The sequence below is a fragment of the Stenotrophomonas sp. 89682_Sma genome (assembly GCF_056481405.1).
Map to the genome: position 1 here is coordinate 1,127,338 of NZ_CM151147.1, position 110,845 is coordinate 1,238,182.

General features: G+C 67.1%; 109 protein-coding genes (2 of these 109 running past the window's edge). 47 read left to right on the forward strand and 62 right to left on the reverse strand.

Annotated elements, in window-relative coordinates; genetic code table 11:
- Together ACZK29_RS05200 and hda are read left to right on the forward strand one after the other, a co-directional pair.
- Nucleotides 1-431, forward strand: partial view of an AI-2E family transporter gene (locus ACZK29_RS05200; RefSeq protein WP_111202392.1) — the end only. It extends 739 nt beyond the left edge of the window; 431 of the gene's 1,170 nt are visible here — the last part of the coding sequence; the start codon falls outside the window, past its left edge; the stop codon is at nt 429-431.
- The gene (gene hda, locus ACZK29_RS05205) at nt 431-1,138 is read left to right on the forward strand and encodes a DnaA regulatory inactivator Hda (RefSeq protein WP_111202391.1); all 708 of its coding nucleotides are present in this window, start codon (nt 431-433) and stop codon (nt 1,136-1,138) included. The genes ACZK29_RS05200 and hda overlap by 1 nt, the downstream gene beginning before the upstream one ends.
- Nucleotides 1,139-1,623: 485 nt before the next feature.
- Here the strand turns inward: hda and murU are convergent, their stop codons facing one another.
- From murU to ACZK29_RS05225, 4 genes are all read right to left on the reverse strand, one after another.
- On the reverse strand, nt 1,624-2,334 hold the full coding sequence (gene murU / locus ACZK29_RS05210) for an N-acetylmuramate alpha-1-phosphate uridylyltransferase MurU (RefSeq protein WP_111202525.1): 711 nt from the start codon (nt 2,332-2,334) through the stop codon (nt 1,624-1,626).
- On the reverse strand, nt 2,331-3,356 hold the full coding sequence (locus ACZK29_RS05215; RefSeq protein WP_111202526.1) for an aminoglycoside phosphotransferase family protein: 1,026 nt from the start codon (nt 3,354-3,356) through the stop codon (nt 2,331-2,333). The genes murU and ACZK29_RS05215 overlap by 4 nt, the downstream gene beginning before the upstream one ends.
- A gap of 64 nt (nt 3,357-3,420) precedes the next feature.
- The gene (locus ACZK29_RS05220) at nt 3,421-3,690 is read right to left on the reverse strand and encodes a GlsB/YeaQ/YmgE family stress response membrane protein (protein WP_005415577.1); all 270 of its coding nucleotides are present in this window, start codon (nt 3,688-3,690) and stop codon (nt 3,421-3,423) included.
- A gap of 69 nt (nt 3,691-3,759) precedes the next feature.
- Nucleotides 3,760-5,253 carry a M20 family metallopeptidase gene (locus ACZK29_RS05225; RefSeq protein WP_010483606.1) on the reverse strand — a complete coding sequence of 498 codons (1,494 nt, stop codon included), beginning with the start codon at nt 5,251-5,253 and terminating at the stop codon, nt 3,760-3,762.
- A gap of 215 nt (nt 5,254-5,468) precedes the next feature.
- Here ACZK29_RS05225 and ACZK29_RS05230 point away from each other — a divergent pair, with 215 nt between their 5' ends.
- The 4 genes from ACZK29_RS05230 (at nt 5,469) to ACZK29_RS05245 (ending at nt 8,614) form a co-directional block, all read left to right on the forward strand.
- Entirely contained in the window at nt 5,469-5,780 is a 312-nt protein-coding gene (locus ACZK29_RS05230) for a ComEA family DNA-binding protein (RefSeq protein WP_478447069.1), read from the forward strand.
- 351 nt (nt 5,781-6,131) lie between these two features.
- Nucleotides 6,132-7,232 carry a L,D-transpeptidase gene (locus tag ACZK29_RS05235; RefSeq protein WP_111202527.1) on the forward strand — a complete coding sequence of 367 codons (1,101 nt, stop codon included), beginning with the start codon at nt 6,132-6,134 and terminating at the stop codon, nt 7,230-7,232.
- A gap of 16 nt (nt 7,233-7,248) precedes the next feature.
- Nucleotides 7,249-7,974, forward strand: coding sequence for a murein L,D-transpeptidase catalytic domain family protein (locus ACZK29_RS05240; protein WP_111202528.1), 726 nt, complete (start codon nt 7,249-7,251; stop codon nt 7,972-7,974).
- A 34-nt stretch (nt 7,975-8,008) separates the two neighbouring features.
- A complete protein-coding gene (locus ACZK29_RS05245; protein ID WP_111202529.1) occupies nt 8,009-8,614 on the forward strand; it encodes a HutD/Ves family protein in 606 nt (201 codons plus the stop codon).
- Between the two features lie 115 nt (nt 8,615-8,729).
- Here ACZK29_RS05245 and ACZK29_RS05250 read toward each other — a convergent pair whose 3' ends face one another.
- The 13 genes from ACZK29_RS05250 to ACZK29_RS05310 form a co-directional block, all read right to left on the reverse strand.
- Nucleotides 8,730-10,334 (reverse strand): sulfite reductase subunit alpha, encoded by a 1,605-nt coding sequence (locus ACZK29_RS05250; protein ID WP_478446750.1) that lies wholly within the window; start codon nt 10,332-10,334, stop codon nt 8,730-8,732.
- Nucleotides 10,331-11,302 (reverse strand): FAD:protein FMN transferase, encoded by a 972-nt coding sequence (locus tag ACZK29_RS05255; protein WP_478446751.1) that lies wholly within the window; start codon nt 11,300-11,302, stop codon nt 10,331-10,333. The genes ACZK29_RS05250 and ACZK29_RS05255 overlap by 4 nt, the downstream gene beginning before the upstream one ends.
- Before the next feature lie 52 nt (nt 11,303-11,354).
- Complete coding sequence (locus ACZK29_RS05260; RefSeq protein WP_478446752.1) at nt 11,355-12,158, reverse strand: DUF4198 domain-containing protein; 804 nt, start codon at nt 12,156-12,158, stop codon at nt 11,355-11,357.
- Nucleotides 12,159-12,280: 122 nt separating this feature from the next.
- Nucleotides 12,281-12,799: a DUF2271 domain-containing protein gene (locus ACZK29_RS05265; protein ID WP_004147429.1), complete on the reverse strand. Its 519-nt coding sequence runs from the start codon at nt 12,797-12,799 to the stop codon at nt 12,281-12,283.
- Nucleotides 12,800-12,825: 26 nt separating this feature from the next.
- A complete protein-coding gene (locus ACZK29_RS05270) occupies nt 12,826-13,464 on the reverse strand; it encodes a PepSY-associated TM helix domain-containing protein (protein WP_111112788.1) in 639 nt (212 codons plus the stop codon).
- A gap of 205 nt (nt 13,465-13,669) precedes the next feature.
- On the reverse strand, nt 13,670-16,090 hold the full coding sequence (locus ACZK29_RS05275) for a TonB-dependent receptor domain-containing protein (protein WP_478446753.1): 2,421 nt from the start codon (nt 16,088-16,090) through the stop codon (nt 13,670-13,672).
- A gap of 145 nt (nt 16,091-16,235) precedes the next feature.
- Nucleotides 16,236-16,637, reverse strand: a complete 402-nt coding sequence (locus ACZK29_RS05280) for a hypothetical protein (RefSeq protein ID WP_111202534.1) — start codon at nt 16,635-16,637, stop codon at nt 16,236-16,238.
- Nucleotides 16,638-16,802: 165 nt separating this feature from the next.
- On the reverse strand, nt 16,803-17,480 hold the full coding sequence (locus ACZK29_RS05285) for a Fe2+-dependent dioxygenase (protein WP_164146709.1): 678 nt from the start codon (nt 17,478-17,480) through the stop codon (nt 16,803-16,805).
- Nucleotides 17,481-17,490: 10 nt separating this feature from the next.
- The gene (locus ACZK29_RS05290) at nt 17,491-18,210 is read right to left on the reverse strand and encodes a tetratricopeptide repeat protein (protein ID WP_459048310.1); all 720 of its coding nucleotides are present in this window, start codon (nt 18,208-18,210) and stop codon (nt 17,491-17,493) included.
- A gap of 68 nt (nt 18,211-18,278) precedes the next feature.
- The gene (locus ACZK29_RS05295; RefSeq protein WP_478446754.1) at nt 18,279-20,585 is read right to left on the reverse strand and encodes a TonB-dependent receptor; all 2,307 of its coding nucleotides are present in this window, start codon (nt 20,583-20,585) and stop codon (nt 18,279-18,281) included.
- 145 nt (nt 20,586-20,730) lie between these two features.
- The gene (locus tag ACZK29_RS05300) at nt 20,731-21,135 is read right to left on the reverse strand and encodes a hypothetical protein (protein ID WP_478446755.1); all 405 of its coding nucleotides are present in this window, start codon (nt 21,133-21,135) and stop codon (nt 20,731-20,733) included.
- Between the two features lie 173 nt (nt 21,136-21,308).
- Complete coding sequence (locus ACZK29_RS05305; protein ID WP_012479365.1) at nt 21,309-21,641, reverse strand: non-heme iron oxygenase ferredoxin subunit; 333 nt, start codon at nt 21,639-21,641, stop codon at nt 21,309-21,311.
- Nucleotides 21,638-22,177, reverse strand: a complete 540-nt coding sequence (locus ACZK29_RS05310) for a GNAT family N-acetyltransferase (protein ID WP_459048307.1) — start codon at nt 22,175-22,177, stop codon at nt 21,638-21,640. Before ACZK29_RS05310 ends, ACZK29_RS05305 begins: the two co-directional genes overlap by 4 nt.
- Nucleotides 22,178-22,288: 111 nt before the next feature.
- Here ACZK29_RS05310 and ACZK29_RS05315 point away from each other — a divergent pair, with 111 nt between their 5' ends.
- Complete coding sequence (locus ACZK29_RS05315) at nt 22,289-22,741, forward strand: hypothetical protein (protein ID WP_459048306.1); 453 nt, start codon at nt 22,289-22,291, stop codon at nt 22,739-22,741.
- 54 nt (nt 22,742-22,795) lie between these two features.
- Here the strand turns inward: ACZK29_RS05315 and ACZK29_RS05320 are convergent, their stop codons facing one another.
- The 5 genes from ACZK29_RS05320 to ACZK29_RS05340 all read right to left on the reverse strand — a co-directional run bounded on the left by ACZK29_RS05320 (nt 22,796) and on the right by ACZK29_RS05340 (nt 28,098).
- A complete protein-coding gene (locus ACZK29_RS05320; RefSeq protein WP_106549258.1) occupies nt 22,796-24,052 on the reverse strand; it encodes a cysteine desulfurase in 1,257 nt (418 codons plus the stop codon).
- A complete protein-coding gene (gene sufD / locus ACZK29_RS05325) occupies nt 24,049-25,311 on the reverse strand; it encodes a Fe-S cluster assembly protein SufD (RefSeq protein WP_459048305.1) in 1,263 nt (420 codons plus the stop codon). Before sufD ends, ACZK29_RS05320 begins: the two co-directional genes overlap by 4 nt.
- The gene (gene sufC / locus ACZK29_RS05330) at nt 25,311-26,075 is read right to left on the reverse strand and encodes a Fe-S cluster assembly ATPase SufC (protein WP_111202541.1); all 765 of its coding nucleotides are present in this window, start codon (nt 26,073-26,075) and stop codon (nt 25,311-25,313) included. The genes sufD and sufC overlap by 1 nt, the downstream gene beginning before the upstream one ends.
- A gap of 74 nt (nt 26,076-26,149) precedes the next feature.
- Complete coding sequence (gene sufB / locus ACZK29_RS05335; RefSeq protein WP_049414162.1) at nt 26,150-27,625, reverse strand: Fe-S cluster assembly protein SufB; 1,476 nt, start codon at nt 27,623-27,625, stop codon at nt 26,150-26,152.
- Between the two features lie 17 nt (nt 27,626-27,642).
- Nucleotides 27,643-28,098, reverse strand: coding sequence for an SUF system Fe-S cluster assembly regulator (locus tag ACZK29_RS05340; protein ID WP_005408436.1), 456 nt, complete (start codon nt 28,096-28,098; stop codon nt 27,643-27,645).
- 208 nt (nt 28,099-28,306) lie between these two features.
- Between ACZK29_RS05340 and ACZK29_RS05345 the strand changes: the two genes are divergently transcribed.
- Nucleotides 28,307-28,774: an SET domain-containing protein gene (locus tag ACZK29_RS05345; RefSeq protein WP_012479369.1), complete on the forward strand. Its 468-nt coding sequence runs from the start codon at nt 28,307-28,309 to the stop codon at nt 28,772-28,774.
- A gap of 162 nt (nt 28,775-28,936) precedes the next feature.
- Nucleotides 28,937-29,479 (forward strand): type 1 glutamine amidotransferase domain-containing protein, encoded by a 543-nt coding sequence (locus ACZK29_RS05350; protein ID WP_024956948.1) that lies wholly within the window; start codon nt 28,937-28,939, stop codon nt 29,477-29,479.
- Nucleotides 29,480-29,517: 38 nt separating this feature from the next.
- Here ACZK29_RS05350 and ACZK29_RS05355 read toward each other — a convergent pair whose 3' ends face one another.
- The 4 genes from ACZK29_RS05355 to ACZK29_RS05370 all read right to left on the reverse strand — a co-directional run bounded on the left by ACZK29_RS05355 (nt 29,518) and on the right by ACZK29_RS05370 (nt 31,740).
- Nucleotides 29,518-30,114 (reverse strand): YceB family lipoprotein, encoded by a 597-nt coding sequence (locus ACZK29_RS05355; protein ID WP_005408439.1) that lies wholly within the window; start codon nt 30,112-30,114, stop codon nt 29,518-29,520.
- Nucleotides 30,115-30,196: 82 nt separating this feature from the next.
- Nucleotides 30,197-30,727, reverse strand: coding sequence for a hypothetical protein (locus ACZK29_RS05360; RefSeq protein WP_478446756.1), 531 nt, complete (start codon nt 30,725-30,727; stop codon nt 30,197-30,199).
- Between the two features lie 51 nt (nt 30,728-30,778).
- The gene (locus ACZK29_RS05365; protein ID WP_099553066.1) at nt 30,779-31,087 is read right to left on the reverse strand and encodes a DUF3861 family protein; all 309 of its coding nucleotides are present in this window, start codon (nt 31,085-31,087) and stop codon (nt 30,779-30,781) included.
- Between the two features lie 254 nt (nt 31,088-31,341).
- A complete protein-coding gene (locus ACZK29_RS05370) occupies nt 31,342-31,740 on the reverse strand; it encodes an HU family DNA-binding protein (protein ID WP_010483539.1) in 399 nt (132 codons plus the stop codon).
- Between the two features lie 371 nt (nt 31,741-32,111).
- On the opposite strand from ACZK29_RS05370, the gene ACZK29_RS05375 reads away from it, so the two are divergent.
- Nucleotides 32,112-32,543 carry an OsmC family protein gene (locus ACZK29_RS05375; RefSeq protein WP_111203049.1) on the forward strand — a complete coding sequence of 144 codons (432 nt, stop codon included), beginning with the start codon at nt 32,112-32,114 and terminating at the stop codon, nt 32,541-32,543.
- A gap of 99 nt (nt 32,544-32,642) precedes the next feature.
- Here the strand turns inward: ACZK29_RS05375 and ACZK29_RS05380 are convergent, their stop codons facing one another.
- Together ACZK29_RS05380 and ACZK29_RS05385 are read right to left on the reverse strand one after the other, a co-directional pair.
- On the reverse strand, nt 32,643-33,521 hold the full coding sequence (locus tag ACZK29_RS05380) for a PhzF family phenazine biosynthesis protein (protein ID WP_111203047.1): 879 nt from the start codon (nt 33,519-33,521) through the stop codon (nt 32,643-32,645).
- Between the two features lie 91 nt (nt 33,522-33,612).
- On the reverse strand, nt 33,613-34,485 hold the full coding sequence (locus ACZK29_RS05385) for a PhzF family phenazine biosynthesis protein (protein WP_478446757.1): 873 nt from the start codon (nt 34,483-34,485) through the stop codon (nt 33,613-33,615).
- Between the two features lie 75 nt (nt 34,486-34,560).
- On the opposite strand from ACZK29_RS05385, the gene ACZK29_RS05390 reads away from it, so the two are divergent.
- The 4 genes from ACZK29_RS05390 (at nt 34,561) to ACZK29_RS05405 (ending at nt 40,626) form a co-directional block, all read left to right on the forward strand.
- On the forward strand, nt 34,561-37,155 hold the full coding sequence (locus ACZK29_RS05390) for a bifunctional aspartate kinase/diaminopimelate decarboxylase (protein WP_478446758.1): 2,595 nt from the start codon (nt 34,561-34,563) through the stop codon (nt 37,153-37,155).
- A 76-nt stretch (nt 37,156-37,231) separates the two neighbouring features.
- Nucleotides 37,232-38,584 (forward strand): UDP-N-acetyl-alpha-D-muramoyl-L-alanyl-L-glutamate epimerase, encoded by a 1,353-nt coding sequence (gene murL, locus ACZK29_RS05395; protein WP_478446759.1) that lies wholly within the window; start codon nt 37,232-37,234, stop codon nt 38,582-38,584.
- Entirely contained in the window at nt 38,565-39,974 is a 1,410-nt protein-coding gene (gene murD, locus ACZK29_RS05400; RefSeq protein ID WP_478446760.1) for a UDP-N-acetylmuramoyl-L-alanine--D-glutamate ligase, read from the forward strand. Before murL ends, murD begins: the two co-directional genes overlap by 20 nt.
- A gap of 262 nt (nt 39,975-40,236) precedes the next feature.
- Nucleotides 40,237-40,626, forward strand: coding sequence for a hypothetical protein (locus tag ACZK29_RS05405; protein ID WP_478446761.1), 390 nt, complete (start codon nt 40,237-40,239; stop codon nt 40,624-40,626).
- 60 nt (nt 40,627-40,686) lie between these two features.
- Here ACZK29_RS05405 and ACZK29_RS05410 read toward each other — a convergent pair whose 3' ends face one another.
- Nucleotides 40,687-41,280 carry an SMI1/KNR4 family protein gene (locus ACZK29_RS05410; RefSeq protein WP_459048300.1) on the reverse strand — a complete coding sequence of 198 codons (594 nt, stop codon included), beginning with the start codon at nt 41,278-41,280 and terminating at the stop codon, nt 40,687-40,689.
- A 132-nt stretch (nt 41,281-41,412) separates the two neighbouring features.
- On the opposite strand from ACZK29_RS05410, the gene ACZK29_RS05415 reads away from it, so the two are divergent.
- Complete coding sequence (locus ACZK29_RS05415; RefSeq protein ID WP_478446762.1) at nt 41,413-42,204, forward strand: dienelactone hydrolase family protein; 792 nt, start codon at nt 41,413-41,415, stop codon at nt 42,202-42,204.
- A 173-nt stretch (nt 42,205-42,377) separates the two neighbouring features.
- Here ACZK29_RS05415 and ACZK29_RS05420 read toward each other — a convergent pair whose 3' ends face one another.
- Nucleotides 42,378-43,376, reverse strand: a complete 999-nt coding sequence (locus ACZK29_RS05420) for a polyprenyl synthetase family protein (RefSeq protein WP_249844769.1) — start codon at nt 43,374-43,376, stop codon at nt 42,378-42,380.
- A 214-nt stretch (nt 43,377-43,590) separates the two neighbouring features.
- Between ACZK29_RS05420 and ACZK29_RS05425 the strand changes: the two genes are divergently transcribed.
- A complete protein-coding gene (locus ACZK29_RS05425) occupies nt 43,591-45,204 on the forward strand; it encodes an alpha-glucosidase family protein (protein ID WP_478446763.1) in 1,614 nt (537 codons plus the stop codon).
- Nucleotides 45,205-45,418: 214 nt separating this feature from the next.
- Here ACZK29_RS05425 and ACZK29_RS05430 read toward each other — a convergent pair whose 3' ends face one another.
- Nucleotides 45,419-48,175 carry a TonB-dependent receptor gene (locus ACZK29_RS05430; protein ID WP_478446764.1) on the reverse strand — a complete coding sequence of 919 codons (2,757 nt, stop codon included), beginning with the start codon at nt 48,173-48,175 and terminating at the stop codon, nt 45,419-45,421.
- 216 nt (nt 48,176-48,391) lie between these two features.
- Nucleotides 48,392-50,443: a glycoside hydrolase family 97 protein gene (locus ACZK29_RS05435; protein ID WP_478446765.1), complete on the reverse strand. Its 2,052-nt coding sequence runs from the start codon at nt 50,441-50,443 to the stop codon at nt 48,392-48,394.
- Between the two features lie 237 nt (nt 50,444-50,680).
- On the opposite strand from ACZK29_RS05435, the gene ACZK29_RS05440 reads away from it, so the two are divergent.
- The 6 genes from ACZK29_RS05440 (at nt 50,681) to ACZK29_RS05465 (ending at nt 57,527) form a co-directional block, all read left to right on the forward strand.
- A complete protein-coding gene (locus ACZK29_RS05440; protein WP_478446766.1) occupies nt 50,681-52,873 on the forward strand; it encodes an MGH1-like glycoside hydrolase domain-containing protein in 2,193 nt (730 codons plus the stop codon).
- Nucleotides 52,870-54,357, forward strand: a complete 1,488-nt coding sequence (locus ACZK29_RS05445) for an MFS transporter (protein ID WP_106549278.1) — start codon at nt 52,870-52,872, stop codon at nt 54,355-54,357. The genes ACZK29_RS05440 and ACZK29_RS05445 overlap by 4 nt, the downstream gene beginning before the upstream one ends.
- Nucleotides 54,357-56,072 (forward strand): alpha-amylase family glycosyl hydrolase, encoded by a 1,716-nt coding sequence (locus tag ACZK29_RS05450; protein WP_478446767.1) that lies wholly within the window; start codon nt 54,357-54,359, stop codon nt 56,070-56,072. Before ACZK29_RS05445 ends, ACZK29_RS05450 begins: the two co-directional genes overlap by 1 nt.
- A gap of 159 nt (nt 56,073-56,231) precedes the next feature.
- Complete coding sequence (locus tag ACZK29_RS05455; protein ID WP_049462191.1) at nt 56,232-56,618, forward strand: SseB family protein; 387 nt, start codon at nt 56,232-56,234, stop codon at nt 56,616-56,618.
- 145 nt (nt 56,619-56,763) lie between these two features.
- Nucleotides 56,764-57,228: a GNAT family N-acetyltransferase gene (locus tag ACZK29_RS05460; protein ID WP_478446768.1), complete on the forward strand. Its 465-nt coding sequence runs from the start codon at nt 56,764-56,766 to the stop codon at nt 57,226-57,228.
- Nucleotides 57,225-57,527, forward strand: coding sequence for a hypothetical protein (locus ACZK29_RS05465; protein WP_478446769.1), 303 nt, complete (start codon nt 57,225-57,227; stop codon nt 57,525-57,527). The genes ACZK29_RS05460 and ACZK29_RS05465 overlap by 4 nt, the downstream gene beginning before the upstream one ends.
- Before the next feature lie 41 nt (nt 57,528-57,568).
- Here ACZK29_RS05465 and ACZK29_RS05470 read toward each other — a convergent pair whose 3' ends face one another.
- From ACZK29_RS05470 to ACZK29_RS05495, 6 genes are all read right to left on the reverse strand, one after another.
- The gene (locus ACZK29_RS05470; protein ID WP_478446770.1) at nt 57,569-57,970 is read right to left on the reverse strand and encodes a hypothetical protein; all 402 of its coding nucleotides are present in this window, start codon (nt 57,968-57,970) and stop codon (nt 57,569-57,571) included.
- Nucleotides 57,971-57,980: 10 nt separating this feature from the next.
- On the reverse strand, nt 57,981-58,886 hold the full coding sequence (locus ACZK29_RS05475; protein ID WP_478446771.1) for a hypothetical protein: 906 nt from the start codon (nt 58,884-58,886) through the stop codon (nt 57,981-57,983).
- A 416-nt stretch (nt 58,887-59,302) separates the two neighbouring features.
- Nucleotides 59,303-62,887 carry an ABC transporter permease/M1 family aminopeptidase gene (locus ACZK29_RS05480; protein WP_478446772.1) on the reverse strand — a complete coding sequence of 1,195 codons (3,585 nt, stop codon included), beginning with the start codon at nt 62,885-62,887 and terminating at the stop codon, nt 59,303-59,305.
- 12 nt (nt 62,888-62,899) lie between these two features.
- Complete coding sequence (locus tag ACZK29_RS05485; protein WP_164146701.1) at nt 62,900-63,802, reverse strand: ABC transporter ATP-binding protein; 903 nt, start codon at nt 63,800-63,802, stop codon at nt 62,900-62,902.
- 144 nt (nt 63,803-63,946) lie between these two features.
- The gene (locus ACZK29_RS05490; protein ID WP_164146700.1) at nt 63,947-64,405 is read right to left on the reverse strand and encodes a GNAT family N-acetyltransferase; all 459 of its coding nucleotides are present in this window, start codon (nt 64,403-64,405) and stop codon (nt 63,947-63,949) included.
- A gap of 207 nt (nt 64,406-64,612) precedes the next feature.
- A complete protein-coding gene (locus ACZK29_RS05495; RefSeq protein ID WP_111112761.1) occupies nt 64,613-65,641 on the reverse strand; it encodes a LacI family DNA-binding transcriptional regulator in 1,029 nt (342 codons plus the stop codon).
- Nucleotides 65,642-65,934: 293 nt separating this feature from the next.
- On the opposite strand from ACZK29_RS05495, the gene ACZK29_RS05500 reads away from it, so the two are divergent.
- The 5 genes from ACZK29_RS05500 to ACZK29_RS05520 all read left to right on the forward strand — a co-directional run bounded on the left by ACZK29_RS05500 (nt 65,935) and on the right by ACZK29_RS05520 (nt 70,630).
- The gene (locus tag ACZK29_RS05500) at nt 65,935-66,477 is read left to right on the forward strand and encodes a single-stranded DNA-binding protein (RefSeq protein WP_279914260.1); all 543 of its coding nucleotides are present in this window, start codon (nt 65,935-65,937) and stop codon (nt 66,475-66,477) included.
- Between the two features lie 201 nt (nt 66,478-66,678).
- On the forward strand, nt 66,679-67,584 hold the full coding sequence (locus ACZK29_RS05505; protein ID WP_478446773.1) for a hydroxypyruvate isomerase family protein: 906 nt from the start codon (nt 66,679-66,681) through the stop codon (nt 67,582-67,584).
- 27 nt (nt 67,585-67,611) lie between these two features.
- Complete coding sequence (locus tag ACZK29_RS05510) at nt 67,612-69,297, forward strand: GMC oxidoreductase (protein WP_111112757.1); 1,686 nt, start codon at nt 67,612-67,614, stop codon at nt 69,295-69,297.
- Nucleotides 69,297-69,872: a gluconate 2-dehydrogenase subunit 3 family protein gene (locus tag ACZK29_RS05515; RefSeq protein WP_478446774.1), complete on the forward strand. Its 576-nt coding sequence runs from the start codon at nt 69,297-69,299 to the stop codon at nt 69,870-69,872. Before ACZK29_RS05510 ends, ACZK29_RS05515 begins: the two co-directional genes overlap by 1 nt.
- A gap of 14 nt (nt 69,873-69,886) precedes the next feature.
- Nucleotides 69,887-70,630, forward strand: coding sequence for a 3-keto-disaccharide hydrolase (locus tag ACZK29_RS05520; protein ID WP_478447070.1), 744 nt, complete (start codon nt 69,887-69,889; stop codon nt 70,628-70,630).
- 10 nt (nt 70,631-70,640) lie between these two features.
- On the opposite strand, the gene ACZK29_RS05525 is transcribed toward ACZK29_RS05520, so the two are convergent.
- Genes ACZK29_RS05525 through ACZK29_RS05545 form a run of 5 tightly spaced genes read right to left on the reverse strand, consistent with a single transcriptional unit; the run spans nt 70,641 to nt 75,276 of the window.
- Nucleotides 70,641-70,937, reverse strand: coding sequence for a c-type cytochrome (locus ACZK29_RS05525; protein ID WP_478446775.1), 297 nt, complete (start codon nt 70,935-70,937; stop codon nt 70,641-70,643).
- An 18-nt stretch (nt 70,938-70,955) separates the two neighbouring features.
- The gene (locus tag ACZK29_RS05530) at nt 70,956-71,822 is read right to left on the reverse strand and encodes a sugar phosphate isomerase/epimerase family protein (protein ID WP_478446776.1); all 867 of its coding nucleotides are present in this window, start codon (nt 71,820-71,822) and stop codon (nt 70,956-70,958) included.
- 19 nt (nt 71,823-71,841) lie between these two features.
- Nucleotides 71,842-72,966 carry a Gfo/Idh/MocA family protein gene (locus ACZK29_RS05535; RefSeq protein WP_478446777.1) on the reverse strand — a complete coding sequence of 375 codons (1,125 nt, stop codon included), beginning with the start codon at nt 72,964-72,966 and terminating at the stop codon, nt 71,842-71,844.
- Complete coding sequence (locus ACZK29_RS05540; protein WP_478446778.1) at nt 72,967-74,196, reverse strand: nucleoside permease; 1,230 nt, start codon at nt 74,194-74,196, stop codon at nt 72,967-72,969.
- A gap of 27 nt (nt 74,197-74,223) precedes the next feature.
- Nucleotides 74,224-75,276, reverse strand: a complete 1,053-nt coding sequence (locus ACZK29_RS05545; RefSeq protein ID WP_478446779.1) for a sugar phosphate isomerase/epimerase family protein — start codon at nt 75,274-75,276, stop codon at nt 74,224-74,226.
- Nucleotides 75,277-75,371: 95 nt separating this feature from the next.
- On the opposite strand from ACZK29_RS05545, the gene ACZK29_RS05550 reads away from it, so the two are divergent.
- The 7 genes from ACZK29_RS05550 (at nt 75,372) to ACZK29_RS05580 (ending at nt 82,036) form a co-directional block, all read left to right on the forward strand.
- Nucleotides 75,372-76,379 carry a LacI family DNA-binding transcriptional regulator gene (locus ACZK29_RS05550; protein ID WP_164146692.1) on the forward strand — a complete coding sequence of 336 codons (1,008 nt, stop codon included), beginning with the start codon at nt 75,372-75,374 and terminating at the stop codon, nt 76,377-76,379.
- A 119-nt stretch (nt 76,380-76,498) separates the two neighbouring features.
- A complete protein-coding gene (locus ACZK29_RS05555) occupies nt 76,499-77,611 on the forward strand; it encodes a sensor domain-containing diguanylate cyclase (protein WP_239503959.1) in 1,113 nt (370 codons plus the stop codon).
- Nucleotides 77,601-77,987, forward strand: a complete 387-nt coding sequence (locus ACZK29_RS05560) for a hypothetical protein (RefSeq protein WP_146267999.1) — start codon at nt 77,601-77,603, stop codon at nt 77,985-77,987. Before ACZK29_RS05555 ends, ACZK29_RS05560 begins: the two co-directional genes overlap by 11 nt.
- 89 nt (nt 77,988-78,076) lie before the next feature.
- Entirely contained in the window at nt 78,077-79,102 is a 1,026-nt protein-coding gene (locus tag ACZK29_RS05565; RefSeq protein ID WP_106549300.1) for an AI-2E family transporter, read from the forward strand.
- A gap of 161 nt (nt 79,103-79,263) precedes the next feature.
- Nucleotides 79,264-81,006: a GGDEF domain-containing protein gene (locus ACZK29_RS05570; RefSeq protein WP_111203000.1), complete on the forward strand. Its 1,743-nt coding sequence runs from the start codon at nt 79,264-79,266 to the stop codon at nt 81,004-81,006.
- A gap of 71 nt (nt 81,007-81,077) precedes the next feature.
- Complete coding sequence (locus ACZK29_RS05575) at nt 81,078-81,518, forward strand: hypothetical protein (protein ID WP_111202998.1); 441 nt, start codon at nt 81,078-81,080, stop codon at nt 81,516-81,518.
- Between the two features lie 14 nt (nt 81,519-81,532).
- Entirely contained in the window at nt 81,533-82,036 is a 504-nt protein-coding gene (locus ACZK29_RS05580) for a GNAT family N-acetyltransferase (RefSeq protein ID WP_106549303.1), read from the forward strand.
- A 22-nt stretch (nt 82,037-82,058) separates the two neighbouring features.
- Here the strand turns inward: ACZK29_RS05580 and ACZK29_RS05585 are convergent, their stop codons facing one another.
- Nucleotides 82,059-83,450, reverse strand: coding sequence for a DUF2867 domain-containing protein (locus ACZK29_RS05585; protein WP_111202996.1), 1,392 nt, complete (start codon nt 83,448-83,450; stop codon nt 82,059-82,061).
- 25 nt (nt 83,451-83,475) lie between these two features.
- Complete coding sequence (locus ACZK29_RS05590; RefSeq protein WP_004147836.1) at nt 83,476-83,787, reverse strand: metalloregulator ArsR/SmtB family transcription factor; 312 nt, start codon at nt 83,785-83,787, stop codon at nt 83,476-83,478.
- A 129-nt stretch (nt 83,788-83,916) separates the two neighbouring features.
- On the opposite strand from ACZK29_RS05590, the gene ACZK29_RS05595 reads away from it, so the two are divergent.
- From ACZK29_RS05595 to ACZK29_RS05620, 6 genes are all read left to right on the forward strand, one after another.
- Nucleotides 83,917-84,498 carry an NMCC_0638 family (lipo)protein gene (locus ACZK29_RS05595; RefSeq protein ID WP_478446780.1) on the forward strand — a complete coding sequence of 194 codons (582 nt, stop codon included), beginning with the start codon at nt 83,917-83,919 and terminating at the stop codon, nt 84,496-84,498.
- Between the two features lie 184 nt (nt 84,499-84,682).
- Entirely contained in the window at nt 84,683-85,150 is a 468-nt protein-coding gene (locus ACZK29_RS05600) for a DUF2975 domain-containing protein (RefSeq protein ID WP_111112829.1), read from the forward strand.
- Complete coding sequence (locus tag ACZK29_RS05605) at nt 85,150-85,374, forward strand: helix-turn-helix domain-containing protein (protein ID WP_010483459.1); 225 nt, start codon at nt 85,150-85,152, stop codon at nt 85,372-85,374. Before ACZK29_RS05600 ends, ACZK29_RS05605 begins: the two co-directional genes overlap by 1 nt.
- A 43-nt stretch (nt 85,375-85,417) precedes the next feature.
- A complete protein-coding gene (locus ACZK29_RS05610) occupies nt 85,418-86,959 on the forward strand; it encodes a TerC family protein (RefSeq protein ID WP_111204023.1) in 1,542 nt (513 codons plus the stop codon).
- A gap of 134 nt (nt 86,960-87,093) precedes the next feature.
- Nucleotides 87,094-88,230 (forward strand): metallophosphoesterase, encoded by a 1,137-nt coding sequence (locus ACZK29_RS05615; protein WP_111204024.1) that lies wholly within the window; start codon nt 87,094-87,096, stop codon nt 88,228-88,230.
- A 93-nt stretch (nt 88,231-88,323) separates the two neighbouring features.
- A complete protein-coding gene (locus tag ACZK29_RS05620) occupies nt 88,324-88,707 on the forward strand; it encodes a hypothetical protein (protein ID WP_478446781.1) in 384 nt (127 codons plus the stop codon).
- A 62-nt stretch (nt 88,708-88,769) separates the two neighbouring features.
- On the opposite strand, the gene ACZK29_RS05625 is transcribed toward ACZK29_RS05620, so the two are convergent.
- From ACZK29_RS05625 to ACZK29_RS05645, 5 genes are all read right to left on the reverse strand, one after another.
- A complete protein-coding gene (locus ACZK29_RS05625) occupies nt 88,770-89,408 on the reverse strand; it encodes a ferric reductase-like transmembrane domain-containing protein (protein ID WP_111204026.1) in 639 nt (212 codons plus the stop codon).
- Nucleotides 89,409-89,493: 85 nt separating this feature from the next.
- Nucleotides 89,494-90,228, reverse strand: coding sequence for an HvfC family RiPP maturation protein (locus ACZK29_RS05630; protein ID WP_164146688.1), 735 nt, complete (start codon nt 90,226-90,228; stop codon nt 89,494-89,496).
- On the reverse strand, nt 90,221-91,066 hold the full coding sequence (locus ACZK29_RS05635; RefSeq protein WP_111204028.1) for an HvfB family MNIO-type RiPP peptide maturase: 846 nt from the start codon (nt 91,064-91,066) through the stop codon (nt 90,221-90,223). The genes ACZK29_RS05630 and ACZK29_RS05635 overlap by 8 nt, the downstream gene beginning before the upstream one ends.
- Nucleotides 91,067-91,123: 57 nt before the next feature.
- Nucleotides 91,124-91,600, reverse strand: a complete 477-nt coding sequence (locus ACZK29_RS05640; RefSeq protein WP_111204029.1) for an HvfA family oxazolone/thioamide-modified RiPP metallophore — start codon at nt 91,598-91,600, stop codon at nt 91,124-91,126.
- Nucleotides 91,601-91,700: 100 nt separating this feature from the next.
- Nucleotides 91,701-92,345 carry an HvfX family Cu-binding RiPP maturation protein gene (locus tag ACZK29_RS05645; protein ID WP_111204030.1) on the reverse strand — a complete coding sequence of 215 codons (645 nt, stop codon included), beginning with the start codon at nt 92,343-92,345 and terminating at the stop codon, nt 91,701-91,703.
- Between the two features lie 368 nt (nt 92,346-92,713).
- On the opposite strand from ACZK29_RS05645, the gene ACZK29_RS05650 reads away from it, so the two are divergent.
- The 6 genes from ACZK29_RS05650 to ACZK29_RS05675 all read left to right on the forward strand — a co-directional run bounded on the left by ACZK29_RS05650 (nt 92,714) and on the right by ACZK29_RS05675 (nt 98,645).
- Complete coding sequence (locus ACZK29_RS05650; protein ID WP_111204031.1) at nt 92,714-93,508, forward strand: alpha/beta fold hydrolase; 795 nt, start codon at nt 92,714-92,716, stop codon at nt 93,506-93,508.
- Nucleotides 93,509-93,511: 3 nt separating this feature from the next.
- On the forward strand, nt 93,512-94,057 hold the full coding sequence (locus tag ACZK29_RS05655) for a redoxin family protein (RefSeq protein ID WP_111204032.1): 546 nt from the start codon (nt 93,512-93,514) through the stop codon (nt 94,055-94,057).
- Between the two features lie 57 nt (nt 94,058-94,114).
- On the forward strand, nt 94,115-94,855 hold the full coding sequence (locus ACZK29_RS05660; protein WP_107230172.1) for a response regulator: 741 nt from the start codon (nt 94,115-94,117) through the stop codon (nt 94,853-94,855).
- Nucleotides 94,852-96,165, forward strand: a complete 1,314-nt coding sequence (locus ACZK29_RS05665) for a sensor histidine kinase (protein ID WP_111204033.1) — start codon at nt 94,852-94,854, stop codon at nt 96,163-96,165. Before ACZK29_RS05660 ends, ACZK29_RS05665 begins: the two co-directional genes overlap by 4 nt.
- A gap of 128 nt (nt 96,166-96,293) precedes the next feature.
- Nucleotides 96,294-97,307: a hypothetical protein gene (locus ACZK29_RS05670; protein WP_111204034.1), complete on the forward strand. Its 1,014-nt coding sequence runs from the start codon at nt 96,294-96,296 to the stop codon at nt 97,305-97,307.
- Between the two features lie 78 nt (nt 97,308-97,385).
- A complete protein-coding gene (locus ACZK29_RS05675) occupies nt 97,386-98,645 on the forward strand; it encodes an MFS transporter (RefSeq protein WP_478446782.1) in 1,260 nt (419 codons plus the stop codon).
- Between the two features lie 4 nt (nt 98,646-98,649).
- Here the strand turns inward: ACZK29_RS05675 and ACZK29_RS05680 are convergent, their stop codons facing one another.
- Nucleotides 98,650-99,597 carry a nucleoside hydrolase gene (locus ACZK29_RS05680; protein ID WP_111204036.1) on the reverse strand — a complete coding sequence of 316 codons (948 nt, stop codon included), beginning with the start codon at nt 99,595-99,597 and terminating at the stop codon, nt 98,650-98,652.
- A gap of 152 nt (nt 99,598-99,749) precedes the next feature.
- Between ACZK29_RS05680 and ACZK29_RS05685 the strand changes: the two genes are divergently transcribed.
- Nucleotides 99,750-100,082, forward strand: a complete 333-nt coding sequence (locus ACZK29_RS05685) for a hypothetical protein (RefSeq protein ID WP_111204037.1) — start codon at nt 99,750-99,752, stop codon at nt 100,080-100,082.
- Nucleotides 100,083-100,153: 71 nt separating this feature from the next.
- On the opposite strand, the gene ACZK29_RS05690 is transcribed toward ACZK29_RS05685, so the two are convergent.
- The 11 genes from ACZK29_RS05690 to ACZK29_RS05740 all read right to left on the reverse strand — a co-directional run.
- On the reverse strand, nt 100,154-100,873 hold the full coding sequence (locus ACZK29_RS05690; RefSeq protein ID WP_111204038.1) for a GntR family transcriptional regulator: 720 nt from the start codon (nt 100,871-100,873) through the stop codon (nt 100,154-100,156).
- Nucleotides 100,874-101,026: 153 nt separating this feature from the next.
- Complete coding sequence (locus tag ACZK29_RS05695) at nt 101,027-101,971, reverse strand: IS481 family transposase (RefSeq protein ID WP_478446404.1); 945 nt, start codon at nt 101,969-101,971, stop codon at nt 101,027-101,029.
- Nucleotides 101,972-102,131: 160 nt separating this feature from the next.
- Complete coding sequence (locus ACZK29_RS05700) at nt 102,132-103,499, reverse strand: SLC13 family permease (RefSeq protein WP_106549399.1); 1,368 nt, start codon at nt 103,497-103,499, stop codon at nt 102,132-102,134.
- 104 nt (nt 103,500-103,603) lie between these two features.
- On the reverse strand, nt 103,604-104,524 hold the full coding sequence (gene mdcH / locus ACZK29_RS05705) for a malonate decarboxylase subunit epsilon (RefSeq protein WP_111204039.1): 921 nt from the start codon (nt 104,522-104,524) through the stop codon (nt 103,604-103,606).
- Nucleotides 104,521-105,378: a triphosphoribosyl-dephospho-CoA synthase MdcB gene (gene mdcB, locus ACZK29_RS05710; RefSeq protein WP_459048429.1), complete on the reverse strand. Its 858-nt coding sequence runs from the start codon at nt 105,376-105,378 to the stop codon at nt 104,521-104,523. Before mdcB ends, mdcH begins: the two co-directional genes overlap by 4 nt.
- On the reverse strand, nt 105,375-106,016 hold the full coding sequence (gene mdcG, locus ACZK29_RS05715) for a malonate decarboxylase holo-[acyl-carrier-protein] synthase (RefSeq protein WP_459048428.1): 642 nt from the start codon (nt 106,014-106,016) through the stop codon (nt 105,375-105,377). Before mdcG ends, mdcB begins: the two co-directional genes overlap by 4 nt.
- Entirely contained in the window at nt 106,009-106,719 is a 711-nt protein-coding gene (mdcE, locus tag ACZK29_RS05720) for a biotin-independent malonate decarboxylase subunit gamma (protein WP_111204041.1), read from the reverse strand. Before mdcE ends, mdcG begins: the two co-directional genes overlap by 8 nt.
- Entirely contained in the window at nt 106,716-107,624 is a 909-nt protein-coding gene (locus tag ACZK29_RS05725; RefSeq protein WP_478446783.1) for a biotin-independent malonate decarboxylase subunit beta, read from the reverse strand. The genes mdcE and ACZK29_RS05725 overlap by 4 nt, the downstream gene beginning before the upstream one ends.
- Entirely contained in the window at nt 107,621-107,941 is a 321-nt protein-coding gene (mdcC, locus tag ACZK29_RS05730) for a malonate decarboxylase acyl carrier protein (RefSeq protein ID WP_478446784.1), read from the reverse strand. The genes ACZK29_RS05725 and mdcC overlap by 4 nt, the downstream gene beginning before the upstream one ends.
- 10 nt (nt 107,942-107,951) lie before the next feature.
- Nucleotides 107,952-109,595: a malonate decarboxylase subunit alpha gene (mdcA, locus tag ACZK29_RS05735; RefSeq protein WP_478446785.1), complete on the reverse strand. Its 1,644-nt coding sequence runs from the start codon at nt 109,593-109,595 to the stop codon at nt 107,952-107,954.
- Nucleotides 109,596-109,835: 240 nt separating this feature from the next.
- Nucleotides 109,836-110,845 carry the final stretch of a TonB-dependent siderophore receptor gene (locus tag ACZK29_RS05740; RefSeq protein WP_164147133.1) on the reverse strand. It continues 1,183 nt past the right edge of the window, so only the last 1,010 of its 2,193 coding nucleotides appear in the window; its start codon lies beyond the right edge, outside the window — the gene reads right to left on this strand; it ends in the stop codon at nt 109,836-109,838.

Sequence of the window (110,845 nt, forward strand, 5' to 3'; positions counted from 1 at the left end):
TGATTGCCGGCCTGATCAGCTTCATCCCCTACCTGGGCGCGACCACCGGCATTCTGATGGCGATCATCGCCGCACTGGTGCAGGCGCAGGGCTTCGACCTGAAGCTGCTGATCCTGGTCGGCGTGGTGTTCACCGTGGGCCAGCTGCTGGAAAGCTACGTACTGACCCCGCGCATCGTCGGTGACAAGATCGGCCTGCACCCGGTGGCGGTGATCTTCGCGGTGATGGCCGGTGGCCAGCTGTTCGGCTTCCTCGGCATGCTGCTGGCGCTGCCGGTGGCGGCGGTGACCAATGTGCTGCTGCGCTATGCGCACCAGCGCTACCGCCAGAGCGAGCTGTACGTGGGCGAGAAGCCGGCGATCGTGCTTGATGGCGTGGTCGATGCCCCCCATATCATCGTTCCGAACGACAAGGGCCCCGACCTGAAGTGATGGGTGTGCCGCAACTGCCGCTGGCCCTGCATTACCCGCGGGACCAGCGCCTGGAGACCTTCATCGGCGCGCCGGATGGCGCGCTGGCGCAGCTGCGCGCGATCGCGGTGGGTGCCAGCCACGATTGGGTCTACCTGGAAGGTGCGGCGGGCACTGGCAAGACCCACCAGGCGCTGGCGATGTGTTCCAGCGCCGAGCAGGCCGGGCGCCTGCCGACCTATGTGCCGCTGGCCAGCGCGGCTGGCCGCGTGCGTGCGGCGCTGGATGGGCTGGAGGCGCGCGAACTGGTGGCGCTGGACGGCCTGGACGCGGTTGCCGGCAACCGCGAGGACGAAATCGCGCTGTTCGATTTCCACAACCGCGCGCGCGCCGCGGGTGTGACCGTGCTGTACACGGCGCAGAAGGCGCCGGAGGCGCTGGGCCTGGTGTTGCCGGACCTGCGTTCACGGCTGGGCCAGTGCGTGCGCGTGCTGCTGCAGCCGCTGGATGAGGAAGGGCGAGCCGCGGTGCTGCGCGAACGCGCGCTGCGGCGGGGGCTGGCGATCGACGAGGCGTCCATCGAGTGGCTGCTGTCGCACACCGGGCGCGAGCTGGGTGGGTTGATCACACTGCTGGACTGGCTGGACCGCGAGTCGCTGGCGGCGAAGCGGCGGATCACCGTGCCGTTCCTGCGCCAGGTGCTGGAAGAAGGCCGGCCTCGATACTGAGGGTGGGGTTTGTTTGCAGGGCTGCGCCCTGCACCCGCGGTAGTGCCGGCCGCTGGCCGGCAACAGAAAAAGCAGAAGCAACGTCAACGTCCAAAGCTGGCTATCCGTGGGATGGCGGGGTGGGTCCGGTTGCGGGGGACGCTGCAAGTACGTCCATGTAAGCTCGGTCGCCGCATCCATGCGGCTCACGCCCCCGCAACCGGACCCACCCCGCCTTCGACAGGTTCCCGCGGCTGTTGGTGGGTGTCGACCTTGGTCGACACCAGAGCAAGCGCAGCGAAGCGACCCGCTTTTGCTTTTCCATCTTTCTTCCGTGGCTGGACGCACACGGAAACTGTCAGAGGCCGGGCGGGGTGGGTTCGCGGGGGTGTCCGCGGCATGGATGCCGCGGCCAAGCCCCCATGGATGGGTTCACGGCGTCCCCCGCGAACCCACCCCGCCCGGCCAAGCACGGCTTTTGATTTGAGCGACCAGCCACGAGGGGCTCAGCCGTTCGCCGCCAACTCAGCATCCAGCGCGCGCAGGCGATCAACGGTCCCGACGTCGGTCCAGCGCCCGCGATGGTGCTGCCCCGTCATCAATCCCTGCGCCATGAAATGCTTCTGCAGCGGCACCACCGAGAACTTCGGCGGCACCCGCTCGCTGCCCGGAGCATCACCGATCACCGCGCGCCAATCGGCCACGATCGAAGGCCGGTACACGCCGATGCCCGCGTAGGTCAGGCACGGCCCTTCGCGGTCATGGTGCAGCACGCCCTGCGCGTCCAGCCGGTAGTCGCCGTCCGGGTGCTGCGCGGGATTGTCGACCAGCACCAGGTGCGCCTGGCCCTGTGGCTCGCGGGGCAGCGTGGCGAAATCGAAGTCAGTCCAGATGTCACCGTTCACCACCAGGAACGGGGCGTCGCCCAGCACCGGCAGGGCGTTGAGAATGCCGCCGCCGGTTTCCAGCGGGGTCTGCCCTTCGTACATGAAGTGCAGGCGCAGGCCCCACTGGCTGCCATCGCCCAGCGTCGCCGGGAACTGCTCGGCCAGCCACGCGGTGTTGACCACCACCTCGCGCACGCCCAGCGCGGCGAGGCGTTCCAGATGCCACACGATCAGTGGCTTGCCGGCCACTTCCAGCAGCGGCTTGGGCGTATGCAGGGTCAGCGGGCGCATGCGCTCGCCGAGGCCGGCGGCAAAGATCAGCGCCTTCATCGGGCCACGCGCATCGGTGCGGCCAGTTCGGCCAGCGCCGGTTTGATGCGGTCGTCCAGCAGCTGCTGCAGCGGTGCCAGTTCGCGGTAACGCGGCAGCACTTCATCCAGATAGTTGATGAAGCGCGGTGCGTCGTCCAGGTAATGGCCCTTGTTGTCGCGGTAGCGCAGGCGGCAGAACAGGCCGAGGATCTTCACGTGGCGCTGGATGCCCATCCAGTCGGCATCGCGCAGGAAGGTGGCGCGGTCGGGCACCGGCAGGCCGGCACCGCGCGCACGCTCGTGGTACTGCGCCAGCCATTCGTCCACACGCAGCAGCGGCCAGCTCAGGAAGGCGTCCTTGAACAGGCTTACCGCGTCGTAGGCGATCGGGCCGCGCACCAGATCCTGGAAATCCAGTACCGCTGGGCCGTCGTTGACCGGCATCAGGTTGCGCGGCATGTAGTCGCGGTGGGTCATCAGCTGGGCCTGGCCCAGCGCGTTGTCCATCAGCCGGCGATGCACCAGCTGCAGGCCTTCGATCTCGCCGCAGTCCAGCTCCAGGTTCAAGTGGCGCTGCAGGAACCATTCGTCGAACAGGCCAGCATCACGCTGCAGCAGCGCTTCGCCGAACTGGCCGAAATCAGCCGGCACTGGAATCGCCTGCAGGCGCAGCAGCTGTTCGATCGAACGGTCGAACCATTCATCGGCATTGCGCTCGTCGAGGATCTTCGCCAGGGTCGGGCCGCCGAGGTCTTCCAGCAGCAGGAAGCCGGCCTCCAGATCCTGGGCGAGCAGCATGGGCACGCGCAGGCCGTTGTCGTGCAGCAGGCCGCGCATGCGCAGCCACGGCCGCGGATCTTCCAGCCCCGGCGGGGCATCCATCACGATGTGGCTGCCGCGCGTGCTGGTGGTGCGCCAGTAGCTGCGCATGCCGGCATCGACCGAGGCGCGTTCGACCACTGCATTGGCATCTTCGAGCTGGGTACGGGCCCACTGCAGGCGCTGCGCGCTGCGCTGGGGGTCGGAGGCGGGTTCGGTCATGCAGGCATATCCGGGCGCGCCGGGCGCGCCAACGTCGGGAACAGGAAGGGAAGGGGATGCGGGCTCAGCGGCGGCCGCTGAACAGGCGCAGGACGGCCAGCACGGCCACCGCGCCCACCACCGCACCGAGGAAACCGGCCGGTTCGCCGGGGGCGTACCAGCCCATGTACTGGCCGAACCAACCGGCCAGCAGCGCGCCAAGGATGCCCAGCACGATGGTCAACAGGCAGCCCATGCGGTTGTTGCCGGGCATGAAGAAGCGCCCGAGCAGGCCGACGAAGAAGCCCACCAGCAGGATGTACAGCCAGCTGCTGCTGCCGAACAGACCATTCATGCGCGCGGATTCCGCTTGAGTGTGGACGCAGCCTAGCAAGGCCAGGCTGCGTCCGTCACGGGTGCCGGATCAGCAGCAGCCGTGGTCGCCGTGGCGGGTGCCGCTGTCGGCGGCCACCGGCGAACCGCTGGTCTCGCCGCGCAGGCTGGCGGCGTAGTGCTCGCTGATCACCTTGGATACGCAGGCGGTGACCTTCTTGCCCATCGGGATGTGCAGGAATTCGTTCGGGCCGTGCGCGTTGGAGTGCGGGCCGAGCACGCCGGTGATCATGAACTGCGCACCCGGGAACTTCTCGCCGAGCATGCCCATGAACGGGATCGAGCCGCCTTCGCCCATGTACATCGCCGGCTTGCCGAAGAAGGCCTGGCTGGCGTCGTCGATGGCCTGGGTCAGCCACGGCGCCATGGCCGGGGCGTTCCAGCCGGTGGACGCCTTTTCCAGGTCCAGGGTGACCTGCGCGCCGTTCGGCGGGTCGCGCAGCAGCGCTTCCTTCAGCAGCTCGCCGCAGGTCTTGCCATCGGCGGTCGGCGGCAGGCGCAGCGACAGCTTCACCGAGGTCTGCGGGCGCAGCACGTTGCCGGCGGATTCCAATGCCGGCATGCCACCGACGCCGGTGACCGACAGCGCCGGGCGCCAGGTGCGGTTGAGCACCAGCTCGGTCAGGTCCTCGTTCATCGGACGCAGGCCGTCGACCATCGGGAACTTCTCGAAGATCTCGGTATCGACCACTTCGGCGGCGCGCTTGGCCTGTTCCTGGCGCTCGGCCGGAATTTCAACGTTCATGCCGTCGATCAGGATGCGGCCGGTGTCCTGGTCCTCGATGCGCGACAGCAGCTGGCGCAGCAGGCGGAAGCTGGACGGCACCACGCCGGAGGCATCGCCGGAATGCACGCCTTCGTTGAGCACCTTCACGGTGAAGTTGCCGCCGGTCAGGCCGCGCAGCGAAGTGGTGCACCACAGCTGGTCGTAGTTGGCGCAGCCCGAGTCCAGGCACACCACCAGCGACGGCTTGCCGATGCGGTCGGCCAGGTGGTCGACGTAGGCCGGCAGGTCGTAGCTGCCCGACTCCTCACAGGCTTCGATCAGCACCACGCAGCGGGCGTGCGGCAGGCCCTGGGCCTGCAGCGCCAGCACCGCGGCCAGCGAGCCGAAGATGGCATAGCCGTCGTCCGCACCGCCGCGGCCATACAGCTTGTCGCCGCGCAGGACCGGGGTCCACGGGCCGAGGTCGTCGTCCCAGCCGGTCATTTCCGGCTGCTTGTCCAGGTGGCCGTAGAGCAGGATGGTGTCGTCGCCGGTTTCGGCGCCGGTAGCCGGAATTTCCAGGAAGATCAGCGGGGTACGGCCTTCCAGGCGCACCACTTCAACCTTCAGGCCGGGCAGCTGCTGTGCCTTGGCCCAGTTCTCCATCAGCGTGACCGCCTGTTCCATGTAGCCGTTCTGCACCCAATTGGCGTCGAACATCGGCGACTTGTTGGGAATGCGGATGTAGTCGACCAACTGCGGGACGATCTCGCTGTCCCACTTGTCATTGACGAATTGGCCGAGCTTGGCGCTGTCCATCTGAAACTCCGATTGCATGGGCTGTGATCGCGCCATTCTACGCCTGTGCCGGGGTAGGGTTTTTCCTACATCACGTCGGGTATTTGGCTGGCTTACGGAAATCCGGGAAACCGATAGGCTGTGCACATGTGGTGACGGACACTGTTCCTACCGACGGGATTGCCGGTCGGGACGGCCAGAACCACAAGGAGATACACGTCGTGCCTTGGAGTGTCGTGTTGAGGGCACTGGTGCTGGTCGTGTGGATCGCTGGGGCGCATGCCGCCGAACCGATCGACATCAACCGTGCCGATGCCCAGGCGCTGCTGCAGGGATTGACGATGGTCGGAGCCGCCAAGGCCGAGGCGATCGTCGAGCACCGGCGCAGACACGGCCCGTTTCATCGCGTCGAGGACCTGACGCAGGTGAAGGGGATAGGGAAAGCAATCGTCGAACGGAATCGACAGCGGATCACCGTAGGCAACAGGTTGTTGCCGGCGGATCCGGTACCCGGATCGGTACCGGTGCGAACCGTACCCAGGCGCTGACAGCAGGAATCGTCGGAACCGGCAGGAGGCTGGTTCATCGGTCACGGACAGGAAGGCCGTGACCACCGACCGCCGCAGGACGCGGCACCAATCACCAGGATGGTGGCATCACAGACCTGTGGAAGGGGCTGAGATACAAACAGGACAGACGCGGCCGCGTGCAGGATGCGACGCTACCCCCACTGCGCAGGATGCGAGGGGGCGGCAGCAGGCCGACAGGGACGTAACGATTGCCCGGTACGACACATGGCTGTGTCGCCGGGCAGTTTCATTTCCGGCGCCCCGTTTTGCCGTGGCCACCACGGGCCGATGGTGTACGGTGGCCGCTCCGCATGGAAAGGACACCGCTGGATGCTTCCGCACCGCCCCACGACCCTGATGCTCGCCCTGGCGCTGGCCCTGCCGCTGCTGGCCCACGCTGCTGCTCCGGCTCCGGCTCCGGCTCCGGCTGCGGCTGCCAAGCCAACAGCCGCTGCTGCCAGCACCGCCGAGGTACGCGGGCCGACCGACCTCAAGCCGGGCGAATACCTGTGGCATCCGGAAATCTCGCCGACCGGACCGATCGTGCTGGTGGTCAGCCTCGATGAGCAGCGCGCGTACGTCTACCGCAACGGCATTGCCATCGGCCTGAGCACGATCAGCTCGGGCAAGGCCGGGCACGAGACACCGACCGGTGTGTTCACCATCCTGCAGAAGGACAAGGACCACAAGTCCAACCTCTACAACAGCGCGCCGATGCCCTACATGCAGCGGCTGACCTGGGACGGCATCGCCCTGCATGGCGGCAGCCTGCCCGGGCACCCGGCCTCGCACGGCTGCGTGCGACTGCCACAGGCCTTCGCGCAGAAGCTGTTCAGCGAAACCCAGCGCGGCGATACCGTGGTCGTGGCCGATGCCAAGAGCTCGCCGATGACCTTGGCCTATCCGTCGGTGCTGGCGCCGGTGAACGCGCGCGGGCAGGCGCTGCCGGAAACCGAGGGGGCGGCCACCCAGGCATGGTGGAACGACAGCGCGGCCCCGGCCGGGCAGGTCGGCATCCTGGTCAGCCTGCACGACCAGCGCCTGTACGTGCTGCGCGATGGTGTGATGATCGGCGAGTCGCCGTTGAAGGCCGACGCGCTGCCGGCCTTCCAGGGCACCACCCTGTTCGTGATGGGGCAGGGCTACAGCGACACCCCCAGCCCGCTGGACGCGAACCAGCGCCTGCACCAGTGGACGGCCTACCCGCTGCTGGGCCAGGACCGGGCCCAGGCCACGCCGGACCTGCTGGCCACGCCCTCGCTGCCGATGGCGCTGCCGGCCGATTTCGCCCGCCAGCTGTACCAGGTGCTGGTGCCGGGCACGACCCTGCTGGTGACCTCGCTGCCGGCGGTCCGCCCAAGCCCGGCTGAATCCGGAATGCAGCCGGTCTTGGAATCCGAGCCGCCAGGGTCCACCCTCAAGGGCAACTGACGCCCTCGTTGTGCCCATGACTGCATCCCGCCTGTGCCGGCTGGCCGCGTTCGGCCTGCTGGCGACCTCGGCCAGCGCCCCGGCGCTGGCACAGACGCCCGCCCTCGCCACCTCTGCCGATGATCTCGCTGCCCTGCTGTCGCGCAGCGCGCCCAAGGCCGACCGCCACGTGCTGCAGCTGGCGGCGCATGCCATGCGCTGCGCACTGCAACGGCCGGAGCTGGGCATCAACGGTGATCGCCTCAGCGTGATCGACTACTCGCGGCCGTCCACCGAGCCGCGGCTGTGGGTGTTCGACCTGGCCCACCAGCGCCTGTTGTTCGAGGAATGGGTGGCGCACGGCCGCAACAGCGGCGAGAACCGCACCGAGCATTTCTCCAACCGCGACGGCAGTTTCATGTCCAGCCTCGGCGCGTTCACCGCGCAGGAAACCTACATGGGCGGCAACGGTTATTCGCTGCGCCTGGCGGGGCTGGAACCGGGCTTCAACGACCGGGCGCGGGAACGGGCCATCGTCATCCACGGCGCGCCTTACGTGAATCCAGCGACCGCGCAGCTGCAGGGGCGGCTCGGCCGCAGCCTGGGCTGCCCGGCGGTGCGCCTGTCGGTGGCCAGGCCACTCATCGACGCGTTGCGCGGCGGCACGATGGTGTTCGCGTATTACCCCGATCAGGACTGGCTGAAGCACTCGCAGCTGCTGGGCGGGGAGTGTGGTGGCCAGGGCACGCTCGCCACGCGGTGATGCACGACGGCGCGCGGCATGATGCAATGCGCCGATGAACATCGACTCCCTGCTGCACACTCCAAGCCAGGTCATTTCCAGCCTGGACTATCGTCGCGAACGCTGGCGGAATGGACTTGGCTGGACCCGCGAGATCCTGCGCCTGCCCGCGCAGGGCGATGACTGGGCGCTGCGCCTGTCGGTGGCCGAGATCGAGCAGGACGCCGCGTTCTCCGCCTTCCCCGGCGTGGAGCGCGAGCTGGTGCTGCTGCAGGGCAATGGCGTGCGCCTGCGCTTCGAGGATGGCCGCGTGGCCGAAGTGCTGCCACCGCACGGACGGGTGCGCTTTGCGGGCGAGGAAACACTGCACGGCGAACTGGTGGACGGCACCACCCACGACTTCAATCTGATGTGGAAGCGCGAGCTGCTGCAGGCCGAACTGTTGCACCGGCCGCTGGTGGGATCGATGTTCTTCTTCTGCGAACCGGGTGTGGCCTGGGCGCTGCACCTGTTGGCCGGGCACGCCGTGTTTGGTGATGACAGTGGATTGCCGCCCATGCAGGCCGGCGATACCGCGTGGTTGGCAGCCGGTGAACGGCAGCGTCATGCGGTGCAGGGTGGGGGCGAGCTGCTGGCGATACGGGTGACGAGCGCCAGGTAGTGCCGGGCCACGCCCGGCGTCATGGTGCGAACCAAGGTTCGCACCCACCAGAGAGCATCTGTGGTTGGGATCAGAGCCCTTTCCTGCGGAAAGGGATCCGACCCGGATGGTTCGTTCAATACACATCCCGCCGGTAACGACCGGCCAGCAGCAACGCTTCCTTGCCGTCGATACCCAGTACTTGCTCGATCACCGCATCCACCGCCGGGGCCATGCCCTGCAGGCTGCCGCAGACCAGGATCGTCGCGCCATCCTCAACCCACTGCTTCAACGTGGTTGCTTCGGCCAGCAGCCGGTCCTGCACGTAGCGGTGCGAACCGCCATCTCGGCTGAACACTGCATCCAGCCGCGCCAGCGAGCCGTCGGCCAGCATCGCCCGTAGTTCGTCACCGAAGTGGAAGTCATGCGCAGCGGTGCGCTCACCGAACAGCATCCAGGTCCGTCGTGCGCCACTGCGGATACGTTCGTGCAGATGCGCGCGCAGGCCGGCGATGCCGGTGCCATTGCCGATCAACAGCAGCGGCACGTCGGCGGCGACGCCATGGAAGTTGTCGTTTCGACGCAGCCGCAGCTGCACCGGCTCGCCGATGACCGCGTGGTCGCACAGCCAGCCGCTGCCGATGCCGGGCGTGCCGTCCGCGCGTAGCTGGCGACGCAGCAGCAGTTCCACCGCGCCATCGGCCATCACCGAGGCGATCGAGTATTCGCGATGCGGCAGCGGCTGCAGCGCCGCCAGCAAGGCCGGCAGGTCGCCCGGCGGAACCAGCGAAGGCAGATGCGAGCGCTCGACGCGAGCCAGCAGCGTCTGCCCATCAGCCAGTACGGTATCCGCATTGAACCCCTGCGCGTCCAGCCACGCGCGCGCGCTGTGGCGGGCGTGTTGTGGCCCGATCTCGGCGATGTCGCCGGCCTGCCAATGTGCGTTGTTGCCTGCCGGTGGCTGCAGGCGCAGCCAGTACACCGCGCCGCCCGGGCTGCCGGGATTCAGATGCGCGCGCTGCAGCAGCGTCCACGGCTGGTACTCGGCCGGGCTCCAGTCGGGCAGCTCGCTGGCGCCGCCGCCGAGCTGGCCCAGCAACTGCTGCCAATGGCGCAGCGCGGCCGGATCGGCGTTGTCGACTTCGATCGCATCGAACAGCGGATGCGCACCGTGCTGGCGCAGCCACTGGTCGAGCTGGTGGCCGAATCCACAGAAGTGTCCGTAACTGCGGTCGCCCAGTGCGAGCACGCCGTACTGCAGGTGCTGCAGCGAAGGTGGGGCGGCCATCACCCCGCGCAGGAAGGGCAGGGCGTGGTCGGGAGGGTCGCCCTCACCGGTGGTGCTGGCGATGAACAACGCACGCTGGCTGTCGGCCAGCAAGGTGGCATCGACCGCATGCAGACCGCGCACGCGCACCGGCACGCCGGCACCACGCAATGCCTCGGCACTGCGTTCGGCCAGTTCGCGGGCGAAGCCGGTCTGGCTGGACCAGACCAGCAGGATCGGCGCGATGTCGCCAGAGGCAGCATCGTCGCGCGGTCGTCCACGCCACCACAGTGCAGAGCAGGCCAGCGCGTACAGCGCGGTGGCGATGATGGCGATCTGCGATTCCCGTGCCGGCGGTGCACCCTGCCACCAGGCTTCGCCGAGATGCAGTCGCAGCAGCGCCCAGGCGATCAGCGCCAGCAGGATCAGTACAAGCGCGTTGCCAAGCTGCGTGCGCGACGGCCGTGCGCTCATGCGCCCTGCTCGTCGAGCAGGCACTGGAAGGCGCTGCTGAGGAATTCGCGGGGGCCTTCGGCGGCCCGTTGCAGATAGCGCACGGCCAGTCCTTCGCGTTCGGCCAGCGCCATGCCCTGTTCGTGGCCGAGCACGGTCAGTGCGGTGGCCCAGGCATCGGCGTGCATGGCGTCGTCGGCCACCACGGTGACTGCCGCGGCAACCTGCCGCACCGGCCTGCCCATACGCGGGTCGAGACTGTGGCTGTAGGCCTCGCCATCGGCCTCGTACTGGTGCCAGCGATCGCCGGAAGTGGCCACCGCCTTGCCGTCCAGCGCCAGCACCCGTGGCGGGGTATCGGTGTGCACGTCTTCTTCCGGTGCGGATTCCACCAGCACGCGCCACGGCTGGCCGTCCGGCTTGCGGCCGTAACCGGCCAGTTCGCCACCGACCTCGATCAGCGCGGCAGTGATGCCCTGTGTGCGCAGCCACGCAGCGACATGGTCGACGCCAAAGCCCTTGGCGATCGCAGAGAGATCCAGTTCCAATCCGCCCGGCTGCAGCAGCGCATCGTCATGCCACTGCAGACGCTGCCAACCGCAGCGATCGCGTATGGATTGCAGGAGCGCCGCATCCGGTTGGCGGCGTTCACCGGCATGTGCGCCGAAGCCCCACAGTGCAACCAACGGGCCGACGGTGGGATCGAATGCGCCATCGCTGGCGGCGGCGATGGCCTGAGCGCAGGCCAGCACCTGGCGCGTCTCGGCCGGCAGCGTGCACCACTGGCCGGCATCTGCGTGGTTGAAGCGGCTGAGGTCCGAGCCGGCGTCCCACGTGCTCATCTGCGCGACCACATCATCCAGCCGCGCCTGGATGCCGGCGTGCAGCGGGTGCAGGTCGCGCTGGCGCGGCGCGACCAGCGACACGCTCCACGTGGTGCCCATGGTGGTGCCACCGAGGCGGGCGATGTCGAGCAGGGAATCGGTCATGGTGAGGCGTTGCGGCGGCGATGCCGGGGCGTGCCCGGCATCGCGGTCCGCTTTACTGCGGCAGCACTTCCAGCGTGGCAACGTAGCTGAGGCGACGCTTGGCGGCCTGCTTCACCGAGGTCTTGTTGTCCTCGGTGCCGGTTTCCAGCCAGTACATGCCGGCTTCCGGCCAGGTCACCTTGATTTCACCCTTGGCATCGCTGGTCAGTTTCATTTCGTCCTGCGCGTTGCGGTAGCGGGTGGCGCCGCGCACGATCTCGAATTCGAGGCCGGCGGTCGGCTTGCCATCGACCAGCACGCGGAAGGTGGCTTCCTCGCCGGCGAACAGATCATTCGGGTGGCCGACGGCGACCAGCTCGATGCCACGGTTGGTCGGCTTCAGCGCGGTGTCGTTCGGCGCGCCGTTGGTGACGAAGGTCTCCACGCGGCCGACCGACTGGCTCACTTCCAGCTTCTTCGCGTCCTTCGGCAGTTCACCGAAGGTAGCCACGCTGCCGCGCCAGCGCTTGCGCTCGCCGTTCTGCTCGTAGGTGGCGAACAGGCCGTCATTGACCGAGGCAATGCGGTAGGTGCCGGGCTGCTTCAGCTCAACGTCGAACACGCTGCGGTACTTGCCGGTGGCGGCGTTCTGCGGTTGTACGGCGCTGCCATCCGGGGCGGTGATCACCACCGACTCCAGGCGCAGCGGCACGTGGTTGAAGTAGAACAGGTCGTTGGAGACCGCACCGTCGACAGTGATCCACGGCGCGTTGCCGGCGATCACGGTCTGCGAGGGCAGCAGCCAGGCCTTGTGGGCCAGGGCGGAGAAGGGAAGGGCAGCGGCCAGGGCGGCGGCGAGGACGAGCGTGCGCTTCATGCGGAAGACTCCAGTTGGAAGAGGGCGGATCCCTTTCCAACGGAAAGGGCTCTGACGCCGAGGGATAGGGCGATGGGGTCAGAGCTCTTCCTGCGGAATGGATCCGACCCCGGCTCAGGCAGTTACGGTTTGACGGCGAGGGTGACCTGGCCCAGTTCGGTGGCGCCCTGCGCCTTGCCGTTCTGCGCGGCGGTGGCCGGCCAGGTGAAGGGAATCTTCAGCAGTTCACGGCCACCCACTTCGCGCACCGCTTCCACCACCAGGGTGTAGTTGCCCGGGGCCAGCTGCTTCAGTGCCGGCTGCTTGTCGTTGAACGACAGCGCGTGCTTGCCGGCCGGTCGCGTCGGACCGGTCACGCCGTCCACCGGCACCTGCAGGGTGCGGCCGCTTTTGCGCCACCACTGGCGCAGGTCGGGCAGCCACTTGGTGCCATGGCCTTCGCTGTTGCTGGTCTGCTGGTACCAGACCGACAGGTTGGCTGCGACCTTCTGGTCGGCGCCTTCCAGCCACACGGCCACGTACGGGCGGTGGTATTCGGCCACGTTGAGCTTGGGTACTTCGACGTTGATGTCGAGGGTGGTGGCATAGGCCGGCGAGGTGGCCAGCAGGCCGCTGAGGGCGATGGTCAGGGTGACGCGCATGGGGCGGCTCCGGAAACGAGGGAAAGTCAGTGGATCAGCAGCAGGGCGATCAGCAGCGGGATCATCAGGCCCAGGCCGACCAGCGGCCAGGTCATGCGCCGCTGCCGTGCATGGAGGTGCAGCAGGAACAGGCCGGTGATGCAGAACACCAGGCAGGCCACGGCGAACAGGTCCAGGAACCAGCCCCACGCCGGGCCCGCGTTGCGGCCCTTGTGCAGGTCGTTGAGGTAGGACACCACGCCGCGCGAGGTTGATTCGTACTCCACCGCGCCGGTCTCGCGATCGATGCTCAGCCAGGCGTCGCCGCCGGGGCGTGGCAGCGACAAATAGATCTCCTCGGCCGACCACTCGGCCGGGCGGCCGCCGATGGCGATGCCCAGCTGTGTATCCAGCCATTGCCGGGCCGGACGCGGGATCGGCGCGTTGCCGTCTTCACGCGTGCCGAGCTGGCCGAGCAGATCGGCCGGCAGTTCCAGGTGCTGGTTCTGCACCTGGGGCTTGGCCTCGATCTTCGCTGCGTGGTTGAGGGTCAGGCCGGTCACCGCGAACAGCAGCATGCCGATCAGGCACACCGCCGAGCTGATCCAGTGCCACTGGTGCAGCGTCCGCAGCCAGAAGCCACGGCTTTGTTGCTGCTGCACGGTGGAAGAGGCAGGACGGCTCACGGCACGGTTCGAGGCGGACGGGGACTGCCCATTACATCATTGATGAGAATAGCTCGCAATTGCGTGTCGTTCTGTATCCCTGGAGGGCGATTGCCGGCCAGCGGCCGGCACTACCGCTGCCGCGGGTCGGTAGATCCACGCCATGCGTGGATGAAGCGGTGCCAACCAAGGTTGGCACCCACCGAAGCAGGGAGGTGCGCGGCGATCAGAACTTCGCGTTCAACGAAATCCAATAGCTGCGGCGCTGGTCCTTGGTCGCATAGTCGTCCACGCAGTTGAACTCGCTCTGGCTGATCAGCAGGCACGACTGCGAGACGAAGTTCTTGTCGAACAGGTTGTTGACCCGCGCGTTCACCGTCAGCCACGGCGTGGCCTTCCAGCTGCCACCCAGGTGGAAGATGGTGTAGTCCTCGTAATAGCGGGTGTGGCTGGCGCCGGAGGCATCCAGCAGGGTGTCGCGGTAGCGGTCGTAGCGGCCCTCGCCGATCAGCGACAGGCTGACCGTTTCACTGATCTGCCAGTTGAGGCTGGCGTTGGCCATGTGTTTTGCCGGCATGGTGCCGCTGATCGGCAGGCCCTTCTGCAGGCCACTGGTCTGCTCGCTCCTGGTCCAGGTGTAGTTGCCGCGCAGCTGCAGGGTGTCGAGCAGGTCGATGTGGCCGGCCAGTTCCGCGCCGCGGGTCTCGGCCTTGTCGATGTTCACGCTCTGGGTGAAGGTGCTGTAGCCCAGCGTTGCCCAGCCCGGACCGATGTCCACGCAGTAACCGCTGCCGGCCGGCGCCACTTCGCAGTTCGGGAAGGTGCCGCCGCTGGCGATCTTGTCCTCGAACTTGTTGATGAAGCCGGTGACGTTGAAGCCCCAGCGCTGGCCTTCGTAGTACGCGGCCAGCTCGTAGTTGGTGCTGGTTTCCGGCTTCAGGTTCGGCGAGCCCACCAGCGGCAATACACCCTGGCCACCAAAGCCGGTGATGCCCGGGAACAGCTGGTCTGGACGCGGGGTCTTGTAGCCGGTGCTGACGCCCCCCTTGAAGGTCCACGCATCGCTGGCGTTCCACACCAAGTAGCCGCGCGGGCTGAGATGGCTGCCGAAGATGTTGTGGTCGTCGTAGCGCAGGCCTAAGGTGGCGGTGAGGGTGTCGGTCAGCGCCCAGTTGTCCTCGGCGAACAGCGCCCACATGCGGTGCTTCTGCCTGGTGTTGCTGCGGTAGCCGGCGCCGTCCATGCCGAACACGCCGTCGATCATGTCGGTGTCGTTGTACTGGCCGCCGACAGTGAGCTTGTGCGCGCCGAAGTCCAGATCCAGCATCGTGTCGAGCACGTAGCCTTCCAGTTCCATGGTACGCAGCGGACGCGGCAGGAACGCCTGCAGGCGCGCCATTTCGCTGGGATTGAGCGCAGTCAGCGCATTGCCACGGCCGGCCGCGCAGTTGTTGGCCGCCCCGGTGCGACGGCAGACGTCATTCCACAGCGTCTGCAGGTTGGCACGCTCGTCCAGGGTCAGCGGCAGCGAGCGGCCGAGGTTGCTGCTCTTGCTGTGGGTCAGCGAGGTCTGCCAGGTGCCGAAGCTGTAGCGGCCCTGGTGGGTCAGCGACAGTTGGTCGCGCTCGTAGCGCTGGTAGGCGGTGTAGCCCACGCGCGGCTGCACCACGCGGCGGGTGACCGTGCCGCTGCCGTTCGGGTTGGGGATGACCGCATTGCCGACGCGCCACAGGCTGGCCAGGCTGTCCAGGGTGCCGGTCTGGCCTTCGCTGTTGTCGTACTTCTGCCGCGACACGTCGTAGTCCAGCCACAGTTCGTGGTCATCGTTGACGCGGAAGTCCAGGCGCACGCCTGTGTTCCAGTTGGTGTTGGCCACCGACTTGCCACCGCCACCGAAGCCGATGCTGCGCTCCCACAGCGTGCCGTCGGGCAGGGTCAGTGCATCCCATTCCGGGTTCGATGCCTTGGCATCGTAGTAGCTGCCGCGCACGGCGAGGCTGAGGCGATCCTTCAGCAGCGGGCCGCTGAGGTACAGGTCGGTGGTGCGTGCATCGCCGAACTGGTCGTCCTGCTGCACGGTGAAGCCCTGAGTGAGCGCGCCATGCCAGCTGTCCTGGTTGCGACGGGTGATGATGTTGATGACGCCGCCCATCGCGTCCGAGCCGTACAGCGTGGACATAGGGCCGCGCACCACTTCGATGCGCTCGATGGCGTCCAGCGGCGGCAGGTAGGCGAACTGGCCACCGCCGAAGTTGTTCGGATACAGCTGGCCGACATTGCTCTGGCGGCGGCCGTCGATCAGTACCAGGGTGTATTCGGAGGGCAGGCCGCGCATCGAGATGGTGGCGCGGCCGTTCTTGTCGGTGGCTTCCAGGCCGACGTCGATGCCTTCGACGTCGCGCAGCGCATCGACCAGGTTGGTGTACGGGCGCTTGCTCAGCTCTTCGCGGCTGACCACGCTGATGCTGGCCGGCGCATCGACCACCTTCTGTTCGAAGCCGGAGGCGGTGACCACCACCTTGTCCAGCGTCTGCGGGGCGCCGGCGATCTCTGCATGTGCGAAAGCAGGGGCCGCCATCACCGCCAGCACGGCGCTGGTCAGCAGGGGGCGGGACAGGGACGAACGGACACGATGGCGCTGGGCCATGGCAATTACCTCGAAAGATGCAGAGAGGTGCGATGCCGGGCGCGAAGGGCGCGGCATGCACGGGAAGCCCGGTCAGGGGCGGCAGGGATGAAGCAGGCAGCGGCGTGCGGGCGCGACCGCGCAGGCGGTCACGTCGGGCCGTGGATCAGGCGAGCGGCGGCGCTTGGCCGCGTTGCTGGCGACGCCCGGGCGCATCGACCCAGGGCGTGTCCGGAGCGGCCAGTGGCCAGTCCGGGCGCACGCCGGGCATGGCCGGCGTGGCGGGTACGAGTTCAAGTTCGGTGCGCAGCCACTGGTTGGCCAGCAACAGCGGCGGCGGCGCCTTCTCGGACGCTTTCACCGGGGTGGAGGCGCAGCGGCGCAGTTTGGCCGGAGCCTCTTCCTGCAACGGGCCTTCGCCGCCGCGTTCTTCCAGCGGTACCTGCACGGTCATCGCTGTGGCCGGATGCGGCAGCAGCGGCAGGGTGCCCAGCAGCAACGCCAGCATCGCCACCCAGGCCAGCAGGCTGGCCAGCGCGGGACGCTGGCCGCGCATGGCGGTGCCCATCTTGCGATGGATGAGTGGGCGAGGGCGGAGCGGGCGCAGCAAGCAGGAATCCCCGGGCGGTCGCCGGCAGCGGCCGGCATCAACGGGGCGTGATTGTAATGAGAGCTGTTAGCCGTTGCAAATGAGAATGATTGCCAAAAGATCGGGGGGGCGGTCTGAAGCAGCTCAGACCTCGCTCCAGCGCCGCAGCAGGTTGTGGTACACGCCGGTCAGCTGCAGCACCGCCTCGGCGTCGCCACCGGTCTGGCGCAGGCGCTCGATCGAGCCGTCCATCTCCCACAGCAGGCGCCGCTGCACGTCGTCGCGGATCATGCTCTGCACCCAGAAGAACGAGGCCACGCGCGCGCCGTCGGTGACCGGCCGCACCTGGTGCAGGCTGCTGGACGGGTACACGATCAGGTCGCCGGCGGGCAGCTTCACTTCATGCTCGCCGTAGGTGTCGCTGATGATCAGCTCGCCACCCTCGTACTCGTCCGGATCGGACAGGAACAGGGTGCAGGAGATGTCCGATCGCAGCTGTTCGCCGTTGCCCAGGTTCATCACTGCGCCGTCGACATGGAAGCCGTAGGTGCCGCCGCCGCTGTAGCGGTTGAAGCGTGGCGGCAGGTACTTCAGTGGCAGCGCCGCGGTGAAGAACAGCGGGTGCCGGGCCAGCGCGACGAGGATGATCTCGCCCAGCTCGCGGCGCAGCGGCGAGGCCTCGGGCAGCTGCTGGTTGTGCTTGGCCTGCGCACCCAGATGGCCGACCGTCTCGCGGCCATCGGTCCAGTCGGCAGCGTCGAGGCGGCGGCGGAACTCGGCCACCTGCGCGGCGCTGAGGATGTCGGGGATGTGCAGCAGCATGCGGAACTCCTCAGAGGGACGGCGGTGCGACCAGGGCGCGCACCTGCGGATGTGGGGACGCCGCCAGCTCCGGCACGATGTGCGCCATGAACGCCGGGCTGCCGTGGGCCAGCGCCAGCCGCAGCCAATGCACGGCCTGGTCGACCTGGCCGGCCTGCAGCAAGATCGATGCGTAGTTGGCCTGGCCGCGGAAATCACCGGCCTCGGCCGCGCGCTGATACCAGGCCAGCGCCGCCTGCGGATCCGGTGCGGTATCCAGCCCGTCCTCCAGGTGGCGGGCCAGCAGGTTCATCGATTTGGCGTGGCCCAGATGCGCAGCTCGGGTGTACAAGGCCAGTGCCTGCGCGCGGTCCTGCGGTACACCGCGGCCGGTGGCCAGCAGGTTGGCCAGGTTGTACAGGCCCCAGTCCAGGCCGGTGTCGGCCGCGCGCCGGTACCAGACCGCGGCCAGCGCCGGGTCGGGCGGGGTGCCCTGGCCCAGCTCATGGCAGCGGCCGAGCATGTTCATCGCCATCGGTGCGCCGTTGTTGGCGGCGGTTTCGTACCAGAGCAGCGCGGCAGAGGCATCCTGCGCGGTGCCTTTGCCTTCCATGTGCATCTGCGCGAGCAGCAGTTGTGCATCGACCTGGCCGGCCTGTGCGGCATCGCGGATGTGCGCGAACGCGGCTGCCGGGTCGTGCTGCAGCAGCTCGACCAGTGCGTCGCTGTCGATGGGGGTGCGGTTGGCCATGCAGTGAGTATCGCCGGAAACAAAAACGGCGGCAGGAGACCCTGCCGCCGTGGTGGAGCAACGCTGGATCAGAACTTCACGTTCAGTGCCAGGGTGGCCGAGCGACCCGGGGCGATGCTCGCGTAGTGCGAGGCATAGGCCTTGGTGAAGTAGGTCTTGTCGGTCAGGTTCTGCACGTTCAGCTGCAGGCTGATGTTGTCCTGGATCGCGTAGCTGGCCATCGCGTCAAAGCGGGTGTAGCTGGCGATCCACTTGGTGTTGGCGACATCACCGTACTGCTTGTCCGAGTAGAACGCACCGGCGCCGACGGTCAGGCCGATCGGGAAGCGGTAGGTGGTCCACAGGTTGGCGCTGTGCTTGGCGGTGTTCGGGAACACGTTGCCGTTGTTCGGCGACGGTACGTAGACGTTGGACGGGCAGGTGCGGCCCACCGGTGCGCCACAGACAAAGCCGTTGTCCTTCAGTTCCGAGTCCAGGTAGGTGTAGCCGCCGTACAGGCTCCAGGCATCGGTCAGCTGGCCGTTGAAGCCCAGCTCGAAACCGTTGATCTCCTTCTTGCCGGCGTTCTGGCTGGTGCCGTTGTCGATGGTCACGCGTGCGTTGTTCATCACGGTGTGGAAGATCGCGGCGGTCAGGTTCAGGCGGTTGTCGAGCAGGTCCCACTTGGTACCCAGTTCGAGGTTCCTGGTGTCCTGCGGCTTGAGGTCGGCCACGGCGGCGCTCAGGCCGTCCGAACCGTCACCACCGTCCATGCCCGGCGGGGTCGAGGAGGTGCCCCAGGACAGGTAGATGCTGCCGTTGGCGGCCGGCTTGAACACCACGCCGGCCTGGTAGTTCAGGAAGTCGTTGTCGTTACGCACGCGGGTCGGTGCCTTGCCGACCACCGGAGTGGTCAGGGTGGTACGGAAATCGTCGTAGCGCAGGCCGAGGTTGATCATCCACTGCTCATTGAGCTCGATGGTGTCGAACACGTAGGCCGAGGTGGTCCTGGTGCGCTGCTCGACGTCCAGCGCCTTGTCGCTGCGATAGACGATCTGACCGGCCGCCCACGGATCGTTCGGGTTCGGATTGTTGAAGTCGGTGCAGTTGTAGCCGGTAGCCGCGCCGGACACCTGGCAGCGAGTGCTGTTGGCGCTGTTTTCAAGGGGATTGGCGGTGCCCGGCGACATCAGGTAGCTGCCACGGGTCATCTTTTCGTCGCTGTACTCCACGCCCGCGCTGTAGCTGTGCTTGAGCGCGCCGGTCTGGAAGGCACCGGTCAGGCCCAGCTGGTCGGCGAAGCTCTTGACGTCGACCGCACGGGTGTTGGTGCGACGCCACAAGGTGCCGTACAGGTTGGGGTTGCCCTTGCTGTCGTCCGGCTGGGTCCACAGGTAGTCGTTGCTGGTGTTGCCCAGACGCGCGATGTTGCGCAGCTTGTGGCCGCCGAAGTCGTAGCTGGCGTCCAGAGTGCTGATGTCGGCGCGGGTGCGCTGGAAATCACGGTCGACCAGGCCGTAGTAGTTGTTGCGGTCCGGCACCATCGGGCGCCCATCACCGTTCTTGGCCACGTTCGGGCCGCTGGAGAACGGGTTGCTGTAGGGGAAGCCACCCGCATCGGGCAGATCATCGCTCTGCATGTGGTAGTGGCTGGCGATCAGCTGCGCCGGGCCGTTCAGGCCGAACGCGATCGACGGCGCGATGCCCCAGCGGCTGACGTTGGCCGCATCACGACCGGGGATGTCCGACGCGTGCTTCATCAGGTTCAGGCGGGCAGCGATGCCATCGCCCAGCATGTAGTTGGCGTCCACCGTGCCGCGGGCGTAGCTGTCGGTGCCGATGCCCATGCTGGCGCTGGTCTCGTTCTTCAGCTTCGGCGTCTTGCTCACCAGGTTCAGGCTGCCACCACCGGAGTCACGGCCGCCGTAGGCCGAGCTCGGGCCCTTGACCACTTCCACCTGCTCAAGGTCGAAGATTTCGCGGGTCTGCGAGCCGACGTCGCGCAGGCCGTCGACGAACACGTTGCTCTGCGAATCGAAGCCACGGATGAACGGGCGGTCACCGGTCGGGTTGCCGCCTTCGCCGGCACCGAAGGTGATGCCCGGCACCATGCGCAGCGCATCCTGCAGGTTGGTCGCGCCGGTCTCGGCGATCAGCTTCTCAGACACGATCGACACCGACTTCGGCGTGTCCAGCAGTTCGGCGGTGAACTTCGGCGAGGACGGATTGAACCAGCTGCCGCGTACCTGCACCTTGTCCAGGTCGGTGGCCTTGTTGGCGCCGGAGGCGGCGCCGTCGGCGGCCTGTGCGGCCAGCGGTGCGAAGCCGGCGGCCAGGGTGGCCGAGGCGAGCAGGGAAACGCGCGGGGCGTACTTGCGGGTCTTGATATGGGTCATGGTGGTGGGTGGTGGCTTGGATCGGGAAAGGGCGCGGACCGGCACGCAGGCGTGGCGGCAGGCAGGAGACGGGTGCTGTAGAGCCGAGCCGATGCTCGGCTGGCCCGAAACGCAATGAGGCGAACGGCAAAGGCCGCAGGGCGCCTCAGCTGGCGTGCGGTGCGGGCGGTGCGTGGCCGGGGTTCAACCGCAGTGCGGGATCGTGCAGCTGCCAGCGCAGGGCGTCGGAGCACCACCGCGGGATGTGTGCGACCAGCGCGGCGCGCGGTGACGCCAGGCCGGTGCAGGGTGTACTGCCCTCGCCATCAAGCGGCGGCTCGGGGGCAGGGGCGGCGTGTTGCGGGCATTCGTCGGCCGGCGTTTCCGGCAGCGGCATGGACTGCAGCAGATCATCCGCGTGTGCCTGCCAGCCGTGCGTGGCCGGATCGCTGGCGCGCCCCTCGTGCAGCGCCGACCAGCCCAGCAGCAGCGTCAGCAGCACGGCCACGAGCAGCGGCCACCCCTGGCGGGCGAGCTGGCACAGCGTGGCGGTGGGCGCGGGCGTAGCCATGGCGCAGGGGCGGAGTCGTTACGAAGATGTTACGTAGAATAACATCAACGATAATGATTCGCATGTACGGGATGTGGCGGGCCGCCGGGGAACCCCTGAAACGCCCTGGGAAGCCCCTCAAGGCGTTTCTGTAGATCCACCTCATGGTGGATGCCCTCGGCCGGGGCGCGACCTCAATCCCGGTCGTCGCGGGTCCAGACCGCGTCGTGCTCCCGCTTCACCGGGAACTTGGGCACTGGGGTATAGGCCGGGGCGCACAGGGCGCGGCCATCGCGCACGTCGAAGCGCGCGCCGTGCAGCACGCACTCCACGCTGCCTTCGGTCGTGTTGAACTCGCCGGAGGACAGCTCGAACTCTTCATGCGTGCACTGGTCTTCCAGTGCGTACAGCTCGCCGTCGAGGTTGAACACCACGATCGGGGTGCCGGTCACTTCGTCGAACACGCTCTTCATTTCACCCGGCAGCAGCTCGTTGCCGGCACAGACAAAGGTCCAGGCCTCGCTCACGCGGTGGCTCCGGCCAGCGGCTTTTCCAGGATCTCGAAGCGCAGGTCGTCGCGCTTGGGGATGCCGAAGCGTTCGTCGCCGTACGGGAACGGCTTCTTGATGCCGGTGCGGCTGTAGCCGCGACGCTCGTAGAAGGCGATCAGTTCGTCGCGCACGTCGATGACGGTCATCTGCATCACAGGTACATTCCATTCGCGCGCGGCGTGTGCTTCGGCGGCCTCCATCAGCTGCTTGCCGACGCCACCGCCCTGCTGGGCCGGGTCGACCGAGAACATGCCGAAGTAGCCCTTGCCGTCGACATCGGCGACGTGGGCACAGGCCACCAGCTGGCCTGCGCGTTCAGCCAGCAGGATGGTGGAGCGCGGGCGGTCGAGGTCGGCCTGGATGCCTTCGGCGTCGATGCGGGCGCCGTCCAGCAGGTCGGCTTCGGTGGTCCAGCCGACGCGGCTGGCGTCGCCGCGGTAGGCCGAGGTGACCAGGGAGATCAGGGCGGGGATGTCGGCCGGCGTGGCGGCGCGGAAGGTCAGGGTGCTCATCGGCCCATTCTAGGTGGGCCGTGGGCGGGCGCAAATGGGGCACTCCGGCAGTTCCGGCAGTTCCGGCAACGGTATGCTCGCGCTTCAGCAATTGTCATACAGGGCCGTGGCGTGGACGTGTCGAAGGGAATCGCGCTGGCGTTGACCGCGGGGATGATGATGGCTCTGGCACGTCTGCCGGCGCATGTGGACGGGGGCGGCATTGCGCCCAACGGCCTGGGGTGCGCCAGTTTCAGTCCATCCCGTGCGTTGCCGGTCACGCTGGAGGCGTTGCGCGCCGATCCGATGCGCTATCACGGGCGATTGGTGCGCGTGCGAGGGGTCTACGTCGATCGCTTTGAAATGTCTGCGCTGCATCCAGGGCCGCCGGTACAGGACTCGTGGGCGGCGGCCGGCGTTTGGGTGAACGGCATCCCCATCCTGGTGCTGCCGCCGGAGCAGGCGGTTGAACTCACCGGAATCGTCTCTGCCGGTCGCTCCGGAGCCCCGTTCGGCAAGGGGCATCTTGGGCAATGGCCTGCGGAGCTCTGCGTGTCTTCGATCTTGCCCTTGGCCGCGCCATGAAGAACGCCGCGGTTTCCCGCGGCGTTCTCGATGTTTCCGGCTGCCTTTCGGCTCTCACCCCAACAGCTTGCGCACCTTGGTCAGTGCGGTCATGAAGCGCTCGATCTCGGCGTGGGTGTTGTAGAACGCCAGCGAGGCACGGCAGGTGGCTGCGACGCCGAAGTACTGCAGCAGCGGGTGCGCGCAGTGCTGGCCCGAGCGCACGGCCACGCCTTCCAGATCAAGCAGCGTGGCCAGGTCGTGGGCATGCGCGCCGTCGATCAGGAACGAGACCACGGCAGCCTTCTCCGGCGCTTCGCCGATGATGCGCAGGCCGTCGACGCGGCGCAGTTCTTCGGTGAAGTGCGCGAGCAGTTCGGCTTCGCGCGCTTCCACGTTGTCCTGCCCCAGCTGCTGCAGGTAGTCGGCGGCCACGCCCAGGCCGATGAAGCCGGCGATGTTCGGGGTGCCGGCTTCGAACTTGTGCGGGGCGTCGTTGAAGACCGTACCGTCGAAGCTGACTTCCTTGATCATCTCGCCGCCACCGAGGAACGGCGGCATCGCGTCCAGGTGCTCGCGGCGCGCCCACAGCGCACCGGTGCCGGTCGGGCCACACATCTTGTGGCCGGTGATGGCGTAGAAGTCGCAGCCGATCGCAGCGACGTCGACCTTGCGGTGCGGCACCGCCTGCGAGCCGTCGACCACGGTGATGATGCCGCGCTTGCGCGCTTCACGGCAGATCTCGCGCACCGGGTTGACCGTACCCAGCACGTTGGACACATGGGTGACCGCCAGCAGCTTGACCTCGGGGGTCATCGCCGCGCGCAGCGCATCCAGGTCGAGCGCGCCATCGGGGGTGATCTCGGCCACGCGGATGGTGGCGCCGGTACGCTGCGCGACCAGCTGCCACGGCACGATGTTGGCGTGGTGCTCCATGCGCGACACCAGGATCACGTCACCGGCCTTCAGCCGCGGCAGGGCCCACGAATACGCCACCAGATTGATGGCGAAGGTGGTGCCGCTGCACAGCACCAGGTCGCTGGGGCGCACGTTGAGGAAGCGGGCCAGCTTGTTGCGCGCGCCTTCGTAGGCGTCGGTCGCTTCGCTGCCGAGCGCGTGCACCGCGCGGCTGACGTTTGCGTTGTATCGGCGGTAGAACTCATCCACCGCGCCGATCACCTGCACCGGCTTCTGGCCGGTGTTGGCATTGTCGAAATAGACCAGCGGCTTGCCGTGCACTTCGCGCATCAGCAGCGGGAAGTCGAGTCGGACGCGGTCCCAGTCGGGCGCGCCGCTGGGGGTTTCGATCGGGCGCGGGGTGGACAGGTTCATGCCACACCCGCCTCGGCCAGGGCCTTGTCCAAACGGCGTGCCAGCTGCTCGCGCAGGGCTTCCGGCAGGATCTTCAGCGGCTCGTGGCAGAACGCGGCACTGAGCAGTGCCTGCGCCTGTGCCTGCGGCAGGCCGCGCGAGCGCAGGTAGAACAGCGCATTGGCATCGAGCTGGCCGACGGTGGCGCCATGCGCGGCCTTCACTTCATCGGCGTCGATCACCAGCGTCGGCTGGGTATCGATCTCGGCGTCGGCCGACAGCAGCAGGTTCTTGTTGGACAGGTTCGCATCGGTGCCGTCGGCGCCTTCGCGGATCTGGATGCCTCCATGGAACACCACGCGGCTGCGGTTGGCAGCGACGCCACGCCACAGCAGCTCGCAGCTGGTATCGCGCGCGATGTGGTCGATGCCCAGGCGGGTCTCGACGTGGCGGCGGCCATTGCCGAGCAGCACGCCGTTGGCGGTCAGCTGGGCGTTGTCGCCTTCCAGGCGTACGTTCAGTTCGTGGCGGCTGAGTGCGGCGCCCAGTTCCAGGTCGACGCGGTGGTACTGCGCGTCGCGCGCCAGCACCGCGTCGGTGCGCAGGAAGCTGGTCTGGCGCGCGCTGCCGGTCTGCACGCGAGCGTGCTTGAGCACGGCATCACGGGCGACGTGGGCATGCAGCACGGTGTTGTCCAGGTGGGCCGAATCGCCCACGCTGAAGCGGTGCTCGACCACGCCCAGGCTGGCGCCGGCACGCAGTTCGATCAGGTGGCGGTGGTGCCAGGCCAGGTCGGCTTCGCCGGCGACGCTGGCGAACACCAGCTGCAGCGGCGCTTCGACCTGCACGCCTTCGTCCACGCGCAGCACCACGCCTTCATCGGCCAGTGCGGCGTTGAGGCGGGCGAAGATCTCCTCGCTGCGCTCGTAACGGCGGCCAAGGAAACGCACGGCGTCTTCGCCGGACGCCAGTGCGGCCGACAGCGGCTGCAGCTGCACGCCGGCCGGCAGCGCCTGCACGTCGCTCAGCGCGGCATCCAGGCGGCCGTTGACGAACACCAGGCGCGGTGCCGGGATGTCCTCCAGCAGTGCGGCATCCAGTGCCGGCGGGGCCAGCGGTGCAGCTGCGAACGCACGGCGCTCCAGCTGGCGCAGCGAGGTGTACTTCCAGGCTTCGTTGCGCGCGGCCGGCAGGCCGTCGCGCAGGGCCGCATCCAGCACTTCGCGGCGCGCATCGCTGCCGCAGAAGGCCTGGGCCATCGAGTCGAGCAGGGCGCTCATCAGACCGCCGCCTCGGGCACGACCCGGTCCTTGAGGAAATCATAGCCGTGCGCTTCCAGTTCCAGCGCCAGTTCCGGGCCACCGGTCTTGACGATGCGGCCATCGGCCAGCACGTGCACCACGTCCGGCTTGATGTAGTCCAGCAGGCGCTGGTAGTGGGTGATGACCAGGAACGAGCGGTCGGCGGCGCGCAGTGCGTTGACGCCGTCGGCCACGCTCTTCAGCGCGTCGATGTCCAGGCCCGAGTCGGTCTCGTCCAGGATTGCCAGCTTCGGCTCCAGCACGGCCAGCTGGAAGATCTCGTTGCGCTTCTTCTCGCCACCGGAGAAGCCTTCGTTGACGCCACGATGCAGCAGCTCGTCCTTCAGGTGCAGCACGGCCAGCTTCTGGCGCACCAGCTTCAGGAACTGCATGGAGTCCAGTTCGTCCTCGCCACGCGCCTTGCGCTGCGCGTTCAGCGCGGCGCGCAGGAAGTAGGTGTTGTTCACACCCGGGATTTCCACCGGGTACTGGAACGCAAGGAAAAGACCGGCGGCGGCGCGCGCTTCCGGGTCCTGGTCCAGCAGGTCGACGCCGTCGAACTGCACGCTGCCTTCGGTGACTTCATAGCCGTCGCGGCCTGCCAGGACATTGCCCAGGGTGGACTTGCCGGCGCCGTTCGGGCCCATGATGGCGTGCACCTGGCCGGGCTTAACATCCAGCGAGAGGCCCTTGAGGATTTCCTTGTCGCCGATGCGGGCGTGGAGGTTGTCGATCTTCAGCATGGTGGGGGTTTCCGTGGGGCGGGCCGTGGCCCGCCGGTAAAGAGAATGCGTTTGCGAGGGGCAGGGGCGGGCGGTCAGCCCACCGACCCTTCCAGCGAGACTTCCAGCAGCTTCTTGGCTTCCACCGCGAACTCCATCGGCAGTTCGCGGAACACCTGCTTGCAGAAGCCGTCGACGATCATCGACACCGCGTCTTCCTGGCTGATGCCACGGGCGCGGCAGTAGAACAGCTGGTCGTCGGAGATCTTGGAGGTGGTGGCCTCGTGTTCGACGGTGGCGCCTGGGTTCTTCACCTCGATGTAGGGGAAGGTGTGGGCGCCGCACTGCTTGCCGATCAGCAGCGAATCGCACTGGGTATAGTTGCGCGCGCCATCGGCGTTGCGGTCCACCCGCACCAGGCCGCGGTAGGTGTTCTGGCCACGGCCGGCACTGATGCCCTTGCTGACGATCTTGCTCTTGGTGCGCTTGCCGACGTGGATCATCTTGGTACCGGTGTCGGCCTGCTGGCGGTGGTGGGTCAGCGCGACAGAGTGGAACTCGCCCACCGAATCGTCGCCCAGCAGCACGCAGGACGGGTACTTCCAGGTGATCGCCGAACCGGTTTCGACCTGGGTCCAGGTGACCTTGCTGCGCGCGCCACGGCATTCGGCGCGCTTGGTGACGAAGTTGTAGATGCCGCCGACGCCGTTCTCGTCGCCCGGGTACCAGTTCTGCACGGTGGAGTACTTGATCTCCGCGTCTTCCAGCGCGACCAGCTCGACCACCGCGGCGTGCAGCTGGTTCTCGTCGCGCATCGGCGCGGTGCAGCCTTCCAGGTAGGACACGTAGGCCTTGTCCTCGCACACGATCAGGGTGCGCTCGAACTGGCCGGTGTGGCCGGCATTGATGCGGAAGTAGGTGCTCAGTTCCATCGGGCAACGCACGCCCCTGGGAATGAACACGAAGCTGCCATCGGAAAACACCGCCGAATTGAGCGCGGCGAAGTAGTTGTCGCCCACCGGCACCACGGTGCCCAGGTACTGGCGGACCAGTTCCGGGTGTTCCTTGATGGCCTCGGACATCGAGCAGAAGATGATGCCCTTCTCGGCCAGTTCCTTGCGGAACGTGGTACCGACGGACACCGAGTCGAACACCGCGTCCACCGCCACGCCTGCCAGCTTGGCACGCTCGTGCAGCGGCACGCCCAGCTTGTCGTAGGTGTCGAGCAGTTCCTTCGGCACGTCATCCAGCGAGGCGTACTTCGGGCCCTTCGGCGCGGAGTAGTAGCTGAGCGCCTGCAGATCGATCGGCGCGATCTCCAGCTTGGCCCAGTCCGGCATCGGCATGGTCAGGAAGTGGCGGTAGGCGTCCAGGCGCCACTGCGTCATCCACTCCGGCTCGTCCTTCTTGGCCGACAGGGCACGGATGGTGTCCTCGTCCAGGCCCGGCGGCAGGGAGTCCGATTCGATCTCGGTGATGAAGCCGGCCGAATACTTGCGGCCGAGCTGCTCGTGGATCTCGCGGTTGGGGGTGTCGTCGTGGGCGACGTTTTCGATGGTTTCGGTGGCCATGGGGGGCTGCCTGTGGATCAGGAGACGACGTCGACAGCGATGGTGCGGCGCTGTTCGTCATCGGCAAGGGGAAGAGGGGGCAGGATCTGGGCGAGGGTGACATCGCGCAGGGCCTCGGAGACCACGTCGTTGATCAGCCGCCAGCTGCTGCGCGCGCCGCACTTGGGCGCCATGCCGCACTGGTGGTGGTCGTGGCTGCATTCGGTCAGGGCCAGCGGCCCTTCCATCGCTTCGACCACTTCGAACAGCGAGATCTCGATGGCCGGGCGGGTCAGGCGGTAGCCGCCACGGACACCGCGCAGTCCTTCGACCAGGCCGGCCTGGGCCAGTGGCTTGAGTACCTTGCTGACGGTGGGCGGCTCCAGGCCGGTGAATTCGGCCAGCTCGGTGGCACTGAGCACCTCGCCCGGACGGGCGGCAAGCACGGTCAGTACCACGGTGGCGTAATCGGTGAGCTTGGTGACACGCAACATGGGAATGCGAGCGGTTCTTAAAGCGGACTGAAATTGTACGCTTTTATTCGCCGGCATCCAACCCGGGCATTCAGCCGGCGCTGGGAGGGACCGGGACGACGCACCGGGGCCGCTGCCGGGGCGCAATGCTGCGCCAACGGGGTGATTTTCGCAATCACCCGGAATGGGCGAGAATCAACGTTCCTTTCGCTGCAGACCTCCCTTGCCGATGCCGAAGAAGATCCAAGCCCGCAAGTCCGCCATCCATGGCAACGGCGTGTTCGCCGTGGCCCCGATCAAGCAGGGCGAGCGCGTGATCCAGTACAAGGGCCTGCTGCGCAGCCACGGCGACGTCGATGCCGATGACAGCGGCGACGTCGAAAGTGGCCATACCTTCCTGTTCACCCTCAACGACGACTGGGTGATCGATGCCAACTACAAGGGCAATGACGCGCGCTGGATCAACCACAGCTGCGATCCGAACTGCGAGGCGGTGATCGAGGAAGACGAGGATGGTGACAGCCGTGGCGACAAGGTGTTCATCGAGGCGCTGCGTGACATCAAGGCCGGTGAGGAACTGACCTACAACTACGGCATCACCCTGGCCGAGCGCCACACCGCCAAGCTGAAGAAGATCTGGGAGTGCCGCTGCGGCTCGCCCAAGTGCACCGGCACGATGCTGCAGCCCAAGCGCTGACCGGTACCGGGTAGTGCCGGCCGCTGGCCGGCAAGGCGCAATCCGGGTGCCGGCCAGCGGCCGGCACCACCCGGAGGCTCTCCACCTGCCGTGCACGGCAGGGTCACCGCCGTGCAAGGGCCATTCTTCCATTCTGTCGGCACCCCCAACCGGAGTGCACCCATGGCAGAACGATTGAAGGGCAAGCAGATTGCCATCCTTGCCACCCACGGCTTTGAACAGTCCGAACTGACCGAACCCAAGCGTCTGCTGGAAGCCGAAGGCGCGCGCGTCAGCGTCGTGTCGCCTGCAAAGGAGGCGACGATCAAGGGCTGGAAAGAGAAGAACTGGGGCGACGCCGTCGCGGTGGATATTCCGCTGGATGAGGCCGATCCGGCCAGCTTCGATGCGCTGGTGCTGCCGGGAGGAGTCATCAATCCGGACACGCTGCGTACCGACGAGGCTGTACTCGGCTTCGTCCGCGCAGTAGACGAGGCCGGCAAGCCTGTGGCTGCGATCTGCCATGGCCCGTGGCTGCTGATCAACAGTGGCCTCGCCGATGGCCGCGAGCTGACGTCCTGGCCGTCCCTGCAGCAGGATCTGACCAATGCGGGGGCGAACTGGCGCGATGCCGAGGTCGTGGTCGACGGCAACGTGATCACCAGCCGCAAGCCGGACGACATCCCGGCCTTCAGTGAGGCGGTGGTCAAGGCACTTGCCGCCTGATGCGCTACCGGTAGTGCCGGCCGCTGGCCGGCACCACCTTACTTGCCCAGCACGCCTGCCGGCACCAGATTGCCCAGGTTCTGGTTGAAGGTGACCACCAGCTTGCCGTTCTTCACCTGTGCCGACTGCACCTGCAGCGCGCCAAGCACGCCGGCCACGGCCGGATCCAGCTTGTAGATTGGCTCCCGCTGGGCGTAGTCGCTCAGCCAGGCGTTGAGCAGGCCGCGGGTACGGGAGTCGAGACGACCGCCCTGGTTGGCCGGGGTGAAGTCATCCACGCTCGGCTGCTGCAGGTGGAACCCCTGGGTCTGCGCGTCGTAGCGCAGGCCGCTGCTGAGCTTCACCGTACCCAGCTTGGCCGGATTGCCACCTGCAGTGGCCAGTGCCACATCCATGCCGAGGTTCAAACGCTCGCCGGCCGGCAGGCTCAGCTGAGGGTGGCTCATGGTCAGGGCGATCAGTCCGCCCAAGGCGTCCTGGGTGCGCGGGAAGCTGCCATCGAGGTATTGCTGTACATCGCTGGCGCCCACCGACAGTTCGCGACCGGAAATGGAGGGGGCGGCCTGGGCACCGATCGCGGCTGCGATCAGTACGGTGGAGGCGGCGAGGCGGGTCATCAGGGAACGCAGGCGCATGGCGGTGACCGCTGGATAGGGAATGGATGGAGGAAAGAGTAGCCGGGGCGGCTGAATCGTGCGTGCATGCCGCTGCAACAGTTCAGTCCAGCGTTGGCCGCAGTTGAGCCGACTGGATCTGCCAGGCGCGGCCATCGGGGCTGGGCTGCACGCGATACCAGCCGCCGAAGCGGAAGGTGCCTTGTGCGGTGGTCGCGCGGAGCCGCACCGGCACCTCCAGCAACCGGGATGGCTCCCGGCCGTCGCGTGCCAGCGGGGTTCCGCTGTCCAGACGCAGCGTGCGCAGGTCCTGCAACTGGCGTATCGCAGCGTCATCTGCGCGGTGCGGATCGGCAGGTGGAATCGCCCATGCCGCGTCGCTGGCGCTGCGGTCGCGGTTGAGCAGCGCGATCACGTAGCGGTTGAGCATCACCGAAGGTGGTTCGGCGTCGGCAGCGACCGCGGCGAACAGCGGATCGATCGTTGCTGACTGCAGGGACGCTGCGTCGGTGTCTGCAACGGCCTGTGCTCCCGCGCTGGCTGGTGATGGCGCAGGCGCAACGTCCGGTTGTGCAGTGGGTCTGGAACAGCCCAGCAGCACCAGTGGCGCGATCAGGAAAAGCGTCCTGCGCATGCCTCCTCCCCGAGGCGATATGGAGAAGGCAGTGTATCGACTGGGCTCCTGTCAGCGGGAGGTGGGCAACTGTTCCAGTGCATCCAGCGCCGGCAGCACCTGCCCGGCGATGGCGGCCAACGCATGTCCATCGGTTTCGGCGTGGCGCTGCACGATGTCGCGCAGCAGCTGGGTGGCAATCACCAGGGTCGCGCGTTCATCGCCGCTGAGCCCTGCGGTCCGCGGCGCCGCTTCCAGCAGGCGCATCAGGTCGCGGCTGGCGCGATGTTCCAGTTCGATGGTGCAACGCCCGGTGCACTGCACCCCGTCCTTTTCGATGGGGGTCACCGAGATCCGGTAGCGGGTGGAGGGGCTGGCCATGAGGGGATGCTCGCCGTAGCTGTGGAGGATGTGCCAACGATAGGCAAGGCCACGGCCGGCGGCGACGGCCGGCGCTGCACGCAGTGTTCCACCCGGTACGTTCCGGCACCGCCGCAGGCCGGGCCCAGCCAATGGCGACGGGCCTGTACGGGCATTCCCTGGGATGTGGCAACGCTGTGTTGCGGGCCGTGGTTGGGACAAAAAAAACGGGACGGCCAGAGCCGTCCCGTCGGAATCCGCGTTGGGGCGCGCGCTTACAGCGCGGCGTCCTTCAGCTTCTTCAGCGGACGCACCTTCAGCTTGGTGGTAGCCGGCTTGGCGGCGAACCACTGTTCTTCCTTGGTGAACGGGTTGATGCCCTTGCGCTTCGGCTTGGCCGGCACATTGACGGTGGTGATCTTCAGCAGACCCGGCAGGGTGAAGGAGCCAGCGCCCTTCTTGTGCACCGAGGATGCGACGGCGCTTTCCAGCGAGGCCAGCACAGCGCGGACGTCCTTGGCGATGACGCCGGAGGCTTCAGCGATGTGTGCAACCAGGCCGGACTTGGTCAGCACTTCCTTGATCGGCTTCGGAGCGGCCGGCTTGGCGGCTGCCTTCGTCGCGACTTTCTTCACTGCCTTCTTCGGGGCAGCCTTCTTAGCGGTCTTTGCCATGGTTTCCTGTTCCGTGAACGGTTGGTTGTTTGGTCGGCGCCGAACCCCGTCGGCAAGCGCAATGTAGGGCAACTCTCGGGCGCCGCCAATAGCCCGAAGCGCGGAAAGTGCATGTTTTTTCATATCCAGGCCGATTCAGTACATGGCCGGCGATGGGGGACGGGGGTGTCGGGACGCGGCTGGCCTCCAGCGCCCGGTCATCGGCGGGATGCGCGAAACCACTGAAAACAAGGGGGAAATGCGTTTCCGGCTGGTGATGAAGTGTCCATCTGCCCGGCGCCGGAGCGACGGGGCGCGTGCGGCGGAGCGACGCAGGGCTAACGCGCCACGTGCGAGGGTGATCGTTCATCACCGTCATGCAGGAGCAGCACATGGGAATCTCGCGACACGCCACCGCGCACTGGGAAGGCGACCTGAAGTCGGGCAAGGGGCAGTTGAGCACGCCGCAGAGTGGGTTGCTGGACAAGACCCGCTACGGCTTCAACAGCCGCTTCGGCGACGAGAAGGGCACCAATCCGGAAGAACTGATCGCTGCCGCGCATGCCGGCTGCTTCACCATGGCGCTGTCGGCCAAGCTGGGCGAAGCCGGTTTCACCCCGACCTCGCTGGATACCGAAGCCAAGGTCGATCTCTCGCTGGAAGGTGGTCCGCAGCTGTCGCAGATCCGGCTGACAGTGAAGGCTGTTGTGCCGGGCATCGACGCGGCGAAATTCCGCGCGATTGCCGATGACGCCAAGCAGAACTGCCCGGTGTCCAAGGCGCTGAGTGCGGTGCCGATCAGCCTGGAAGCCGAGCTGGGCTGAGCCGGCGCATCTGTAGAGCCGAGCCCATGCTCGGCTTCTGCAGCTCCCGTGATCTGGCCGAAGAGCAGCCGAGCATGGGCTCGGCTCTACAGTGTCCCTTTACCAATCGATGGTGCCGGTGATGACGGTCTGCACCTGGCCACCGGACCAGACCTCGCCGTCCTCATCGACCAACAGGGTCAGGCGCGCATCGTGGCCGACTTCGCGGCCCTGGCTGACTTCGAACGGCGCACGGCCCCGCGGCAGGGCCTCGCGCAGGTCCAGCCACGCGGCCAACACGGCGTTGGCGGCTCCAGAGGCAGCATCTTCGAAGCGGCGACCGTTTCCGACGAAGGCACGTACCGCCAGATCGAACCCCTCGCTGCCATCGCTGAAGGCATAGGCAAACACACCCATGCTGTCGGTGGACTCGGCCAGCGCAGCCACCGCGTCCCAGTCCGGACGCAGGGCGCGCAACGCGGCTTCATCGGCCACCTGCACCACCCACCAGCTGCGACCACCCTGCATGCGTGCCGGCGGCAGTGTGCCCAGCGGCCAGTCCTTCAGCGCGGCCTGCAGGCGCGGATCGGTGGCCTCGGCGGTTTCGGCCAGCTGCGCGCGCGGGGTGCGGATGGCGATGCGCTGCTGCGCGCCTTCGCCACTGACACGCAGCGGCAGCGCACCGGCTATGCCGTCCTGGACCAGCACACCGTCGACCGCTGCGGCCAGGCCCGCCTGCAGCACCGCATGCGCGGTACCGACGCTGGGGTGGCCTGCGAACGGGACTTCCTTCTGCGGGCTGAACATGCGCAACCGATAGCTGGCGCCGGGCACCTGCGGCGGGAACACGAAGGTGGTCTCGGGCAGGCGCGTCCAGCGCGCGATGGCCTGCATGCCGGCGTCGTCCAGGCCTTCGGCGTCGAGCACAACGGCCAGCGGATTGCCGGCGCCGGCGCGCGGGGAGAACACATCCAGCTGCAGGAAACGGCGGGTGGTCATAGGGGGCGAACTCCGTAAAACGAGAGGGGATACGGTAGCGCCGGGCCATGCCCGGCGTCCGTGTGCTGCGTTCACCGGGCGTGGCCCGGCGCTACCAATGGATGCTGCCGTCGATCACGCACTGCACCTGGCCGCCAATCCATACCGTGCCCTGCGCATCGACCTGGACCTGCACGCAACCGTCGCGGCCGACTTCGCGGCCCTGGCTGGCCACGTAGCGGCCCTCGCGGCCGGGCAGGGCATTGCGCTGCCGCAGCCAGGCGCCGATCAGCGCATTGGCGCTGCCGGTCACCGGGTCCTCGGGCACGCTGGGGGCATCAGCAGGGCAGAACGCGCGCACCACGCGGGTGTGGTCGGTGCCGGCTTCGTCGGCGAACACCGCCACGCCAGTGGCATCGGTCGCCCGACTCCAGCCGGCCAGCGCGGCCATGTCCGGCACCAGGCTGCGCACGGCGGCGGCATCGCGCAGCGGCAGCAGCCACCAGCGTGCGCCGTTGTCCCACAGCTCCGGCGCATGGCCGTCGGCAGCCAGCGCCAGCAGCCCCGAGGGTGCCGCGTCGGCTGCCGTTGCCAGCTGCCGGGCCGGAGGGCTGGCCAGCTGGATCTCCAGTGCTTCGGCCGGGCCGCTCACCTGTACCGGCAACAATCCCGCCGCGCACTGCTGGACCAGCGCGCCGTCGCGCGGCTGGGCCAGGCCGCAGGTCACCGCTACCCACGCCGCGCCGACGCTGGGATGGCCGGCGAACGCCAGTTCCCGGGTCGGGGTGAAGATGCGGATGTGGTAGTCGGCGCCGGGCGCGCTGGGGCGCAGGAAGAACACCGTCTCGGACAGGTTCAGCCAGGCGGACAGGGCCTGCATCTGGCTGCCGGAGAGCCCATCGGCGTCCAGGATGGCGCCCAGTGGATTGCCGGTGCCGGGGCGGGGGGCAAAGACATCGAGCTGCAGGTAACGAAGGACGGCCATCTACGGGGATATTGCGCTTAGAATCAAAGGTTCCGCCCCCGAGGGCGGCTTCCCCACATTCTACATAGCCAATCCATGTCAGCTTCCCCCCTTGTCGATCGTTGGATCGTACTGAAGTTCGGCGGCACCTCGGTGTCGCGTCGTCATCGCTGGGACACGATCGGGAAGCTGGCGAAAAAACGTGCGGAAGAGACCGGCTCGCGCGTGCTGGTGGTGGTGTCGGCGCTGTCCGGGGTCACCAACGAACTGACCGCGATCGCCGATGGCGCGCCGGACAGCCGTGATCGCGTGGCCGCGCTGGTCGAGCGCCACGAGGGCTTCCTGGTTGAACTGGGCCTGGGCCGCGAGGTGCTGGCCGAACGTCTGGCGGCGCTGCAGGGCCTGTTGGACGACGCGCGCGCCGCGACCCGTCCGCTGGACTGGCAGGCCGAAGTGCTGGGCCAAGGCGAGCTGCTGTCCTCCACCCTGGGTGCGGCCTACCTGCGCGCGTCAGGCCTGGACATGGGCTGGATGGATGCCCGCCAGTGGCTGGATGCGATGCCGCCGCAGCCGAACCAGAGCGACTGGTCGCAGCGGCTGTCGGTGAACTGCCAGTGGCGCGCCGACGCGGAGTGGATGCAGCGCTTCCGGGCGCAGCCGACCCGCCTGCTGATCACCCAGGGCTTCATTTCGCGGCATGCCGACGGCGGCACCGCCATCCTCGGTCGCGGCGGTTCGGATACCTCGGCTGCGTACTTCGGCGCGTTGCTGGGGGCCAGCCGCGTGGAGATCTGGACCGACGTGCCGGGCATGTTCAGCGCCAACCCGAAGGATGTGCCGGACGCGCGCCTGCTGACCCGCCTGGACTATTACGAAGCACAGGAAATCGCCACGACCGGCGCCAAGGTGCTGCACCCGCGCTCGATCAAGCCGTGCCGTGATGCCGGCGTGCCGATGGCCATTCTCGATACCGAGCGCCCGGAACTGCCGGGTACCAGCATCGATGGCAGTGCCGCGCCGGTCCCGGGGGTGAAGGCGATCAGCCGCCGCAACGGCATCGTGCTGGTGTCGATGGAAGGCATCGGCATGTGGCAGCAGGTCGGCTTCCTGGCCGATGTGTTCAACCTGTTCAAGAAGCACGGCCTGTCGGTGGACCTGATCGGTTCGGCCGAAACCAACGTCACCGTGTCGCTGGACCCGTCCGAGAACCTGGTCAACACCGATGTGCTGGCCGCGCTGTCGGCGGACCTGTCGCAGATCTGCAAGGTGAAGGTGATCGTGCCGTGCGCGGCCATCACCCTGGTCGGCCGTGGCATGCGCTCGCTGCTGCACAAGCTGTCGGACGTGTGGGCCACGTTTGGCCGCGAGCGCGTGCACATGATCTCGCAGTCGTCCAACGACCTGAACCTGACCTTCGTCATCGACGAGGCCGATGCTGACGGCCTGCTGCCGATCCTGCACGCCGAGCTGATCGACAGCGGTGCGATGCCGGTGGAAGAGACCGAGGTGTTCGGCCCGCGTTGGCGCGAGATCGCTGGCACGGTGCGCCCGCGCGGCACGCCGTGGTGGCGTGGCCAGCGCGCGCACCTGCTGCAGTTGGCCGATGCTGGTACGCCGCGCTACGTCTACCACCTGCCGACCGTGCGCGCCCGCGCCCGCGCGCTGGCCGCGATCAAGCCGATCGACCAGCGCTACTACGCGATCAAGGCCAACAGCCACCCGGCCATCCTGCAGCTGTTGGAAGCCGAGGGCTTCGGCCTGGAGTGCGTGTCGCACGGCGAACTGAAGCACGTGTTCCAGCACCTGCCGGAACTGTCGCCCAAGCGCGTGCTGTTCACTCCCAGCTTCTGCCCGCGCAGCGAGTATGAAGCCGCATTCGCGATGGGGGTGACCGTCACCGTCGACAACGTGGAAGCGCTGCAGCGCTGGCCGGACCTGTTCCGTAACCGCGAGCTGTGGCTGCGCGTCGACCTGGGCCGTGGCGAAGGCCACCATGCCAAGGTCCGTACCGGCGGCAAGGACTCCAAGTTTGGCCTGCCGATCGCCCGCGTCGACGAATTCGTGCGCGCGGCCACTGATCTGGGCAGCCGCGTGGTCGGCCTGCACGCGCACCTCGGCAGCGGCGTGGAGACTGCGCAGCACTGGCGCCTGATGTGCGATGAGCTGGCCGGTTTCGCCCGCCGCATCGGCAGCGTGCAGACCATCGACATCGGCGGCGGCCTGCCGATTCCGTATTCCGCCGAGGACGAGCCGTTCGACCTGGATGCGTGGGCCGAGGGTCTGGCCGAGGTCAAGGCGCTGCATCCGGCGTTCCGCCTGGCGATCGAGCCGGGCCGCTACCTGGTCGCCGAATCCGGCGTGCTGCTGACCCACGCCACTCAGGTTGTGGAAAAGGACGGCGTGCGCCGTGTTGGCCTGGATGCCGGCATGAACGCACTGATGCGCCCGGCGCTGTACGACGCCTGGCACGACATCGAGAACCTCAGCCGCCAGGGCGGCTACGCCGAGGCGGCATTCGATGTGGTCGGCCCGATCTGCGAATCCAGCGACGTGTTCGGCAAGCGCCGCAAGCTGCCGGTGTCGACCGCGCCGGACGACGTGATGCTGATCGCCGATGCCGGCGCCTACGGCTATTCGATGGCCAACACCTACAACCAGCGGGTGCTGCCGCGCGAAGACGTGATCGAGTGATCACCACCCGCGCCCTGCACCCGCCCACTGACACGCCCCGCGCAGCTGCGCGGGCCCGTGCCTGACCGGATACACCATGACTGCTTTCGACAAACACCAGGTTTCCCGCTTCCGCTTCGTCCGCTGCGAATTCGCTGCGGAGACCGGCGTGGCCAAGCTGGTCTACGCCTTCGATGACGGCCCGGAGATGGTGGAAACCATCACCGTGCCGGGCGCCCCGTTCGTGCTGGACGAGGCGCGCGCCGCCGCCGTGCAGCGTGCGCTGCAGCTGCTGCACTTGATTGCCGGTGTCAGCTACTACAAGGCCGGCGTGCCGGAGACGGTCAGCATCGACAGTTATGCCATCGACGCCGATACCGCGGCGCTGGTGGAGACGGTCTACCTCAACGGCCTGGGCGAATTCGCCTACCGCAACGGCCTGAACCTGCGCGGGCGCTTCCGCCTGCCGGTGCAGGGCGAGGCGGTGCAGGCGCCGGTGCTGGGCCTGCACGCGCACGCGCTGGTGGCCATCGGTGGCGGCAAGGATTCGCTGGTCAGCATCGAAGCGCTGCGCCGTGCCGGCGTGGACGAAACGGTGACCTGGATTGGTGGTTCGCAGCTGATCCGCGCCTGCGCAGAGCGCACCGGCCTGCCGACGCTGAACCTGGGCCGCGCGCTGGCGCCGGAACTGTTCGAACTCAACCGCCAGGGCGCGTGGAACGGGCATATTCCGGTCACCGCAGTGAACTCGGCGATCATGGTGCTGGCCGCGCTGCTGCAGGGCGTGGACCAGGTGGTGTTCTCCAACGAGCGCTCGGCCAGCTACGGCAGCCAGATTCCGGGCACCGGCGAAGTGAACCACCAGTGGTCCAAGGGCTGGGCCTTCGAGCAGGCGTTCGGCAGCCATGTGCAGAAGCACGTGGCGGCGGACCTGCAGTACTACTCGCTGCTGCGCCCGATGTCCGAGCTGGCGGTGGCCCGCCAGTTCGCCAAGACCGATTTCTACGACGCGCATTTCTCCAGCTGCAACCGCAACTTCCACATCCTCGGCGAGCGCCCGGTGAACCGCTGGTGCGGCGTCTGCCCGAAGTGCCACTTCGTGTTCCTGGCGTTGGCCCCGTTCATGCCGAAGACGCGCCTGGTGCGCATCTTCGGCCGCAACCTGCTGGACGATGCCGAACAGGCCGGTGGCTTCGATGCGCTGCTGGAATTCCAGGACCACAAGCCGTTCGAGTGCGTGGGCGAAGGCCGCGAATCGCGTGCGGCGATGGCGACCCTGGCGCAGCGCCCGGAATGGAAGGAAGACGTGCTGGTGAAGCGCTTCTGCAATGAGATCCAGCCGCAGCTGGATGCCGCCGAGCTGGAACTGGCACCGCTGCTGCTGTTGCAGGGCGAGCACCGCATTCCGACCGCGTTGTGGGAACAGGTGCGTGAAGATTTCGCAGCTTGAAGAAAAGCGCGTCGCGCTGTGGGGCTGGGGGCGTGAGGGCCGTGCGGCATTTTCGGTGCTGCGTGCGCGCCTGCCCGCGCTGGCCCTGAGCCTGTTCTGCCCGGCCGCTGAGGCCGAGGCGGCGCGTGCGGAAACGCAGGAATTGCTGGACGTGCGCGGTGAACCCACTGCCGAAGCGCTGGCCGCGTTCGATGTGGTGATCAAATCGCCTGGTATCAGCCCCTACCAGCCGATCGCACTGGCGGCGGCGGAGCAGGGCACCACGTTCATCGGCGGCACCGCGCTGTGGTTCGCCGAGCACGCCGCCGACGATGGCATCGTGCACGACACCGTGTGCGTGACCGGCACCAAGGGCAAGAGCACCACCACCGCGCTGGTCGCGCACCTGCTGCGTGCCGCCGGTCACCGCACCGGCCTGGTCGGCAACATCGGCCTGCCGCTGCTGGAAGTGCTGGATCCGCAGCCGGCGCCGGAATACTGGGCGGTGGAACTGTCCAGCTACCAGACCGGCGAAGTGGCGCGCAGTGGCGCCCACCCGCAGGTGGCGGTGGTGCTGAACCTGTTCCCGGAACACCTGGACTGGCACGGCAGCGAACAGCGTTACATCCAAGACAAGCTGCGGCTGGTGACCGAAGCTGCGCCGCGCATCGCCGTGCTCAATGCCGCCGATCCGCACTTGGCCGCGCTGTCGTTGCCCGACAGTGAAGTGGTCTGGTTCAACCAGCCACAGGGCTGGCACATGCGCGGTGACATCGTGCATCGCGCCGAACAGGTGGTGTTCGATACCCGCAACACGCCGCTGCCGGGCCGGCACAACCGCGGCAACCTGTGCGCGGTGCTGGCTGCACTGGAAGCACTTGGCTTGGATGCAGTGACATTGGCACCGGCGGTGCAGGACTTCCGTCCGTTGCCGAACCGCCTGCAGCGCATCGGCGTGGCCGATGGCCTGACCTACGTCAACGATTCGATCAGCACCACGCCGCACGCCAGCCTGGCCGCGCTGGAATGCTTCGCCGGCCAGCGCATCGCGCTGCTGGTGGGCGGGCACGATCGTGGGCTGGACTGGACCGATTTCATGCAGCACATGGCGCACGATGTGCCGCCGGTGGAGATCGTAACGATGGGCAGCAACGGCCCGCGCATCCACGCCATGCTGCAGCCGCTGGCCGACGCCGGTCGCTTCGGCCTGCACGCCGCCGCTGATCTGCCCGAGGCGATGGCGCTTGCACGCGCGGCGCTGGGTACGCAGGGTGGCGTGGTGCTGCTGTCGCCGGGGGCGCCGAGCTTTGGTGCCTACCGCGATTACGTGGCCCGTGGCCGCCATTTCGCCGAGCTGGCCGGGTTCGATCCGGACAGCATCAGCGCTATCCCAGGCTTGGGCGTCGCTTGAGGGGGCGGATCCCTTTCCGCAGGAAAGGGCTCTGACCCCGGATTGATCCTCCGCGCCCCATCCACGCATGGCGTGGATCTACCATGGGTGCATTCCCCTGGCGGATCCGGACACCCGTATGTGTACGCTCGTCACCCTGTTCCTGCCTACGTCGTTTTCGCATGCAGAAGCCGCCGCAATCATGCAGCGCCGCGGCCGGCGCCTGTTCGCGCAGGATTCGCCCAGCCTGCAGTCAGCGGTCGGACCCGGTTGACAGCCTTGGTTGAGTGCCGTGCACTGCGATTGCGGCACGTCGCTGGCCTCGGCGCAGGCCGTTCCTGAGTGGAACGGCGATGTCGAACGCTGGCGGAAGAACGGCTGGGGCGAGTCCAAGATCGCGCGTGCTCTGGCCGAGCAGTTGGCGCGGCATGAGCAGGAGCAGCAGGTTCGCCGGGATGAAGCTCTGGGCGACGCCGGCCAGTGGCTGCAGCGCATCGATGCACTGTTGCAGGCCGGTGCCGCGCGTATCGGCCTGCTGGTGCGTGACTACGACGGTGCGGTGGGTGCCCGGCAGCCGAAGCCGCCAGAGCGTCGCTGGTCGCGGGCGTCGCTGGAGGCAGCGGATCTGCTGGCCTTCGCGCCGGGGACGCTGCACTGGATCGAGCGCGGGTGAGGACGCCATCCACGCATGGCGTGGATCTACTGTAGAGCCGAGCCCATGCTCGGCTGGATTTCAGTCGTCCTGATCGAGGAACGCGTACCCGCCATCGATCAACTGTTGCAGGTACACATCGAAGCTCGGCGCGATCACCGCGTAGCTGTCCGGATCGTGCAGGTAGCGCACTACCTGGCCGGCTGTGCCGCCCGGTGCCGGATCGAAATCCAGGTACAGCATCGAGGTGCCGCCGTTGTTCATGCAGTGCGAGAAGCACAGGCGGCGGTTCATCGGCAGATCGGCGTCGATGCCTTCACCCAGGATCTCCGGCTCGTCGTCCAGCCATTCCTCGTAGATGGAACGGATGCTGTCGTCCCATTGCTGCTGGTCCTCGAAGATCTGCCCCACCGAACGCAGGTAGTACGGATAGCCGCCGTCCTCGACGTCCGAACCCAGCATCAGCACGCAGACCTCGCCACCGGGGTACTCGCGGAAGTGCGTGCCATCCACGCGCGAGAGCAGTTCCACCAGGCTGTCCGGCACCTGCGGCCACTGCACACGCAGGCGCTGCAGGTCTTCGGCGCTGGCGCCCCGTACGTGGGCCCACTGCGGGGCATCGTCGGCAGGCAGGCGCGGGATCAGGCCAGACAGAAAGCGATCAACAAGGTTCATGCGAAAAAAGGGGACGGAGGGGATCAGGTCGTATCCAACCACACCTGCGTCACGTCGCCAATGCAGAATGCGACGCGGGAGGGGCGAGTACGGCTAATCCCCTCCGTCCCCTTCTTCTTGCGGAGCAGGCACATGAATCGTTGGCGATGCGGTGTGGCGGTGATGCTGGGGCTGGCGGTGATGCCGGCGTGGGCGGCGATGAAGACGCAGCCGGTGGAATGGAAGCACCAGGGCACGACCTTCAGTGGCGTGCTGGTCTATGACGATGGCGAGCATGACAAGCGCCCGGGCCTGGTGATGGTGCCGAACTGGAAGGGCGTGAACGACTCGGCCATCGAGAAGGCCAAGCAGCTGGCCGGTGACGATTACGTGGTGCTGGTGGCCGATGTGTACGGCAAGGGCGTGCGGCCGAAGACCGATGCCGAGGCCGGGCCAGTGGCGAGCAAGCTGCGCAAGGACCGGCCGTTGCTGCGTGCGCGCGCGTTGGAGGCAGTGAACGTGCTCAAGGCGCAGGCCGGCAAGGTGCCGCTGGATGCCAGCCGGATCGGCGCGGTCGGCTTCTGTTTCGGCGGCACCACGGTGCTGGAACTGGCCCGGGCCGGTGCGCCATTGGCCGGTGTGGTCAGCCTGCACGGTGGGCTGGGTTCGCCGCTGCCGGCGCAGGCCGGTGGCACCCATCCGTCCGTGCTGGTGCTCAACGGGGCCGATGACAAGAGCGTGACCGCCGAGGACATCGCTGGCTTCCAGAAGGAAATGGACGCGGCCAAGGTCGATTGGGAGTTCACCAACTACAGCGGTGCGGTGCACTGCTTCGCCGAGCGCGATGCCAACAGTCCGCCGGGGTGCCAGTACAACGAGCGGGCGGCGAAGCGCGCATGGAAGGCGCTGGATGAGTTCTTCGAGGAACGCTTCGAGAAACGTTGATTCGTGCAGTGGTAGTGCCGGCCGCTGGCCGGCAACCTCACGATGCTGCGGATGTCATCGGGAATGCCGGCCAGCGGCCGGCACTACCGATGCTTCAGTGCCGACCAACGGTCGGCACCCACCGGAATGCCGGTTTGGTGGGTGCCGACCGTTGGTCGGCACACCTCAGCCGGTCAATGCGAGCGCTGCACCGCGTAGCGTGCCAGGCCGCGCAGGGCGGCCACCGCATCGTTATCACCCAGGCCATCCAGCGCACGCTCGGCGGCTTCGGCGTATTCCTCTGCACGCGCGCGGCTGTACTCCAGGCCGCCGGTGGCGCGGATCGCGGCCAGCACTTCCGGCATCGCCGAGGCATCGCCGTCCTGCACGATGGTGCGCAGGCGCTCACGGGTGGCGTCGTCGGAGTGCGCCATCGCGTGGATCAGCGGCAGCGTCGCCTTGCCTTCGGCCAGATCATCGCCCAGGTTCTTGCCCAGCTCGTCGGCGTTGGCCGAGTAGTCCAGCACGTCATCGGCGATCTGGAACGCGTAGCCCAGGTGCATGCCGTAGTCGAACAGGGCCTGCTGGGTGGCTTCGTCCACACCGCTGGCCAGCGCGCCCAGACGGGTGCCGGCGGCAAACAGCACGGCGGTCTTGCGCTCGATCACGCGCAGGTACGCCGCTTCGTCGGTGTCCGGGTTGTGCACGTGCAGCAGCTGCAGCACCTCACCCTCGGCGATGCGGTTGGTGGCGTCGGCCAGTATCTGCATCACCGACATGCGCTCCAGCTCGACCATCAGCTGGAAGCTGCGCGAGTACAGGAAGTCGCCGACCAGCACGCTCGGCGCGTTGCCCCACAGCGCATTGGCGGTGCTGCGGCCACGCCGCAGGCTGGATTCGTCCACCACGTCGTCGTGCAGCAGGGTGGAGGTGTGGATGAACTCGATGATCGCGGCCAGCTGGTGGTGGTCCGCGCCCACATTGCCGACCGCACGGCCGGCCAGCATCACCAGCATCGGGCGCAGGCGCTTGCCGCCGGCGGAAATGATGTGATCGGCGATCTGGTTGATCAGCACGACGTCCGAGGACAGCCGGCGCCGGATCAGGGCGTCGACGGCGGCCATGTCGGCCGCGGCAAGCGACTGGATCTGGGGCAGGCCCAGGGCGGGACGGGTGTCTTCGGTGATGGTCATGCGATCAGGCTTTCAGGCTCACCCCCGATTATAGGCGCTGGCCGTGAATTCGGGCGCAAACCGGGCTGGCCGACGCCCCCGGCCCGGCTACGGCTGCCGCCTGCGTGAATACGTATGCAGGTTGCGCCATGCCCGCGAGGCCGCCGCTAAGCTTGCCGGAACAGGATTTCGGCCCGCTTCCGGCGGGCCCTGCATGCCCGGAGGGGGGCTGTCGATGTCGCACTATCCATGGTGGCGCGGAGCCGTCATCTACCAGATCTACCCGCGCAGCTACCTCGATGCCAACGGCGATGGCGTGGGCGACCTGCCGGGCATCATCGAGCGACTGGACCACATTGCCGCGCTGGGCGTGGACGCGATCTGGATCTCGCCGTTCTTCAAGTCGCCGATGGCCGACTTCGGCTACGACATCGCCGACTACCGCGACGTCGACCCGCTGTTCGGCAGCCTCGACGACTTCGATCGCCTGTTGGCCAAGGCGCACGGCCTGGGCCTGAAGGTGATGATCGATCAGGTGCTGAGCCATACCTCGATCGAGCATGCCTGGTTCCGCGAGAGCCGCCAGGACCGCAGCAACCCGAAGGCGGACTGGTACGTGTGGGCTGACCCGCGCGAGGACGGCACCCCGCCCAACAACTGGCTGTCGCTGTTCGGTGGCGGCGCCTGGCAGTGGGAGCCGCGCCGCGAGCAGTACTACCTGCACAACTTCCTGGTCGACCAGCCGGACCTGAACTTTCACAACCCGGACGTGCAGCAGGCCACCCTGGACAACGTGCGGTTCTGGCTGGACCGCGGCGTGGATGGCTTCCGCCTGGACGCGATCAATTTCTGCTTCCATGACGCGCAGCTGCGCGACAACCCGCCCAAGCCGGCGGACAAGCGCGTGGGCCGCGGCTTCAGTCCGGATAACCCCTACGCCTACCAATACCACTATTACAACAACACCCAGCCGGAGAACCTGCCGTTCCTGGAGCGCCTGCGCGCGCTGCTGGATCAGTACCCGGGGGCGGTGAGCCTGGGCGAGATCTCCTCGGAAGACTCGCTGGCCACCACGGCCGAGTACACCCGCGATGGCCGCCTGCACATGGGCTACAGCTTCGAGCTGCTGGTGGACGACTACAACGCGGCCTACATCCGCGACACGGTTTCGCGGCTGGAAGCGGCGATGACCGAAGGCTGGCCGTGCTGGGCGGTTTCGAATCACGACGTGGAGCGGGCGGTCAGCCGCTGGGGCGGCCACCCGGCCGATCCGCGCCTGGCGCGGATGCTGGTGGCGATGCTGTGCTCGCTGCGTGGCTCGGTCTGCCTGTACCAGGGCGAGGAGCTGGGCCTGGCCGAGGCCGAGGTGCCGTTCGAGGCCCTGCAGGACCCGTATGGCATCACCTTCTGGCCGAACTTCAAGGGTCGCGACGGTTGCCGTACCCCGCTGCCGTGGACCGATGCGCCGCTGGCCGGTTTCACCACGGGCAAGCCCTGGCTGCCGATCCCGGCCGAGCATCGGGCGGCGGCGGTGGCCGTGCAGGAGTGCGACCCGCACTCGGTGCTGGCGGCGTTCCGGGCATTCCTGGCCTGGCGGCATAGCCAGCCGGCGCTCCTGCATGGCAGCATCCGATTCATCGAAAGCGCCGAGCCAGTGCTGCTGTTCGAGCGTATGCTTGCAGATGAAACCCTCCTGCTGGCCTTCAACCTGTCGGCCGAGGCGGTGAGCCATCCGCTGCCGCCGGGCAACTGGCAGCAGGTGGCGGTACCGGGCCCGGATGCGGGCACGGTGCAGGGTGATGAACTCCAGCTGCCGCCGCGTGCGGTGTATTGCGCCCGACGCAGCTGACCGTTTTCTCCGGTGGCGGTACTTGCGGGGACGGGGCCGAAGCGCCCCGTCCCTTTTTTGTGGGTGGGGGGCCTGGCCGACCAACGGCCGGCATCCGCGCAAAGGAAAACCCGCTGCCTGCGCAGCGGGTTTCCGGTCCTGCTCCCTGTTTTCTGTTGCCGGCCAGCGGCCGGCACTACCGGGTCCGGGGCGCCGGGCAGGGCCCGGCGCGACCTCAGAACTTGTAGTTCACGCCCAGCATGTAGGTGCGGCCCCACTCGATGTACTCCAGCGGGCGATCCTTGCTGCCGGCGTAGGTGCGGTACGGTTCGTTGGTCAGGTTGCTGCCCTGCAGCAGCAGGGTCAGGCCACGCAGGGCGCTGCTGTCGCTGAAGGTGTAGCTGACCTGCGCATCGGTCACGTTCTCGCCCACCACGTAGCGCAGGCTGCGGTTGCCGTTGAAGTTGCCGATTTCACCGATGAAGTCCGAACGGCGGCGCTGGCTCACGCGTGCTTCAAAACCGCTGCGCTCGTAGTACGCGGTGAAGTTGTACACGCGCTTGGACAGGCCCGGCAGGCTGATCGGATCGGTGCCCACGCTGGACGCGCTTTCCGGATCCAGGATGGTGATGTCGCTCTTGTTGAAGGTCGCGCTGGCCTGCACGCCGAAGCCGCGCAGGGTGTCGGTCAGCATGTCCAGCGGGAACGACGCGGTCAATTCCAGGCCCTTCAGCGTGCCGCCCTTGCCGTTCTGCGGCGCGGAGAAGGTGCCGGTGGTCAGCACCGGCGAGGTCATGCCCGGCGGCGGCACGTAGCTGCCCAGCAGCGCGGTGAAGTCGTAGGTGTCCACCGACTGGGTGTAGACGTAGCTCTTCAGGTCCTTGTAGAAGATCGCGGCGGCCACATAGGCCTTCTCGCCGAAGTACTTCTCATAGGACAGATCCAGCGCAGTGGCACGCCATGGGTCCAGCAGCGGATTGCCGCCACTGCCGCCGGGGCGGCCGGTGCCGGTGTCCACGCCGAATTCGAGGCCGGCACGCATCTGGTCCACGCGCGGGCGTGCGACCTGCTTGGCGGCGGCGAAGCGCAGCGTCTGCTGGTGCGGGAACATGAAGGCCAGGTTCAAGCTCGGCAGCCAGTCGTTGTACTTGCGGCCTGCGGAGTAGGGCTGGATGTTGTTGCCGGCCGGCTGCGAGCTGTCCCAGTAGCGCGAATCCGAGCTCTGGTCGGTGTGCTGCATCTGCACGCCGATGTTGCCGCGCACGCCGACCACGCCGATGTCGGTGTTGATGTTCAGGCGCGCCCACGCGGTGGTGATCTTTTCCTGCACCGTCCACGACTTGGGAATCAGGTAGTCCAGGTTGTCGACCGGGTTGAAGGTCATGTAGCGACCGACCGCGGCAGGCACGTTCCAGGCCGGAATGGTGCCGAGGCCGGCGAAGCTCAGATCCACTGGACGGTACTGCAGGTCCGAGGCGATGTTGGCATCGCCCTGGGCACCGAGCAGGATGTTGCCTTCGGACTGGGTCTTCACCTTGCGGCGGTCGGCGTAGTTCACGCCGATGTCCAGGTCCGGCGCCCACGAAGCGATGGCCTCGGGCAGCGCAATCGTCGCGGCCAGCTTGCCACCCTTCAGGCGGTCTTCCACCTGCGGCACCTTGCCGTAGCCGGAGCCGTAGATGGTGTTGGTCAGGAACAGCGCATCGGGATTGGAGTAGTTCAGGCCCGGGCTGATCTGCGAGAAGCCGTTCTGGCGGATCGACACGCCGACCGTATCCAGCTGCGGCATCGGCGTCAGCTGCAGGTTGTTTTCCAGGTTCAGCTCATCGCGCGTGGCCTTGGAGTAGTTCAGGTCGGCGACCAGCTTGACGCCGCCGAAGTTGAACTCGTTGTTCCAGCCGAACGCATCGATCTTGTCCTTGCGCTTGTTGTACATGCCGCGCACCAGCGGATACACGCCACTGGCGGTGCCGCCGGTGAACGAGCCGTTGGCGTTGATCTGCGGGTTGCTGACCAGCAGGCCCGGGGTGTAGTTGCCGTTGTAGTTGCTGAGGTTCAGCTCGAACTGGTTGGCGGTGTCGATCTGCTCGGCTTCGGTGTGGAACGCATCGAAGGTGCTGGTCCAGCTGTTGTTCGGCCGGAACTGGATCGTGGCCATCACGCCGTCGCGCTTGTTGTTGCCGGTGCGGCGCAGCGCCTTGATGCCATCGGAGAAGTAGGTGCCGGCGCCCACGCCCGGGCGCTCGCCCTTGTCGGTGTGTTCGGTGGTCCACGGTTCGTACAGGCCGACCTGGTTCTCCTGGATCGGCATGTCGCTGTGCGCGTAGCCGATGGCAATGCCCAGGGTCTTGTCCAGGAACTGGTCGATGTAGCTGGCGCTGAAGCGGTTGCCGTACGGATCGACGTTGGCGGCGCGGCCCAGCGAACTCTTCTGGTAGCGGCCGCTGACCGCGATCACGCGCTCGCCAAAGCTGAGCGGGCGTGCAGTCTGCATGTCGATGGTGCCCGACAGGCCCTGGCCGACCAGCGCCGCGTCCGGGGTCTTGTAGACGGTCACGCCGTTGACCAGCTCGGACGGGTACTGGTCGAACTCGACGCCGCGGTTGTCGCCGGTGCTGACCACTTCACGGCCATTGAGCAGGGTGGTGGCGAAGTCCGGCGAAAGGCCGCGCACGCTGATCACCTGCGCACGGCCGGCCACGCGCTGGGCGGCCAGGCCGGGCAGGCGCGAGATGGATTCGGCGATGCTGACGTCGGGCAGCTTGCCGATGTCTTCGGCGGAAATCGCCTCGACCACCGAGGTGGCGTCCTGCTTGACCGCGATCGCGTTCTCGATGCCGCGGCGGATGCCGGTGACCTGCACCGTATCCAGGTTGGTGGCGGCGGTGGTGGCCGGCGTGGTGGTGCTCTGCGTGGACTGTGCCGACGCCAGCGTCGGCGCCAGCACAACGGCCAGCGCGAGACTCAGCGCACTGCGCTTGTGGTTCAACATTTTCCCCTCCCAGGCAATGTTGCAGATCGATTTGTGAGCGTTCCGGCGGTGCCGTGAACGTGCGACGCGGTGGCCGCTGTCGTCGCCGCTATGGTAGGCAGCGCGTTCTTCGCGGGAATCACCCTGCATACGTATTCAATGGCGTTTGCAGGGGTGTAATCGCTTTCAGATCCTGCTTGCGGTGGTGCCGGCCAGCGGCCGGCACTACCGGGGCATTCACAGCGGCGTGAAGCGAATGGCCTGGCCACCGCCTGGTGCCAGCACCAGCGTCAGTGCATCGGCGCTGGTCACCTCGCGGGTTTCGCGGGCGAACGCGAACGGGTTGCTGCGGAAATCGGCGCCGTCACCATCGCGGTAGATCTCTGCGCGATAGCGCACGCCGGGTTCCAGGAAGCCCAGCGACACTGGCAGTACGCGGCCGTGTTCATCGGTGATGCTGCCGAGGAACCAGTCGCGGCTGTTGCGGTCGCGGCGCACGATGGTCACGTAGTCGCCCACTTCGCCATCGAGCACGCGGCTCTGCTCCCAGTCCACCGCCACGTCCTCGATGAAACGGAACGCCTCGCGGTGCTGCAGGTAGTGCTCGGGCAGGTCGGCGGCCATCTGGATCGGGCTGTACAGCACCACGTACAGGGCAAGCTGGCGGACCAGCGTGCTGGGGATGGCCTGGCCGTGGCGGCCCTTCAGGCTGAGGATGCCGGGGGTGTAATCCATCGGCCCGGCCAGCATGCGGGTGAACACAAGGTTGACCTCGTGCTCCGGCGGGTTCGGCGGCTGGCCCCAGGCATTGTACTCCATGCCGCGCGCGCCTTCGCGCGAGATCCAGTTGGGATAGGTGCGGCGCAGGCCGGTGTCCTTGATAGGCTCATGCGGGTTCACCGACAGGTGCCGGCGCGCCGCCTCCTGCACCACCTTCAGGTGATGGCGGGCCATGAACTGCCCGTCGTGCCACTCGCGCCAGAGCGGGCCGCCAGCCGGATTGCGGCGGTCGACCTGGCCGTCATCGCAGACGTAGCCGGTCTTGAACTGGTCCACGCCCAGCCGTGCGTACAGGTCCAGCGCAGCGCCCAGCTGATCCTCGTAGTGCTCGATGGCGCAGCCGGTTTCGTGGTGGCCGATCAGGTGCACGCCCTTCTTCAAGCCATACGCCGACAGCGCCTCGATATCGAAATCGGGCGTGGCGCGGGTGAAATCGAAGTCGTAGCCGTTGCCCACCCACATGCCGTCCCAGCCCGGATTCCAGCCTTCCACCAGCACGCCGCGGAAGCCGTGTGCGGCGGCGAAGTTGATCACCTTCTTCGTCTTGGCGGTGGTGGCCGCATGCTTCGGCCCGGTCGCCCAGCTCTCGTTGTCCAGATGCATCGACCACCACACGCCCAGGTATTTGGCTGGCTTCACCCAGCTCACGTCGCCCAGCGCGTTGGGCTCGTTGAGGTTGAGGATCAGGTCCGATTCGACCAGCCCACCTGCGCGGTCAGCAATCTGCAGCGTGCGCCACGGTGTGGCGAAGGGCAGGGCGCGGCGCACCTTCCAGCCTTCGGCCGCAGGCGAAAGCTGCGCGCGCAGGCGCTGGCCCTTGGTGCGGCGCAGCCACATGCCGGCGTAGTCCACCAGCGCGGCCTCGTGGATTGCCACGTGCAGGCCATCGCGGCTGCGCAGGGTCATCGGCGTATGCACCAGCGGCACTTCGCGCAGCAGGGTGCGCTGGTACAGGTATTCGTAGTGGATCGGCTCGCCGGCCGGAATCCACCAGGCGGTCGATTCCGGCGCGATGGCGAACTCGGTCAGCTCGTCATCGATGACCGCCTCGCGCAGGTTGGGCTGCTCGGGGAACACGTAGCGGAAGCCGAGGCCGTCGTCATAGACGCGGAACACCACATCCAGGCGGCGCTTGTTGCCGGTGTTCTCGGCCAGCTGAACCGTCAGTTCGTTGAAGTGGTTTCGGGTGAGCCGGCGCTCGCCCCAAGGCTGTTCCCAGCGGTCGTCGACGCTGCGTTGCTGCTGGCCGATCACCGCGAAATCACGATCCAGCCGGCCGTCGCGCAGGGCGAAGCCCAGCTTCGAATCCTCCACCACGGTCTCGCCGAAACGCTCGACGCGATAGCGCGCCGTGCCGCCGTCCAGCACCAGGCTGGCCCTGAGCACTTTGCCCGGCGATTCGACGCTGACAACCTGCGGCGCAGCCTGCGACAGCGCCGCCATTCCCAGCAATGCCAGGCCGAACACATGCGCGAGCGCGCTGCGTACAGCAGTGGGTGACATCGGCATTTCCCCTCCCAAGGCGCCGTTGGCAGACCCGGACCATAAGCCAGCGCAGCCGGCGCGCTACCGCGCAGCGCCATGAATACGTATGCAGCTGGGCGCAGTCGACAGCCCCGCGTCTACCATGGGGCCAGGGCCCCTTGAGGGAGGGGCCGCGCCCGCCCGCCGGCAACGACGGTACGGACCTACAACGCGTGCAGAGAGGGAGGGAGGCCGACGGGCGCAAGCCGGTCCGCCGCTTCGATGCTGAAGATCATTTGCCTGACCGCTGCCCTCGGGGCAGCGCTGGGATCGACCGCGCAGGCGGCCGACCTGCAATTCGACGGCCGCCACGCGCGCGCCGAAGCCGCTGCCAACGGCAGCTTCGTGCTGCATGCGCCGAAGGGGGCAGTCCAGATCGCAGCCGCACCGATGCGCAGCCGCACCGGCAGCGTGATGTTCGATGCACTGTTCGCGCTTGCCCAGCAGGACGTGGACCAGGACCGCGTGGACGCGATCCGTGATCCTGCCTTCGACGAAGGCCGGCCGGTGCCGTGCGAGTGTTTCCAGACCGGCGCACGCTGGCCCTATGTCTGGACCCGTGATGTCAGCTTCGCCGCCGATCTTGCGCTGGCGCGGCTGGACCCGCAGCGCACCCGTCAGTCGCTGCAGTTCAAGTTGTCGGCGGCGCGCGACGGGCACACGCCCGGCCTGTTCGTGGCGCAGGACACCGGTTCCGGCGGCAGCTGGCCGATCAGCAGCGACCGCGTGGTGTGGTTCCTGGCCGCGCGCCACCTGCTGGATGATCCGGCGTTTGCCGATCAGGTCTGGCAGGCGCTGCAGGGTACGCTGGCACAGGACCGTGCGATGGTGTTCGACGCGCAGATGGGCCTGTACCGCGGCGAGACCTCGTTCCTGGACTGGCGCGAGCAGACCTATCCGGACTGGACCCGCGAGGATGTGCGTTTCATCGGCGATTCCTATGCGTTGTCCACCAACGTGCTGCACTACCAGGCGCTGCGCCTGGCCGAGCAGCTGGCCGCCCAACGCGGTGACGCCCGTGCGGCCGAATACAGGGCCTGGGCCGATGCGCTGGCGCAGCAGATCGATGCACGCTTCTGGCGCGAGGACATCGGCCTGTACATGAGCTACATCGGTGAAGCCGCGCACCCGGTGCCGTATGCCAAGGTGGATCTGCTCGGCCTGTCGCTGGGCATCCTGGCCGACGTGCTGCCGCCCGAGCGTGCGCGCCGTGCGCTGGCGGCGTACCCGATCGGGCCGGCTGGCAGCCCGGTGGTCTGGCCGCAGGAAGCGCAGCAGCCGATCTACCACAACCGTACGATCTGGCCATTCGTCAGCGCCTACTCGCTGCGTGCAGCGCGGCAGCTGGATGATGCGCCGCGCATCGCCGCCGAGATCCGTTCGATGATGCAGGGTGCCGCGCTGGCCGGCTCCAACATGGAGAACTACGAGCTGGTCACCCAGGCTGTGCATGTCGATGAAGGCGCGCTCAGCGGCCCGGTGGTCAATTCCGAACGGCAGCTGTGGTCGGTGGCGGGGTACCTGTCGATGGTGGTCGAAGGTGTATTCGGCGTGCAGGACGATGGCCGTGTGCAACCCAAGCTGCCGGCGGTGCTGGTGCCGGAGCTGTTCGGCACGCAGCGCAGCATCACGCTGGAAGCCAACGATAAGCGCTATGTGCTGGAGCGCCCGCAGACCGTGGGCGACGGCCTGCTGGTGGCGGGCAGGACCACCACGCGCGGCACCACCACGACCGTGCAGCTGATCGCCACACCGGCAGCGACCGGTTTTGCGACCACGACGGCGGATGCCAACGCGCGTGCACCGGCCACACCGGTGACGCCGCAGGCCCTGCGCAAGGGCGCGGGCTGGGACGTTCAGGTCGCCGCGCATCACGTGCTGTGGCAGGACGGCCAGGCAGTCACCGCCAGCAACGGCGTGGCGCGCATCAGCGACGATGGCCTGCAGCACTGCCTCAGCCTGACGCGCCGCGAAGGCGGGCTGGAATCGCTGCACGGCCCGACGGTCTGTGTCGGGCCGGAGCAGCAGCTGAAAGGAGAGCAGCGCTGGCAGTTCACCTCGGGCAAGGCTGGACACGTACGGCTGCGGTTGCAGTACGCCAATCCGAACGGGCCGATCAATACCGGCGTCACCGCTGCGGTGAAGCAGCTGGTACTGCAGTGCGCGGGCCAGCCAGTGCAACGACACACGGTTGCGATGCCGCACAGCGTGGCCGTGCAGGACTCCACGGCGGCGACGTTCGCGGTGCCCAAGGGCCGCTGTACGGTAGCGCTTGAGGAGGGCTTCAACATGAGCGCGCTTGAACACTTCGCGCACTACACCGGCGGCAAGGGTGGGCGCGACGGCGTGCTCAACCAGGCGTGGGTGCAGGCGTTGAAGGTGGCGCAGGTTGCCGTGGACGAGGACGCACGATGAATCGTCCCGCCAAACCGCAGCTATCGTTCTGGCAGATCTGGAACATGTGTTTCGGCTTCCTCGGCATCCAGTTTGGTTTCGCCCTGCAGAACGCCAATGCCAGCCGCATCTTCGAGACGCTGGGCGCGGACATCGAGGCGGTGCCCGGCCTGTGGATCGCCGCACCGCTCACCGGCCTGCTGGTGCAGCCGGTGATCGGTTACCTGTCCGACCGCACCTGGACGCGCTGGGGACGCCGTCGCCCGTTCTTCATGATCGGTGCGGTGCTGACCACGCTGGCCCTGCTGGTGATGCCGAACTCGCCGACGTTGTGGATCGCCGCCGGCACGTTGTGGGTGCTGGATGCCTCGATCAACGTATCGATGGAGCCGTTCCGCGCTTTCGTCGGCGACCAGCTGGCACCGCGGCAGCGCCCCACCGGCTATGCCATGCAGAGCTTCTTCATCGGCGTGGGCGCGATTGTCGCCAGCTTCCTGCCGTTCATCCTCGCCCACTTCGGCGTGGCAAATACGGCGGCTGCCGGTGAAGTGCCGGACACCGTGCGCTATGCGTTCTACTTCGGCGCGGTGGTGCTGCTGGCGGCGATCACCTGGACCGTGGTGAGCACACGCGAGTACTCGCCGGCACAGCTGGCCGCATTCGACGATGCCGAGCCACCGGCGCATCATGCCGCGCGCGTGGTCAGCGGACCGGCGTCGTGGGCGCAGGTGGCATTGTGGCTGGGGCTGGGTGTGCTGCTGGCCCTGCTGATCGCCTGGCGCCAGGGTGACAGGATGCTGTACGTGCTGGCGGGGTTGTGTGCAGGCTATGGCGTGCTGCTGGCCGTGGTCCGCGTGTTGCCTGCCACGCATATGCTGGCCGCCATCGTCGGCGACCTGCGGGCGATGCCGGTGACCATGCGGCGGCTGGCCTGGGTACAGTTCTTCTCGTGGTTCGCGCTGTTCGCAATGTGGATCTACACCACCGCGGCGGTGGCCGGTGTCCATTTCGGTTCGGCCGATCCAAAGACGGCGGCCTACAACGAGGGCGCCAACTGGGTGGGCGTGCTGTTCGGCGCATACAACGGCTTCGCTGCGCTGGCCGCGGTGCTGATTCCACCGATGGTGCGTGCCATCGGCCTGCGCTGGAGCCACCTGCTCAACCTGTGGCTGGGCGGAGCAGGGCTGGTCTCGCTGATGTTCATCCGGGATCCGCACTGGCTGCTGTTGTCGATGGTCGGCGTCGGTTTCGCCTGGGCGTCGATCCTGTCGCTGCCGTATGCACTGCTGTCCGACAGCGTGCCAGCGTCGAAGATGGGCGTGTACATGGGCATCTTCAATTTCTTCATCGTGATCCCGCAGCTGGTCGCGGCCAGCGCGCTCGGCTTTGCCCTGCGCGCGTGGCTGGGTGGCCAGCCGATGCATGTGCTGGTACTGGGCGGCTGCAGCTTGTTCGTCGCCGGCCTGTGCGTGCTGCGGGTTCCGTCCCGTCCGGAGGTGGTGTGATGCGTGCTGCGTTGGCTGTTGCTGTTTCCCTTGCCCTGTTCGCCGGCCAGGCCGTGGCCACACCGCGCCCGGACTACGTTGGTACCACCGAGCCGTTCGCCAGCGATGCGGTGTACTTCGTGGTCACCGATCGTTTCGTCAACGGCGATCCGTCCAACGATCACCGCGACCAGGGCGGCAAGCACCGCACCTTCGATATCCCGGTGCCGTGCCCGGACAAAGTGGACGGCAACATCGGCTACCTCGGCGGTGACTTCCGCGGCGTGCTCGACAATGCGCAGTACATCCGCAACCTCGGCTTCGGTGCGGTGTGGATCACGCCGATCGTCGACAACCCGGACGAAGCCTTCGCCGGCAGCAAGCCGATCAGCTGCACCAGCACGCTGACCGACCGTGGCAAGACCGGCTACCACGGCTACTGGGGCATCAACTTCTACAAGCTCGACGAGCACCTGCCCAGCAAGGATCTGGACTTCGCTGGCCTGACCAAAGGCCTGCACGGCGCCGGCCTGAAGGTGGTGCTGGACATTGTTGGCAACCACGGCTCGCCGGCCTGGACCATGCCGACGCGGCAACCGCAGTTCGGCCAGATTTTCGACAAGGATGGGAAGCTGATTGCCGACCACCAGAACCTGCCGCCGCAGAAGCTGGATCCGAAGCACAACCCGCTGCACGCGTTCTACAACAACATCGGTCCGGTCGACAGCAAGGACGGCTCGATCTTCGACGGCAACCTGGCCGAGCTGTCCGACTTCAACCAGGACAATCCGGCGGTGATGGACTACCTGGTCGGCGCCTACCTGCAGTGGACCGCGCAGGGCGTGGATGCGCTGCGCATCGACACCATCGGCTGGCTGCCGCACCCGTGGTGGCATGAATTCGTCAAGCGCATCCGCGCCGAGCACCCGGGCATGTTCATGTTCGGCGAAGCGTTCGACTACGATGCCGCGCGCATCGCCGAGCACACCTGGCCAGCCAACGCGAACGTGAGCGTGCTCGATTTCCCGTTGCGTGGCGCGCTGGAGCAGACCTTCGGCACCGCCGGCAAGGGCTTTGAAACGTTGGCCGAGCCGCTGTACCTGAGCGCTGGGCCCTACGCCAACCCGTATGAGCTGATGAGCTTCTACGACAACCACGACATGCCGCGCCTGCAGGCCAGCGACAGCGGCTTCATCGATGCGCACAACTGGCTGTTCACCGCGCGTGGCATTCCGGTGGTCTATTACGGCTCGGAAACCGGCTTCATGCGCGGCCGCGCCGAACATGCCGGCAACCGGGCCTACTTTGGCCAACCGCGCGTGGACGCCGCGCCGCAGAGCCCGATCTTCGCGCCGCTGCAGCGCATCGCCAGGCTGCGCGAAGCCACCCCGGCCCTGCAGCGCGGCCTGCAGGTGAACGAGCGCCTGCAGGGCGATGAGGCGGTGTTCTTCCGCGTACTGCAGCATGGCGAGGTGGCGCAGACCGCGCTGGTGCTGTTGAACAAGGGCGATGCGGCGCGCACCTTCGAGGTGGGGCGCTACCTGCAGGCGGGCACGTGGCGTGACGCGCTGGGCGGTGGCACTGTGAAGATCAAGCGCGAGCTGAGGGCTGACGTGCCGGCGCATGGGGTGAAGGTCTACGTGCTGGATGCGCCCGTGCAGCAGCCGGCGCTACAGGCCGAGCTGGACAAGGCGATGGCCGACCAGCGGGCACGGGACAAGCGGCTGGGGCGTTGATGGCGCCGCCGGGCATGGCCCGGCGCTACCGCTCTGGTGGGTGCCAACCTTGGTTGGCACTCCCGCTCTGGTAGGTGCCAACCTTGGTTGGCACGCTCTTCAAGCAGTCGAGCAGGCTCGACCCTACAATAGGCTCCCCTCACGCCCCGCCGTAACGCCATGACCGACCTCGCCCCGCAGACCCCGATCGAAACTCTGCTGAAGGCGGCGATGGACGGGGCGGTGCCGATCCGCGCCTTCATGGAGGCCTTCGTCGCCTCCGAGGTGGTGCTGCTGACCGGCAGCCTGGTCACCCCCGACGGCAGCGGCTTCGACCCGCTGCTGTTCGACAAGCAGGGCACCCTGCATGTGGCGGTGTTCACCGATCCGTCGCGGGTGGGCATCTACAGCCAGCAGGCCGAACACCAGATCCGCTGGCTGATGCTGGACGTGCTGCGCCGCGTGCCGGGTGGCTACGGCGTGGTGATCAACCCGGGTACTTCGCTGGGCTTTGAGATCTCGCCCAGCGGCGTTGGCGAGATCCTGAAGGACTTCGCGCAGGGCTGAGCCACTGGCTTCTGTAGAGTCGAGCCATGCTCGACTGCCTTTCGCGTACCGCCTGATGCGTCGAGCATGGCTCAACTCTACAGAGAGCTTCCCTTCGGGCGCCGTCCGTGATCCCCTTGTGTGACATCGGGATCGAGGCATTGCCATGGAATTCAGGGTGTTACCCGCCGACGCACCGGAACGGCAGCAATTGGCCCAGTGGTACCACGCGGAATGGGGCCAGGACGCCGGCCTGACACTGGAACAGGAACTGCAGCGGCTCAATCCGCCGCAGGATGCCGAAGGTTTCCCGCACCTGATCGCCGCATTCGATGACGGTCAGGTGGTTGGCGCAGTCCAGCTCAAGCGCCGGGAAATGCAGGCGTTCCCACAGTACGAACACTGGCTGGGCAGCGTGTTCGTGGCCGGCAGCCATCGGGGCCGCGGACTGGCCAGTGGACTGGTCGAGCAGGCAGCGGAGCAGGCGATGCGGATGGGGGTTTCCGACCTGTACCTGCAGACCGAGGCCCTGGACGGTGGGCTGTATGCGCGGCTGGGTTGGAAGCCGCTGCAGGAAGCCGACAACCGCAGCCATCGCGTGCTGGTGATGGTGCGCAGGTTGGCCGCATGAGCGCATCCACGGCACGTCATTCCCGCTCCGCCCAGATCTTCCTGATCGCGGCGATCGTTGCCGCGCTGGTGTCCATGCCGCTGCTGCGCGCGGTGGGCATGGTGCTGTGGCCGGTGTTCGTCATTGCCTGGCTGATCAACCTGGGCGCGGCCTGGCATCTGGCCCAGTGGGCGCGCCAGCAGGGCCGTTCGGCATGGGCATTCGGTTTGCCGGCGGCGCTCGGCACCGTTGCCTCGATCGTGGTCTATGTGCTGCTGGCATTGCTGGGGCCGAAGGCCGCGGCGTCGCCCGGCGGCTGACGCCCTCATGCAGGGCATCAGCCGCCGGGCGTGTCCTGGCATTAACGGGGGGGCGAGCCGTGTGTTGGCAGGTCGCGTGTCAGCTGAACGGCCCCGTCAAGCGCATTGCGCCGCGCATCCGACTGCTCGACATATCTCAGCAGATCCTGCTGCAGTACCCGACGGCTGAGGGCTCTCAGGCGCTCGAGTTCTGTCTCCGAGCTGCCCGGTGATCTGGCGGAAAGGTGCAGGCTGTTGGCGATGTTCAGAGAGATTCTGCGGCGAAGGTCGGCCTCGTCCCTTGGTTGCCCCTGTTCGTCGAAAAGAAGTTGGATCGACATCGTAAGTTCATTGCTGTACTGCTGCCGCAGGCTGGGAAACGTCTGGATTACGTATAGCCCTCCCAGTAGGGAGGAGATCATGGCGATCAGGATATGCGTTCCCAGCAGAAGCCACTTCTTCATTGTGTTGCTCCTAGCGAGGCAGGCCCCATTCGCAACGATCCAGCCTGCCATTCACGGAGCCGCATCGAAAATGTCCGCCGCCGAAGATGTAGCGGACTTCACGAGGCCAATCGCCTTTGTCGATATCGATATCGATGTCGATGTCGCCTCCGTTCTTGATGGTGTCCGATGCCGGTAGGAGATCGCCGAAAACGTTCTTGGCAGTGCCTTCGATGAGACGAGCAGACCCCCTCGCCATTGGATTGATCTGCCAGCAGGCGGTGTCTCCATTATCCATCAGCAAGCAGCCACCGACGCCTTTGCCAAAGAAGTAGTCAAGCGATCTGAAAAGCGATCGGACCAGATTTCCATTGAGCTCGTTGTGCAGCCAAGCTGGATTCTTTGTTGTGTGGGCATTTCGGATCGCGTCGTCAACTGCAGGAATGAACTGGTTTGCAACGTACACGCTGGAGAAATACCCGCTGCCATTATGTGGCTTGATGAAGACCCAGTCTTTGGACATTTTGACAATAGCTTCAAGCTGGAGTCGTTCGCCTTCAGCGAGACCCTGCGAACTACTATCGAAGTCACCTTGTCCACGTCGAGAGATAGCGGATTGGCCTGGGAGGCGCCAAGCGGGGACTTCGACATCATCGATTCGATCGAGTTCGGAGGGTGACTGGGTTCTTTCGAGGCGTCGCGGAACTTCGCCCGGTGGGACATAGTTGACCGTAACGTAGAGCGCCTGGGCGGTGTTTGGATTGACGACCAGATAGACTTCCCAGCCGCTGCGAGGGCCATGAGCCATTTCGCCAGCAGACTCATACTGCCATGCTTGCGTGCAGTTTCCGCAGGTCACAACCCGTGCCGCGTGAGCCGTAGACGGAGGTATCAGAAAGATGGCGGTAATCAAGATCGCTACCAGGATGCTTCTCACAAGTGGAACTCCTTGGATGAGGAATCATGTCTGTGGACCCGCCTCGTGTTCGAGGTTGTTCCGTAGCTCCACATTGCGGGCGCGGCGATCCGCCTTGCATCAGCGGTCTGCTCGCGAAGCGCAAGGATTCTGGATCAACGTGATGTCAGGAGATGGGAAGCGGGCGCGCGAGCCGGAGTGCGACAAGAGGCATCGTTGCTGATGCGGTTATGCCTGGGACAGACGTCAGGGGAGTGTCTTCAGGCAGATGGTGCCGAGCATGGCCCGGCACTACAGATGGACTGCGCGCGGTGCCAGCGATCAGCCGGGGTAGTGAGTTGTAGCAGAACCTTCAGCCATGGATCATCGCGATCACATTGCATTCCCATGCACGCAGTCGATGGTGGTGCCGGCCGCTACCGGCACCACCGCATACCTCACATCGTTACCTTGCGCCGGTTGTCGTCGCTCACCCGGTCGATCAGCTTGTTGTACGGGTCGAAGCCCGCTTCATCCGGCTTTTCGTCGACCGTTACCGTGATCTTCGGCTCCCCACTGGTGATGTGGTGGCGCTGCAGGTACAGCACCTTCTGGTCGCGTTCCTTGCCGGAAGGGCCGTTGGCGAACACGCCGATCTCGACCCAGTCATCCATCTTCCCGTCGCTTTCCTGGCCCTTGCCGTCGGCATACTGCTTGGCTGCGTGGAGGTCCAGGGTCACGTCGTAGCGGCCGTCCTCACGCTTGCGGGCGCTTGCGGCCATCACCCGGTTGTCGTAGAAGCTGATCTTCTCGAACAGGTCGGTGACCAGCTGCTGGCGGTCGGCCGGGGTCTCGGCGCGGATGTAGGCCAGCAGTTCGCGTGAGGTGGTGTAGAGCGGTTGCTGGTAGCCCTTGTCCTGCAGGAAGCGCTTCAAGGCGCGGTTCAATGCCTGCTCGCCGATCTCTTCGCGCAGCCGGTAGAACACCAGCGAACCCTTCTGGTAGTGGATGTACTGCTGGTTCTCCACGCGCTCCAGCGGCTGCTCCTCGATGGCCTCGCCACCACGCCCGGACAGGTAGCCGTCCAGCTCGCGCTTGAGGAACTGGCGCATGTGCTGGCGTCCGTATTCCTGCTCCATCACCATCAGCGCCGAGTACTGTGACAGCGACTCGGACAGCACCGTGGCGCCCTGCACGTTGGCGCCGATCACCTGGTGTGCCCACCACTGGTGTGCAATCTCGTGTGCAGTCACGTAGAACACGTAGTCCACCTTGTCCGGATCACGGAGGTCGGCGATGAAGCCGATCGCTTCGGAATACGGAATGGTGTTGGCGAACGACTGCGCGAAGCGCGCATAGCCCGGGAACTCGATGATGCGTACCTGGCGATGCTGGTAGGGCGTGAAGTTGGCTTCGTAGTACGCCAGTGATTTCTGCACCGCCTCGATCATCCGGTCCACATTGTAGCCGTGTGCCGGGTCGAAGTAGACCTCGATCGGGATGTCCTTGTACTTGGCCTTGCGCACCTCCCAGCGTGCCGACAGATACGCATAGAAGTTCAGCATCGGCCGGTCCATGGCATAGCTGAAGCAGCGGCGGCCGTTCACCGTGGTCTCGTGCTGGAGGTAGCCCGGGGCCAGCGCGACCTGGTCTGGTGCGGTGCACACCGTGGTACGGAAATCGAGCCAGTCGGCGTCGCTGGAGATGTAGGTGTTGGCACGCGCGCTTTCGTCTTCGAGCTTGGGCATGCGCCGCGGTTCGCCGAGATTACGCTTGCGCCGCTCGTTGCGGTCGGTGATCTCCGCGCCTTCGTTGTAACCGAACGACGGAAGCACGCGGCTGTTGAAGAAAGTGCCGTTGTCCACGATGTTGCTCGGCGCCTGGCCGGCGGTGATGCCGTTGGGCTTCTGCACCACCCGGAAATGCACGCTGCGGCTTTCGCCCGGTTGCAGCGGCGTGTCCAACCGGTAGATGCGGTAGCCGAGATCCTTGTCGTGGAAGGTCAGCTTCTGTCCGCCAAGATCGGCCGCCACCAGCTGCTTGTCATCACCCATCGAAACATGCAGTTCCGGGATGGGCTGCGCGTGCAGGTTGCGGATCGTCCAGTTCGCATCGATCACCATCGACTGCGATTCGGAGAACAGGTCCACGCGGTTGTCCACCGCCACGATGCGCGGCTGCGGCAGGTTGCGGTACTTCGACAGCTCACGCTCGTAGCGGGCCTGCAAGTCCAGCTGTTGATCCGGGGAAAGGAACTCGTTGCGGATGTTGGTGCTCCAGTACAGCCAGCCGCCCACGGCGACGAACGCCACTGCTGCCAGCGCCGCAAAGGCACCGGTCGGGCCGCGCAGGCGGCGGCCGGCCAGGACCAGGCGCTGGCGCAGCCCCTGGCTGACACCGCGCACCCAGAAGGCGGAGGCGACGCACATCAACGCAAGCAGGAACAACGCCCAATAACCCTGGAACGCCAGTTGTCCGGTGAGGAAGTGGCCGTAGCCGTTCATGTCCGAATAGGGAGCGATCGGCCAGCTGCCGAAGTTGTAGATGTTCTGCGTGTAGTCGAGCATGCCCAGCACGCCCTGGCCGATCATCACCACGATCAGCAGCGCGTAACCGACGAACTTGTTGTTGGTCAGCACCTGCAGTACCAGCGCCATGCCGCCCATCAGCACGTACACCACCGAATCCAGCGCCAGGCTGCGCAGGTACAGCAACGGCTCCAGGTGCGTGTAGCCCTTGGCCAGCTGCACGCTCATCGCGGCCAGCGCGCCGGCAGCCTGGAAACAGGCGATCACCGCCACCAGCGCGGTGAACTTGGCCAGCAGCGGGACCCAGTTCGGCACCGGCATGGCATCGGTCACTTCATTGATGCGCGCACCGCGTTCCTTCCAGACCAGCTCGCCGGCGAAGAACAGCACGATGATGATCAGCAGCCAGCTGAAGGCCCCCTGCAGGCCCATGATCATCTGCGAGGTGACCGGCCAGATCGAGGTGCCGTACAGCGTCTGCCGGAACAGCGCGCTGGGCAGGAAGTTGGCCAGGCCCAGTACCAGCAGCACGATGAACGGGACGCTGCGCAGTACGCCGCCGGTGTCGAAACGCACCTGGCGAAGGAACTGTTGCCATGCGGTGCTGCCAGTGAACGCCGGTACCACGTGCGGCAGGGCTGCGCGGGCAGGGCCTACGGTCACCGCATCGGCGGCCGCCAGCGCCGGCTTGCGGCCCCACCGCCGGCGGCCGCTGCCGCTGCGTTCGGTGCGGAACAGCGCGAACGTGGCAGCGAACAGCACCGCGGCCACGCCCAGCCACAGGGCGCGGTTGGCAAGCAGGTAGCCGGTCAGCGCCGGAATGCCGCTGTTGCGTTCGGCGGTGGACCAGTAGCGGATGGTACGGCCGAGTGCGCGCATGCCCAGCGGTTCGCTCAGCACCGCGATCCACGTATTGTCGATGTCGCGCAGCAGGGCCGCGCTGGCGCCGTACAAGACCAGGTAGGCCACCAGGCCGATGTAGACCCACAGGATCGAGCGCGTCAGAGCTGCCAGCAGCGACAGCAGCGCGGTGGTGAACAACAGGTTCGGAATGACGATGACCGCGAACGTCCACGCATAGCCCTGCCAGCTGATCGGGCCCATGCGTTCGGGATCGACCCAGGGCATGAACGGCGCCAGCCACAGGCCGAACGCGATGAGCACGTAGACCAGCAGTCCGGACGCCAGTGCCGCAGCGATGCGCCCGGCCAGATAATCGCGGCGCTTCACCGGGCTGGCGAAGATCAGCTCGGCGGTGCCCAGCTCAAAGTCACGCAGCAGCGCATTGCTGACGAACAGCGCGGTGACCAGCATGCCGAGCAGGGTGAAGATGCCCAGCATCTGCGCGATCACCGTCGGCGCATTGCTGTGCACGTTGCCGGTACCGCCACCGATCTGAACGGCATCGCTGGAGGCCGCGGCGAAGGCGAGCAGGGCAAACAGCCCGGCCAGCAGCCACAGCAACGGGGAACGCAGCTGCTCGCGCAGCTCGAAGCGGAAGAAGTTGAAGATCATGGTGTGCTCCGCTCAGGCTGCCGCGCGTGCACGGGCCTGCAGGCGCAGGCGCTGGAAATACACGTCCTCAAGGTCGGGAGCCACGGCCGCGAAGCCATCGCCGGGGTCGTTGGCGCTGTGCACGTGGATCACCGGGCGGCCCCCGACCAGGCGCGTGGACAGCACCACGTAGCGCGCTTCGTGATCGGCCAGTTCGGAAGGATCCACCTGCTTGCGCCAGACCTGCTGCTGCAGCGCGTCGATGGCATCTGCCGGGCGCCCGGTCAGCAGCACCTGGCCCTTGTTCATGATCGCCATCGTCGGGCACAGGTCGGTCACGTCCTCGACGATGTGGGTGGACAGAATGACGGCCACGTTCTCGCCGATCGCCGCCAGCAGATTGAGGAAGCGGTTGCGCTCCTCTGGGTCGAGGCCGGCGGTGGGCTCATCGACGATCACCAGCCGCGGGTCACCCAGCAGCGCCTGGGCAATGCCGAAGCGCTGGCGCATGCCGCCGGAGTAGGTGCCCAGCTTGCGTTTGCGGGCGTCCCACAGGTTCACCTGCTGCAGCAGCCCATCGACCACCTCGCGGCGCTGCGCGCGCTGGGTCAGGCCCTTCAGCACGGCGAAATGCTCCAGCAGGTCCAGCGCGCTGACTTTCGGGTACACGCCGAAATCCTGCGGCAGGTAGCCCAGACGGCGGCGCACCGCATCCTTGTCGCGCAGTACGTCGATCGGAGTTTCGCCGGGGATGGTGAGCACAGCCGAGCCGCTGTCGGCTTCCTGCAGGGTGGACAGGGTGCGCATCAACGAGGATTTGCCCGCACCGTTCGGCCCGAGCAGGCCGAACATGCCGCGCGGGATATCCAGGCTGACACTGTTGAGAGCATGCACGCCGTTGGCGTACGTCTTGGACAGCGAATCGATCTTCAGCATGCGACGTACACCTTTCCATGGGCGAATCTGCGCGTTATCCGCGCATCGGCCTCCTTGCGCATCCGCCGTTGGTCATGGGGGGAGGCGCCTGCCGTTGTGCGTTGGGAGGGGCGGTGGAGGCCACCGCCCGCTCCCGCAGCTGCGTCAGTCGTTGTTGACCAGCAGCTGCCAGCACACCACTGGGCCGTCTTCAGCGTCGATGCGCCGACCGGTGACCATGAAGCCGTTGCGGCGCAGTACTGCCTGCGAGCGTGCATTGCCCACAGCCGTTTCAGCGGTGAGACAGCACACGCGCGCATCGTGCCGCGCCCAGGCCACCAGTTCGGCCAGTGTCCGGCCCGCCAGGCCCCGTCCCTGATGTGCCGGGGCGATGCCATAGCCGATATCCAGCACGCCCTGCTCGGGCGGGCGGGTCAGTGAGAAAAGGCCGACTTGCTGGCCGGCATCCACGACCTGCCAGGCCGCGGGCGCGAACAGCGTTTCGATGCGCTCGGCCAGGTCGGCCAGCATCGTCAGTACGGGCAGCGGTGCGATGGCATCGTCCGCGGAGCAGGGGCGTGACAACAGGGCGCGCAGATCAAGCGCGGAAACAGGTGAAAGCATGGGAACCTCGACAGGTGGAAGTGCCCGAAGCGGGCATGACCGGTACGAGGAGGGGCGCGGGCGTCAATCGTGACGCAGCATGCCGTTCGCCGCCGTTACCGGTGCGGGAAGTGGATGCTGACGGAGGACAAAGGCCTTCTCCCGAAGAGGGCGTGCGGTGCCGGGGCGCGCCCGGCGGTGGGATGCAGCATAGCCGAGGCAGCGGCCTCAGCGCAGCGACGATTCGCGCACCACCAGCTTCACCGGGATGCTCTGGCTGTCCACCGGCTGTCGGCCGATCAGCGCCAGCAGGCGCTCCACCAGCAGTTGTCCGGCCTGCTTGGTGTCCTGCTGCACAGTGGTCAGCGCAGGGGAAACGGAGGCTGCCAGCGGGATATCGTCAAAGCCGGTGACCGCCACGTCCTGGGGCACCCGCAGGCCGGCTTCGCGAAGGGCGCGGATCGCGCCGATGGCGATCAGGTCGCTGGCCGCACAGATTGCATCGATCGGCTCGCGACGCGCCAGCAGCAGCTGGCAGGCCTCCTGGCCGGAGGCCTCGGTGGTGATCGCATCGTGCTGCAGCGCCGGTTCCGCAGCCAGGCCATGTTCCTGCAAGGCCGCGACGTGGCCGCGGTAGCGCTCCTGGAATTCGGGATAGTGGCTGGACGCATGGCCGAGGAAGGCGATGCGGCGGCAGCCCTGCTGCAGCAGGTGGGTGGTGATGTCGTGCCCGCCCTGGAAGTTGTCGCTGCCGATCGAAACGCCCGGCTGGCCGGGCAGGGCGGCGCCCCAGCGCACGAAATGCGTGCCCTGTTCGACCAGCCGCTGCAGGCGGTCGCGTGATTCGTGGTAGTCGCCGTAGCCGAGCAGGATGATGCCGTCGGCCTTGTTGCTGTCCTCGTAATCGGCCTGCCAGTCGGTGGACAGCTGCTGGAACGAGACCAGCAGGTCCTGCCCGTGCAGGGCGCAGGCACGGGTGATCGAGCCCAGCATCGAATGGAAGAACGGATTGATCAGCGAATCGTCGTTGGTCGGGTCTTCGAAGAACAGCAGGGCCAGGGTGCCGGCGTTGCGCAGGCGCAGGCTGGAGGCGTTCTTGTCGACCTTGTAATTCAGCTCGCGGGCGATGCGCAGGATGCGCTCGCGGGTCTCGGCATTGACCATCGGGCTGCCGCGCAGGGCCCGCGACACGGTCGGCTGGGAGACCCCGGCCAGGTGGGCGATGTCCAGGGAGGTGGCTTTGCCTTTGATGGTCATGTGCGGGTGGAAGGGGCCAGGTGGAAGGTGCCCGGGCATGATGCCATGGGCAGACGCGAATGCCCCCGCAGGCGTTCGTCGGGGCGAAGGTAAGTCATTGCCGGACAAGGAAATCAGCCTGATCCTTCGATGCGGTCGGGATCTCCTGGCCGGGCGGATGGCGGCGGCAATGGTAAGATGCGTCGTTCTCGCATTCCCCCAAATTTCACCAGGGGCGGCCCAGCGTACTGCACCCCTGCCCGGGGCTGTGCTATCACTGGCGGTCTGCCCCTGGACAACGGACGAAGGTACCTATGGCGCGCGGCATCAACAAAGTCATCCTGGTCGGCAATCTCGGCAACGACCCGGACGTGAAGTACACCCAGAGCGGCATGGCGATCACCCGCATCAGCCTGGCCACCACCAGCGTCCGCAAGGACAAGGATGGCAACCAGCAGGAGCGCACCGAATGGCACCGCGTGGTGTTCTTCGGCAAGCTCGGCGAGATCGCCGGCGAATACCTGCGCAAGGGCAGCTCGGTCTACGTTGAAGGCAGCCTGCGTTACGACAAGTACACCGGCCAGGACGGCGTGGAGAAGTACTCCACCGATATCGTCGCCGACGAAATGCAGATGCTGGGCGGCCGCGGTGAAGGCGGTGGTGGTGGCGGTGGCGGCAACTACGGCGGCGATCGCCCGCAGCGCCAGCAGGCCCCGCGCCAGGAATACGGTGGCGGTGGCGGCGGCCAGCGTGGCGGCCAGGGCGGTGGTTATGGCAACCAGGGTGGCAACCAGCGCCCGCAGCCGCAGCAGGCGCCGCCGATGGACGACTTCGCTGACGACGATATTCCGTTCTGATCGAACGTTCGTTCGCAGCAGAAAAGAAAGCCCCGCTCATGCGGGGCTTTTCTTTTCCCGCGATTCCTCCTGAGTTGTGCCCCGCAGCATCGATTTTCGTGCACCGCGACTTGCAAACAGACAATTTCCTCCCCTATGGTGCAATCGATTGCATTGCTGTGAATCGTTGCGTTTGATACCGGTTGGGAGGCCGGAAGGTGGATGTCCATCCATTCGATCAGACCGGCTCCTTCGAGGGGGCTCACGCGGCGCGATGCGCTGCGCATCGCAGTTGCCGGAAGCATCGGCCTGGGGGCCGCGACAACCGCGGGGACGTTGCCTGCATTCGCCGCCACCGCCCCACTCAAGGGCAACCTGAAGCACTCCGTGGCCCGCTGGACCTTCCCGCAGCTGTCGGTTGCCCAGCTCTGCGCGACGGTGAAGAGCATCGGCTTCGCCGCCATCGACCTGGTCGGCCCGGAGGACTGGCCCACCTTGAAGGCCCACGGCGTGTACAGCTCGATGTGCAACGGCGCGGAGCTGGGCCTGACCAAGGGCTTCGCCGGCCGTGAGTTCCACGATGAACTGGTGGCTCGCTACACGCGGCACATCGACCTGGTCGCCGACGCAGGCTATCGCAACCTGATCTGCTTCTCGGGCAACCGCAGCGGCATGGACCCGCAGGAAGGCATTGCCAATGCCGAGGCCGGTCTCAAGCGCATTCTCGGGCACGCCGAGAAGCGTGGCGTTGTGCTGGTGATGGAGCTGTTGAACTCCAGGGTCGATCATCGCGACTACCTGTGCGACCACTCGGCCTGGGGCGTGGAGCTGTGCCAGCGGCTGGGCTCGGACAACTTCGGCCTGCTCTACGACATCTACCACATGCAGATCATGGAGGGCGACATCATCGCCACCATCGGCAGGCACCACGCGTTCTTCAAGCACTACCACACCGCCGGTGTGCCGGGCCGGCATGAGATCGGTGACCAGCAGGAACTCAACTATCCGGCCATCTGTCGCGCGATCCGCGACACCGGTTTCGATGGGTATCTGGCGCAGGAGTTCATGCCTGCGGCGCCCGATCCCGTTGGCTCATTGCGCGAGGCGATCCGCCTCTGCGACGTCTGAAACGATATCCACCCAGGTGAGAAACCCATGGCAGATAATCACTACGACGCCATTGTTGTTGGCTCGGGAATCAGTGGCGGTTGGGCGGCGAAGGAGCTGACCGAAAAGGGCTTGAAGGTCCTGATGCTGGAACGCGGTCGCAACATCGAGCACGTCAAGGACTACGTCAACGCGATGAAGGAGGCGTGGGATTTCCCGCACCGCAACCGTCCAACGCAGGCGATGAAGGCCGAGTTCCCGGTGCTGATGCGTGACTACGGCCTGGCCGAGAACCTGGAGGGGATGTGGGCCAATGAGCAGGAATCGCCCTATATCGAGACCAAGCGCTTCGACTGGTTCCGTGGTTACCACGTGGGTGGTCGCTCGCTGATGTGGGGCCGGCAGAGCTATCGTTTCTCCGACTTGGATTTCGAGGCGAACCTCAAGGACGGCATCGCCGCCGACTGGCCGATCCGCTATGCCGATATCGCGCCGTGGTACGACCATGTCGAGAAGTTCGCCGGCATCGCCGGTACGCGCGAGGGACTGGACGTGCTGCCGGACGGCGAATTCCTGCCGCCGATCCCGCTGAACATCGTCGAGAAGGATGTGGCCGCGCGGATCAGGAAGGCGTTTGGTGGAACGCGGCACATGATCCACTCGCGCACCGCCAACATCACCAAGCCCATGCCCGAGCAGGGGCGCGTCAACTGCCAGTACCGCAACAAGTGCATCCTCGGCTGTCCCTTCGGTGCCTATTTCTCGACACAGGCGGCGACGCTGCCGGCGGCGATGAAGACCGGCAACCTGACGCTGCGGCCATTCTCGATCGTCAAGGAAGTGCTCTACGACAAGGACCGCAAGCGTGCGCGCGGCGTGGAGGTCATCGACGCCGAAACCGGCCAGACCTACCAGTACACCGCCAAGGTGATCTTCCTCAATGCGTCGTCGTTCAACTCGACCTGGCTGCTGATGAACTCGGCCACCGATATCTGGGACGGGGGGCTGGGTTCCTCGTCCGGCGAGCTCGGGCACAACGTGATGGACCATCACTTCGGTGCGGGTGCTTCGGGCCGGGTCGAGGGCTATGAGGACAAGTACTACTTCGGCCGCCGTCCCTGCGGTTTCTATATTCCGCGGTTCCGCAACGTCGCTGCCGACAAGCGCGCCTACCTGCGTGGGTTCGGCTACCAGGGCGGTGCCAGCCGCACCGGCTGGTCGCGCGAGATCGCCGAACTGAACATCGGCGCCGACCTGAAGGAAGCGCTGACCGTGCCCGGTGACTGGCGCATCGGCATGACCGGTTTCGGTGAGATGCTGCCGCACCACGACAACACGATCCGCCTGGACCGCGAGCGCAAGGACAAGTGGGGGTTGCCGGTGCTGGCGATGGACGTTGCGATGCGTGCCAACGAACTGGCCATGCGCAAGGACATGGCCGCAGATGCTGCCGAGATGCTGGAAGCGGCCGGCGTCAAGGACGTGAAGATGCACGACAACGATTACGCCCCGGGCAAGGGCATCCATGAAATGGGAACGGCGCGGATGGGACGTGACCGCAGGAGCTCCGTATTGAACGCACACAACCAGGTCTGGGATGCGCCCAACGTCTACGTCACCGACGGTGCCTGCATGACCTCCAGCGCCTGCGTGAATCCTTCGCTGACCTACATGGCGCTGACTGCGCGCGCTGCCGACCACGCCGTGCGCGAACTGAAAGCGGGGAACCTGTGATGGATCGTCGCGAACTGTTGAAGATGATCGTGGCCGCCACCGGTGCGGCGATGGTCGGGTTGCCGGCGCTGGTGCAGGGCAAGGCGCCCGCGGCTGGCGCGATGCCTGCGTTCTCCGATGCCGAAATCGGCACGCTGGACGAGATCGCCGAGACCATCCTGCCGCGGACAAGGACACCCGGGGCGAAGGACGCGGGCGCCGGTGCGTTCATGGCGACGTTCGTCAGCGATTGCTACACCGCCCGGCAGCAGGCGACATTCCGCGCCGGGCTGGTCGACATCGACAAGCGCGCGGGTGGCCGGTTCGTATCGCTCACGCCGGAGGCCCGCACCGAACTGCTGCGTGCTCTGGATGCGGAGGCCAAGGCACGCAAGGCCGATGTGACCGAGACCGGTACTCCTGAAGAGGGCGACGCGATGCCGCACTACTTCACGATGCTCAAGCAGTTGGCCATCTTCGGCTTCTTCACTTCCAAAGTCGGTGCCACCGGGGTGCTGCAGTACGTCGCCGTGCCGGGGCGTTACGACGGCGACCTGGCCTATGCCGCCGGCACACCTGCATGGGGGACCAGCTGATGGAGCGCACCATGATGACCAAGCCGCTGCTGATCGTGGCCGGGGTACTGGCCGCTGCACCAGCCCTTGCACAGGACGCTGCCGATCCTGCACGCGATCCGAAGAAGACCGAGGTATGGACTCCTGTACCCGCAGTCGTGGCGGCGCCCCCGGGCAAGGCGCCATCTGATGCGATCGTGCTGTTCGATGGCAGGGATGCCTCCGCATGGGAGGCAGAGCAGGGTGGGCCTGTGCGCTGGAAGATCGCCGATGGCGCGATGACCGTGGTGCCGGGCAGAAAGGGCATCCGCACCCGGCAACGCTTCTGCGATGTCCAGCTGCATGTCGAATGGCGTACTCCCACCGGGACGAAGGGCTTCGACGGCCAGAACCGGGGCAACAGCGGCATCTTCCTGCAGGAACTTTACGAGCTGCAGGTGCTCGACAGCTACAACAACCCGACCTATGCCAACGGCCAGGCCGGCTCGATCTACAAGCAGGCGATGCCACGGGTGAATGCCTCGCGCGCACCGGGCCAGTGGCAGGCCTACGACATCATCTGGAAGGCACCGCGCTTCTCGCCGGGTGGCGGCCTTGTCTCACCTGCGCGCATCACGGTGCTGCATAACGGCGTGCTGGTGCAGGATGACACCGTGCTGGCGGGGAAGACCGAGTACATCGGCGCACCGTCGTACTCACCCCACGCCTGCGCGCCGATCTATCTGCAGGAGCACGATTCCAGGGTCAGCTACCGCAACATCTGGGTGCGGGAACTCTGATCCCACCTGACTACTTCGCCAGGTAACTGGCGATGTCGTCGATCTCCTGCTGCGAAAGCTGGGAAAATGGCGGCATCAGTCCACCGCCCTTCCTGATCTTGTCCTTGATCTGCGCGGCATCCAACCGCTTGCTGACGTCCGTAAGCGCGGGGAACGCCCCGGGCATGCCGGCGCGATCGGCGCCGTGGCAGGCCATGCAGTTCGCGCTGTAGAGCTTGGCGCCGGCGGCAGGATCGTCCTTGCACCAGGCAGTGGTGGCAAGCGTCGCGCCACACAGCATCACAGCCAGTTTCAGTATCGTCTTCAAGCGGGGCTCCTTCGCGGGCTAGCGTTGCGCGCTGGCGTGCGGACTGACGGTCAGGTGTTCGCGCAGGTAGTCCGCACCGGTCTGGATCACCTTGGCCGGATCGCGCGGGTGATCGTGTTCGAGGATGTACCAGTGCACGCCGGCACCGGCGGCGGCCGGCAGGATCGCGTTCCAGTCCAGCACGCCCTGTCCGACCGCGGCGAATCCACCTTCGTCCTCGGCCTGGCCCTTGGGCGCATTGTCCTTGGCGTGCACCGCGAACAGGCGGCCGCGGAACTTGCCCAGCATCACCGCCGGGTCGTGTCCGGAGCGTGCCACCCAGGCCAGGTCCAGCTCGGTCTGCAGGTCGGGGCCGGCAGCAGCGAACAGCAGTTCCAGGCCGGTCCTTCCGTTGAAGTCGACCAGCTCGAGGTCGTGGTTGTGGTAGGCCAGGCGCATGCCCTTGGCCCGAACCTGTTTGGAAAGCCGGCCCAACTCCTGGCCCAGTGCGGTCCAGCCTGCGGCATCGGTGGGCCGGTCCTTCGCGTCCAGGTAGGGCACCACCAGCGTGGTGTTGCCGATCGATCGGTTGAAGGCCACCACGCCGTCCAGGTCTCTGCGCAGCTCGGCCAGCGCAACGTGCGAGGAGATCGCCCTGATCGAATACCTGTCCAGCAACTGCTTGAGTTCGCTGGCGCTGACGCCCTGGGTCCCCACCGTTTCCACCGCGTGCACGCCCGCGTCGTGAACGATCTTCAACTGCTGGTCGAGCGAGCCGGCATTGCGCAGTGAGTACATCTGCACTGCGATGGGCTTCTGCGCGGCGTCGGCTTCGCTGGCGAAGCCGGGCAGTGCCGTGAGCAGCAGGAGTGCGAGGGCTGCGGCTCTGCGGACAGGGGTTTTCATCAGGCGTTCCTCCAGGGATTCAATCGATGGTGGTCCAGGCACGCGTCCTGGCCGATGCGATGACGCGGTCGACGATCCGTGCCGAGCGCACGCCGTCGTTGAAAGTGGGCAGGCCCTCGGGCCGTTCGCCGTCGATGGCGCGATAGCTGTCGGCAATGAACGCCTCGAAGCACTGGCCGTAGCCCTGCGCGTGACCGGCCGGCATCACTGACAGCCGCCGTTGTTCGGCACTGCCTGCACCAGGACCGCGCACGAAGATCTCCTCGCGCTGGTCGGGTCTTCCGATCCACAGCCGCTCGGCATCCTCCTGGTTGAAGGCCACGCTGGCCCTGGCACCGTCGATCTCGAACCAGAGGCGATTGTGGCGTCCAGCCGAGACCTGGCTGACCGTCAACGACGCCAGCGTGCCAGCGCCGGTCCTGAACATCGCTGCGGCCACGTCTTCGCTGGTGACCGTCTGCATCGCGCCGCTGGCTGTGGGCGTGCTGAAGCTCTGGCCGGTGATGGCGCCGCGTTCGGCGATCACCGTCTCGAACGCCGCGCTGACCTCGGCGAAGCGCTCGCCGCTGATCCATTCCACCAGGTCGCACCAGTGCGAGCCGATGTCGGCGAATACGCGCGACGTACCGCCCAGTGCCGGGTCCACGCGCCAGTTGTTGCTTTCTGGATCCAGCAGCCAGTCCTGCAGGTAGCTGCCGTGGATCAGGTGCAGCGGCCCCAGCTCGCCGTGTGCGATGCGTGCGCGCGCCTCGCGCACCACCGGGTGGTAGCGGTAGACGAAGGGTACCGTGGCCACAAGGCCGCGCGAGGCCGCCAGCGCAGCCAACGCCTGTGCATCTTCCAGCGAGGTGGCCAGCGGCTTCTCGCAGATCACGTGCTTGCCGGCTTCCAATGCGGCCTGTGCCATCGGCCGGTGCAGATGATTGGGCGTGCAGACATGCACGGCCTGCACCTGCGGATCGGCGATGACCTCGTCGATGTCCCGATAGGCGTGCGGAACATTCCAGGACTGTGCCACCTCATGTGCACGCTGCGCGGACGAGGCGGCCACGCCGCGGATCTGCGCACCGGCCAACAGCGCCGCGCGACGATGCACGGCGCCAATCATGCCGGTGCCGACGATGGCGATTCCAAGCGTAGCCATCTACTGGATTCCTCGGGACGAAGACGGTGCGGCTGCGACCAGTGGCCGGTCGCGGAACAGCAGCAGGAAGGCGATCAGCACGACCAGCGCGACACCGGCCGGGAACAGCCAGATCTGCTGCCAGTCCGGTCCCGCCGCCGTGGTGAAGTGCTCCACCACCGCGCCGGACAGGAAGGTGCCGATCAGCATGCCCACGCCATAGGTCGCCAGGGTGATGAAGCCCTGTGCACTGCTGCGCGCGTCAGGGCCGGCATGCGCATCGGTGTAGATCTGGCCGGTGACGAAGAAGAAGTCGTAGCAGATGCCATGCAGCACGATGCCGATCACCAGCAGCGAGAAGCCGCTGCCGGCATCACCGAAGGCGAACAGCGCGTAGCGCACGACCCAGGCCGCCATGCCGACCGCCAGCATGGTCTTCACCCCCAGCCGCACGAACAGGAACGGCATGGCCAGCATCAGCAGCACTTCGGACACCTGGCCCAGCGACTGCAGGCCAGCAGCGCCGCGCACGCCCAGGTCGTTGAGGTACGGGTTGGTGAAGTTGTAGTAGAACGACAGCGGGATGCAGATGGCGATGGAGGCCAGGAAGAACACCAGATACGCGCGCGACTTCAGCAGCCGCAGCGAATCCAGCCCCAGGATCTGCCCGAGGCCGGCATCGCGCTGCTTCGCCAGCGGCGGCGTGTGCGGCAGGGTAAACGCGTACAGCCCCAGCGCCAGTGATGCCACCGCCGCCATCTGGAAGGTGAGTTCGAGCCGGTGTGCCTGTTCCCAGCCCAGCCAGCCGATCAGCACACCGGCCACGATCCAGCCGACGCTGCCGGCCACGCGCACCAGCGGGAACTGCTTCTCAGGCGATTGCATGTGCCGCATCGCCACGCTGTTGGCCAGCGCCAGCGTCGGCATGAACAGCAGCATGTAGCCCATCACGCAGGCGGAGAACGCGCTGAAGCTGTCCGCTGTGGAGGCCATCCAAAGCAGTACTGCGCCGGCCAGGTGCAGGACCGCAAGGATGCGCTGCGCGGCGAAGTAGCGATCGGCAATCAGGCCAACCAGGAAGGGGGCGACGATGGCGACGATGGACTGGCTGAGGAAGGCCGTCGCTACCTGGCTGGCGCTGGCCTGCAGCGGGCCCTGCACCAGGTAGGTGCCCAGGGTCACGAACCACGCTCCCCAGATGAAGAACTGCAGAAACATCATCGCGCCCAAGCGCGACATGGCGTGCGTCATGGCTTGCCCTCCCGGGGCGGTATCGGCTCAGAGTCCCAGCATGCGGTGCAGTGATGCAGTGTCGGTGCCGCTGTCGGCAAAGTCGTCGAAGGCGCGTTCGGTCACGCGGATGATGTGGTCGCGGATGAAGGCCGCGCCCTCGCGTGCGCCGTCTTCCGGGTGTTTCAGGCAGCACTCCCATTCCAGCACCGCCCAGCCGGGGAAGTCGTACTGCGCGAACTTCGAGAAGATCGCCTTGAAGTCGATCTGGCCGTCACCGGGTGAACGGAACCGGCCCGGACGATCGATCCAGTCCTGGTACCCGCCGTACACACCGCTGCGCGCGCTGGGGCGATACTCCGCGTCCTTGACGTGGAAGATGCCGATGCGCGCGTGGTAGCGATCGATGAACCCCAGATAGTCCATCTGCTGCAGCAGCAGGTGGCTGGGGTCGTACAGGATCTTCGCGCGCGGGTGGTGATCGACCACGTCGAGGAAGCGTTCGAAGGTCGCACCGTCATGCAGGTCCTCGCCGGGGTGGATCTCGAAGCACAGGTCCACGCCGCAGGCATCGAAGGCATCGAGGATCGGGCGCCAGCGCCGGCCGAGTTCGGCGAAGGCCTCTTCCACCAGGCCGGGCGGGCGCTGCGGCCAGGGATAGAAGTACGGCCAGGCCAGTGCGCCGGAGAAGGTGGCGTGTGCGGTCAGTCCCAGCCGCTGGCTGGCCTTGGCTGCCAGCAGCAGCTGCTCCACTGCCCAGGCCTGGCGCGCGACCGGGTCGCCGCGCTTTTCCGGCGGTGCGAATCCGTCGAACAGGCTGTCATAGGCGGGATGGACGGCGACCAGCTGCCCCTGCAGGTGGGTGGACAGTTCAGTGATCTGTACGCCATGCCCGGCGAGCATGCCGGCAAGGTCGTCGCAGTACGCCTGGCTGCGTGCGGCCTCGGCCAGGTCGAACAGGTGGGGCGCGCTGGTCGGCACTTGTACGCCAGAATAGCCCAGGCCCGCGGCCCAGCCGGCCAGCGTGTCCAGCCGATCAAAAGGAGCTGTGTCGCCGATGAACTGCGCCAGGAACAGCGCTGGACCCTTGAGCGTCTTCAACGTGATTCGCCCTAGATGCAATCGATTGCATTATCCTAGCAGGGGCTTACGCAGGACCTGTTGTGCAGTGCACAGCGGGCAGGAGAACTAACGCCATGGCCACCATCTACGACATTGCAAAGCACGTCGGCGTCTCTGCCGGCACCGTGTCACGTGCCCTTTCGCGGCCGGACAAGGTACTGCCGGCCACGCGCGCGCGCATCGAGCAGGCCGCTGCCGCGTTGGGCTACGTACCCAATACGGTCGCCCGCACGCTCAAGACCCAGCGCAGCGGCAAGATCCTGGTTACGGTGCCGGATATCGCCAACCCGTTCTTCGCGCAGATCCTGCAGGGGGCGGAGGACGCCGCGCAGGCCGTCGGTTATGCGGTGCTGCTGGGCGATACCCAGGACCAGCCCGACCGCGAGGAGCGCTACGCGCAGATGCTCCGGCGCAACGAGGCCGACGGCATGATCGTGCTCGGCCATCGCCTGCCACCGACGGCGCGCGAGATTGTCCAGCAGAGGGGGGCTGCCGCGCCGGTGGTCAACGGATGCGAGTTCGACCCCGCGCTGGGCCTGCCCAGTGTGCACATCGACAATGTGGCCGCTGCACGCGCCGTCATGGAGCACCTGTACGCACTGGGCCATGTACGGATCGCCGTGGTCGGCGGGCCGCCGGACAATCCCCTGCACCAGCAACGCCTGGAAGGGGTACGGGCCGCCGGCAAGGCGCGCGGACGCCTGCGCCAGCTGAGCGTGGTGCCGGGCGATTTCTCGGTGGAATCCGGGCATGCCGCGGCCGTGGCGCTGCTGGCCGACGCGTCGGCGCCGACCGCAGTCTTCTGCTTCAGCGACCAGATGGCGCTGGGGGCGCTGGCGGCCTGCCGCGATCTGGGCATCCGCGTGCCGGACGAGTTGTCCATCGTCGGTTTCGATGACCTGGCGTCTTCGCGTTACCTCACGCCGCCGCTGACGACCATCCGGCAGCCGATGCGGGAAATCGGCGCGCGCGCGGTCAACCTGCTGCTCGCCATCATCGAACAGGTGGACGTTCCGCTTCAACAGACGCTGGATTTCAGCCTGATGGTGCGGGGATCGACGGCGGCACCCGGGCCCAGGTGAGGCCAGGGACGCTGCAGGTTCGAGTCCTTGATCCCGAATTGACGTAAAGCTGTCAGACTCACGACGGGCAGCCCGGCAGGGGCCGGGGTGGAACGCGCGATCGCGCAAGGGGGTCGGCAATGCCGTTCTTGACTGACTCGACGGAGGTCGCGGTCGAAGGCGTCGGCGCGGCACGGCGCATCGGCTGGATGCGCTTCGTGGGCAATGGCCTGGGCGCGATCCCCATCGCCTCGATCATGCTGGAGCGCCAGGATGGCGCGCTGCCCTGGGTCCTGTTGCTGCTCAATGCGCTGGCATGGCCGGCGCTGGCGCTGGTGCTGACCCAACGCTCGCGCAAGCCGGCTGCGGTCCAGTTCCGTTGCATGGTGGCCGATTCCTTGTTCGGCGGCGGCTGGATCGCGTTCATGGCCCTGAGCGCCGTACCCAGCGCGTTGTTCGCCGCACTGCTGGTGGCCGACAAGATCGCGGCTGGCGGCGTGCGCCTGGCGATGCGGGCCACGCTGGCTCTGGTGATGGGCTTCGCGCTCACGTGGTGGGCACTCGGGTTTCCTTACCAACCGGTGTCGTCGCAACGCACGATCGTGCTCAGCGTGCCGTTCCTGTTCGTCTACGGCATCGGGCTCAGCATCCTCAGCTGGCAGCTGGCGCGTCGGGTGAAGTCGCAGAACCGCCAGCTGCAGCGCCTGAGCCGGATGGATCCGCTGGTCGAACTGGCCAATCGCGGCTTCCTGATCCTGCGTGCGCAGCAGGCGCTGGACAAGGCGCAGGGGCAGGGCGGCTTTGCCTGCCTGTTGATGCTCGATGTGGATGACTTCAAGCACATCAATGATTCGCACGGGCACCGCGCTGGTGATGAAGTACTGCGGCACATCGCCTCGACCCTGCGCGCTTTCGCCCGGCCCGGTGATACACCGGCGCGCCTGGGCGGCGATGAGTTCGTCGTGCTGCTGCACGACTGCGCGCCCGTGGATGCGATGCATGTGGCCGAGCGGGTGCGCCTGCACCTGCTCGAAGCGGCGCGGCAGGCGACCCCGGGCGTTGAATTCAGCGTGAGCATCGGCATTGCTGCCACGCCGCGCGGCGGCAGCGTAGAGGACTGGCTGGCCTTGGCTGACCGTGCGCTCTACCACGCCAAGCGGCAGGGCAAGAACACCGCCAGCTATGGCGAACAAGCGTCGGCGAACGCTCAGCCACCCAATCCAATGGTTCCAGAGATGCGAGATGAGCAGTGATGATCGTGGGATTGCCGCGATGCGACCAGGCGACGCATGGCCGGGAGGCGGCTATGTCGAGCTTGCGGTGATAGGAGTGGACGACGCGTTCCTGATGCGTCGCCTGGGGCAGTCACTGTTGACGGGGAATGAGCTTGGAATGGGAGCTTGGCGGTCGCTGGGAATACGGTTGCCGTCAGGGACCGTTGTTGAATTGATCGCATATGATGCTGAACCTGATTCCGGCTTCACCGTGAGAATCGACAATCAATCTGATCCACGCGTCGCATTGCAGGACATCATTTCCGTCCTCGGTCTTGGTGCGGAGCAGATCATATGGTCCAACATCAATTGGATGCAGTGTGCTGCAGGGTGTCGCCAGGGCACGCCAAGGTAAGGTCGATGACGATGCGGGCTGTCAAGGTAGTTTGATCCGTTGACACGGCCAATCCTCTACCATGGGCCACCCCGCCCGGACGTGCCCCCATGCAAGACGCCCTTGTTGCCCAGCCCAAGCCCCCCGTTGCGAGGATCGCGGCCTGGCTGATGATGCTGCTGGGCATGTGGCTGGCGCTGAAGCTCGGCCTGGTGGTGACCCTGCTGTCGGGCCTGCTGGTGTTCCAGTTGACCCATGTGCTGGCGTCCACCGTGGAAGGCAAGCTGCCGCCGGGACGGGCGCGGGCGATCGCGGTCATCGTGCTGTCGGCGGTCATCATCAGCGCGCTGGTGCTGGCCGGCATCGGCGTGGCGTCGTTCTTCCGCACCGAGACCGGTGGCCCGGATGCGCTGCTGGGCCATCTGATGGACATCCTCAACAGCTCGCGGCACCAGGTGCCGGCGCTGCTGCAGCCGTACATTCCCGAGGACATGCCGGCGTTGCGCGCGGCACTGAACGACTGGGCCGCCGAACACCAGCGACAGCTCGGGGTGGCCGGGACCTCGGCGGTGCAGATCGGCGTGCGGGTGCTGATCGGCATGGTGCTGGGCGCGATGATCGCGCTGTATGACGAACTGCCGCTGCCGCAGATGGGACCGTTGGCGCAGGAGCTGATCGGCCGCACCAGCCGCCTGGCCACCGCGTTCCGCCAGGTGGTGTTCGCGCAGGTGAAGATCTCGCTGCTCAACACCGTGTTCACCGCCATCTTCCTGCTGGGCGTGCTGCCGCTGTTCGGCGTGCACCTGCCGCTGTCCAAGACGCTGGTGCTGATCACCTTCATCGCCGGCCTGCTGCCGGTGGTGGGCAACATCATCTCCAACACCATCATCACCATCGTCGCGCTGTCGGTCTCGTTCTACGTGGCCGTGGCCGCGCTGCTGTACCTGATCGTGATCCACAAGCTGGAATACTTCCTCAACGCACGCATCGTCGGTGGCGAGATCCAGGCCCGTGCCTGGGAGCTGCTGCTGGCCATGCTGGTGATGGAGGCGGCATTCGGCCTGCCCGGCCTGGTGGCGGCGCCGGTGTTCTATGCCTACGTGAAGCGCGAGCTGGTCGATCAGCGCTGGATCTGACCCGGCATGATGTGACATTCCCGCTGCAATGGGGCGGGCCTTCATCTTGTCGGCGCGTTCGCGGTCGATGTGCCATACCTATCACAGCGGTTCGCATGGCGCTGGCTTGGTGCTGCTGGGACCGGTCGTTACAGTGAACCGCACGTCAGGGGAAAATTTGCATGGCCGGCAAGGCATCGCCCATCGGGTTGCGGACCTGGGTCTGGATCCTGACCGGGCTGTTCGTGGTCTGCACCTTGCCCTTGATGGCCATCGCCCTGGTACAGGGCACGCAGCGTTACGCCGGTGCCGAGGCCAACCTGTCCAGCCTGCGCCAGCTGCGGCAGTCCTTCGAGCTGGCCAACCTGGTTTCGGCCGAGCGCGGCCCGGCCAACAGCCTGCTCGGCGCCGATCCGAACGATGTTGCCGAGCAGGCGCGGCTCGCGGCCCAGCTGGCAGTGGCCCGCAAGCGCGTGGATACCGCGATGCTGCAGCTGGACACGGTGTTCAGGGCCGCCCCGGGCGTGGTCGACGAGCAGGGGTTGCTGGCCGACGCACGACGCCGGTTGCACTCGGCACGTGCCGCTGTCGACCAGGTTGTGGCACGGCCGCATGATGCGCGCCAGGTGGAAGAGGTGGAGCGTGCGATCAACAGCATGTTCGCCGTGGTCGATCGCCTGCATCGGCTCACCTCGGCGCAGATCAATGTGCTGGTCAGCGCCGATCGCGAAGCGGCGATTCCGGCGATGCAGGGCCAGGTACTGATCGACCTGCGCGAACACGGTGGCCGCCTGGCCTCGAACGTGATGGCGCCGGTTGCGGTTCCCGGGGCGTGGCGTGACGAGCAGGTGCGGGCCGCATCGCAGACGGAGGGACGCCTGCTGGAGCTGTGGCGCTTGGCGGGCAGCCATGAGTCGGTGTTCCGGAGTGACCCGGCGCTGTCCTGGCACTGGGATATGGCGCGCCGTCAGTTCTTCGGCGAATCGCTGCCGATGATCGAGCAACTGATCGAAGACGGTCGCCGCGGCCTGCCTCCGCCTTGGACCGCCGCGGAGTTCACCCAGCGCTACGTGCCGACCCTGCAGTCGCTGGAAGCATTGCGCGACGGCTACCTCAGCGTGTCCATCGCCCGCTTCGAACGCACCCGCAACCGTGAAGCGACGCGCCTGGTGGTGCTGGTGGCGACGGTGCTGGGTACACTGCTGGTGCTGGGCGTGGCCCTGCGCATTGCCCACCGGCAGATCCTGCGGCCGCTGCTGCAGGCGCAGAAGCAGGTCATTCAGATCGCCTCGGAGGCGCCGGGGCCAGAGCAGCATGTCACCCACCCGCTGGCCGAAATGCAGCGCCTGTTCGATGCGATCGAAGTGCTGCGCGAGAAGTCGCGCGAGCGCTCTGCGCTGACCAGCGAACTGCGCCAGCTGGCAGGTACCGATGAATTGACCGGGCTGTTGAACCGGCGCGCGCTGGAAGAAAAGGTGCAGCAGCGCCATGACGAAGGAGGCGCCGGCGCCGTGGTGATCCTGCTGGACGTGGACCGGTTCAAGGCGATCAACGACGGCCACGGTCACGATGCCGGTGACGAAGTGCTGGTGCAGGTGGCGCAGTTGCTGCAACGGCACCTGCGCCGCAGCGACAGCATCGCCCGCTATGGTGGTGAAGAGTTCCTGGTGCTGCTGGCCGACGGTGATCTGGCCGGTGGCCGCCAATTGGCCGAGTCCCTGCGCGTGGCGCTGCATCAGATGGACATCGTACTGGCCGATGGTGGTGTGCTGCAGGTCACCGCCAGCTTCGGCGTGGCCGAAGGGGGAATCGATGCGTTGGGCTGGCGCAGCCTGTTGCGCGCCGCCGACGCGGCCATGTACCAGGCCAAGGCGCAGGGCCGCGACCGGGTAAGGGTGGCGGGCGGCGGTCGCATCGCGCGTTGACCGGTGACATTCATCACCGGCGCACGTCGCGCCGCCTAGACTGGCGGTCCCCATTCCTGCTGGAGCCCGGCATGATCATGCGTCCCATCGCCCTTGCTGCGGCCGGCGTGCTGGCCGGCCTGCTTGCAGGATGTACCACGCCCGCGCAGCCCCTGGCCGACGAGCCACGCCATCCCTCCATCGCTGCCGACCTGAGCCCGGTGCCGGCCTTCACCGGTGGTGGTGCAGGCTGGAGCATCGAGATCGCCTCGACGGGCAAGGGCAACCACGATGCCAGCCTCAATGCCGATGGCCGTACCTGGAAGGGCGCGCTGCGCTATCGCGGCCAGCCGGCCGATGCGCCCAGCTCGCTGATCGTGCTCAACGGCGAACTGGGCAAGCAGCCGGCCATCGTCGAGATCAAGCGCGAGTCGTGCCGCAGCGCCGAAGGCATGGATACCCAGGCCAGCGTGCAGGTCACGATGGAAGGACAGCCGCAGCGCCGCGGTTGCGGTCATCTGGCCGTGTATTGAGCCCGCGCGCCGCCATGCTCGAGATCCCGACCCTGCACACGGAACGTTTGCGGCTGCGCCCGCAGCGGCTGGATGACTTCAACGTCTACGCCGCGTTCCTTGCTTCGCCGCGAGCACAGGGCATGGGCGGCCCGTTCGGTGAAGTCGCGGCGTGGGGCCAGTTCTGCCACGATCTGGCCAGCTGGCACCTGTTCGGCCACGGCGCGCTGATGATCGAACGCATCGATACCGGTGCCTGCATCGGCCAGGTCGGGATCAACCACGGCCCGTTGTTTCCGGAAAAGGAACTGGGCTGGCTGTTGTACGAAGGCCATGAAGGGCAGGGCTTCGCAACGGAAGCGGCCGGTGCGCTGCGTGACTGGGCCTTCGTGGTGCCGCAGCTGCCGACCCTGGTCAGCTACATGGCCCCGGACAACCTGGCATCGCAGGCCGTCGCACGGCGTCTGGGCGGTGTGCTGGATGAGAAGGCCGCGCGCAGCGACGCGGATGATCTGGTGTACCGCTACAGCTCAGGGTAGTGCCGGCCGCAGGCCGGCATCATCAGTGCACCGGGCGTGCGGCCCACGCATCGAGATCAGCCAGTTCCGGCGCCAGTGCATGCTCCACCGCACGCCGCAGCAGCGCCGGCGCGACATAGTGCCGGTGCGCAGCGTCGATCAGTGCCATGTACATGCTGCCGAACGCATTGAGGGTCTGAACGCGTGAGCCAAGGCTGATCTCGATGTATCCATCGGCACGCCGCTGCACGCGCACGCTGCTGCGGAAGCGCAGGTGCCGATCGTCGGCGCCGAGCAGGACTTCGGCGCAGTTGTCCTGCGTGTCGATGTGCGAATCCAGCACCGGGAATCGACCGGCGAACAGCCGGCTGCGATCGGTCGACAGCAGTGACGACACCGGGCATCCCAGTGGCGAAGTGCGCAACCGCAACGGCGCCACCAGGCGGTTGCGCAGCGCCATCAGATGGCCTACGCCGCTGGGTGGGTTGCGCAGGAAGCCCTCCAGTACGTCGGCCAGCAGCGCCGACGCGGAACGGTGGGCCACCTGCGAGGGTTCCAGGCGCAGCGTGGTCAGGTCCTGGTAGTGGCTGTGCGGCAGCGCGGTAGGCAGCAGGCCATCAGTGGCGGCGCGTCGCGCGTGGATTGGATAGGCCGGTGTGGCACGTTCGACGAACCCGCGCAGCGGCCGCAGCGGGATGCGGCGCAGCGGGCCGAGCAGGGCGCGGGTGCGCGCGCACAGATGCGCGCACAGGCTGGGAGCTGCCGCCTGCAGCGACAGCTGCAGCAACGGTGCCGCCGCAAGCGTGGTTTCCGAAGGCCAGTGCGAGTCCGGCAACACCTCGGTCAGGCTGGGGATATCGGCGGCATTGCGCTCCACCTGCGCACGGGCCTGTTCGCTCATTCGGCCTGCCAGTTCATCGCTGTGGCAGGACAGCGCAAACAGCGCCGGATGTGCAGGATGGTTCGACGCGAACTGGTGCCAGGTGCCACCGCCGAAGCGCACGGTGAACAGGCAATCCGGTGGTATGCAGATGCGTCGCAGGGTCCGCGCGAAGGCAGCGGGATCTGCTGCCAGCTGCGCATCGGAAGCGGTGGCGAAGCGCAGCTCGGCACCGGCGCTGCCAGCGATGGCGGTGAACATGCGCGGACCGGCGTGGCGATGGAACGGATGGCCACCGGCGCCGACCATGAAGCTGTACAGCGAGGAGGCATCGCCGTGCTGCAGGTGCATGCCACCCAGCCGCGCCGAAGGCTCATCCAGCGCATCGATGAAGGCAGGGTGGTGGCGCTGGCGCTGGCCGGCGTCGCTCACCAGCGCGTCACCGGCACCGATGCCGAGCTGCGCGATCAGGGTGACTTCGGTCGGGCTGCCGCCATCCTGTGCCGGAAGCTGCACTGCTGGAAACGAACGGCGATCGCGGGTCGAACCAGGCATCGTCATGCTCCTTGGCGGGGGCGGATCAGCGGGCGGGGGACTTGCGGCGGGCGCGGGCTTCACGCTTGAGCGGGCCGCCGACCGGGCAGACTTCGGCGGCCCAGGAGAACAGCGTGTTGGCCAGGCGGTCGGGCACCTGGCGGAAGTACACGAACTGGCCGCGCTTCTCGCGCTCGATCAGTCCGGCCTCCTCGAGGATGCGCAGGTGGCTGGACAACGCCGGCTTGCTGAAGTCGAAGCGCTCGGCCAGCTCGCCCGCGCTGAGTTCGCCGGCGCTGAGATAGGCCAGGATCTGCCGGCGGGCGGTGGAGGCGAGGGCTTCGAAGATACGGTCCATGGCGAGCTAATTAACTAATTCGTTAACTGATGTTGCTCGCGCCGGGCGAGGCTGTCAAGCCATGACCCATTGCGCGGCGCGCCCGGGCTTTGCCATCCTCCCTGCTGTTTTCCGTAGCGTGGAATCCCGATGCGCCCTGCGTTCTGGCTGGCTTTGGCCCTGCTGCCCACCCTGGGGGTGGCGCAACCCGCGCGTACTCCCAAGGCCAAGGCCCCGGCGCAGGATCCCTTCAGCGAGTTGTTCGATACCGCCTGCATGCAGCACATCGGTGCGCCGGCACGGTTGCAGTCGCTGATGGAATCCAATGGGCTGTCGCCGCTGCCGCCTGCCGAGGCCACCACTTTGCTGCAGGGGCAATCAGGCGTGGCGTGGATGGTGCCGCTGGCCAGTGGCCGTTATGCGGTCAGTTGGGCCGATGATGGCACCTGCACGGTCTACGCCGAAAAGGCCGATGCGGCGGTGGTGCAGAAGGGCTTCGCGCGGCTGGTGCAGGCAGCGCCGAAGCCGTTGCAGGTGCGGTCGCTGCCGGGACGTGGGCCGCTGTCGGCCGATCAGGTGGCCATCCAGTACGGCTGGGCCACGCCGTGGCAGGGCAAGCTGCAGGTGCGCTTCCGCCTGGTCACGCGGCAGGCCGCCGATGCCGGCGTGCAGGCGATGGCCTCGGCGACGCCGGGTGAAGCGATGCTGGAGCAGGGCGCGCCCGGGCCCTGACAGGAGTCGTGCCTGCGGTTCAGCCTTTCACGCGGTATGTGATATATCGTTTATCGATAAATCTACCCCGGGGCGGCGAGGCCACCCCAACACCGGAGGCTGCTTGACCGCTCGTCCCGCCCGCGCCAGACCCACGCGAGGCTTGTTCACCCTGGCCCAGGCCGCCGTACAGGCCGTGCGGGCGATGTGCTGGCTGGGCATCCTGGCTGCACTGCTGGCCGTTCCGCTGGTCGCCCACGACCGCAGTTGGCTGCTCGACAGCGTCCACGACGCTGATGCAGCTGCCGTGCATGGCAGCGACCTGTTCCTGCATTTCTGCCTGGGCTTGGGCGCGATCGTCGCGCTGCTGGTGCTGTGCCTGCTGTTCCTGCGCCATCTGCTGAGGCTGCTGAAGTCGGCCGCGCGCGAGCGGCCGTTCACCCACGCCAATGCACGGCGCCTGCAGCGCATGGCCTGGTTGATGCTGTCGATGGAACTGCTGTCGATCCTGATCGGTGCCTACGCGGCCTGGATGGGGCCGGACTTCACCTGGATGGAGGTCGGCGGCGGCATGTCGATCACCGGCCTGGTCGCGGTGCTGATGCTGTTCGTGCTGGCGCGCGTCTTCGCCGTGGGCGCAGCCATGCGCGACGATCTCGACGGTGTCATCTGATGGCGATCGTCATCACCCTGGACCGCATGCTGCAGGAACGGGGCATGACCCTGTCCGAGCTGGCCGGGCGCATCGACATCACCCTGGCCAACCTGTCGATCCTGAAGACCGGCAAGGCGCGCGCCATCCGCTTTTCCACACTTGATGCGATCTGCCGCGAGCTGCAGTGCACGCCCGGTGATCTGCTCGGGCATGACCCGACGCAGGCGCAGGACGCTGACTGAGTGCTTTCCCTTTTCCCTTACCTACTGACGAAACGGACCTGAAATGGAATGGTTGGCTGACCCCTCGATATGGATGGGCCTTGCAACCCTGGTCGTGCTGGAGATCGTTCTCGGCATCGACAACCTGGTGTTCATCGCGATCCTTGCCGACAAGCTTCCGCCGCACCAGCGCGACCGCGCGCGCGTGATCGGCCTGGCGCTGGCCCTGCTGATGCGGCTGGTGCTGCTGGCGGCGCTGGCGTGGATCATGAAACTGACCGAGCCGCTGCTCACGCTGTTCGATCACAGCTTCTCCGGACGTGACCTGATCCTGCTGGGCGGTGGCCTGTTCCTGCTGTTCAAGGGCACCATGGAGCTGCATGAGCGGCTGGAAGGCCGCCAGCATGAGGACAATGGCAAGAAGGTCTACGCCAGCTTCGCGATGGTCGTGGCACAGATCGTGGTACTCGATGCGGTGTTCTCGCTGGACTCGGTGATCACTGCGGTCGGCATGGTCGACAACCTGGGCGTGATGTACGCCGCGGTGACCATCGCGATGGCATTGATGCTGGTGGCCAGCAAGCCGCTGACCCGCTTCGTCAACAAGCATCCCACGGTGGTGGTGCTGTGCCTGGGCTTCCTGCTGATGATCGGTTTCAGCCTGGTGGCCGAGGGCCTGGGCTACAAGATTCCGAAGGGCTACCTGTACGCGGCCATCGCCTTCTCGATCCTGGTCGAAGCGTTCAACCAGTGGGTACGCTTCAACCGCGAGCGCAACGAGCGCCGCCAGCCGTTCCGCCAGCGCACTGCGGATGCGGTGCTGCGCATGCTCGGCGCGCGTCCGGCCAATGGCCACGATGAGGAAAGCGCCGACGAACCTGTGGATGCCGGGGAACGCCTGCAGCCGGCCGAGCACGAGATGATCCGCAGCGTGCTGGGCCTGGCCGATCGCCCGGTGTCGAGCGTGATGACCGTGCGCGCCGACGTACAGTGGATCGACCTGGCGCGTGGACAGGACGATGTGGTGGCACGCCTGGTGGCGTCGCCGCACACCCGCCTGCTGGTCGGCGATGGTGATCTGGACAGCCTGCGCGGCGTGGTGCAGAGCCGCGATCTGCTGGCCGACCTGCTGCAGGGCAGGCCGCTGCAGCTGGAAGGCAACCTGCGCGAGCCGCAGTACGTGCTGTCCAGCGCCAGTGCGCTGCAGGCGCTGGAGCTGATCCGCCAGCATCCGGTGCCGTTGGCGGTGGCGGTGGACGAGTACGGCAGCGTGGAAGGCCTGGTGACGGCCAACGACCTGCTGGCGGCGATTGCCGGTGATCTGGTCGATACCCAGGACGAACGCTATGGCGTGGTCGCGCAGGGGGAAGGCCAATGGGAGGCCGATGGTGCCTTGACCCTGGACGACCTGCAGCGCCTGGCCGGCCTGTCGCTGCCGCGCAGTACCGACTACATGACCATCTCCGGCCTGGTGCTGGAGCAGTTGGGTCGCCTGCCGGACATCGGTGATGCGGTGGACGTGGCCGGCGTGCGCATCACCGTGCTGGCGATGGAGAAGCGCCGCATTGCCCGCCTGCGGGTCGAGCGCCTCGACCCGCCGTTGTAGAGCCGAGCCCATGCTCGGCTTCGCGGATGCAGCCGAGCATGGCTCGGCTCTACATTCAAAGCAGCGCAGCATGGCCCGGCTCTACACAACGCGGCCCGCAGCCGTCACCATGGCGGGCCCGCTTTCTGTCATGGATGGTTGCAGTGCTGAGTACGATCGGTTTGTTGATGGGCCTGTATGTGGCCTGGCGCCTGTTCTGGCCGCTGCGCATGCCCATCGGGTTGAAGGTCGTGCTGTCGCTGCTGGTGGTGGCCGTGGCCGTGCAGCTTCGCATCGTGGCCACCTTCTGGGGCTCGATGGCGTCGCCGGAAATCCCGAAGATGGCCATCGCCGTGCTGGCTACCGGCTCCACTGCGGTGCTGCTGCTGGCATTGGTGATGCTGGTACTGGATGCCGGCCTGCTGCTTTCGCGCCTGCTCCGTTGGCCGCGCATGGTAGCGGCCCTGCGCGCACCGCAGCTGCGGCCGTTGGCCGGCCTGCTGGCCCTGCTTGTGAGTGGCTATGGCATCAGCCAGGGCATGGCCGTGCCCCAGCCTCGGCAGATCGACGTGGCGATCAAGGATCTGCCGGTCGCGTTCGATGGTTATCGCGTGCTGCAGCTGACCGACATCCACGCCAGCCGCCTGCTGACCGGCGACTGGGTACGCAGCGTGGTGGACGAGAGCAACGCGCTGAAGCCGGACCTGGTCGTGATCACCGGCGATCTGATCGACGGCAGTGTCGAGGCCCGTCGCGACGACGCGCGTCCGTTGGCCGATCTGCAGGCGCCGGATGGCGTCATTGCCATCACCGGCAACCACGAATACTACGCGCAGTACCAGGACTGGATGCAGGCGTTCCGCGCGCTGAACATGCAGGTGCTGGAGAACAGTCACCTGCAGGTACGACGCGGTGATGCGGCGCTGACCATCGCCGGTGTCACCGACCCGGTGGCGGCACGCTACGGCCTGCCGTTGCCGGATCTCCAGGCTGCGCTGGCGGGGGCCGATCCGTCCGCAGCTGTGATCCTGCTCGATCATCGCCCACGCAATGCGCGTGAGGCCGCCGCGCGCGGTGTGAAACTGCAGTTGTCCGGGCATACCCACGGTGGGCAGATCATCGGCATGGACCAGCTGGTGAAGCGGGCCAACGGCGGCTACGTCTCCGGCCGCTACGAGGTGGACGGGATGACCCTGTACGTGAGCAATGGCGCTGGCCTGTGGGCCGGATTCCCGGCACGCATCGGCGTGCCTTCGGAAATCACCCTGATCACCCTGCGCCGCGCCCAGTGACCTGAAGTGGGGCCAGATCCCTTTCCCTGCCGGAAAGGGATCTGACCCCTGGCAAACCACATGGAAGGACCCATGTCCCATACCCGCGCGCCCATGGAACGCCTGATCCGCGCCAATGCGGACGAGATCAACCGGCTGCGCCAAGCCATCCGCGAAGCCGCTGGCGCGCGCTGGCGTGGTCCGGAAGAAATGCAGCGGCATGCGGCAGCCTGCGCGGAATACAACCAACGCTATGAACAGCTTGCGTTCCCGGGTGGCTACGCCAACGCACTGAAGCAACTGGCTGAGCACGATCCGAATACGGTGGATGTCGTGCTGACCTTCCTCGAGGTGCGGCCATACTTCTTCCGCTCCGGATACATGTGGAAGACGCTGTTGAAGCGCGTGCAGCGGGTGCCGATGGGCGCGAAGCAGCAGGCCCGGATGCAGAAGATCCTCGATGCCTACGTGGCCTATTGCGTCACACGTGACGGCTGATTGGGATGGCCTGGTGGGGTCGGATCCCTTTGCCAACGGCAAAGGAATCCGACCCCGGCCCGTCAGGCCGCCCGCAGCGGCGGCCGCGCATGCGCATTGCGCCGCAGCGACTGCGCCCGCTTGGCGATCGCACGCACCACGACGGCGGTGAAGAGCAACGCGGAGGGCACTGCGTACCAGAAGTTGCCGGGCACGCGCTTGAAGTACGAATAGGTGAACACTGCGGCGATGATCCACATGCCGGTCACGTGCAGGCGACGCCACGCGGTGGGGCCCATGCGGCGGGCGATGCTACGATGCGAGGTGATGGCCAGGGCTAGGATGGCTACATAGCCGATCGTGCCCGGCAGGTTGGCCAGGGCCGAGCGCGCCGGCCAGAACGCGGGATTGAGGATGCCGAAGGCGGTGATCGCCACCGCATGCAGCAGGTGCGAGAACGCGAACGACAGGCCGACGATGCGACGCTCGCGCAACAGGAAGCGGGTGAACGGGCCGGGCAGCAGGCTGGCGAACGAGGATGCGGTGAAGGCGGCCAGGAACAGCAGGAACGATGTGCGTGCCGTCACCCGGATCGCCGCGCGGCTGCCCTCGACCACGTCGGGCTGCAGGGTGAACGCCGCCAGTGCGAAGGCGATCAGGACCACGGCGATGGCCACGAACAGGCGCCAGCCGTGCAGGAAGGAGGTATTGGAAGCAGCCATGATCAGACCTCGAAGAATGGAGAGGGGACAGTGCCGGCCGCTGGCCGGTCAAGGAATGGGGAGTGCCGGGCGCTGACCGGCACCCTCAACGGTCGTTCGTCACAACCAGCACGCCGGCCGCGCACAGCTCGCCCAGCAGCGGAATGCAGGCTGTGCGCAGTTCGTCGGCGGCCACGCCATGCAGGTCGGCCAGTACCTGCAGCGCGTCTTCCGCACGGCCGCCGTCATCGCCGAACGCCGACAGCAGCGCATATGCCAGCGGTGCAAGTTCCTGTACCTGCAGGCTGAAGTCATCGAGGCGTCGCAGCAGCAGCAACGTCGGCATCGTGGTCGGCGCACCACTCAGCCCGACATCCTCATGCACAGACCACCGGTAGCCCACCACCCGCACCAGCGGAGACAGCGCAAGCACGCTGCCTGCCTGTGGCGCATGCAATGGCTGCTGGCCGGCGTCCCGCGCTTCAATGTGCAGTGCCTGCTGCGTGCTTTCGTAATGCGCCAGTTCCGCCACCCAGCCCGGCAGCGCGAGGTCTGCCTGCACGCCCAGCCACGCGGCGAATTCGCCGGCGATCTGCGGGAACAGCGGGGTATGGCAGGCGTGCCGCGCATAGTAGTGCTCCACGGCGTCGCGCCAGCAGGCATCACCCAGCTGCGCCTGCAGGCGCGGCAGGCTGCCTGCCAGCAGGCTGTCCAGGCTGTCGATGCAGAGGCGGCGGTAGACTGCCATCCGCCGTGCATCGACGCCCTCAGGCGCGGGCATCGATGGGTCGCGTACATGGTCGGCCCAGCGCTGCTGCAGGGTGGCCAGCGGCTCAGCCATGGGCCACCTCGGGCAGCAGCACATCGGCCTGCGCGTGGCGGATCTGCTCGACCTCGGCCAGCAGCTCGGCCAAAGGCGGGAAGTTGAAATCGCGCTCCAGCAGGGTGGGGCGTACGCCGACACGCGCATAGGCCTCATGCAGCAGCGCCCAGACCACGCCCTTCACCGGCGCACCGTGGGTGTCGATCTTGAAGCCATCGTCCTCGTCGAAGTGGCCGGCCACGTGCAGCGAGGCGACGCGATGCGCCGGCACGCGTGTCAGGAAATCGAAGGCGTCGTAGCCGTTGTTGCAGGCGTTGACGAAGACATTGTTGACGTCCAGCAGCAGGTCGCAGTCGGCCTCGGCCAGCACTGCAGTGATGAAGTCGATCTCGCTCATGTCCGCACCCGGCACAGCGTAGTAGGAGATGTTCTCCACGGCGATGCGCCGGCCCAGTGTGTCCTGCACCTGGCGGATGCGACCGGCAACGTGGCGCACGGCCTCGGCGGTGAACGGTAATGGCAGCAGATCGTAGACATGGCCACCGGCGGCGCAGTAGCTCAGGTGTTCGCTGTACAGCTGCACCTGGTGCAGATCGAGGAAGGCGCGCGTCTGTCCCAGCAGCGTGCGATCCAGCGGGTCCGGACCACCCAGCGACAGCGACAGGCCGTGGCAGGTCAGGTGATGGCGCTCACTCAACTGGCGCAGCGCCGCGCCGTGGGCACCGCCAACCCCGATCCAGTTGTCCGGCGACACTTCGAGGAAGTCGATGGCATTGGCCGGCATCGCCAGCAGTTCATCGATCAGGCCACGGCGCAGGCCGAGACCGGCGCTGGCGGAAGGCAGGGGCAAGTGCATGCGACGGTACTCCAGGGCAGTGGCGCCGCCGCAAGGGCGGCGCCGGGTGGGGAACGATCAGTCGTTGACGCGGGAGAACAGACCCTTCGGCATCGGCCTGCCGTTGGCGGTGTAGACGCTGCGCAGGTAGTCGTGCGCTTCCTGCTCGCTGATGTAGCCGTCGTGGTCGGTGTCGATGCGGTCGAATTCGGCGGCGCGCGTGGCCGCCACCGCATTGAACTCGGCGCGCGAGACGCGGCCGTCGTGGTCACGGTCGGTGCGGGCAAACGAGGCGTCGCCGCACTTGCCTTCGCCACACTGGCCTTCGGCCACCTTGGCCTTGCCGGCAGGCTTGCCGGTGGCGGCCTTGTTGGCGCCGCACTTGCCTTCACCGCACTTGCCTTCGGCGGCGGCGCTCATCGCCGCGGCACCGATGGCCAGTGGCTGGATCGCGGCGGCCTGGCCAGCCAGCAGCAGGCCACCGGCCAGGGCGATGCCGATGGCGCCGATGCGCGGCAGACGGGAAGCAGCGGTGTTCTTGGTCGAGACGGACATGATGATGACTCCTTGGGATTGGCACGCAGGGCGTGCGGGATGGACGCCGCTTGAAGGCGACGGAAACGAAGGGAAGAAGCGCGGGAAGGGGCGATGCGGATCAGGCGTTGCGGCGACGGCGCAGTACGTAGCCCAGCAGCAGGGCGCCGCCGAGCAGCGCGCCACCGAAGCCAACGCCGGGCAGCAGCGTGGCGACCGGCAGCAGCAGGGCGATCAGGCTCACGCCCCAGCCGAGGCCGTCGTTGCCCGCCGTGGCGCGCTGCGGGCCGGCCAGCAGGCGGTCCAGGCTGAGCGCACCGCCGCCGTTGAGGATCAGTGGGAGCAGCATGGCCAGGAAGAGCAGCGGCAGCTTGAAGTTGCCGTAGCCCTGGTCGGTGATCGCATAGCCCTGCCAGAGTTCGCCCAGGCCGTTCCACTGGTCGGGCCAGTGCACGGCGGCGATGGCAACAAGGGTCAGCACCCAGAAGATGTAGGCCACCGAGCGCGTGGCCAGGCCCAGCAGCAGCATCACAGCGCCCACCAGTTCCAGCCAGGTGGCCAGCTGCCAGTTGAGTGACGCGGGCAGGGTGGAGAACGGGAAAGGGAAACGCCCTTCCAGGTCGGCGAACCAGTTCTGGCCGGCCAGCTTCTCGCGGCCGGATTCAAAGAACTCCCAGGCCAGCAGGGTGCGCAGCGCCAATGGCGAGAGCCAGCGGCCGACGGCGTCCAGGCGGGGCGTGTACACGGAAGAGGCGGTGCTGATCATGGTGGTGTCCTGCGGGCCAGTGGTCGATGAAGGCCATTTCAGGCGGCGCAGGTATCGGCAACGTGTGCTGTTGCCTGGGGTTTTGTCAGCGACTGTGGCTGTGTGAGGGGTTTCGTACAGTCAGATACAAAGGCGCCGGGTCGGGCGTCCGCCGGGCATGGCCTGGCGCTACCGGGTGGAGAAGGTTCCCCGCATGTACGCGTGAGGACACCCGGCTGCGGTTGTGCCGGGCCATGCCCGGCGGCCGAATGTATCCAACTGTAGGAACCCGCCGCCGCCCTACAGTCCGGTACAACTCTGCCTCGCAGCGAAACAGCGCCGATACATCCCCAGGCGGAAATGGCCACTCCCAACACCGGAGTACCCCCATGATCCGCATCACCCTGCTCGCCGCTGCCCTCGCCCTTGCCGGCGTCGCGACGCCTGCGTTCGCCGCCGAGGCCGATGCCGGCGCCCCGCCCACCGTCATCCTGGTACACGGCGCCTTCGCCGATGGCTCCAGCTGGAACAAGGTCATCACCACGTTGCACGATTGGAAGCTGCGGGCGGTGGCGGTGCAGAACCCGCTCACCTCGCTGGCCGACGATGTGGCCGCCACCCGTCGCGCGATTGCCGCCGCACCGGGCAAGGTCGTGCTGGTCGGCCACAGCTGGGGCGGAACGGTCATCACCGAAGCGGGCAACGATCCCAAGGTGCAGGCGCTGGTGTACGTGGCCGCATTCGCACCGGATGCCGGGCAGTCATCGGCACAGCAGGGCGAGGGCTATCCGGTCGGCCCGGGCCTGACGCGCCTGCAGGAGAAGGACGGCTACCTGACCCTGCCAGCCGACGCCATCGCCCAGGACTTCGCACCGGATGTGATGAAGAAGACCGCCGCACTGTTGTACAGCACGCAGGTGCCATTGAAGGCCAGCGCTCTGGGTGAGCCCGTCACCGTGGCCGCATGGCGCAGCAAGCCGAGCTGGTACGTGCTCAGCCGTGACGACCGCATGTTGTCGCCGCAGCTGCAGGCGGCTACCGCAAAGCGCATTGGCGCGCAGCTGCAATCGATCGGCAGCAGCCATGTGTCGCTCCTCTCGCACCCGGCCCAGGTGGCTGACGGCATCCTGGAAGCCGCAGGCGTGAAGCCGGCCGAACTGCCGCTGGCCGAGCAGGGGGGCTGAACGATGGCCGGGCTGCGTGTGTATGTACTGCCGTTGCTGCTGGGCCTGCTGGGTGGGGCGGCGCTGCTGATGGCCTGGCCCAGCCCGGAGGCCGATGCGCATCCGGTGCAGGCCGCTCCTGCTGCCGGGTTCGATGGCGGCGGGCCCTGGCACAACAGCCCACCGCTCGCGTTGAACCAGCTGCGAGGGCAGGTGGTGCTGGTCGAGTTCTGGACCTATGCCTGCAGCAACTGCCTCAACGTGGCACCTCATGTGCACCAGTGGCATGCGCGTTACGCGCGGCAGGGCCTGCAGGTGATCGGCGTGCATACACCGGAGTTCGCCTACGAAGGCCTGCCTGGCAATGTGCGCAAGGCCATCGCGCGGCTGGATATCACCTGGCCGGTGGTGCAGGACAACCAGTACCGGATCTGGAACGCCTGGGGCAACCGCTTCTGGCCGGCGCTTTACCTGGTCGACCGGCAGGGCAGAGTGGTCTACCGCCACTACGGCGAAGGCGACTACGCGCGTACCGAAAGCGAGATCCAGCGCCTGCTGGCCAGCCCCTGAGCCGCGCTACCATGGCCGCGCCGCGCGGCCTTGACCTCCGTCTTCATCGAGAACGCAATGAACCACGTACCGCACATCCTTGTCGTCGACGATGACAGCGAGATCCGCCAGATGCTGGCCGACTACCTGCAGCGCAACGGCCTGCGCGTCAGCCAGGCCGATGGCGGCCGTGCGATGCGCGCGCTGATGGATACCCACGCGGTGGACCTGGTGGTGCTGGATGTGATGATGCCCGGCGAGGACGGGCTGAGCCTGTGCCGCAACCTGCGTGCCGGCAAGCATCGCGCGGTGCCGGTGGTGCTGCTGACCGCCCGCGACGATGAAACCGACCGCATCATCGGCCTTGAAATGGGCGCCGATGACTACGTGACCAAGCCGTTCTCCTCACGCGAACTGCTGGCGCGCATCAATGCGGTGATCCGACGCACGCAGATGCTGCCGCCGAACCTGCAGGTGAGCGAAGCCGGCCGCCAGTTGGCCTTCGGCGACTGGCGCCTGGATACCACTGCCCGCCATCTGCTGGATGCGCAGGACACCGCCTATCCGCTCAGCGGTGCGGAATTCCGCCTGCTGCGCGTGTTTCTCGACCACGCCAACCGCGTGCTCAGCCGCGACCAGCTGCTCAGCCTTACCCAGGGCCGTGATGCAGAACTGTTCGATCGTTCCATCGATCTCCTGGTCAGCCGCGTGCGCCAGCGCCTGGGCGATGACGCGCGTGAGCCCACCTACATCAAGACCGTGCGCAGCGAAGGCTACGTGTTCAGCGTGCCGGTGCAGCTACTGGGGCCGCAGGAATGAACGCCCGCGCGCGCCGCCTGCCGTGGCCGCGCACGCTGTCGGCGCGCCTGCTGCTGGTGCTGCTGGGCGGGTTGATCCTGGCCCATGCGCTGTCCTTCGGTCTGTTGTTCTACGAACGCTACCAGTCCACCCGCAGCATGATGCTGCGCAACCTGGACGAGGATGTAGCAGTGAGCGTGGCCCTGCTGGAACACCTGCCGGCCGACCAGCGCCAGGCCTGGGTGCCGCGGTTGGAGCGGCGTACATACCGCTACCTGTTGCGCCCGGCAGAGGCCGGCCCGGCGTTGGAAACCGATCGTGCGCGCCAGGTCACCGCCATCATCGATGACAGCCTGGAACACCGCTATCCGCTGCAGGCGCGGCAGGTGGCACGCCTGCCGGAACGTTTCGAAGTGGAGCTGCGCCTGCACGACGGTTCACCGTTGACCATCGAAGTCACACCGTCGGGCCTGCCGCTGGCGCGCTGGCTGCCGGCCGTACTGCTGGCGCAGCTGGCCCTGCTGCTGGTATGCGCGTGGCTGGCGGTGCGGCTGGCATTGCGCCCGCTGCGGCAGCTCTCGCACGCCGTCGAGCAACTGCAGCCTGGCAAGGACGCACCGATGCTGCCCGAAGACGGCCCCGCCGAAGTGGGCACGGCCGCAGCCGCGCTCAATGCACTGCAGGCGCGCATCCGTGGCCATGTCAGCGAGCGGCTGCAGATTCTGGCGGCCATCTCGCACGATCTGCAGACGCCGATCACGCGCATGAAGCTGCGCGTGGAAACCCTGCCCGAAGATGCCACCCAGCAGCGCCTGCTGGATGACCTGGACCACCTGGGGCAACTGGTGCGCGAAGGCGTGGCCTATGCGCGCAGCAGCCACGTGGCCAGTGGCGCGCCGGTGGCGATGGATCTTGGTGCGTTCCTGGCCAGCGTGGTGGGCGACTATGAAGACATGGGCAAGGCGGTCAGTGGTGGCGCGCCCACAGGCCTGACCGTGCAGACCTGGCCGCAGCCGCTGCGGCGGGTGGTCGGCAATTTGGTCGACAACGCGTTGCGCTACGCCGGTAGTGCCGAGATCGAGGCGGGGCGCGATGCAGCAGGCCGGCCGTGGATCAGCGTGTCCGACCGCGGCCCCGGCATCCCGGAGGACCAGCTGCAGGCCGTGCTGGCACCGTTCCATCGGCTGGAAAGCTCACGCAACCGCGATACCGGCGGCACCGGGCTGGGCCTGGCCATCGCCGTGCAGCTGGCGCAGTCGCTGGGCGGCTCGCTGCGGCTGCACAACCGTGAGGGCGGTGGCCTGCGGGCCGAATTGCAGCTGCCGGGGTAGCTGGCGGGGGCGGATCCCTTTGCGGGAGCAAAGGGCTCTGACCCCGATGTGGGATCTGCGACGTTCCTGCATGGCACCGGGATCAGCGATCATCTGCAGCGAGTGTTGAAACCAGGGAGCACCACGCAATGCAGGGACGCCACCCTTCAATCGGGCACGCACACAGTGTCGCGCTGCTGATCAGCGCAGGGTTGCTGCTGGCCTGCCAGCGCTCGCCGGAGGTACCGGCCGAACACACGCCTGCAGCCCCACCGGCGGTGATGCCGACCGCCAGCGCCGACCTCTCTCCGCTGCTGGATGCGCTGCCGACCTGTGCGCTGGACGGCTGGTACATCGACCCTCAGGCCGATCGCCCGGCCCATCCCTGGCTGGCCGCGAACGCGCCGAAACCCTGCAAGGTGGACGAGGAAAACGAGATCGCCACGTTCTGCATGCGTGGGCAATGGAAGGGATTGCCGGTGGAGGAGGTGATCCTGCCGACGATGACGTTCGTTTCGTTCCGCGGGGCGAAGATCGGCCTGCCGCTGGAGACCGCGGGCGTGATCGTTCACCAGCGCTTCGGCCGGGACTTTCCGGGTGGTACGGCTTACGAGCAGGGCCGGGAGCCGAAGCTGATGGCCGATCCCGAGGATGCACAGCGCTCGTGGCTGCTGTGCAGCACGCCGGAACCGGGAGACGACCTGGGCAGCCAGGCAGGCGTGAGCTATTCCGGCATGAACCTGCCCTACGACCACGACGGGTGCAGCTATCGCTACAGCCCGGTCGATTTCTGCGATGCGCAGCACGTGGCGCGCATCGAGGAAGCCCTCAGCAACGAGACGCCGAACTTCAACCAGCACTACCTGCTGGTGCAGGTCGATGATCGTCCTGAGTTCTTCCAGCGTTCGGTGGTGCTGGTCGACACCCGCACCGGACGCGCCACGCCATTGCCGATCGATGCCTTCACCGGGCCAGCGGAGAAGGGCGGAGACGCCATCCGCTACGGAACCCTGGAAACGGGTGTGGACCAGCAGCAGTTCTGCCTGGATGGCGCGTTGCTTGTCTATCGCGCGTTCGAGGAAGGGCGGTTCTGCTTTGGCTTTGACGGTGAGCGCTTCACCGGGCACGAGACGCAGTACATGCAGCCGATGGATGGCCGATGACCGGCATTTCACCCGGGTCGTGACACCCTGCCCGGAACCTGCACCCACGGGAACGAGGCTGTTGAAGGCGAACACGCAATGACCGCGGCGCGGCAGCGCTCGATGTGGGTGGCCGGCCTGTCCACGGTAGTGGAGTGGTACGACTTCACCCTGTACCTGTACTTCGCCACGGTGCTGTCACGGGTGTTCTTCGGCGGTGGCGAGCAGGCGCTGCTGGTGACACTGGCCGGCTTTGCGGTGTCCTATCTGATGCGCCCGCTGGGCGCGCTGTGTTTTGGCCACCTGGGCGATCGGCTCGGCCGGCGCTGGATGCTGTTGGCGTCGATGGCCTTGATGGCAGCGGCGATGCTGGCCACTGCGCTGTTGCCGACAGCGGCCACCGCAGGCGCCACCGCTGGCGTGCTGCTGCTGGTGCTGCGCTGCGTGATGGCATTCTCGGTGGGGGGCGAATACACCGGCGTAGTGGCCTACCTGCTGGAAAGCGCGCCGGAGAGACGACGCGGGCTGGTCACCTCGCTGGCTTCGGCAGCCAGTGAAGTGGGCGCGCTGCTGGCGGTGGCGATTTCCGCGCTCACTGTCGCGCTGCTGCCCACCGCGCAGCTGGACAGCTGGGGGTGGCGCATTCCGTTCTTCGTGGGTGCCGCGCTGGCGCTGGTGATCCTGGTCGCGCGCTCTGGCATGCACGAATCGCCCGAGTTCGAGCGCCAACGGCGCGAGGGCTGCATTCCCGCCACGCCGCTGTGGCATGTGCTGCGCAATCATCCTGCTGCGGTGGCGCGCACCTTCGCGATCTCGGCGCTGGGTTCGATCACCTATTACGTGGGCATCACCTATGTGCCGGCATTCCTGCACGCGCAGGGCCACGAGGAGGGCGACGCGTTGTGGTTGTCGACGATCGCGGCGGTGGCGGTGATTGTGATCACCCCGCTGTGCGGCGCCTTGTCCGACCGCATCGGGCGGCGGCCGATGCTGCTGGGCCTGACGTTGCTGGCGGCGCTGCTGCCGCTGTCGCTGTTCGCGTGGATGGCGCAGGCCTCGGTGTGGGGCATCGCGCTGGCCGCGGTGCTGCTGGCCTGCGTGGCCGGTGGCGTGAGCGCCGTCGCGGCACCGGCCACGGCCGAGCAGTTCCCGGGCGAAGGCCGGGTCAGCGGACTGGCATTGGGCGTGACCATGGCCACCGCGGTGTTCGGCGGCGCGACGCCGTGGCTGGCGCAATGGTGGGTGGAACGCAGCGGCTGGGCGGCGGCGCCGGGCGCGATGATCGCGCTGGTGGCGGTACTGGTGCTGCCGGCGCTGTGGACCCTGCCCGAGACCGTCCCGGGCAGGGTCAGACGCTAGCCGATCAGACCTTCAGGGTCTGCTCGATGTCGGCCAGTACCGCGGCCGCATCCACGCCGATGGCGACGGACTGCAGCACGTGGCCATCCCACACGCTGGGGCCGAAGCCCATGCCTTCCGGCTTGGGAATGGTCATGCCACGGGCAACACCGTCGGTGGCCACGCGCACGCTGGCACGCTCGAACTGGAACAGCTCCGGACGGGTCAGCGCGATGCAGGCGCAGCAATCGTGCACGACCATGCCCTTGTGGCCGGCCTGCAGGTAGAAGTCCACGTAGTCCTGCGACAGCGCACGCACCAACTCGGCGTCGGCGCCGCCGAGGGCGGCCAGTTTGTCGAGGCCGTCGCGGTCCATTTCCACGCGGGTGGTCACGTCCAGGCCGATCGCGGTGACCGGCCAATCGGTGGTGAACACCACGTCGGCCGCTTCGGCATCGCCCCAGATGTTGGCCTCGGCGGCCGGGGTGATGTTGCCGTTGACGTGGAAGGCGCCGCCCATGAGCACCACGCCGCGAACCAGGCCGGCGATGTCCGGGGCCTGCTGCAGGGCCAGGGCCAGGTTGGTCATGCGGCCCACGGCGACCAGGGTCACTTCGCCCGGATGAGCGCGGACCAGGTCGATGATCAGCTGCGCGGCCGAGCGCGTGTCAGCGGCCACGTCCAGATCGGCCGGCACCGGGTGGTTGCCCAGGCCGTTGTGGCCGTGGATGTGCACCGGCCAGGCTTCCGGCGTGGCTTCCGGCTGCAGCGGGCCTGCGGCGCCGCGCGCGACCGGGGCGGCAAAGCCCCAGGCCTGCTTCAGGTACAGCGCGTTGTGCGTGGTCGACTCCACCGAGGCGTTGCCGAAGGTGGTGGTGACGCCGATCAGGTCGATCTGGGGGTGCTTGTGCAGGTACAGCAGCGCCAGGGCGTCGTCGACGCCCGGGTCGGTATCGAAAATGACTTTCAGCATGTTGTTGTTCTTCTTCTTCCGTGTGGTGCGGGGGGCGCCGGCGGCCCGGGGGCAGGCCGGCGCGCCCTACATTGTCCCATCTTCATGACAAGCAGGGCCAATGCCGGCGCGGCGGGCCATAATGCCCCCACATCCAGGCACGGAACTGCCGCATGCTGATCGTCGCCCTTATGCTGGTCCTGCTGGTGCTGGGCCTGAACGTGGTGGCCACCGTGGTGATCATCAGGCGCGATGGGCTTTCGGCTGGTGGCCGGGCGGTGCAGCTGCTGCTGGTCTGGTTGCTGCCGCTGGTGGGCGCAATCCTGTGCATGGCGGTGGCTACCGCCGATGGCTCGGGCAGCCGGGGGGACAACGGTCTCGGCGGCGCCTACGATTACTCGGACGGGTATTCCGGCGACAACGACAGCCAGCACAACCACAGCAGCTCCGACTGCAGCAGTGATGGTGGCAGCAGTGACGGCGGCAGCTGCGGTGGCGGCGATTGATGAGACGTTCCGGGGTGCCGGCCAAGGTCACGTCCTGGTAGTGCCGGCCGCTGGCCGGCAACCTCATCCGCTCAACCGCCGCCTTCGGTCGGCAACGGCGCCGGTACGTTCAGCAGGCCTCCCGCCGCCACATAGGCGGCCAGCGCCTGGCCCTGGCTGAGCAGGTGGCGCTCCATGGTGCGTTCAGCAGCCTGCGCATCGCGGCGTCGGAAGCACTCCATCAGCTCGCGGTGCTCGGCCAGCGACTGCGCGGTACGGCCCGGGGTCAGCAACTGGCGGCCACGGTGCATCTTCAGGATGCGGTGCAGGTCGTGGGTGATGCGGATCAGCCACGGGTTGCCGGCATAGTGCTGCACGGTTTCGTGGATGAGGTAGTTGTTGCGGTAGTACTCGGCGATGTTGCCCTTGGCCGCAGCAGTTTCCATCGCCGCATGCAGGTCTTCCAGCTGCTGTACCCCAGCATCATCGATATGCTTGACCGCTTCATGCGCGCAGCGGCCTTCCAGCATCGCCATCACCGGGAACAGCTGGTTGAGGTCTTCCAGCGTAAGCCGGGTGACCCGCGCGCCACGACCGGCATCGATCTGCACCAGGCCTTCGGCGGCCAGCAGTTTCAGCGCTTCGCGCAGGGGCGTGCGGCTGATGTCCAGTTCTTCGCACAGCGCGGGCTCGTCGATCCACTCGCCCGGCGGTAGCCGGTAATCGTAGATGCGCTCGCGCACGTGTTCGGCCACCTCTTCATACAGAGGGGCACGCTTCTTCGGTGAACGCGGGGCAGGAGCGATGGCCATGGCGGAAAGTGTACTGCCTCCATGCGTGGGACCTGCAATGCGGGCGGAAACCGATGGGGAAACGGGTTGGGGGAAACGGGTGGGTAGAGTCGACTGTTAGTCGACTATCGCGCGCAGCGCGGGGTTTTCGCCGTCGGAACGAAGGGCAGTCGACTAACTGTGTAAACCCACCACGTTGTTCAGCGGGATTCTGGAAATAGGCGGTTGGCTGCCGATCCCCATGTGGGGTCGGTGCCAGTTGTAGTGGTGCAGCCATTCAGGCAGCACGGCGTCGCGCTGCTCTGACGAAGCGTACTCGCAGGCGTAGGCCCATTCGCGCAAGCTGGTCTGGATGAAGCGCTCGGCCTTACCGTTGGTTCGCGGGGTGTAGGGCTTGGTCCGATAGTGCTTCATGCCCAACGAGGCGACGAGTCGAGCGAAGACGCCGGAGCGATAGCAGGCGCCGTTGTCAGTCAGGACACGCTGGAAGGTGACTCCCAGCGTCCTGTAGTACGCCACGGCGGCCAGCAGCGCCTGGCAGGCCGTTGAGCCCTTCTCATCGGTGTGAACGCTACTGAAAGCGACTCGGGAGTGGTCATCAATGGCCACATGGACATAGCCCCAGCCACCGCCGCCAGCGTTGCCACGCCGATTCGGATCGACCCGGTGCCCGGGCCGGCGGAAGTTGCCGAGTTTCTTGATATCCAAGTGCAGCAAGCCGCCCGGGCTGTCGTACTCATACCGGACCGCCTTCTTCGGTGGGTCCAGAAGGCACAGGCGATTGAGTCCTCTTCGACGCATCAGTCGTGAAATGGTGCTGTGAGCCACGCCCAGTGCCTTGGAAATGGTCAGGTAGGTTTGCCGTTGACGTCGACGCCGGACGATCTGCTCAACGAGCGCCTCGGGGGTGCTATGGGGGCTGCGGCTGGGCCGGGAGCTGCGGTTCTGCAGCCCACTCAAGCCCTCGGCTCGATACCGGGCCAGCCACTTGTAAGCCGTGCGCACACTCACCCCGCAAGCCTGGGCGGCCTCTTCTGGCCGAAGGCCTTGCTCAGTGATGCGGCGGACAAGAAGTTCTCGACTAAACGGCGTCAAACGGGCATTTTTATGGTGGTTCATCCGGGCTCTTTGGGGACTGGACAGGTGTGGTAACCACCATTTTCCAAAGATGCCCCGGATGAACAACCTACCGAGAGATCACAACTAACAGTCGACTCTACCCAGCCGACGCTAACCCGCTCGCAGGGCGCCGGAATGGTCCGGCGCCCCACGCACCTGCTTACATCCATCCCGGTACCACGAACACCAGCCAGGCCAGCAGCGGCCCCAGCGCGACCACCAGCCCGCTGTAGACCAGGAAGCGGCGGAACAGCGTTTCGCGCTCTTCCTTCGCCGCCGATGCCACCACCAGGGCGCCATTGGTCGAGAACGGGCTGACATCGACGATGGTGGACGACACTGCCAGTGCACAGATCACGCCGGCCGCGCTGAGGTGGCCCTGCATCAGGAACGGCACGGCCAGTGGAATCGTTGCGCCCAGCACCGCGGCCGACGAGGCGAATGCCGAGACGATGCCGCCGACATAGCAGACCAGAAGCGCACCGAGCAGCGGGATGCCGATGTCGGAGACGCCGTTTCCGATGAAGTCCACCGCGCCGGCATGTTCCAGCACGCCGATGTAGGTCACCACGCCGCAGATCAGCAGCACGGTGGACCAGCTGATGCCATCGACCGCACCCTTCTGGCTTTGTGGCGACAGCAACGCCAGTGCCACCGCCACGGTGATCGAGACCAGGCCGACGTTGAGGTTGTAGATCAGCGCGGCAACACCCAGGCCCAGCAGGCCGATCAGGGTGAACAGCCGCTCGCGGGTCAGGTTCACCGCATCCAGCGCCGCCGGATCATTGGACAGGGTGCCCCCGCCAGCGGCAACCAGCGCGCCGTGGCCTTCGATGGCGAACTGGCGTGACGATGCCTGGGGGCCACCGGCCATCGCCAGCTCGGCATTGCCGATCGTTCCCGCCGCTGTGATCGAGCCACGACGCAGCAGGGCGATGCCACCGAAGGCGAAGAAGCAGATCGTGGCCATCATGAAGTTGAAGCCCAGGCTGGTCAGGAACACCGCCATTTCAGTCACTTCCAGCCCGGCCTTCTGCACCACGCCATTGGTGATGCTGCCGTACACGCTGATGGGCGAGAAGCCGCCCGCCTGGGCGCCATGGATGACCAGCAGGCCCATCATCAGTGGATTGATGTTGTACTGCTTGGCAAAGCGCAGGGCGACCGGGCCGATGATCGCGACCGCCGCCGGGCCCAGCGCACCGAACGCGGTGAGGACCGCGGTGATCACGAACATCACCCATGGAATGGCCACGATATGGCCACGCACTGCTTTCACTGCCCAGTGCACCAGCAGGTCGATGGTGCCGTTCTTCTGCGCGATGGCGAACAGGTAGGTGATGCCGACCAGGGTCAGGAACAGATCGCCGGGGAATCCGGCCAGGACCTCCTTGCCCCCCATGTCGACCCACAGCCCGCCGATGATGAAGGCCAGCGCGAAGGCGACAGCTCCCATGTTGATCGGCATCGCCGTGGCGACGATGAACATGATCACCAGGCCGATGATCGTTGCGATTTGTGGACTCATGCGCCCTCCCAGACACGTGACTCACGTACAGCGCGGATGGAGACCCGCCATCCCGGGGTAAGGCGACGTACTGCGTGTTGCGTGATACGTACTGCTCGAACCCGTTACTGCAGCCGTTCCAGCGCGCTGCGGACCCATGCCGCGGCGCCGTCCAGGCTCTGGAACTCTTCCACCGCGCGCACCTCGCAGCACGGGTAGGACGACGCAACCATGCGCGCCAATGCGTTGTCAGGGCCCAGCTGCAGGAATACCCGCGCGCCACGCTCGAAGGCCTGGCGCATCACCTGCGTCCATTCGATGGTCTGGGCAAGCTGTGCCGACAGGGTGTGCACCGCTGCCGCGCGATCACGTACCGACCGTGCATCGATACCGGCCAGCAGCGGCAGGCGCGGGGCCTGCAGCGCAGAGGTGTCGAGGGCCGCAGCGAACGGTGCGACTGCCGCTGCCAGCAGCGGTGTGTGCGCCGGAACGTGCACCGGCAGCGGGCGGATGTCCGCACCCTGTGCGCGCGCTGCATCGGCCAGGCCCTGCAACGAGGCGAGCGTGCCGCCGACGATGAAATGATCCTGTCCGTTGGCGATAGCCACGTACGCGCCCTGTGCATCGCACAGCGACTGCAGGCGGCGGCGGTCCAGCCCGAGCACCGCCTGCAGGCCTGCATCGGCGGGGCTGGCGCTGTCCATCAACTGCGCGCGCCGAGTCGCGAGGGCCAGGCAGGTGGCGGCATCAACGCTGCCGGCGATGGCATGTGCGGCCAGTTCACCGATGCTGTAGCCGGCAACCAACAGCGGTGTCGGCAGCGCGTCGCGCAGGCCCTGCCAGTGCGCCAGCGTTGCGGCACACAACAGCGGCTGGGCCAGTGCGTTGTCGAAGCGTGCTTGGTCGGCGGCGGCCGCGAACACATCACGGCCGAGCACGGCGCTGGCCGACGCCAGCACGTCGCGGGCCGCGGGCAGCTCACGCACGCGGTCGAACATCGCCGCGTGCTGCGCACCTTGTCCGGGGCAGAGCAGGGCCAGGCTCATGCGCCCTCCTGCTGCAGCAGGAACCAGCTGCAGGCCAGCAGGTCGGCGCTGCCACCGGGGCTCAGGCGGCGCGCGATGAAGCCCTCACCCATGCGGTGCAGGCGTAACTGCCAGCCGGGTGCGAAGGCACCGCCCGCTTCGATGAAGCGGCGGGCCTCCTGCTGCGCCCAGGCCAGGCCGTCGGCGCCGCCACGGTGCAGCAGGTTGAGATCGTCCACCTGTGCGACCAGCTGCATCAGAGTCTGGCACATCGCCGCGTCACGCGGCAGGCCGTTGTCCAGGGCATGGCGCAGGCTCGGTACGGCCAAGTCGCGCAGCACGGGGTAACCGGCAGCGGCCTGTTCGCGCACGCCCGGTACGCCATGGCGCAGGCGCGCGCGCTGGCCGGGGCTGGAGGCATCCAGCGGTGCCGTGGCGAACGCATCAGCCCAGTGCTGCACGGCCAGACAGACCTGCGCGGCCGGCGCGGCGTGGCCCTGCTGGCGGCGGCAGCGTGCGGCAGCGGCGACCAGCAGGCCCAGGCTGAAGATGGCGCCGCGATGGGTATTGATACCGCCGGTGGCGCGCAGCATCGCGTGCTCGGCGGCCATACCGTGCGCGCGCAGGATGGCGAACGGCGCATCAGCGGCACCGGCGTCGGCAATCGCGGTGAAGAAGTGGCGCAGCGAGAACAGGCTGCGCAGGAACGTACCGGCGTCCATGTCGTCATGGCTGCCGGTATCGAAGGGGGTGACCAGCCCCGGCTTGGGCGCGCAGGCCAGTTCGGCATGTAGGCTGGTGATGGCCAGGCGGCCCAGACGCGCGCTGTCGATCGCGTTTGCATCCTGCAGCCGGGACTGGAAGACCGCGCTCACGCCGCCGCTCCGGCTGCCTCGAACAGGCGCTCGCGGACGTCCAGTGCAGCACCCTCCAGGCGCTTCACCAGCACCTGGCGGCTGTCACCGGCAAACTCGCGCCAGTTCACCGCGCCGCCATCAGGCAGGCACAGTTCGCCATCGACGCGACGGGCATGCTCGTGCTCCCAGGCGTTCAGGCGTTCGGCAAGTGCATCGGCCTGCGTACGGCTTTCAACCTGCCACAGCAGGTCGATGTCCGAGCGTGCGTGCACATAGGGCAGGCCGCTGAGGTGCTGCCAGGCGAAAGCGCCGAACACGCGTGCCGGTGCAATGCTCGCCAGTGCGTGCAGGGCCCTCTGCCAGTCGGTTGGCACGCCCCGGGTAAGTACCGCGTCCAGTGCGGGCGGCAATTGCAGGCGCTGCACATCCTGCTGCGGCACGCGCAGCGCAAGGCGCAGCTTGCCTTCGCCCGGTGGCAGCGGCACGCCCAGGCGCAGCCGCGGGTCGGGGTCATCCGCGGCGCGGCGCGCCACCATCGCTGGTAGGCCCTGCGCGAACCACGCTGCGAGGCGGGGTTCCTGCGCAGCCACGTCGGCGCGCCAGCCGGCGTGGGCCGACAGCCAGGCCAACATGTGGCGGGCGGGCTGCTCAGGCATCGCCGCGGGCCACCGCATCGGCAACATCCGCCGCCAGTGCACGACCGCCGCGTTGTGCACCCAGCCTCGCGCGCGCATCGCCGTCGCTGGGCGTGCGCAGGGCCCGCAGCAGGTGCTGCGCAAGATCGCCATCCCACAGCGATTCCACCGCACCCATCGCGACGTAGTTGGCCACGCCCGGTGCGAACACCGGTGAGCTCTGGCTGAGCGCTTGCAGCTTTTCCAGTGGTTGCTTGGTCACCCGCGCCATCGCGCGCAGGTCCATCACGCGTACCTGTGCATCCGGCAGGGCATGGATGTGGTCGGCCATCAGGCCGAAGGACAGGAATCCACCGCTCACCGATTCGCCGTAGACCAGGGTGACCAGGCGCGCCCCACGGCGGCGGGCCAGATCGAGAGCCTGCGCGAGGTGCGCGAAATAGCCATTGATGCCCAGCAGCTCATCGCGGCGCGCCAGGCGCTGGCCGGCGGTGTCGGCCAGCATCACGATCGACCGCTGCGGGTGTGCGGCGGTGCTGGCAAGCACGGTCCCGGCCAGCGCCAGTGCGTGGTCGACGCCAACCTCGATGCGGTCGGTGGTGCCGATCACGGTCACCTCGCCATCGTCGGTGGTTGCGCTGCCGGTCAGCACCGAATCCCGGATGTCGATGCGATGGCCGCGCGGGAACAGGGCGTCGAGCAGGGTCTGCAGCGGGGCGGTCATGGCAGCCTCCGGTCGGCGGTGGCGGCACGGAAGGCGTCGGTGTCCAGCAGCGGCAGTCGTTCGGGTTCGGCGATGCCCTGGCGGGCCCAGATTTCCAGCCCATCGCGGCAATCGCCCCAGGCCTGCACGCGGGCTTTCAATGACGCATGGCGTTCCTGCAGCGTGGCCAGCGCCGCATCGGTATCGGTGCTGGCGGCATCGGGTTGCAGCGCATCGCTTGCGGCCTGCGCGAAGGCTTCGATGGCGTCAGGCACCAGCACCTGTGCCTGGTCGATCAGGTAGCGGTGCTTGCCGCCGGTCACGCGCCAGACCAGCGCACGGTCGCGCGAGTCGAACTCTTCCACACCGCGTACCGTCTCGATCACTTCCGGGCCGGACAGCGAGAGCCGGCCTTCCTCGGACATGATCACCGTGGTGCAGCAGCGGGCGACGATGCCCATGCCGCCGAACGCACCGTTGCCGCTGCCGATCAGCGCGATGACCGGCACGCCAGCTGCACGCGTGCCCAGGGTGGCGCGCATGATTTCTGAAATCGCGATCAGGCCTGCATTCGCTTCGTGCAGTCGCACGCCGCCGGTGTCCAGCAGCAGAAGCACGCCGTCTGGACGCGTTTCGGCCGCGCGGCGCAGCAAGCCGGTGAGCTTGGCACCGTGTACTTCGCCCACGCCACCGCCCATGAACTGCCCCTGCTGCGCGGCCAGCAGCACGTGCTTGCCGCGCAGCGTGGCCTCGCCGACGACGATGCCATCGTCGAACGCAGCCGGCTGGTCCAGCTGGGCCAGGTGCGGGCTCATCATCCGCCGCGCCGGGCCAAGGCATTCGCGGAACGAACCGGCATCGACCAGCCCGGCGATGCGTTCGCGCGCACCGGCTTCGTAGTAGCTGTGGCGCTGTACGTGGCTCATGGCGTGCCTCCGGCCAGCAGGGTTTCCACGGCCTGGTCGAGGCGCAGGCTGACCACGGCCGGGGTCGCGCCGGCATCGTTGATCGACACGCGCACGTCGCGCAGCGGATGGCGCTGGGCGAAATCGGCGATCACGGCCTGCCAGATGCTGCCGAAGCCCTGTGCGGCGGTGATGATACGCACGGTCATTGCGCCATCCAGATCAGCCGGTTCCAGCAGGATTTCCAGGTTGCCCGAGGCGAGCACGCCCACCAGCACCGCATCGCGTGGGAACTGCACGGCGGTGTGGCCGTCGAATCGATAGTCGAGGGTTTCCATGCTCTGTCCCTTACCAGTTGCGGAAGCGCTTGGGCGGGTCGTAGAGGCCGCCGGACCAGCGCACCAGGTCCTTCACCGAGCGCGCGGCCAGCAGATCCCGGCTGGCATCGCGCACCCGGATGCCGAGGTCCTCCGGTCGGCGGATCACACCGCGGTCGCGCAGGTTTTCCACCATCGCGCGGTCGCGGCCAAGGCCGACGGCGGTGTAGCCGGATACGCCGCGGATCGCCTGTTCGCGTTCCTCCGGCGTGCGGCACAGCAGCAGGTTGGCGATGCCTTCCTCGGTCAGCACATGGCTGACGTCATCGCCGTAGATCATCACCGGCGGCAGCGGCATCTGTGCGCGCTCGGCCAGGTCCCAGGCATCGAGGCGATCGACGAAGGCCGGTGCCATGTGCTCGCGGAAGGTCTCCACCATCTGCACGACCAGCTTGCGGCCGCGTGGTATTTCACCAGGGCGAGCGGCCTGTTGGCCGGCCTTGATCCAGGCGTCGCTGGCGTGGCGGCGGCCGCGTGCATCCGAGCCCATGTTCGGCGCACCGCCGAAGCCGGCGATGCGGTCGCGGGTGGCGGTGGAGCTGTTGCCCTGCAGGTCGATCTGCAGCGTCGAGCCGATGAACATGTCACAGGCATACAGGCCGGCGGTCTGCGAGAACGCGCGATTCGAGCGCATCGAGCCATCGGCACCGGTGAAGAACACATCGCCACGGGCGGCGATGTATTTCTCCATGCCCAGTTCCGAACCGAACGAGTGCACCGACTTCACGAAGCCCGATTCAATGGCAGGAATCAGTGCCGGGTGCGGGTTCAGTGCCCAGTGCTGGCAGATCTTTCCCTTCAGCCCCAGCGATTCGGCATAGGTGGGCAGCAGCAGTTCGATGGCTGCCGTATCGAAGCCGATGCCATGGTTGAGGCGGTTCACGCCGTACTCGGCGTAGATGCCCTTGATGGCCATCATCGCCATCAACACCTGGATCTCGGAGATCTGCGCCGGGTCGCGGGTGAACAGCGGTTCGATGTGGTTCGGCTTCGGCGCCTGCACCACGAAATTGACCCAGTCGGCCGGAATATCGACGCGGGGCAGGGTGTCGATGATCTCGTTGACCTGGGCGATGACGATGCCGCCGCGGAAGGCCGTGGCCTCCACGATCACCGGGGTGTCCTCGGTGTTCGGGCCGGTGTAGAGGTTGCCGTGGCGATCGGCAGCCTGCGCGGCGACCAGCGCCACGCGTGGTGTCAGGTCGATGAAGTAGCGGCCGAACAGTTCCAGATAGGTGTGGATGGCACCGATCTGGATGCGGCCTTCGGCCACCAGGTTGGCCAGCCGCACCGACTGCGGGCCGGAGAAGGAGAAGTCGAGCCGGGAGGCGATGCCGCGCTCGAACACATCCAGATGCGAGGGCAGTGACAGCACCGATTGCACCATGTGCAGGTCGTGCACCCGCGCCGGGTCGAGACCGGCCAGCATCTGGGCCAGGAAGTCGGCCTGCTTCTGGTTGTTGCCCTCCAGGCAGACCTTGTCACCCGGCTCCAGCAGCGCGTGCAGCAGTTCACCCACGTTCTCGGCGGCGACCTGGTGGCCGCGCGCCCACGGCGCGGCGCGCTCCAGGCGCGCCTGGCGACTGCGCTCCAACGTATCCCAGCTCGGGTTCATCGACCGGCTTCCGATTGGCGTTGAGATAATTACGGCATAATTATGACATGGTGTGCAACCCGCAGTGCAGCAAAAGGAAGGGCCCGCGCGGAGGCGGGCCCTGTCCTGCTGTCTGGGGTCAGAGCCCTTTCCTGCGGAAAGGGATCCGACCCGGGGCGCATCTACCGTGTCGACCAAGGTCGACACCTACCGGCGGCAGCGCGGATCTGCGGCCGATAGCCCGGCCGCCTCGCAGCCGCCTCAGAACTTCCAGCGCAGGCTGGCCGACACGAAGCGCGGTTCGCCGTAGTTGTTGTAGTCCAGGTTCGCCCAGTAGCTCTTGTCCAGTGCGTTGCGCACGCTCAGCGTGGCCGTCCAGTTGTCGCTGATGCGGTAGTTGGCGTTGAACTGCACCAGCGAGTACGCCGGCTGCTTCACCGTTACCGTGCCACCCAGCGGGTAGGCGATGTTATAGCCCTGCACCTTGCTCTGCCACTGCACGCCGCCGCCGATGCTCAGGCGCTCGAGTGCGCCGCGCAGCTGCAGCTGGGTATTGAGCTGCAGCAGGTCTTCGGGCGGGTTGGCGTACAGCAGGTCGGTGGCGGCACGGGTGACCTTGACGTGGGTGTAGCCGGCGTTGATCGTCCAGCCCGGCAGGATCTCGCCGTTGACGTCCACTTCCCAGCCGCGCGCCTTGGTGCCGTTGATGCCGATGTAGGCCGAGCTGCCATCGCTCAACGTGCCTTCCGGCACGCTCATGTCACGCACCGCGTAGTTGTCCTGCTTGGCCTCGAACACGGCGGCATTGGCGGTCAGGCGGCCATCGAACCACTGCGTCTTGACGCCCGCTTCCAGGTTGGAGCCCTGCACCGGCGCCAGCAGGTTGTCATTGCGGTCGCGATAGTTCTGCGGATTGAAGATCTCCGTATAGCTGGCGTAGACCGACACGTTCGGTGTGATGTCGTAGACCAGGCCCACGTATGGGGTGACTTCGTCGCTGACCTTGTAGGCGCCGCTGGTGCCGGTATAGGCGCCGGCCGCGTTGTAGGAACGGCTCAGTGTCTGCCAGCGGCTCAGGCGCGCCCCGGCAATCAGCGACAGCGGATCGGCCAGGTGCAGGCGGGTGGCCAGGTAGACGCCACTCTGCGTGGTCTTGGCCACGCGGCGCGCGCCGGTGCGGGTGTAGGTCACCTCGGAGATATCGCCATCCCAGCTGAAGACATTGGGGATGTAGTAGCAGCGCTCGCGCCCGCAGGTGGCCCAGTCGCGCG

What these genes read in the sequence shown, in the direction of transcription:
- hda (WP_111202391.1), top strand. Translation starts at nt 431, where the DNA reads ATGGGTGTGCCGCAACTGCCGCTGGCCCTGCATTACCCGCGGGACCAG.
- murU (WP_111202525.1), bottom strand. Translation starts at nt 2,334, where the DNA reads ATGAAGGCGCTGATCTTTGCCGCCGGCCTCGGCGAGCGCATGCGCCCG.
- ACZK29_RS05215 (WP_111202526.1), bottom strand. Translation starts at nt 3,356, where the DNA reads ATGACCGAACCCGCCTCCGACCCCCAGCGCAGCGCGCAGCGCCTGCAG.
- ACZK29_RS05220 (WP_005415577.1), bottom strand. Translation starts at nt 3,690, where the DNA reads ATGAATGGTCTGTTCGGCAGCAGCAGCTGGCTGTACATCCTGCTGGTG.
- ACZK29_RS05225 (WP_010483606.1), bottom strand. Translation starts at nt 5,253, where the DNA reads ATGGACAGCGCCAAGCTCGGCCAATTCGTCAATGACAAGTGGGACAGC.
- ACZK29_RS05235 (WP_111202527.1), top strand. Translation starts at nt 6,132, where the DNA reads ATGCTTCCGCACCGCCCCACGACCCTGATGCTCGCCCTGGCGCTGGCC.
- ACZK29_RS05240 (WP_111202528.1), top strand. Translation starts at nt 7,249, where the DNA reads ATGACTGCATCCCGCCTGTGCCGGCTGGCCGCGTTCGGCCTGCTGGCG.
- ACZK29_RS05245 (WP_111202529.1), top strand. Translation starts at nt 8,009, where the DNA reads ATGAACATCGACTCCCTGCTGCACACTCCAAGCCAGGTCATTTCCAGC.
- ACZK29_RS05250 (WP_478446750.1), bottom strand. Translation starts at nt 10,334, where the DNA reads ATGAGCGCACGGCCGTCGCGCACGCAGCTTGGCAACGCGCTTGTACTG.
- ACZK29_RS05255 (WP_478446751.1), bottom strand. Translation starts at nt 11,302, where the DNA reads ATGACCGATTCCCTGCTCGACATCGCCCGCCTCGGTGGCACCACCATG.
- ACZK29_RS05260 (WP_478446752.1), bottom strand. Translation starts at nt 12,158, where the DNA reads ATGAAGCGCACGCTCGTCCTCGCCGCCGCCCTGGCCGCTGCCCTTCCC.
- ACZK29_RS05265 (WP_004147429.1), bottom strand. Translation starts at nt 12,799, where the DNA reads ATGCGCGTCACCCTGACCATCGCCCTCAGCGGCCTGCTGGCCACCTCG.
- ACZK29_RS05275 (WP_478446753.1), bottom strand. Translation starts at nt 16,090, where the DNA reads ATGGCCCAGCGCCATCGTGTCCGTTCGTCCCTGTCCCGCCCCCTGCTG.
- ACZK29_RS05280 (WP_111202534.1), bottom strand. Translation starts at nt 16,637, where the DNA reads ATGGGCACCGCCATGCGCGGCCAGCGTCCCGCGCTGGCCAGCCTGCTG.
- ACZK29_RS05285 (WP_164146709.1), bottom strand. Translation starts at nt 17,480, where the DNA reads ATGCTGCTGCACATCCCCGACATCCTCAGCGCCGCGCAGGTGGCCGAG.
- ACZK29_RS05290 (WP_459048310.1), bottom strand. Translation starts at nt 18,210, where the DNA reads ATGGCCAACCGCACCCCCATCGACAGCGACGCACTGGTCGAGCTGCTG.
- ACZK29_RS05295 (WP_478446754.1), bottom strand. Translation starts at nt 20,585, where the DNA reads ATGACCCATATCAAGACCCGCAAGTACGCCCCGCGCGTTTCCCTGCTC.
- ACZK29_RS05300 (WP_478446755.1), bottom strand. Translation starts at nt 21,135, where the DNA reads ATGGCTACGCCCGCGCCCACCGCCACGCTGTGCCAGCTCGCCCGCCAG.
- ACZK29_RS05310 (WP_459048307.1), bottom strand. Translation starts at nt 22,177, where the DNA reads ATGAGCACCCTGACCTTCCGCGCCGCCACGCCGGCCGACATCCCCGCC.
- ACZK29_RS05320 (WP_106549258.1), bottom strand. Translation starts at nt 24,052, where the DNA reads ATGAACCTGTCCACCCCGCGCCCGATCGAAACCCCCAGCGGCGCGCCC.
- sufD (WP_459048305.1), bottom strand. Translation starts at nt 25,311, where the DNA reads ATGAGCGCCCTGCTCGACTCGATGGCCCAGGCCTTCTGCGGCAGCGAT.
- sufC (WP_111202541.1), bottom strand. Translation starts at nt 26,075, where the DNA reads ATGCTGAAGATCGACAACCTCCACGCCCGCATCGGCGACAAGGAAATC.
- sufB (WP_049414162.1), bottom strand. Translation starts at nt 27,625, where the DNA reads ATGGCCACCGAAACCATCGAAAACGTCGCCCACGACGACACCCCCAAC.
- ACZK29_RS05340 (WP_005408436.1), bottom strand. Translation starts at nt 28,098, where the DNA reads ATGTTGCGTGTCACCAAGCTCACCGATTACGCCACCGTGGTACTGACC.
- ACZK29_RS05345 (WP_012479369.1), top strand. Translation starts at nt 28,307, where the DNA reads ATGCCGAAGAAGATCCAAGCCCGCAAGTCCGCCATCCATGGCAACGGC.
- ACZK29_RS05350 (WP_024956948.1), top strand. Translation starts at nt 28,937, where the DNA reads ATGGCAGAACGATTGAAGGGCAAGCAGATTGCCATCCTTGCCACCCAC.
- ACZK29_RS05355 (WP_005408439.1), bottom strand. Translation starts at nt 30,114, where the DNA reads ATGCGCCTGCGTTCCCTGATGACCCGCCTCGCCGCCTCCACCGTACTG.
- ACZK29_RS05360 (WP_478446756.1), bottom strand. Translation starts at nt 30,727, where the DNA reads ATGCGCAGGACGCTTTTCCTGATCGCGCCACTGGTGCTGCTGGGCTGT.
- ACZK29_RS05365 (WP_099553066.1), bottom strand. Translation starts at nt 31,087, where the DNA reads ATGGCCAGCCCCTCCACCCGCTACCGGATCTCGGTGACCCCCATCGAA.
- ACZK29_RS05370 (WP_010483539.1), bottom strand. Translation starts at nt 31,740, where the DNA reads ATGGCAAAGACCGCTAAGAAGGCTGCCCCGAAGAAGGCAGTGAAGAAA.
- ACZK29_RS05375 (WP_111203049.1), top strand. Translation starts at nt 32,112, where the DNA reads ATGGGAATCTCGCGACACGCCACCGCGCACTGGGAAGGCGACCTGAAG.
- ACZK29_RS05380 (WP_111203047.1), bottom strand. Translation starts at nt 33,521, where the DNA reads ATGACCACCCGCCGTTTCCTGCAGCTGGATGTGTTCTCCCCGCGCGCC.
- ACZK29_RS05385 (WP_478446757.1), bottom strand. Translation starts at nt 34,485, where the DNA reads ATGGCCGTCCTTCGTTACCTGCAGCTCGATGTCTTTGCCCCCCGCCCC.
- ACZK29_RS05390 (WP_478446758.1), top strand. Translation starts at nt 34,561, where the DNA reads ATGTCAGCTTCCCCCCTTGTCGATCGTTGGATCGTACTGAAGTTCGGC.
- murL (WP_478446759.1), top strand. Translation starts at nt 37,232, where the DNA reads ATGACTGCTTTCGACAAACACCAGGTTTCCCGCTTCCGCTTCGTCCGC.
- ACZK29_RS05410 (WP_459048300.1), bottom strand. Translation starts at nt 41,280, where the DNA reads ATGAACCTTGTTGATCGCTTTCTGTCTGGCCTGATCCCGCGCCTGCCT.
- ACZK29_RS05415 (WP_478446762.1), top strand. Translation starts at nt 41,413, where the DNA reads ATGAATCGTTGGCGATGCGGTGTGGCGGTGATGCTGGGGCTGGCGGTG.
- ACZK29_RS05420 (WP_249844769.1), bottom strand. Translation starts at nt 43,376, where the DNA reads ATGACCATCACCGAAGACACCCGTCCCGCCCTGGGCCTGCCCCAGATC.
- ACZK29_RS05425 (WP_478446763.1), top strand. Translation starts at nt 43,591, where the DNA reads ATGTCGCACTATCCATGGTGGCGCGGAGCCGTCATCTACCAGATCTAC.
- ACZK29_RS05430 (WP_478446764.1), bottom strand. Translation starts at nt 48,175, where the DNA reads ATGTTGAACCACAAGCGCAGTGCGCTGAGTCTCGCGCTGGCCGTTGTG.
- ACZK29_RS05435 (WP_478446765.1), bottom strand. Translation starts at nt 50,443, where the DNA reads ATGCCGATGTCACCCACTGCTGTACGCAGCGCGCTCGCGCATGTGTTC.
- ACZK29_RS05440 (WP_478446766.1), top strand. Translation starts at nt 50,681, where the DNA reads ATGCTGAAGATCATTTGCCTGACCGCTGCCCTCGGGGCAGCGCTGGGA.
- ACZK29_RS05445 (WP_106549278.1), top strand. Translation starts at nt 52,870, where the DNA reads ATGAATCGTCCCGCCAAACCGCAGCTATCGTTCTGGCAGATCTGGAAC.
- ACZK29_RS05450 (WP_478446767.1), top strand. Translation starts at nt 54,357, where the DNA reads ATGCGTGCTGCGTTGGCTGTTGCTGTTTCCCTTGCCCTGTTCGCCGGC.
- ACZK29_RS05455 (WP_049462191.1), top strand. Translation starts at nt 56,232, where the DNA reads ATGACCGACCTCGCCCCGCAGACCCCGATCGAAACTCTGCTGAAGGCG.
- ACZK29_RS05460 (WP_478446768.1), top strand. Translation starts at nt 56,764, where the DNA reads ATGGAATTCAGGGTGTTACCCGCCGACGCACCGGAACGGCAGCAATTG.
- ACZK29_RS05465 (WP_478446769.1), top strand. Translation starts at nt 57,225, where the DNA reads ATGAGCGCATCCACGGCACGTCATTCCCGCTCCGCCCAGATCTTCCTG.
- ACZK29_RS05470 (WP_478446770.1), bottom strand. Translation starts at nt 57,970, where the DNA reads ATGAAGAAGTGGCTTCTGCTGGGAACGCATATCCTGATCGCCATGATC.
- ACZK29_RS05480 (WP_478446772.1), bottom strand. Translation starts at nt 62,887, where the DNA reads ATGATCTTCAACTTCTTCCGCTTCGAGCTGCGCGAGCAGCTGCGTTCC.
- ACZK29_RS05485 (WP_164146701.1), bottom strand. Translation starts at nt 63,802, where the DNA reads ATGCTGAAGATCGATTCGCTGTCCAAGACGTACGCCAACGGCGTGCAT.
- ACZK29_RS05490 (WP_164146700.1), bottom strand. Translation starts at nt 64,405, where the DNA reads ATGCTTTCACCTGTTTCCGCGCTTGATCTGCGCGCCCTGTTGTCACGC.
- ACZK29_RS05495 (WP_111112761.1), bottom strand. Translation starts at nt 65,641, where the DNA reads ATGACCATCAAAGGCAAAGCCACCTCCCTGGACATCGCCCACCTGGCC.
- ACZK29_RS05500 (WP_279914260.1), top strand. Translation starts at nt 65,935, where the DNA reads ATGGCGCGCGGCATCAACAAAGTCATCCTGGTCGGCAATCTCGGCAAC.
- ACZK29_RS05505 (WP_478446773.1), top strand. Translation starts at nt 66,679, where the DNA reads ATGTCCATCCATTCGATCAGACCGGCTCCTTCGAGGGGGCTCACGCGG.
- ACZK29_RS05510 (WP_111112757.1), top strand. Translation starts at nt 67,612, where the DNA reads ATGGCAGATAATCACTACGACGCCATTGTTGTTGGCTCGGGAATCAGT.
- ACZK29_RS05515 (WP_478446774.1), top strand. Translation starts at nt 69,297, where the DNA reads ATGGATCGTCGCGAACTGTTGAAGATGATCGTGGCCGCCACCGGTGCG.
- ACZK29_RS05520 (WP_478447070.1), top strand. Translation starts at nt 69,887, where the DNA reads ATGACCAAGCCGCTGCTGATCGTGGCCGGGGTACTGGCCGCTGCACCA.
- ACZK29_RS05530 (WP_478446776.1), bottom strand. Translation starts at nt 71,822, where the DNA reads ATGAAAACCCCTGTCCGCAGAGCCGCAGCCCTCGCACTCCTGCTGCTC.
- ACZK29_RS05535 (WP_478446777.1), bottom strand. Translation starts at nt 72,966, where the DNA reads ATGGCTACGCTTGGAATCGCCATCGTCGGCACCGGCATGATTGGCGCC.
- ACZK29_RS05540 (WP_478446778.1), bottom strand. Translation starts at nt 74,196, where the DNA reads ATGACGCACGCCATGTCGCGCTTGGGCGCGATGATGTTTCTGCAGTTC.
- ACZK29_RS05550 (WP_164146692.1), top strand. Translation starts at nt 75,372, where the DNA reads ATGGCCACCATCTACGACATTGCAAAGCACGTCGGCGTCTCTGCCGGC.
- ACZK29_RS05555 (WP_239503959.1), top strand. Translation starts at nt 76,499, where the DNA reads ATGCCGTTCTTGACTGACTCGACGGAGGTCGCGGTCGAAGGCGTCGGC.
- ACZK29_RS05560 (WP_146267999.1), top strand. Translation starts at nt 77,601, where the DNA reads ATGAGCAGTGATGATCGTGGGATTGCCGCGATGCGACCAGGCGACGCA.
- ACZK29_RS05565 (WP_106549300.1), top strand. Translation starts at nt 78,077, where the DNA reads ATGCAAGACGCCCTTGTTGCCCAGCCCAAGCCCCCCGTTGCGAGGATC.
- ACZK29_RS05570 (WP_111203000.1), top strand. Translation starts at nt 79,264, where the DNA reads ATGGCCGGCAAGGCATCGCCCATCGGGTTGCGGACCTGGGTCTGGATC.
- ACZK29_RS05575 (WP_111202998.1), top strand. Translation starts at nt 81,078, where the DNA reads ATGATCATGCGTCCCATCGCCCTTGCTGCGGCCGGCGTGCTGGCCGGC.
- ACZK29_RS05580 (WP_106549303.1), top strand. Translation starts at nt 81,533, where the DNA reads ATGCTCGAGATCCCGACCCTGCACACGGAACGTTTGCGGCTGCGCCCG.
- ACZK29_RS05585 (WP_111202996.1), bottom strand. Translation starts at nt 83,450, where the DNA reads ATGCCTGGTTCGACCCGCGATCGCCGTTCGTTTCCAGCAGTGCAGCTT.
- ACZK29_RS05590 (WP_004147836.1), bottom strand. Translation starts at nt 83,787, where the DNA reads ATGGACCGTATCTTCGAAGCCCTCGCCTCCACCGCCCGCCGGCAGATC.
- ACZK29_RS05595 (WP_478446780.1), top strand. Translation starts at nt 83,917, where the DNA reads ATGCGCCCTGCGTTCTGGCTGGCTTTGGCCCTGCTGCCCACCCTGGGG.
- ACZK29_RS05600 (WP_111112829.1), top strand. Translation starts at nt 84,683, where the DNA reads ATGTGCTGGCTGGGCATCCTGGCTGCACTGCTGGCCGTTCCGCTGGTC.
- ACZK29_RS05605 (WP_010483459.1), top strand. Translation starts at nt 85,150, where the DNA reads ATGGCGATCGTCATCACCCTGGACCGCATGCTGCAGGAACGGGGCATG.
- ACZK29_RS05610 (WP_111204023.1), top strand. Translation starts at nt 85,418, where the DNA reads ATGGAATGGTTGGCTGACCCCTCGATATGGATGGGCCTTGCAACCCTG.
- ACZK29_RS05615 (WP_111204024.1), top strand. Translation starts at nt 87,094, where the DNA reads ATGGTTGCAGTGCTGAGTACGATCGGTTTGTTGATGGGCCTGTATGTG.
- ACZK29_RS05620 (WP_478446781.1), top strand. Translation starts at nt 88,324, where the DNA reads ATGGAACGCCTGATCCGCGCCAATGCGGACGAGATCAACCGGCTGCGC.
- ACZK29_RS05625 (WP_111204026.1), bottom strand. Translation starts at nt 89,408, where the DNA reads ATGGCTGCTTCCAATACCTCCTTCCTGCACGGCTGGCGCCTGTTCGTG.
- ACZK29_RS05630 (WP_164146688.1), bottom strand. Translation starts at nt 90,228, where the DNA reads ATGGCTGAGCCGCTGGCCACCCTGCAGCAGCGCTGGGCCGACCATGTA.
- ACZK29_RS05635 (WP_111204028.1), bottom strand. Translation starts at nt 91,066, where the DNA reads ATGCACTTGCCCCTGCCTTCCGCCAGCGCCGGTCTCGGCCTGCGCCGT.
- ACZK29_RS05640 (WP_111204029.1), bottom strand. Translation starts at nt 91,600, where the DNA reads ATGTCCGTCTCGACCAAGAACACCGCTGCTTCCCGTCTGCCGCGCATC.
- ACZK29_RS05645 (WP_111204030.1), bottom strand. Translation starts at nt 92,345, where the DNA reads ATGATCAGCACCGCCTCTTCCGTGTACACGCCCCGCCTGGACGCCGTC.
- ACZK29_RS05650 (WP_111204031.1), top strand. Translation starts at nt 92,714, where the DNA reads ATGATCCGCATCACCCTGCTCGCCGCTGCCCTCGCCCTTGCCGGCGTC.
- ACZK29_RS05655 (WP_111204032.1), top strand. Translation starts at nt 93,512, where the DNA reads ATGGCCGGGCTGCGTGTGTATGTACTGCCGTTGCTGCTGGGCCTGCTG.
- ACZK29_RS05660 (WP_107230172.1), top strand. Translation starts at nt 94,115, where the DNA reads ATGAACCACGTACCGCACATCCTTGTCGTCGACGATGACAGCGAGATC.
- ACZK29_RS05665 (WP_111204033.1), top strand. Translation starts at nt 94,852, where the DNA reads ATGAACGCCCGCGCGCGCCGCCTGCCGTGGCCGCGCACGCTGTCGGCG.
- ACZK29_RS05670 (WP_111204034.1), top strand. Translation starts at nt 96,294, where the DNA reads ATGCAGGGACGCCACCCTTCAATCGGGCACGCACACAGTGTCGCGCTG.
- ACZK29_RS05675 (WP_478446782.1), top strand. Translation starts at nt 97,386, where the DNA reads ATGACCGCGGCGCGGCAGCGCTCGATGTGGGTGGCCGGCCTGTCCACG.
- ACZK29_RS05680 (WP_111204036.1), bottom strand. Translation starts at nt 99,597, where the DNA reads ATGCTGAAAGTCATTTTCGATACCGACCCGGGCGTCGACGACGCCCTG.
- ACZK29_RS05685 (WP_111204037.1), top strand. Translation starts at nt 99,750, where the DNA reads ATGCTGATCGTCGCCCTTATGCTGGTCCTGCTGGTGCTGGGCCTGAAC.
- ACZK29_RS05690 (WP_111204038.1), bottom strand. Translation starts at nt 100,873, where the DNA reads ATGGCCATCGCTCCTGCCCCGCGTTCACCGAAGAAGCGTGCCCCTCTG.
- ACZK29_RS05695 (WP_478446404.1), bottom strand. Translation starts at nt 101,971, where the DNA reads ATGAACCACCATAAAAATGCCCGTTTGACGCCGTTTAGTCGAGAACTT.
- ACZK29_RS05700 (WP_106549399.1), bottom strand. Translation starts at nt 103,499, where the DNA reads ATGAGTCCACAAATCGCAACGATCATCGGCCTGGTGATCATGTTCATC.
- mdcH (WP_111204039.1), bottom strand. Translation starts at nt 104,524, where the DNA reads ATGAGCCTGGCCCTGCTCTGCCCCGGACAAGGTGCGCAGCACGCGGCG.
- mdcG (WP_459048428.1), bottom strand. Translation starts at nt 106,016, where the DNA reads ATGCCTGAGCAGCCCGCCCGCCACATGTTGGCCTGGCTGTCGGCCCAC.
- mdcE (WP_111204041.1), bottom strand. Translation starts at nt 106,719, where the DNA reads ATGACCGCCCCGCTGCAGACCCTGCTCGACGCCCTGTTCCCGCGCGGC.
- ACZK29_RS05725 (WP_478446783.1), bottom strand. Translation starts at nt 107,624, where the DNA reads ATGAGCCACGTACAGCGCCACAGCTACTACGAAGCCGGTGCGCGCGAA.
- mdcC (WP_478446784.1), bottom strand. Translation starts at nt 107,941, where the DNA reads ATGGAAACCCTCGACTATCGATTCGACGGCCACACCGCCGTGCAGTTC.
- mdcA (WP_478446785.1), bottom strand. Translation starts at nt 109,595, where the DNA reads ATGAACCCGAGCTGGGATACGTTGGAGCGCAGTCGCCAGGCGCGCCTG.